The organism is Pseudomonas sp. NPDC088414 (genome assembly GCF_044753325.1).
GTDB lineage: Bacteria > Pseudomonadota > Gammaproteobacteria > Pseudomonadales > Pseudomonadaceae > Aquipseudomonas.
The window spans coordinates 1-115,343 of the sequence record NZ_JBIVMY010000006.1 but is presented as its reverse complement, the minus strand read 5'-3'; the positions used below and the strand labels follow the sequence as shown (position 1 = coordinate 115,343).

Annotated in this window: 93 protein-coding genes (1 of these 93 running past the window's edge); 54 read left to right on the top strand and 39 right to left on the bottom strand. The window is 61.1% G+C overall.

What is annotated here, in order from left to right; genetic code table 11:
- From ACIP8I_RS09135 to ACIP8I_RS09125, 3 genes are all read right to left on the bottom strand, one after another.
- Positions 1 to 110 carry the start of a translation initiation factor Sui1 gene (locus ACIP8I_RS09135; RefSeq protein WP_007914613.1) on the bottom strand. Its footprint begins 262 nt before the window's first position, so only the first 110 of its 372 coding nucleotides appear in the window; the start codon lies at positions 108 to 110; the stop codon falls past the left edge of the window.
- Positions 111 to 426: 316 nt separating this feature from the next.
- Entirely contained in the window at positions 427 to 984 is a 558-nt protein-coding gene (locus ACIP8I_RS09130; RefSeq protein ID WP_400760396.1) for an NUDIX hydrolase, read from the bottom strand.
- Between the two features lie 3 nt (positions 985 to 987).
- On the bottom strand, positions 988 to 2,055 hold the full coding sequence (locus ACIP8I_RS09125; protein WP_007963034.1) for a DUF2333 family protein: 1,068 nt from the start codon (positions 2,053 to 2,055) through the stop codon (positions 988 to 990).
- Between the two features lie 426 nt (positions 2,056 to 2,481).
- On the opposite strand from ACIP8I_RS09125, the gene gcbA reads away from it, so the two are divergent.
- The 12 genes from gcbA (at position 2,482) to ACIP8I_RS09065 (ending at position 18,735) form a co-directional block, all read left to right on the top strand.
- On the top strand, positions 2,482 to 4,152 hold the full coding sequence (gene gcbA / locus ACIP8I_RS09120) for a diguanylate cyclase GcbA (protein WP_400760394.1): 1,671 nt from the start codon (positions 2,482 to 2,484) through the stop codon (positions 4,150 to 4,152).
- A gap of 51 nt (positions 4,153 to 4,203) precedes the next feature.
- Positions 4,204 to 6,150 carry a methyl-accepting chemotaxis protein gene (locus ACIP8I_RS09115; RefSeq protein WP_400760391.1) on the top strand — a complete coding sequence of 649 codons (1,947 nt, stop codon included), beginning with the start codon at positions 4,204 to 4,206 and terminating at the stop codon, positions 6,148 to 6,150.
- A 252-nt stretch (positions 6,151 to 6,402) separates the two neighbouring features.
- Positions 6,403 to 6,855: a type II 3-dehydroquinate dehydratase gene (gene aroQ / locus ACIP8I_RS09110; RefSeq protein WP_025111759.1), complete on the top strand. Its 453-nt coding sequence runs from the start codon at positions 6,403 to 6,405 to the stop codon at positions 6,853 to 6,855.
- Between the two features lie 48 nt (positions 6,856 to 6,903).
- Positions 6,904 to 7,365: an acetyl-CoA carboxylase biotin carboxyl carrier protein gene (accB, locus tag ACIP8I_RS09105; protein WP_400760388.1), complete on the top strand. Its 462-nt coding sequence runs from the start codon at positions 6,904 to 6,906 to the stop codon at positions 7,363 to 7,365.
- 17 nt (positions 7,366 to 7,382) lie between these two features.
- On the top strand, positions 7,383 to 8,741 hold the full coding sequence (gene accC, locus ACIP8I_RS09100; protein WP_400760386.1) for an acetyl-CoA carboxylase biotin carboxylase subunit: 1,359 nt from the start codon (positions 7,383 to 7,385) through the stop codon (positions 8,739 to 8,741).
- Positions 8,742 to 9,008: 267 nt separating this feature from the next.
- Positions 9,009 to 9,887, top strand: a complete 879-nt coding sequence (prmA, locus tag ACIP8I_RS09095) for a 50S ribosomal protein L11 methyltransferase (protein WP_027613592.1) — start codon at positions 9,009 to 9,011, stop codon at positions 9,885 to 9,887.
- Positions 9,888 to 9,917: 30 nt separating this feature from the next.
- Positions 9,918 to 11,210 carry a DUF3426 domain-containing protein gene (locus ACIP8I_RS09090; RefSeq protein WP_400760384.1) on the top strand — a complete coding sequence of 431 codons (1,293 nt, stop codon included), beginning with the start codon at positions 9,918 to 9,920 and terminating at the stop codon, positions 11,208 to 11,210.
- 185 nt (positions 11,211 to 11,395) lie between these two features.
- Positions 11,396 to 12,406, top strand: a complete 1,011-nt coding sequence (dusB, locus tag ACIP8I_RS09085) for a tRNA dihydrouridine synthase DusB (protein WP_400760381.1) — start codon at positions 11,396 to 11,398, stop codon at positions 12,404 to 12,406.
- Complete coding sequence (fis, locus tag ACIP8I_RS09080) at positions 12,403 to 12,723, top strand: DNA-binding transcriptional regulator Fis (protein WP_400760379.1); 321 nt, start codon at positions 12,403 to 12,405, stop codon at positions 12,721 to 12,723. The genes dusB and fis overlap by 4 nt, the downstream gene beginning before the upstream one ends.
- An 82-nt stretch (positions 12,724 to 12,805) precedes the next feature.
- Positions 12,806 to 14,413, top strand: a complete 1,608-nt coding sequence (gene purH, locus ACIP8I_RS09075) for a bifunctional phosphoribosylaminoimidazolecarboxamide formyltransferase/IMP cyclohydrolase (RefSeq protein WP_400760377.1) — start codon at positions 12,806 to 12,808, stop codon at positions 14,411 to 14,413.
- A 152-nt stretch (positions 14,414 to 14,565) separates the two neighbouring features.
- A complete protein-coding gene (gene purD, locus ACIP8I_RS09070; protein ID WP_007961947.1) occupies positions 14,566 to 15,861 on the top strand; it encodes a phosphoribosylamine--glycine ligase in 1,296 nt (431 codons plus the stop codon).
- A 99-nt stretch (positions 15,862 to 15,960) separates the two neighbouring features.
- A complete protein-coding gene (locus ACIP8I_RS09065) occupies positions 15,961 to 18,735 on the top strand; it encodes a response regulator (RefSeq protein ID WP_400760374.1) in 2,775 nt (924 codons plus the stop codon).
- Positions 18,736 to 18,755: 20 nt separating this feature from the next.
- On the opposite strand, the gene ACIP8I_RS09060 is transcribed toward ACIP8I_RS09065, so the two are convergent.
- The 3 genes from ACIP8I_RS09060 to ACIP8I_RS09050 are packed head-to-tail and all read right to left on the bottom strand — an operon-like array spanning position 18,756 to position 20,965.
- Positions 18,756 to 19,397, bottom strand: a complete 642-nt coding sequence (locus ACIP8I_RS09060; RefSeq protein WP_400760371.1) for a hypothetical protein — start codon at positions 19,395 to 19,397, stop codon at positions 18,756 to 18,758.
- Entirely contained in the window at positions 19,394 to 20,122 is a 729-nt protein-coding gene (locus tag ACIP8I_RS09055; protein WP_400760369.1) for a hypothetical protein, read from the bottom strand. Before ACIP8I_RS09055 ends, ACIP8I_RS09060 begins: the two co-directional genes overlap by 4 nt.
- Before the next feature lie 54 nt (positions 20,123 to 20,176).
- Positions 20,177 to 20,965, bottom strand: coding sequence for a hypothetical protein (locus ACIP8I_RS09050; RefSeq protein WP_400760367.1), 789 nt, complete (start codon positions 20,963 to 20,965; stop codon positions 20,177 to 20,179).
- A gap of 235 nt (positions 20,966 to 21,200) precedes the next feature.
- Here ACIP8I_RS09050 and ACIP8I_RS09045 point away from each other — a divergent pair, with 235 nt between their 5' ends.
- Complete coding sequence (locus tag ACIP8I_RS09045) at positions 21,201 to 21,797, top strand: MarC family protein (RefSeq protein ID WP_007961956.1); 597 nt, start codon at positions 21,201 to 21,203, stop codon at positions 21,795 to 21,797.
- A gap of 64 nt (positions 21,798 to 21,861) precedes the next feature.
- Here ACIP8I_RS09045 and ACIP8I_RS09040 read toward each other — a convergent pair whose 3' ends face one another.
- From ACIP8I_RS09040 to ACIP8I_RS09010, 7 genes are all read right to left on the bottom strand, one after another.
- Positions 21,862 to 28,839: a TcdA/TcdB pore-forming domain-containing protein gene (locus tag ACIP8I_RS09040; protein WP_400760493.1), complete on the bottom strand. Its 6,978-nt coding sequence runs from the start codon at positions 28,837 to 28,839 to the stop codon at positions 21,862 to 21,864.
- A 110-nt stretch (positions 28,840 to 28,949) separates the two neighbouring features.
- A complete protein-coding gene (locus ACIP8I_RS09035; RefSeq protein ID WP_400760365.1) occupies positions 28,950 to 36,002 on the bottom strand; it encodes a TcdA/TcdB pore-forming domain-containing protein in 7,053 nt (2,350 codons plus the stop codon).
- 406 nt (positions 36,003 to 36,408) lie between these two features.
- Entirely contained in the window at positions 36,409 to 38,109 is a 1,701-nt protein-coding gene (cobJ, locus tag ACIP8I_RS09030) for a precorrin-3B C(17)-methyltransferase (protein WP_400760363.1), read from the bottom strand.
- Positions 38,109 to 38,843 carry a precorrin-2 C(20)-methyltransferase gene (locus ACIP8I_RS09025; protein ID WP_007967900.1) on the bottom strand — a complete coding sequence of 245 codons (735 nt, stop codon included), beginning with the start codon at positions 38,841 to 38,843 and terminating at the stop codon, positions 38,109 to 38,111. Before ACIP8I_RS09025 ends, cobJ begins: the two co-directional genes overlap by 1 nt.
- Positions 38,840 to 39,466 carry a precorrin-8X methylmutase gene (locus ACIP8I_RS09020; RefSeq protein WP_103520958.1) on the bottom strand — a complete coding sequence of 209 codons (627 nt, stop codon included), beginning with the start codon at positions 39,464 to 39,466 and terminating at the stop codon, positions 38,840 to 38,842. Before ACIP8I_RS09020 ends, ACIP8I_RS09025 begins: the two co-directional genes overlap by 4 nt.
- A complete protein-coding gene (gene cobG, locus ACIP8I_RS09015; protein ID WP_400760491.1) occupies positions 39,459 to 40,757 on the bottom strand; it encodes a precorrin-3B synthase in 1,299 nt (432 codons plus the stop codon). The genes ACIP8I_RS09020 and cobG overlap by 8 nt, the downstream gene beginning before the upstream one ends.
- Before the next feature lie 158 nt (positions 40,758 to 40,915).
- A complete protein-coding gene (locus ACIP8I_RS09010) occupies positions 40,916 to 41,554 on the bottom strand; it encodes a hypothetical protein (protein WP_400760360.1) in 639 nt (212 codons plus the stop codon).
- A gap of 266 nt (positions 41,555 to 41,820) precedes the next feature.
- Between ACIP8I_RS09010 and cbiE the strand changes: the two genes are divergently transcribed.
- The 25 genes from cbiE (at position 41,821) to ACIP8I_RS08885 (ending at position 67,825) form a co-directional block, all read left to right on the top strand.
- Entirely contained in the window at positions 41,821 to 43,032 is a 1,212-nt protein-coding gene (gene cbiE, locus ACIP8I_RS09005) for a precorrin-6y C5,15-methyltransferase (decarboxylating) subunit CbiE (protein WP_400760358.1), read from the top strand.
- Complete coding sequence (locus ACIP8I_RS09000) at positions 43,025 to 44,122, top strand: cobalt-precorrin-5B (C(1))-methyltransferase (RefSeq protein WP_400760355.1); 1,098 nt, start codon at positions 43,025 to 43,027, stop codon at positions 44,120 to 44,122. Before cbiE ends, ACIP8I_RS09000 begins: the two co-directional genes overlap by 8 nt.
- A complete protein-coding gene (locus tag ACIP8I_RS08995; protein WP_400760353.1) occupies positions 44,119 to 44,847 on the top strand; it encodes a cobalt-precorrin-6A reductase in 729 nt (242 codons plus the stop codon). The genes ACIP8I_RS09000 and ACIP8I_RS08995 overlap by 4 nt, the downstream gene beginning before the upstream one ends.
- Before the next feature lie 255 nt (positions 44,848 to 45,102).
- On the top strand, positions 45,103 to 45,393 hold the full coding sequence (locus ACIP8I_RS08990) for an addiction module antidote protein (protein ID WP_003221244.1): 291 nt from the start codon (positions 45,103 to 45,105) through the stop codon (positions 45,391 to 45,393).
- A 97-nt stretch (positions 45,394 to 45,490) separates the two neighbouring features.
- The gene (locus ACIP8I_RS08985; protein ID WP_400760350.1) at positions 45,491 to 45,889 is read left to right on the top strand and encodes a DUF2946 domain-containing protein; all 399 of its coding nucleotides are present in this window, start codon (positions 45,491 to 45,493) and stop codon (positions 45,887 to 45,889) included.
- A 47-nt stretch (positions 45,890 to 45,936) separates the two neighbouring features.
- Positions 45,937 to 46,416, top strand: a complete 480-nt coding sequence (locus tag ACIP8I_RS08980; RefSeq protein ID WP_400760347.1) for a copper chaperone PCu(A)C — start codon at positions 45,937 to 45,939, stop codon at positions 46,414 to 46,416.
- Between the two features lie 21 nt (positions 46,417 to 46,437).
- Positions 46,438 to 46,884 (top strand): DUF2946 domain-containing protein, encoded by a 447-nt coding sequence (locus ACIP8I_RS08975; protein WP_400760344.1) that lies wholly within the window; start codon positions 46,438 to 46,440, stop codon positions 46,882 to 46,884.
- A gap of 85 nt (positions 46,885 to 46,969) precedes the next feature.
- A complete protein-coding gene (locus ACIP8I_RS08970) occupies positions 46,970 to 49,090 on the top strand; it encodes a TonB-dependent copper receptor (RefSeq protein ID WP_400760341.1) in 2,121 nt (706 codons plus the stop codon).
- Between the two features lie 210 nt (positions 49,091 to 49,300).
- Positions 49,301 to 50,680, top strand: coding sequence for a PepSY-associated TM helix domain-containing protein (locus ACIP8I_RS08965; RefSeq protein ID WP_400760339.1), 1,380 nt, complete (start codon positions 49,301 to 49,303; stop codon positions 50,678 to 50,680).
- A gap of 150 nt (positions 50,681 to 50,830) precedes the next feature.
- Entirely contained in the window at positions 50,831 to 52,954 is a 2,124-nt protein-coding gene (locus tag ACIP8I_RS08960) for a TonB-dependent receptor (protein WP_400760336.1), read from the top strand.
- Positions 52,955 to 53,071: 117 nt separating this feature from the next.
- Positions 53,072 to 53,860 (top strand): ABC transporter ATP-binding protein, encoded by a 789-nt coding sequence (locus ACIP8I_RS08955; RefSeq protein WP_115988310.1) that lies wholly within the window; start codon positions 53,072 to 53,074, stop codon positions 53,858 to 53,860.
- Entirely contained in the window at positions 53,857 to 54,804 is a 948-nt protein-coding gene (locus ACIP8I_RS08950; protein WP_400760333.1) for an ABC transporter substrate-binding protein, read from the top strand. Before ACIP8I_RS08955 ends, ACIP8I_RS08950 begins: the two co-directional genes overlap by 4 nt.
- Positions 54,801 to 55,811, top strand: coding sequence for a FecCD family ABC transporter permease (locus tag ACIP8I_RS08945; protein WP_400760330.1), 1,011 nt, complete (start codon positions 54,801 to 54,803; stop codon positions 55,809 to 55,811). The genes ACIP8I_RS08950 and ACIP8I_RS08945 overlap by 4 nt, the downstream gene beginning before the upstream one ends.
- 323 nt (positions 55,812 to 56,134) lie before the next feature.
- Complete coding sequence (gene urtA, locus ACIP8I_RS08940; RefSeq protein WP_027613564.1) at positions 56,135 to 57,400, top strand: urea ABC transporter substrate-binding protein; 1,266 nt, start codon at positions 56,135 to 56,137, stop codon at positions 57,398 to 57,400.
- Between the two features lie 209 nt (positions 57,401 to 57,609).
- Positions 57,610 to 59,112 carry an urea ABC transporter permease subunit UrtB gene (urtB, locus tag ACIP8I_RS08935; RefSeq protein WP_400760327.1) on the top strand — a complete coding sequence of 501 codons (1,503 nt, stop codon included), beginning with the start codon at positions 57,610 to 57,612 and terminating at the stop codon, positions 59,110 to 59,112.
- Entirely contained in the window at positions 59,112 to 60,191 is a 1,080-nt protein-coding gene (gene urtC, locus ACIP8I_RS08930) for an urea ABC transporter permease subunit UrtC (RefSeq protein ID WP_400760324.1), read from the top strand. Before urtB ends, urtC begins: the two co-directional genes overlap by 1 nt.
- Positions 60,188 to 61,057 carry an urea ABC transporter ATP-binding protein UrtD gene (urtD, locus tag ACIP8I_RS08925; RefSeq protein WP_400760322.1) on the top strand — a complete coding sequence of 290 codons (870 nt, stop codon included), beginning with the start codon at positions 60,188 to 60,190 and terminating at the stop codon, positions 61,055 to 61,057. The genes urtC and urtD overlap by 4 nt, the downstream gene beginning before the upstream one ends.
- Positions 61,058 to 61,190: 133 nt before the next feature.
- Positions 61,191 to 61,889, top strand: a complete 699-nt coding sequence (gene urtE, locus ACIP8I_RS08920) for an urea ABC transporter ATP-binding subunit UrtE (protein WP_400760319.1) — start codon at positions 61,191 to 61,193, stop codon at positions 61,887 to 61,889.
- A 30-nt stretch (positions 61,890 to 61,919) separates the two neighbouring features.
- The gene (locus ACIP8I_RS08915) at positions 61,920 to 62,759 is read left to right on the top strand and encodes an urease accessory protein UreD (protein WP_400760315.1); all 840 of its coding nucleotides are present in this window, start codon (positions 61,920 to 61,922) and stop codon (positions 62,757 to 62,759) included.
- 225 nt (positions 62,760 to 62,984) lie between these two features.
- Positions 62,985 to 63,287 carry an urease subunit gamma gene (gene ureA, locus ACIP8I_RS08910; protein ID WP_003221215.1) on the top strand — a complete coding sequence of 101 codons (303 nt, stop codon included), beginning with the start codon at positions 62,985 to 62,987 and terminating at the stop codon, positions 63,285 to 63,287.
- Between the two features lie 9 nt (positions 63,288 to 63,296).
- Positions 63,297 to 63,830 (top strand): GNAT family N-acetyltransferase, encoded by a 534-nt coding sequence (locus ACIP8I_RS08905; protein ID WP_400760313.1) that lies wholly within the window; start codon positions 63,297 to 63,299, stop codon positions 63,828 to 63,830.
- Between the two features lie 6 nt (positions 63,831 to 63,836).
- On the top strand, positions 63,837 to 64,373 hold the full coding sequence (locus tag ACIP8I_RS08900; protein WP_367082861.1) for a GNAT family N-acetyltransferase: 537 nt from the start codon (positions 63,837 to 63,839) through the stop codon (positions 64,371 to 64,373).
- Positions 64,370 to 64,678 carry an urease subunit beta gene (locus tag ACIP8I_RS08895; protein WP_400760311.1) on the top strand — a complete coding sequence of 103 codons (309 nt, stop codon included), beginning with the start codon at positions 64,370 to 64,372 and terminating at the stop codon, positions 64,676 to 64,678. The genes ACIP8I_RS08900 and ACIP8I_RS08895 overlap by 4 nt, the downstream gene beginning before the upstream one ends.
- A gap of 170 nt (positions 64,679 to 64,848) precedes the next feature.
- On the top strand, positions 64,849 to 66,549 hold the full coding sequence (ureC, locus tag ACIP8I_RS08890) for an urease subunit alpha (RefSeq protein ID WP_400760308.1): 1,701 nt from the start codon (positions 64,849 to 64,851) through the stop codon (positions 66,547 to 66,549).
- Positions 66,550 to 66,697: 148 nt separating this feature from the next.
- Positions 66,698 to 67,825 carry a sensor histidine kinase gene (locus tag ACIP8I_RS08885; protein ID WP_007966981.1) on the top strand — a complete coding sequence of 376 codons (1,128 nt, stop codon included), beginning with the start codon at positions 66,698 to 66,700 and terminating at the stop codon, positions 67,823 to 67,825.
- 138 nt (positions 67,826 to 67,963) lie between these two features.
- Here the strand turns inward: ACIP8I_RS08885 and ACIP8I_RS08880 are convergent, their stop codons facing one another.
- Positions 67,964 to 68,269, bottom strand: a complete 306-nt coding sequence (locus tag ACIP8I_RS08880) for a chaperone modulator CbpM (RefSeq protein ID WP_003221201.1) — start codon at positions 68,267 to 68,269, stop codon at positions 67,964 to 67,966.
- Between the two features lie 23 nt (positions 68,270 to 68,292).
- A complete protein-coding gene (locus tag ACIP8I_RS08875) occupies positions 68,293 to 69,240 on the bottom strand; it encodes a DnaJ C-terminal domain-containing protein (protein ID WP_285375189.1) in 948 nt (315 codons plus the stop codon).
- 291 nt (positions 69,241 to 69,531) lie between these two features.
- Between ACIP8I_RS08875 and ACIP8I_RS08870 the strand changes: the two genes are divergently transcribed.
- On the top strand, positions 69,532 to 70,806 hold the full coding sequence (locus ACIP8I_RS08870; protein ID WP_400760304.1) for an Hsp70 family protein: 1,275 nt from the start codon (positions 69,532 to 69,534) through the stop codon (positions 70,804 to 70,806).
- Between the two features lie 149 nt (positions 70,807 to 70,955).
- On the opposite strand, the gene ACIP8I_RS08865 is transcribed toward ACIP8I_RS08870, so the two are convergent.
- From ACIP8I_RS08865 to ACIP8I_RS08855, 3 genes are all read right to left on the bottom strand, one after another.
- Positions 70,956 to 71,969, bottom strand: a complete 1,014-nt coding sequence (locus ACIP8I_RS08865; RefSeq protein ID WP_027613551.1) for an AI-2E family transporter — start codon at positions 71,967 to 71,969, stop codon at positions 70,956 to 70,958.
- A gap of 168 nt (positions 71,970 to 72,137) precedes the next feature.
- Positions 72,138 to 72,443, bottom strand: coding sequence for a PsiF family protein (locus tag ACIP8I_RS08860; RefSeq protein ID WP_007966973.1), 306 nt, complete (start codon positions 72,441 to 72,443; stop codon positions 72,138 to 72,140).
- A 63-nt stretch (positions 72,444 to 72,506) separates the two neighbouring features.
- Positions 72,507 to 73,301 carry an AraC family transcriptional regulator gene (locus ACIP8I_RS08855; RefSeq protein ID WP_400760302.1) on the bottom strand — a complete coding sequence of 265 codons (795 nt, stop codon included), beginning with the start codon at positions 73,299 to 73,301 and terminating at the stop codon, positions 72,507 to 72,509.
- Positions 73,302 to 73,398: 97 nt separating this feature from the next.
- On the opposite strand from ACIP8I_RS08855, the gene ACIP8I_RS08850 reads away from it, so the two are divergent.
- Positions 73,399 to 74,286 carry a DMT family transporter gene (locus ACIP8I_RS08850; protein ID WP_400760299.1) on the top strand — a complete coding sequence of 296 codons (888 nt, stop codon included), beginning with the start codon at positions 73,399 to 73,401 and terminating at the stop codon, positions 74,284 to 74,286.
- A gap of 113 nt (positions 74,287 to 74,399) precedes the next feature.
- Here the strand turns inward: ACIP8I_RS08850 and ACIP8I_RS08845 are convergent, their stop codons facing one another.
- The 3 genes from ACIP8I_RS08845 to ACIP8I_RS08835 form a co-directional block, all read right to left on the bottom strand.
- Entirely contained in the window at positions 74,400 to 75,290 is an 891-nt protein-coding gene (locus tag ACIP8I_RS08845) for an esterase/lipase family protein (RefSeq protein ID WP_400760297.1), read from the bottom strand.
- Positions 75,291 to 75,380: 90 nt separating this feature from the next.
- The gene (locus ACIP8I_RS08840; protein ID WP_400760294.1) at positions 75,381 to 75,686 is read right to left on the bottom strand and encodes a DMT family transporter; all 306 of its coding nucleotides are present in this window, start codon (positions 75,684 to 75,686) and stop codon (positions 75,381 to 75,383) included.
- Positions 75,687 to 76,325, bottom strand: a complete 639-nt coding sequence (locus tag ACIP8I_RS08835) for an FMN-dependent NADH-azoreductase (RefSeq protein ID WP_400760291.1) — start codon at positions 76,323 to 76,325, stop codon at positions 75,687 to 75,689.
- A gap of 109 nt (positions 76,326 to 76,434) precedes the next feature.
- On the opposite strand from ACIP8I_RS08835, the gene ACIP8I_RS08830 reads away from it, so the two are divergent.
- On the top strand, positions 76,435 to 77,391 hold the full coding sequence (locus tag ACIP8I_RS08830; RefSeq protein WP_400760288.1) for a LysR substrate-binding domain-containing protein: 957 nt from the start codon (positions 76,435 to 76,437) through the stop codon (positions 77,389 to 77,391).
- 94 nt (positions 77,392 to 77,485) lie between these two features.
- A complete protein-coding gene (locus tag ACIP8I_RS08825; protein WP_007966958.1) occupies positions 77,486 to 78,019 on the top strand; it encodes a bacterioferritin in 534 nt (177 codons plus the stop codon).
- A 119-nt stretch (positions 78,020 to 78,138) separates the two neighbouring features.
- On the opposite strand, the gene ACIP8I_RS08820 is transcribed toward ACIP8I_RS08825, so the two are convergent.
- Positions 78,139 to 80,214 (bottom strand): AsmA family protein, encoded by a 2,076-nt coding sequence (locus ACIP8I_RS08820; RefSeq protein WP_400760286.1) that lies wholly within the window; start codon positions 80,212 to 80,214, stop codon positions 78,139 to 78,141.
- 385 nt (positions 80,215 to 80,599) lie between these two features.
- Here ACIP8I_RS08820 and ACIP8I_RS08815 point away from each other — a divergent pair, with 385 nt between their 5' ends.
- From ACIP8I_RS08815 to ACIP8I_RS08785, 7 genes are all read left to right on the top strand, one after another.
- The gene (locus ACIP8I_RS08815) at positions 80,600 to 81,106 is read left to right on the top strand and encodes a hypothetical protein (protein ID WP_400760284.1); all 507 of its coding nucleotides are present in this window, start codon (positions 80,600 to 80,602) and stop codon (positions 81,104 to 81,106) included.
- Positions 81,107 to 81,281: 175 nt separating this feature from the next.
- Positions 81,282 to 81,914 (top strand): TetR family transcriptional regulator, encoded by a 633-nt coding sequence (locus ACIP8I_RS08810; protein ID WP_007966952.1) that lies wholly within the window; start codon positions 81,282 to 81,284, stop codon positions 81,912 to 81,914.
- A gap of 298 nt (positions 81,915 to 82,212) precedes the next feature.
- Positions 82,213 to 82,713 carry an urease accessory protein UreE gene (gene ureE / locus ACIP8I_RS08805; RefSeq protein WP_003221180.1) on the top strand — a complete coding sequence of 167 codons (501 nt, stop codon included), beginning with the start codon at positions 82,213 to 82,215 and terminating at the stop codon, positions 82,711 to 82,713.
- Positions 82,710 to 83,384, top strand: a complete 675-nt coding sequence (locus ACIP8I_RS08800) for an urease accessory protein UreF (protein WP_400760281.1) — start codon at positions 82,710 to 82,712, stop codon at positions 83,382 to 83,384. The genes ureE and ACIP8I_RS08800 overlap by 4 nt, the downstream gene beginning before the upstream one ends.
- A gap of 23 nt (positions 83,385 to 83,407) precedes the next feature.
- On the top strand, positions 83,408 to 84,022 hold the full coding sequence (ureG, locus tag ACIP8I_RS08795) for an urease accessory protein UreG (protein ID WP_400760280.1): 615 nt from the start codon (positions 83,408 to 83,410) through the stop codon (positions 84,020 to 84,022).
- Positions 84,023 to 84,049: 27 nt separating this feature from the next.
- A complete protein-coding gene (locus ACIP8I_RS08790) occupies positions 84,050 to 84,622 on the top strand; it encodes a HupE/UreJ family protein (RefSeq protein ID WP_400760278.1) in 573 nt (190 codons plus the stop codon).
- A 284-nt stretch (positions 84,623 to 84,906) separates the two neighbouring features.
- Entirely contained in the window at positions 84,907 to 86,040 is a 1,134-nt protein-coding gene (locus ACIP8I_RS08785; RefSeq protein WP_400760275.1) for an AGE family epimerase/isomerase, read from the top strand.
- A gap of 130 nt (positions 86,041 to 86,170) precedes the next feature.
- On the opposite strand, the gene ACIP8I_RS08780 is transcribed toward ACIP8I_RS08785, so the two are convergent.
- From ACIP8I_RS08780 to ACIP8I_RS08740, 9 genes are all read right to left on the bottom strand, one after another.
- Positions 86,171 to 87,076, bottom strand: a complete 906-nt coding sequence (locus tag ACIP8I_RS08780) for a cation diffusion facilitator family transporter (protein WP_400760272.1) — start codon at positions 87,074 to 87,076, stop codon at positions 86,171 to 86,173.
- A gap of 198 nt (positions 87,077 to 87,274) precedes the next feature.
- Positions 87,275 to 88,039, bottom strand: coding sequence for an SDR family oxidoreductase (locus tag ACIP8I_RS08775; RefSeq protein WP_041065617.1), 765 nt, complete (start codon positions 88,037 to 88,039; stop codon positions 87,275 to 87,277).
- Between the two features lie 847 nt (positions 88,040 to 88,886).
- Positions 88,887 to 89,603, bottom strand: a complete 717-nt coding sequence (locus tag ACIP8I_RS08770; RefSeq protein ID WP_007967489.1) for an ABC transporter ATP-binding protein — start codon at positions 89,601 to 89,603, stop codon at positions 88,887 to 88,889.
- Positions 89,600 to 90,472: an ABC transporter ATP-binding protein gene (locus ACIP8I_RS08765; protein WP_007967487.1), complete on the bottom strand. Its 873-nt coding sequence runs from the start codon at positions 90,470 to 90,472 to the stop codon at positions 89,600 to 89,602. The genes ACIP8I_RS08770 and ACIP8I_RS08765 overlap by 4 nt, the downstream gene beginning before the upstream one ends.
- Positions 90,469 to 91,770, bottom strand: coding sequence for a high-affinity branched-chain amino acid ABC transporter permease LivM (livM, locus tag ACIP8I_RS08760; protein WP_041065627.1), 1,302 nt, complete (start codon positions 91,768 to 91,770; stop codon positions 90,469 to 90,471). Before livM ends, ACIP8I_RS08765 begins: the two co-directional genes overlap by 4 nt.
- 3 nt (positions 91,771 to 91,773) lie before the next feature.
- Positions 91,774 to 92,688: an ABC transporter permease subunit gene (locus tag ACIP8I_RS08755; protein ID WP_027613532.1), complete on the bottom strand. Its 915-nt coding sequence runs from the start codon at positions 92,686 to 92,688 to the stop codon at positions 91,774 to 91,776.
- 242 nt (positions 92,689 to 92,930) lie between these two features.
- A complete protein-coding gene (locus tag ACIP8I_RS08750) occupies positions 92,931 to 94,064 on the bottom strand; it encodes an ABC transporter substrate-binding protein (protein WP_041065631.1) in 1,134 nt (377 codons plus the stop codon).
- Positions 94,065 to 94,432: 368 nt separating this feature from the next.
- Positions 94,433 to 95,716, bottom strand: a complete 1,284-nt coding sequence (locus ACIP8I_RS08745; RefSeq protein WP_400760266.1) for an NAD(P)/FAD-dependent oxidoreductase — start codon at positions 95,714 to 95,716, stop codon at positions 94,433 to 94,435.
- 218 nt (positions 95,717 to 95,934) lie between these two features.
- Entirely contained in the window at positions 95,935 to 97,425 is a 1,491-nt protein-coding gene (locus ACIP8I_RS08740) for an aldehyde dehydrogenase family protein (protein ID WP_400760263.1), read from the bottom strand.
- A 165-nt stretch (positions 97,426 to 97,590) separates the two neighbouring features.
- Between ACIP8I_RS08740 and ACIP8I_RS08735 the strand changes: the two genes are divergently transcribed.
- The 3 genes from ACIP8I_RS08735 (at position 97,591) to nadE (ending at position 100,813) form a co-directional block, all read left to right on the top strand.
- Positions 97,591 to 98,493 (top strand): LysR family transcriptional regulator, encoded by a 903-nt coding sequence (locus ACIP8I_RS08735; protein WP_169842525.1) that lies wholly within the window; start codon positions 97,591 to 97,593, stop codon positions 98,491 to 98,493.
- 264 nt (positions 98,494 to 98,757) lie between these two features.
- Positions 98,758 to 99,981 (top strand): nicotinate phosphoribosyltransferase, encoded by a 1,224-nt coding sequence (pncB, locus tag ACIP8I_RS08730; RefSeq protein ID WP_003221154.1) that lies wholly within the window; start codon positions 98,758 to 98,760, stop codon positions 99,979 to 99,981.
- A gap of 4 nt (positions 99,982 to 99,985) precedes the next feature.
- On the top strand, positions 99,986 to 100,813 hold the full coding sequence (nadE, locus tag ACIP8I_RS08725; protein ID WP_400760259.1) for an ammonia-dependent NAD(+) synthetase: 828 nt from the start codon (positions 99,986 to 99,988) through the stop codon (positions 100,811 to 100,813).
- 161 nt (positions 100,814 to 100,974) lie between these two features.
- Here nadE and azu read toward each other — a convergent pair whose 3' ends face one another.
- A complete protein-coding gene (azu, locus tag ACIP8I_RS08720; RefSeq protein WP_367082820.1) occupies positions 100,975 to 101,421 on the bottom strand; it encodes an azurin in 447 nt (148 codons plus the stop codon).
- Positions 101,422 to 101,760: 339 nt separating this feature from the next.
- On the opposite strand from azu, the gene ACIP8I_RS08715 reads away from it, so the two are divergent.
- Both ACIP8I_RS08715 and ACIP8I_RS08710 read left to right on the top strand, forming a co-directional pair.
- A complete protein-coding gene (locus ACIP8I_RS08715) occupies positions 101,761 to 102,348 on the top strand; it encodes a TIGR00730 family Rossman fold protein (protein WP_400760256.1) in 588 nt (195 codons plus the stop codon).
- Between the two features lie 68 nt (positions 102,349 to 102,416).
- Positions 102,417 to 102,602, top strand: a complete 186-nt coding sequence (locus ACIP8I_RS08710) for a hypothetical protein (protein ID WP_007967464.1) — start codon at positions 102,417 to 102,419, stop codon at positions 102,600 to 102,602.
- A gap of 154 nt (positions 102,603 to 102,756) precedes the next feature.
- On the opposite strand, the gene ACIP8I_RS08705 is transcribed toward ACIP8I_RS08710, so the two are convergent.
- The 7 genes from ACIP8I_RS08705 to ACIP8I_RS08675 all read right to left on the bottom strand — a co-directional run bounded on the left by ACIP8I_RS08705 (position 102,757) and on the right by ACIP8I_RS08675 (position 115,246).
- Complete coding sequence (locus tag ACIP8I_RS08705; protein WP_400760254.1) at positions 102,757 to 103,647, bottom strand: transglutaminase N-terminal domain-containing protein; 891 nt, start codon at positions 103,645 to 103,647, stop codon at positions 102,757 to 102,759.
- Positions 103,647 to 106,133: a circularly permuted type 2 ATP-grasp protein gene (locus ACIP8I_RS08700; protein WP_400760252.1), complete on the bottom strand. Its 2,487-nt coding sequence runs from the start codon at positions 106,131 to 106,133 to the stop codon at positions 103,647 to 103,649. Before ACIP8I_RS08700 ends, ACIP8I_RS08705 begins: the two co-directional genes overlap by 1 nt.
- A gap of 88 nt (positions 106,134 to 106,221) precedes the next feature.
- A complete protein-coding gene (locus tag ACIP8I_RS08695; protein ID WP_400760250.1) occupies positions 106,222 to 109,497 on the bottom strand; it encodes a DUF2126 domain-containing protein in 3,276 nt (1,091 codons plus the stop codon).
- 364 nt (positions 109,498 to 109,861) lie between these two features.
- Complete coding sequence (locus tag ACIP8I_RS08690; RefSeq protein ID WP_007967456.1) at positions 109,862 to 112,165, bottom strand: YgiQ family radical SAM protein; 2,304 nt, start codon at positions 112,163 to 112,165, stop codon at positions 109,862 to 109,864.
- Between the two features lie 203 nt (positions 112,166 to 112,368).
- Positions 112,369 to 113,766, bottom strand: coding sequence for a replicative DNA helicase (gene dnaB, locus ACIP8I_RS08685; RefSeq protein WP_007967455.1), 1,398 nt, complete (start codon positions 113,764 to 113,766; stop codon positions 112,369 to 112,371).
- Positions 113,767 to 113,886: 120 nt separating this feature from the next.
- A complete protein-coding gene (rplI, locus tag ACIP8I_RS08680) occupies positions 113,887 to 114,333 on the bottom strand; it encodes a 50S ribosomal protein L9 (protein WP_003221136.1) in 447 nt (148 codons plus the stop codon).
- Between the two features lie 19 nt (positions 114,334 to 114,352).
- A complete protein-coding gene (locus ACIP8I_RS08675) occupies positions 114,353 to 115,246 on the bottom strand; it encodes a hypothetical protein (RefSeq protein ID WP_400760246.1) in 894 nt (297 codons plus the stop codon).
- Between the last annotated feature and the right edge of the window lie 97 nt (positions 115,247 to 115,343).

Here is a 115,343-nt window from a genome sequence, read left to right as displayed (position 1 = left end):
TTGCAGATACAGGCGTCCACCGGCTTGCTGCATTCCGGGCAATGACGACCTGCGTCGGTGGAAAATACCAGGCCACCAAGGGCGGCGAAGGATGCGGCTTTTTTGGCCACCGGCAATCCTCTTGGGAGGACAAAGACTGATCGCGACCTTGGGCAAGGTCATCGACCGCGAAGCCCCACTCAGGCAGGGGCAGCGCTACTGCACCGAAATCGTTGAACCGCTCGACTTCGACCTGTAGGAGCTGTCGAGTGAAACGAGGCTGCGATCTTTTGATCCTGGTCTTCAAAGATCAAAAGATCGCAGCCTTCGGCAGCTCCTACAGGCCCTTAATCGTTCAGGCCCACGTCAAACCATTCGGTGCAGCTTGAAAAGGTCGCGCAGTGTAACGGCAAAAAGCGCAATTGCTAAGAGCCAATCGGCGCCAATTTATGTGTTCTTTGCGACGTCGCTTTGCTGCGCCTTCAGATAGCGCTTCAAGGCTGCCAGAGAGTCCGGGCAGTATGGCTTTTGCCCGATTTCCAGCAATACCTGTTCGACCGGAATAAAGCGTGCTTCCAGCACTTCTTCCGGCTGCAGTTTCAGCGGGCCGTCCCACACCGCGGAAAACGCCGAGCACCACAGTCGATTGCCGGTGTCCTCGAAGAAGAAATGATCGTGGGCGGTCAGTTCCACCCCGCTCACCCCCAATTCCTCTTCCAGCTCGCGGGCCGCCGATTCGGCGTAGGTTTCATCGGCCTGCACCATGCCGCCGGCCGCTACATCCCAGTAACCGGGATAGATCGCCTTGCTCAAGGTGCGCCGATGCACGCAAAGCTCACCGGCGCTGTTGAACAGCATGATGTAGGTGCCGCGCCCGATCAGCCCGCGCTCACGCAGATCGGCCCGCACCAGAGCGCCGAGCAGGTTGTCCTGCTCGTCGACCCAGGCGATCTGTTCAGCATCGGAGGCGGCGCGATGGGCCGCCTCTTTGGCACTCTCGACCATGACTCAGCCCTGATTGAGCAGTTGACGCAGATCGATCACGGCGGCGTTGGCCCGGGAAATGTAGTTGGCCATGACCAGCGAATGGTTAGCCAACACGCCGAAGCCGCTGCCGTTAAGAATCATCGGGCTCCAGACCGGCTCCTGCGACGCTTCCAGCTCACGGATGATCTGACGCACGCTGACCGTAGCGTTCTTCTTCGCCAGCACATCGGCGAAATCGACTTCGATGGCGCGCAACAGGTGCGACAGCGCCCAGGCCTGACCGCGCGCTTCGTAGAACACGTTGTCGATCTGCATCCACGGGGTTTCGACGACTTCTTCGTCCACCTGTGGGACTTCGCCAACCGCCGGCACTTCGGTTTTCAGCGCGGTGTTGAGCTTGACCCGGCCGACACTGGCGGACAGGCGTTGCGACAGCGAACCCAGACGGGTGCCGACATCGCCCAGCCAGTTGTTGAGGTTGTCGGCACGGGCGTAGAACAAGGCGTTTTTCTGCGTAGGATCAGACAGGCGCGCCTGGTAACGGCTCAGGGAGTTGATGCCTTCCTGGTATTCCGATTCGCTCGACGGCAGGATCCAGCTCTTGTTGTCGAAGTTGAAACGCGGTTCGGCCTTGGCCAGATCAGCATCCTCGGCCGACTGCGACTGCGAACGGGCGAAGTCTTTACGCAGGGCACGGGTCAGGTCACGTACCTGCACCAGCACGCCGTATTCCCAGCTTGGCGTGTTGTCCATCCACAGGCCAGGCGGGAAACGGTCGTTGGAAATGTAGCCGCCCGGTTTGTTCAGCAACGTACCGGCAACGGTCTTGAGGGTTTCGACCGTGGTGTAGCCGACGACCATTTGCTTGCCTTCTTTCTCGGCAGCCGCCTGGGCGTTTTGCGCCACCGGAAACAGCGCCGGCTCCTGGCTCCAGTACCAGCCCAGGCCGATGGTCACCAGCAGATAAATGCCGATCAGCGTGGCCAGCGCGCGGCTGAACAACAGCCCGCCCACATAGCTGCGGGTGGCCGACTTCGGCTCAGCGGCACGTTCAGGCGCGCTGCCCGCGCGGTTCTTCCAGTCCAGCATGGCGATATCCTTTCAATCACTTGGGTTCAACGGTTCGACCACAACCATACAACAACGTGCCAAGGCCGGCACCCGCCATTGAAGAGAAGCAGAAAATCCACCGAAGGCCCGACATCGAACTGCGAATTCTCTAGGGGTTTCCCTGATACACCGCTACCAATGTAGCCCCGAATCAGACATTTGCAGATCAGCGCGTGTGCGCAGCACAGCGTTGTGCACAAAGGCTTTTTCACCTATTGAGCAGCACGACACGCCCGGTTTTCGGGAGTCTCAACGACGAACAGGTCCAATCCGAGACCACCCGGTCAGAAACTGAATTGTGCAGCGTCGCAGATTATTGACGCACGACACTCATATAAGGGAAAAGAGGTGCTAGCATAGAGCCACCAGTCGATCTCAGCATGCGCCCTAACTAGTAGTCAGGATATGACCGAGCCAGAAGACCCCAGCCGTGAGCGCCTCAAGCACCACTTTGCCCAGCGGGTAATTCATCAGGCACGTCAGATTCTTGAGATATGGCAGCGCCTGCAACGCAGTGAGTGGTCCACCGCCGACCTCGCCGAACTGAGCGAGGCCAATCTGCGCCTGCTGCGTTTTGCCGAGCGTTTCGAACAGCCCGAACACACGCAGCTCGCGCGTCATATCGGTCAGTCGCTGGAAGCGGTGGACGCCAATCGCGGGCGCCTGAGCAGCGGCCTGATCACCGACCTCAATCGCTTGATGCAGCGCCTGTCGCGCACCGGTCTGCGCCATGGCGATCAACTCGACCAGACCTTCCTGCCGCCGCTGCGCAAGCCGATCTACGTGATGTTGCAGGATCACGACCGCGCCGAGCGACTGGCCAAGCAGCTGGAATTTTTCGGCCTGACCGCGCAAGCGCTGGACAGTGTCGCGGCGTTTCGCTCCTCGATGGTCGAGCGCTTGCCCGCTGCGATTGTCATGGACGTGGACTTCAGCGGCGCCGGCGTCGGTCTGCAACTGGCCGCCGAAGCTCAGGTTGGTCTGGAAGAGCCGCTGCCGCTGCTGTTCTTCAGCCTGCACGAAACCGACACCCCGACCCGCCTCGCCGCCGTGCGCGCCGGCGGCCAGGAATTCCTCACCGGCACCCTCGAAGCGTCGAGCCTGCTGGAGAAGATCGAAGTCCTGACCTGCGTCGCCCAGTACGAACCTTATAAAGTGCTGATCATTGACGACTCCCGCGCCCAGGCCTTGCACACTGAGCGCCTGCTCAACAGCGCCGGAATCGTCACCCGCACGCTGATCGAACCGATCCAGGCAATGGCCGAACTGGCGGACTTCCAGCCGGATCTGATCATCCTCGACATGTACATGCCGGCCTGCACCGGTACCGAACTGGCCAAGGTCATCCGCCACAACGACCGCTACGTCAGCGTGCCGATCATTTACTTGTCGGCCGAGGACGATCTGGACAAGCAGCTCGACGCGATGAGCGAGGGCGGCGACGACTTCCTGACCAAACCGATCAAGCCGCGGCATCTGATTACGACTGTGCGCAACCGCGCCGCCCGTGCGCGCAACCTCAAGGCGCGGATGGTCCGCGACAGCCTCACCGGCCTGTACAACCACACGCACATCCTGCAATTGCTCGAAGACTGCTCGTTCCGCGCCCGCCGCGAGAACAAGCCGCTGAGCTTTGCCATGCTCGACATCGACCACTTCAAACGGGTCAACGACAGCCACGGCCATCCGATGGGCGACCGGGTGATCAAAAGCCTGGCGCTGTTCCTCAAGCAACGCCTGCGCAAGACCGACTTCATCGGCCGTTATGGTGGCGAAGAATTCGCCATCGTCATGCCCGACACCGATATAGAAGCGGCGCACAAAGTGCTCGACGAAATCCGCCAGCGCTTCGCCGAAATCCACTACCCGGCGCAGCCGCAGGATTTGTGGTGCACCTTCAGCGCCGGCGTGGTGGAGATGCACGATGATTCCGACAGCCTGATGATGGCCAGCCAGGCCGACGAGGCGCTGTACCGCGCCAAAGGTGCCGGACGCAACCGGGTGCAGACCGCGCGTGACTCAAAGCAAAGTGCCACTTTTTCATCGGAATCCACTGATTCGGTCATAACGCTGTAACAGAACCGCAATAAATTCAGGCGCTTACCATTTCTGCCGTTGGTAGCCGTCATGCGCCTGAAGTTGCTCACCAATCTCAATACTCTGCTGCTGGTCGCCGTTTGCGTGGCGCTCGGTGCGACGCTGTGGTGGTCGCAAAAAGCCCTGGAGCGCCCGTATCTGTTGATGGAGCGCTACCTCGGCCTGTCGCAGCAATTTCAGAATGACGTGGCACGCAATGTCGAGGACTACCTCGCCAGCGGCGACGCCCTGCGCCTGAGCAGCGCCAGCCAGGCCATCGACGGCCTGCAGAAGGAGCTCGGCGAACTGCCGCCGGCACTGGCCGAGACCCTGCGCCCGAGCCTGTCGAGCCTGGAAGAATTCAGCAAGACCGACCTGCTCGCCGCCGGCAAACTGGCCGGTGATCCGCAGGCATTGTTGCTGCAGGCCGAACGCGAACTGAGTGCCAGCCTCGATCAACTGAGCACCTACGCCAACGGCAACGCGACGTACCTGACGCCGCTGCTCGCCGCCTCCCAGCATCTGGGCAAGCTGTCGCTGGCCCGCGACAAACTGGTCAGCAGCGGCCGCAGTGAACTGGCGGCCGATGTCGAGCGTGAAGTCGACAATATCCGCACCCAGGCTCAAGCCATCGACGCCCTGCCCCTGCTCGGCGTGGTCGCCACGAATGAATCAGGCAGCGACGATTTCGCCGCAATGATGGGCATCGAAAGCACAGAAAAAGCCGCCGCCGAAGACGCCGGGGTCGGCCTCAAGCGTGAACTTAACAGCCTGCTCGGTCGCTACCCGGCGGAGCTGGCGCGTACCCGCGAGCAGATCCAGAAACGCACAGACCTGAGCACCGCGACCCATCTGAAGATCGCTGCCGTGCAACAGGCGATCGCCGGACTGGAGCCGGTAGTGCGCGCGCAGCACGGGCAGATCCAGAGCGAAGTGCGCTTGATGCAAGGCGTGATGATCGGCCTGATTCTGCTGATCGCGCTGTTGATCGACACCTTGCAGCGGCGCCTGGCGCGCACCCTGACCAACCTTGCTCCGGCGCTGTCGACCTGGGCCGAAGGCGATTTCAGTCGCGACATTCAGTTGGGCAAAACCAACCGCGAACTGCATGACATCGAGGCTTCGCTCAACCGCTTGCGCGCCTATCTGGTGGATCTGGTCGGGACGATTCGCGGCAACGCCGAACAGGTCGCCGGCAGCAGCCGCACCCTGGCCGAACTGAGCAACGATCTGCACAACGGTGCCGAACATCAGGCCGGCGACACTGCGCTGATCCGCGATTCACTGGGTGAGCTTGAAGCGACCATTCAGCAGGTCGCTGGCGATGCACGGCAGGCTGCCGATGCCAGCCGCCATGCCGGGCTGGCCGTCGAACATGGGCAAACCGTGATCGGCCAGAGCCTCACCGGCCTGCATGCTCTGGTCGGCGAGGTGCAAGGCAACGCGCAGATGATCGAGCACCTTGCCGAAGAGTCGGCAACCATTGGTGGCGTGCTGACGGTGATCCGCTCGATTGCCGACCAGACCAACCTGCTGGCCCTGAACGCGGCGATCGAAGCGGCGCGGGCCGGGGAAATGGGCCGTGGTTTTGCAGTGGTGGCCGAAGAAGTGCGCTCACTGGCGCAACGCACGGCGGGCGCGACAGCGGAAATCCAGACGCTGATCGCTGGCCTGCAAACTGCGGCCCGACAATCGGTCGAAGGCATGCGCGCGCAGGTCGAACACGCCGAAGCCACGGCCAATCAGGCACAAGCGGCGGACGGCGCGCTGGATAAAATCGTCGGCGCGATCCAGACCATTTCCGACACGGCGATCCGCATCGCTGATATCACCGCCCAGCAAAGCGGCGCGGTCAGCGAGATTCGCGATCACAGCGAGCGGATCCATCAACTGGGCGGCGATAACCTGCTGCGCATCGGCGAAGGTCGTGAACAGGGCGAGAACCTGCTGCTATTGGGCGGGCAACTGCATACCGCCGTGCAGGCCTTCCGCGTCTGACAAACCGCTATCGCGAGCAAGCTCACTCCTACAAGGGAACACATTTCAACTGTAGGAGTGAGCCTGCTCGCGATAGCGTCATTCGCATCAGCGCAAATCTTGCGGAATGACCGGATCAAATCACTCAGTCACAAATTTCGCGCAAACATCGGTCATCGTGCTGGCTATTGCAGAGAACTGGACAGTCACAAAGTCTTTGCGGCATAGTCGCCGGGTTCTGACGACTGCTCATTCATAACAAGGAACACGCAGATGGCAACGCTACTGGTGCTGCACGGCCCCAACCTGAACCTGCTCGGCACCCGCGAACCCGGCACCTACGGTTCAACGACCCTGGCGCAGATCAATCAGGATCTGGAGCGCCGCGCCCGTGAAGCCGGCCATCATCTGCTGCACCTGCAAAGCAACGCCGAGTACGAATTGATCGACCGCATCCACGCCGCTCGCGGTGAGGGCGTGGATTTCATTCTGATCAATCCAGCAGCATTTACACACACAAGTGTCGCATTACGTGACGCGCTGCTGGGAGTGAGCATCCCATTCATCGAAGTGCATTTGTCCAACGTGCACAAACGCGAACCTTTCCGCCATCACTCTTACTTCTCCGATGTAGCGGTGGGAGTGATCTGCGGCCTTGGCGCCAGCGGTTACCGACTGGCCCTGGAGGCCGCACTAGAACAGCTTGAAACACAGGCAACGACTTGAACCACAAGCGTTAAACGCCCCTGACCGACCCTTGGGAGTTGATGATTCATGGATATCCGTAAAGTTAAGAAACTGATCGAATTGCTGGAAGAGTCCGGCATCGACGAGCTCGAGATCAAGGAAGGCGAAGAGTCCGTACGCATCAGCCGTCACAGCAAGACCCCGGCTCAGCAGTACTACGCTCCGGCGCCGATGCAGGCTCCGGCCGCTGCACCTGCCGCCGCTGCTCCAGTAGCTGCTGCCGCTCCGGCTGCCGCTGCTGCTCCGGCACTGAACGGCACCGTGGCCCGCTCGCCAATGGTAGGCACCTTCTACCGTAAATCTTCGCCAACCTCGCCAGCCTTCGTTGAAGTCGGCCAGACCGTGAAGAAAGGCGACACCCTGTGCATCGTCGAAGCCATGAAGATGATGAACCACATCGAAGCTGAAACCAGCGGTGTGATCGAATCCATCCTCGTCGAAGACGGCCAGCCGGTTGAGTACGACCAACCGCTGTTCACCCGCGTTTGAACTGCGGAGAGCCTTTGATGACTGCGAAGTTGGAAAAAGTTCTGATAGCTAACCGCGGTGACAACGACCTTCGGATTCTTCGTGCCTTCAAAGAGATGGGCATCAAGACCGTCGCCGTTTACTCCAAGGCCGACAAAGAGCTGATGCACCTGGGTCTGGCAGACGAATCCGTCTGCATCGGCCCGGCGTCCGCCGCTCAGTCCTACCTGCACATCCCGGCCATCATCGCTGCCGCTGAAGTGACTGGCGCTACCGCCATTCACCCAGGCTACGGTTTCCTCGCGGAAAACGCCGATTTCGCCGAGCAGGTCGAGAATTCCGGCTTCGCTTTCATCGGCCCGAAAGCCGAGACCATTCGCCTGATGGGCGACAAGGTATCGGCCAAGCACGCGATGATCGAAGCCGGTGTACCAACCGTTCCTGGTTCCGACGGCCCGCTGCCGGAAGACGAAGAAACGGCGCTGCGCATCGGTCGTGAAGTCGGCTACCCGGTGATCATCAAGGCCGCCGGCGGCGGTGGTGGTCGCGGCATGCGCGTGGTGCACAAGGAAGAAGACCTGATCGCCTCGGCGAAACTGACCCGCTCCGAAGCTGGTGCGGCGTTCGGCAACCCGATGGTCTATCTGGAAAAATTCCTGACCAACCCGCGTCACGTCGAAGTTCAGGTACTGTCCGACGGCCAGGGTCACGCGATCCATCTGGGCGACCGCGATTGCTCGCTGCAACGTCGTCACCAGAAGGTGCTTGAAGAAGCGCCGGCACCGGGCATCGACGAGCAGGCGCGCCAGGAAGTGCTGGCTCGCTGCGTCAAGGCGTGCATCGACATCGGCTACCGTGGCGCTGGTACCTTCGAGTTCCTGTACGAGAACGGTCGTTTCTACTTCATCGAAATGAACACCCGTGTTCAGGTGGAGCACCCGGTTTCGGAAATGGTCACCGGTATCGACATCGTCAAGGAGATGCTCAGCATCGCCGCTGGCAACAAGCTGTCGTTCACGCAGGATGACGTGGTGATCCGTGGTCACTCGCTGGAATGCCGGATCAACGCTGAAGACCCGAAAACCTTCATGCCGAGCCCGGGCACGGTCAAGCATTTCCACGCCCCAGGCGGCAACGGCGTTCGCGTCGATTCGCACCTGTACAGCGGTTATGCAGTTCCGCCGAACTACGACTCGCTGATCGGCAAGCTGATCACTTACGGCGCCACCCGCGACGAAGCCATGGCGCGCATGCGCAATGCCCTGGACGAGATCGTGGTGGACGGGATCAAGACCAACATCCCGCTGCACCGTGATCTGACCCGCGACGAAGGCTTCTGCAAAGGGGGCGTGAACATTCACTACCTCGAGCACAAGCTGGCTGGCGAGAAGCACTAAGCTTCAAGTCCGCACCTGACAAGGCCGCCTTCGGGCGGCTTTGTTGTTTCTGCAGATTACATAAACCCCTGTAGGAGTGAGCCTGATCGCGATAAAGCCGGCACATCCAGTATATGTGTCGACAGCACCATCGCCATCGCGAGCAGGCTCACTCCTACAAGGGAATGGCGTTTCAAGTCTCTCCCACAAATCGTCTGCGCTCGCGTAAACTTGCGCGCTTCTCGCTGGCCGCTAGGCTGCAATCATATTTTTTCAAAGGTGCCCGCCATGCCTTGGCTGCAAGTACGTCTCGCCATCAGCCCGGAACAAGCCGAAACCTACGAAGACGCTTTCCTTGAAGTCGGCGCCGTTTCGGTGACCTTCATGGACGCCGAAGATCAGCCGATCTTCGAGCCGGAACTCAACACCACCCCACTGTGGGCACACACGCACCTGCTGGCCCTGTTCGAGGGCGGCACCGAGCCTGCACCGGTGCTGGCGCATCTGGAACTGCTGACCGGCAGTCCGCTGCCCGAGCATCACAGCGAAGTCATCGAAGACCAGGACTGGGAACGCAGCTGGATGGACGGTTTCCAGCCAATGCGTTTCGGCCAGCGGCTGTGGATCGTGCCGAGCTGGCACGCCGCGCCCGAGCCTGACGCGGTCAATCTGTTGCTGGATCCGGGCCTGGCGTTCGGCACCGGCACCCACCCGACCACCGCCCTGTGCCTGGAATGGCTCGACGGTCAGGACCTGAAAGACTGCAACGTGCTGGACTTCGGCTGCGGCTCGGGGATTCTGGCGATCGCCGCCCTGCTGCTCGGCGCCAAAGAAGCGGTCGGCACCGACATCGATGTGCAGGCGCTGGAAGCCTCGCGTGACAACGCCGGGCGCAACAACATTGCCGATGAGCTGTTCCCGCTGTACCTGCCGGAAGATCTGCCGCAGGTCAAAGCCGACGTGCTGGTCGCCAACATTCTGGCCGGCCCGCTGGTTTCCCTGGCGCCGCAATTGTCCGGCCTGGTGAAAACCGGCGGTCGCCTGGCGCTGTCAGGCATCCTCGCCGAACAAGGTGAAGAAGTCGCCGCCGCCTATGCGCAGGACTTTGATCTCGACCCAATCGCCAATCGCGATGGCTGGGTGCGTATCACCGGCCGTCGGCGCTAGAATGACCGCCTGCATAAACCGGATCGCCGCATGACCGACAGCTTCGTCACCCAGTGCCCGCATTGCCAAACCAGCTTCCGCGTCAGCCATGCCCAATTGAGCGTGGCCCGTGGGGTGGTTCGTTGTGGCTCCTGCCTGCAAGTGTTCAACGCCGCCAAACAGCTGCTGGAACAACATGCCGGCAAGGAAGCGGTGACGCCGGTGGCCCCAGCCATCGTCCAGCCAGCACAGGCTCAACCTGTGGTCAGCGAGCCACCGCCGGTGGTTGAAGCACCGGCCAGCGTCGAACCGACCGCACCGCGCGCCATCAGCCAGAAGCAATGGAGCGCCAGCGAGCTGGATCTGGACAGTCTTGATCTGGACGAAGAACTGGCCCGCCTCGAACAACGGGAAATCCAGCCGACCACCGAATTCGGTCGCCAGCGCGAAGAGTCTCTGAGCGCGCGTCGCGACAGCCAGGAAGCCGATGAATCGGAGTGGCGCGACAGCCTGTTCAGCGCCCGCGACGATGAGCACCTGCCCGAGCCCGAAGATGAAGTCGAGCCAGATGCCGTCGAACCTGAACCGCTGAAAACCGTGCGCACCGAGCCTTCGCTGTCGCTGGAGCCGGTGGATCTGGACGACGAGCCGTCGATCCCGCAACTGCGCCTGCACGACCCGATCGATCCGAATGCCCGTCGTGAACGCCTGTCCGCCAACGTCGAACCCGACGAAGATGACCTGCCCTCGGTCGAACCGCTGCGCAAAAAACGCGAGCGTGCCGAACCCGGCGTGCGCGCCGAAGTACTGCAGGATCTGACCGACGATCCGCTGCAACTGGACTGGCAGAAGCGCCGCTCGCCCTGGGGCCGACGCCTGCTCTGGGGCTTGCTGGTGCTGTTGGCCGCCGCCGGTCTGGCAGGTCAGTACATTGCCTATCATTTCGACGAACTGGCGCGCCAGGATCAGTACCGCCCATGGTTTCAACAGTTCTGTCCGCAGATCGGCTGCACAGTGCCGTCCAAGGTCGACATCGGCAAAATCAAAAGCAGCAATCTGGTGGTGCGCAGCCATCCGGAATTCAGCGGGGCGCTGGTGGTGGATGCGATCATCTACAACCGCGCGACGTTCTCCCAGCCGTTTCCGCTACTGGAACTGCGCTTCGCCGACCTCAACGGTCATCTGATCGCCAGTCGTCGCTTCAAACCCGGCGAATACCTCAACGGCGACCTTGAAGGGATGGCGGAAATGCCGCCACAGACGCCGATCCACATCGCGCTGGATATCCTCGATCCAGGCCCCAAAGCGGTGAATTACAGCCTGAGTTTCCACTCGCCCGAGTGAATCGCTTCACCGCTTCAGGTTTGACGGCAGTTTTCTGACTGCGCCCGCGGCAACCAAACCGCTGGCAATAACAGAATAACTGTTCAGATTTTGTTCAATTCAGCCTTTATCCAGTCATCGAGAGCGGGTATCATGCCAACCCTTTTTCGAACTCTCATGATCCGGCCCCACTTCAGGGAAGTCCTATGTCGGCGGTACGCATCGGCCCATATACATTGCAGAACGGTTTGATTCTCGCCCCGATGGCGGGGGTCACCGACCAGCCCTTTCGTCAGCTGTGCAAGCGTTTGGGCGCAGGGCTTGTAGTCTCGGAAATGGTCACCAGTGACATGAGCCTGTGGAACACCCGCAAGTCGCGCATGCGCATGATCCACGAAGGCGATCCCGAGCCACGCTCGGTGCAGATTGCCGGTGGCGATGCGCAGATGCTGGCGGACGCGGCACGGGCCAACGTCGAACTGGGCGCACAGATTATTGATATCAACATGGGTTGCCCGGCAAAGAAGGTCTGCAACAAGGCCGCCGGCTCCGCGTTATTGAAAGACGAAGCACTGGTGACCGAGATCCTGCAGGCCGTGGTCGCTGCAGTGGATGTGCCGGTGACCCTGAAGATCCGCACCGGTTGGGATCGCGACAACAAGAACGGCCTGACCGTGGCGAAGATCGCCGAGCAGGCCGGGATCACCGCGCTGGCCGTGCATGGCCGCACGCGCGCCGATCTGTACACCGGCGAAGCCGAGTACGACACGATTGCCGCAATCAAGCAGGCGGTGTCGATGCCGGTGTTTGCCAATGGCGATATCGATTCGCCGGAAAAGGCCCGTTACGTGCTCGACGCGACCGGTGCCGATGGCCTGCTGATAGGCCGGGCTGCCCAGGGGCGGCCATGGATTTTTCGCGAGATCGAACACTTCCTGCGTACCGGCGAGAAATTGCCGGCGCCGGAGCTGATCGAAGTGGAACGCATCCTGCTGGAGCATCTGGCCGCACTTCACGCCTTCTATGGGGACGTGATGGGCGTGCGCATTGCCCGCAAGCATGTGGGCTGGTATCTCGCAACCTTGCCGGGCGCCAGGGAGTTTCGCGCCCACTTCAATCGTTTGGATGGTACGGAAACACAATGCGCCAACGTTCGGGAGTTCTTCGCCGAGCGTTACAAGAGCCTGACAGGGGACGAAGAAGGGGTGGCCGCATGACGATGATGACCGAGACTTTAGTGAGTGGAACAGCACCCGTGAGCGACAACGTGAATTTGAAACAGCACCTCACTACCCCGAGCGAAGAAGGTCAGACCCGTCGCGGGAGTGTCGAGAAGCCGCTGCACAATTATTTCGCCCACCTTGAGGGCGCGTCCGTCACGGATGTGTACAACCTGGTGCTCTCCGAAGTCGAGGCTCCCCTGCTCGAAAGCGTGATGAACTACGTCAAGGGCAACCAGACCAAGGCCAGTGAGCTGCTGGGACTCAATCGCGGCACGCTGCGCAAGAAACTCAAGCAGTACGATCTGCTGTAAGCATTCAATCAAACCAGAAAGGCGCCCGCGTAAAACCGGTCGCCTTTTTTGCTGACTTCCTTTGCTTTTGATGGAAATTGAGATGACCGACCAGACTACCCGCCTGCCGATCCGCCGCGCCTTGATCAGCGTTTCCGACAAGACCGGGATCCTCGAATTCGCCAAGGAGCTTGAAGCCCTCGGCGTCGAGATCCTCTCCACCGGCGGGACGTTCAAGCTGCTGCGCGACAACGGTGTTGCCGCAGTGGAAGTCGCGGATTACACCGGTTTCGCGGAAATGATGGACGGTCGGGTGAAAACCCTGCATCCGAAAATCCACGGCGGGATCCTCGGTCGTCGCGGTATCGACGACGCCATTATGAGCGAGCATGGCATCAAGCCGATCGACCTGGTTGCGGTCAACCTGTACCCGTTCGAAGCCACCATCAACAAGCCAGGTTGCGACCTGCCGACCGCAATCGAGAACATCGATATCGGCGGCCCGACCATGGTTCGTTCGGCAGCGAAAAACCATAAAGACGTAGCGATCGTGGTGAATGCCAGCGATTACGCCAACGTTCTGCAAAACCTCAAGGCCGGCGGCCTGACCTACGCTCAGCGTTTCGACCTGATGCTCAAGGCCTTCGAACACACCGCCGCCTACGACGGCATGATCGCCAACTACATGGGCACCGTGAATCAGGCTGCCGACGTGCTGAGCACCGAAGGTCGCAGCGAATTCCCGCGCACTTTCAACAGCCAGTTCATCAAGGCTCAGGAAATGCGCTACGGCGAGAACCCGCACCAGAGCGCGGCGTTCTACGTGGAAGCCAAACCAGCCGAAGTCGGCATCGCCACCGCGACCCAACTGCAAGGCAAGGAGCTGTCGTACAACAACGTGGCCGACACCGACGCCGCGCTGGAATGCGTAAAAAGCTTCGTCAAGCCGGCCTGCGTGATCGTCAAGCACGCCAACCCGTGCGGCGTGGCCGTAAGCCCGGACGCCGAGGGCGGCATCCGTCAGGCCTACGAACTGGCCTACGCCACCGACACCGAATCGGCTTTCGGCGGCATCATCGCCTTCAACCGTGAACTGGATGCCGACACCGCCAAGGCGATCGTCGAGCGTCAGTTCGTGGAAGTGATCATCGCTCCAAGCGTCAGCGAAGAAGCTCGCGCCATCGTCGCCGCCAAAGCCAACGTGCGCCTGCTGGCGTGCGGCGAGTGGTCGGCGGATCGCGTTCCGGCCTGGGACTACAAGCGCGTCAACGGTGGCCTGCTGGTGCAGAGCCGCGACATCGGCATGATCGGCGCCGATGACCTGAAGGTGGTGACCAAGCGTGCACCGACCGAACAGGAAATCCACGACCTGATCTTCGCCTGGAAAGTCGCCAAGTACGTCAAGTCCAACGCCATTGTCTACGCCAAGAACCGTCAGACCATTGGTGTCGGCGCCGGCCAGATGAGCCGCGTAAACTCCGCGCGGATCGCCGCGATCAAGGCTGAACACGCCGGTCTGCAAGTGGCGGGTTCGGTAATGGCATCGGATGCGTTCTTCCCGTTCCGCGACGGTCTGGACAACGCGGCCAAGGTCGGTATCACGGCAGTGATCCAGCCGGGTGGCTCGATGCGTGATGCTGAGGTGATTGCTGCTGCTGATGAAGCCGGCATCGCCATGGTCTTTACGGGCATGCGCCACTTCCGTCACTGATACACCGCTCCCTCTGTGTAGGAGCTGCCGCAGGCTGCGATCTTTTGATCTTGCTTTAAAGGATCAAGAGCAAAGATCGCAGCCTTCGGCAGCTCCTACAGGTTCAGTCCACAGAGGTTTGGTAGCGCCCCACAGAATTTGAGGTTTTTGAAATGAATGTTTTGATCATTGGCAGCGGTGGCCGTGAACACGCCCTGGCTTGGAAAGTGGCTCAGGATCCGCGCGTGCAGAAGGTTTTCGTCGCGCCGGGCAACGCCGGTACCGCGATTGAAGCCAAGTGCGAAAACGTCGCCATCGACGTGCTGGCCCTTGAGCAACTGGCCGACTTCGCCGAGAAAAACGTTTCCCTGACCATCGTCGGCCCGGAAGTGCCGCTGGTGGCTGGCGTGGTCGATCTGTTCCGCTCCCGTGGCCTGGACTGCTTCGGCCCGACCGCCGGTGCTGCGCAACTGGAAGGTTCGAAAGCCTTCACCAAAGATTTCCTCGCGCGTCACAAGATCCCAACCGCCGACTACCAGAACTTCACCGAGATCGAGCCGGCCCTGGCTTACCTGCGTGAAAAAGGCGCACCGATCGTGATCAAGGCCGATGGCCTGGCCGCCGGTAAAGGCGTGATCGTTGCCATGACCCTGGCCGAAGCCGAAGACGCCGTGCGCGACATGCTCGCCGGCAACGCCTTCGGTGATGCCGGTTCTCGCGTGGTGATCGAAGAATTCCTCGACGGCGAAGAAGCCTCGTTCATCGTCATGGTCGACGGCAAGAACGTCCTGCCGATGGCCACCAGCCAGGACCACAAACGTGTTGGCGACGGCGACAGCGGCCCGAACACCGGCGGCATGGGTGCCTACTCCCCTGCCCCGGTGGTCACCGCCGACGTGCACCAGCGCGTGATGGATCAGGTGATCTGGCCGACCGTGCGCGGCATGGCCGAAGAAGGCAACGTCTACACCGGCTTCCTCTACGCCGGTCTGATGATCGACAAGGCCGGCAACCCGAAAGTCATCGAATTCAACTGCCGCTTCGGTGACCCGGAAACCCAACCGGTGATGCTGCGTCTGCAGTCGAGCCTGGTGCTGCTGGTCGAAGCCGCTCTGGCGCAAGCGCTGGACAAGGTGGAAGCCCAGTGGGATCCACGCCCGAGCGTCGGCATCGTGCTGGCCGCCGGCGGCTACCCGGGCGACTACGCCAAGGGCGCGGTGATCAACGGTCTGGACGCAGCCGCAGGCCTGGAAGGCAAAGTCTTCCACGCCGGTACTGCCCTGAAGGATGGCAAGGTGGTGACGGCCGGTGGTCGCGTACTCTGCGCCACCGCCATGGGCGCCAGCGTCAGCGAAGCCCAGCAGCAAGCCTACAAGCTGGCCGCCGCCATCGACTGGGCAGGCTGCTTCTACCGCAAGGACATTGGCTACCGCGCCATTGCCCGTGAACGTGGCGAAACCCAGGAATAAGCTGTCCTTCACGTCCGGCGCGGGATGCAGTCCCTCGCCGGGCTGTTCCGCCGCCGCGCATCGTTATATTCTGGCATCAACCTACGAAGGGATTTCGCCGTGCGCTGGCTCAGGATTGCCATAAGTTTCACCGTCACGTTGCTGACCTTGCTCTGCATGCTTCCGGCTATGGCCGCGCAAGGCAGTGGCTGGTCGGTATTGCTTGACGATCAGGGCAATCTGCAACTGAGCGACATCCGCTCGGCACGCTACACCAATCAATTCAGCCCTATCGAACTGGATCGCCTCACGGCGGCCGAGCCCGATGGCGCTCTCTGGCTGCGTTTCAAACTGGCCCCGGGCAAGCACGAGCAAGTGCTGCGAATCTTCGCCCCGGACCTGTCCAACCTCAGCCTCTACGTGCTGGACGGCGACAAGCTGATCGAGCAACGCACCTCCGGCACCCGCCAGCCGCAGGTCGAACGGCCGCTCCCAAGCAGCGATTTCCTGCTGCCACTGCCGCAAAGTGACAAATCCCTTGACGTCTATCTGCGGATGGTTTCCGACCATCAGCTACGCCCGCACATCACCCTGCAATCGGCGGTGATGAGTGCCGCTAACCAGAACCAGACGCTGATCTTCGGCCTGCTGTTCGGCTGCCTCGGCATGTTGCTGCTGCACAATCTTGTGCGCTACGCCTACTCGCGCTCGCGCAGCAGCCTGTGGCTGGCGGTCTGCGAAGGACTGCTGGGCCTGAGTCTATTGCTGTTGCTCAACCTCGCCGGCCCGTGGTTGCCGAACTGGCACGCGATCCAGACCCCGGGCGCTTATCTGGCGTTGCTGCTGACCGCCCCGGCCGGGCTGATGTTCGCCCTGCGCTTCTTCGCCCCACTCGGCCCGCACCCGCTGAACAAACTGTTGCTGGGCGACATTCTGTTTATTGTGATCTGCAGCCTGCTGCTGTTGTTCGTCAACACCCTGCCGCTGAACATCATCACCTACGCGCTGGTGGCGCTGGCCGGTCTGAGCATGTTGCTGGTCGGCTTCTATCACTGGCAGAAGGGCTACCGTCCGGCGCGGCTGTTCGTTGCCGGGATGGTGGTGTTCAACATCGGCACGCTGATCATTTTGCCGGCCCTGCTGGGGCTGACCCTGGTGGCACCGCAAGGCCTGATCATGACCCTGATGGGTTTCATCTGCATCAGTGGCCTGCTGATGAGCATTGCCTTGGGTGAACGCCAGCGCAGCATCACCGAAAGCCGGTTCAGCATCAGCCGCGACCTTGCCGCGAGCAATGCCGAGATCAACGCCAAGGCCGAGTTCCTCGCCAAGATCAGCCATGAGATCCGCACCCCGATGAACGGCGTGCTGGGCATGACCGAACTGTTGCTGGGTACGCCACTGTCGGTCAAGCAACGCGATTACGTGCAAACCATCCACAGCGCCGGCAACGAATTGCTGACGTTGATCAACGAGATCCTCGACATCTCCAAGCTCGAGTCCGGGCAGATCGAACTGGACGATGTGCAGTTCGACCTCAACGCGCTGATCGACGACTGCCTGAGCATTTACCGGGCCAAGGCCGAACAGCAGAACGTCGAGCTGATCAGCTTCATTCAGCCGCAGGTGCCGCGCGTCATCAGCGGCGACCCGACCCGCTTGCGCCAGACCCTGCTGAGCCTGCTGGAAAACGCCCTGAAGAAAACCGACGAAGGCGAAGTGCTGATCGTCGTCGCCCTCGACGAGCGCAGCGTCAAACCGCGCCTGCGCATCGCCGTGCAGGACAGCGGCCAGCCGATGGAGGCGGAAGAGCGCGATGCGTTGCTGCACGCCGAACTGCACAGCAAACACTTCCTCTCGGCCAACCGTCTGGGCGGCAATCTCGGGCTGGTGATTGCCCGGCAACTGATCCGCCTGATGCACGGCGAGTTCGGGATCAAGAGCGGCACCAATCAGGGCAGCACCTTGTGGCTGACCTTGCCACTGGACCCGGATCGCCTCGAACACCCGACCTCCGACCTCGACGGCCCGCTGCAAGGTGCGCGAGTACTGGTGGTGGACGACAACGACACCTGCCGTAAGGTGCTGGTACAGCAATGCAGCGCCTGGGGTCTGAACGTCAGCGCCGTACCATCGGGCAAGGAAGCGCTGGCGCTGCTGCGCACCAAGGCGCACCTGCGCGACTACTTCGATGTGGTGCTGCTGGACCAGAACATGCCCGGCATGACCGGCATGCAACTGGCGGCAAAGATCAAGGAAGACCCGAGCCTCAACCACGACATTCTGTTGATCATGCTCACCGGCATCAGCAATGCGCCGAGCAAGATCATCGCGCGCAATTCGGGGATCAAGCGCATCCTCGCCAAACCGGTGGCCGGCTATACGCTCAAGACCACGCTGGCGGACGAGTTGAACCAGCGCAATAAAGGTCAGGTGGTGTTCCAGCCGCAAGTGGTCACCCCCGCGACAGCGGCCAGGGTGCCGAGCGATTTCCGCATTCTCGTCGCCGAAGACAACACGATTTCGACCAAAGTGATTCGTGGCATGCTCGGCAAACTCAACCTGCAACCGGACACCGCCAGCAACGGCGAAGAAGCCCTGCAGGCGATGAAGGCCCAGCGTTACGATCTGGTGCTGATGGACTGCGAAATGCCGATCCTCGACGGCTTCTCGGCGACCCAGCAATTGCGTGCCTGGGAAGTCAGCAATCAGCGCATCCGCACACCGATCGTCGCGCTGACCGCGCACATCCTCGCCGAACACAAGGAACGTGCGCGCCAGGCCGGGATGGACGGGCACATGGCCAAACCGGTGGAACTGTCGCAACTGCGCGAGCTGATCGAACACTGGGTAGCCCAGCGCGATCAGCAAAATCGAACGGCGCCGACTTCCTGAGCGGGGTTCGCCCCACTTGCTCAAATGTCCAGGTCTTGCAGGTACTTCAAAGACTGCGATATCACGGACTGTTTCACCTTTTCTCGAAAATCAGCGTAATGCAGCGTGTTGAACGTAATGCGTGCCATCTGCTCGATACCTTGGTATTCAGGCGATTCATTTTCGATGAACAGGAACCGCGAAACATTTCGCTGGATTTTGAACTGTCGGTGATAGATCCCCATGTCAACCTTGTGTGCGCCGTTCATCACACAGGGAATCATCTGAAAATAACCGACATCGGCGCCGAGGCTAGCGGTTTCGAATAATTCGAGCGCCGACAAATTACGCTCCAGTTTTGCCAAGGCACGGCTCATGGGCAGTGAAAAAGCGTCCCCAAGAGACGCCGAAATGCGCTGCACCGCCTCTGTGCCCATGGGGGCAATACCTGAGGGCAAGAACGTCTGCGGCTTTGGCACATCCCACCCGAGATGCTTCAATTGCCTGCAGTAATAGCCGAACCAATCTTCCGACAATCCGTCTGCAAGGGCCAGGCGGGTGGCTCTCTGCGCAAAAGCGGTACTCATGTAGATGTCTTCGCGGTGTGATGCCGGCAATCCCGAGGCGAAAGTCACAACACTGCCGCCCACCACAGCCGCCGGAGGCGCAAATAGATCCTTCATGGCTGAATCTCCCGGGAAAGATCAGCTGCACAGGATTCGCCACACTCAGTGAAAAGTACGACATTCGCCGCGATCCGGTCTTTCAACCTCATGGCAATACCTTCACGCGCGAGGCGATAAAGAGTTTCTGACAGATTCGCCTGCGCACAACGCAAAGTGATGAGACCTTGCAGCTCGGCTCCAAGACCGGGTAACACCCGTGGATGCGAATTCAACGGTGGACAGTTTTGGTAGCTGATATACACGCTACTCAGCGAATCCGGCGTTCGCGCGACAATGACCAGCATGTGCGCATTTTCCGCCGCCTCGGGTGACTGCTCTACTGATGTGTCTCCTGATTTATGCATATGCGTGCGTAACACGTTGATCGCACGATTCGAATCGGAGGCGTTAACCACCCGAAACATGGCCTCGGCAGTCAGTGTTGCCAGATCTTTTTCGATTTCTGCCATTGCGGCCACAATCAATGTGGTGGCCGAGGTCGCACTATCTGGCTTCAGGTCAAAGTCCTCGCGTGTTTTTACAGACCTCAGCCATAAGCTATCGAGCACTTGAGAATAAGCGTCGTACCAATCCACACTCGAATCTTTTGTTACCTGTTTATTTGCACTCAATTGCGCAAACAATACGCTATTGATTACATCACTATAATCGCCCAACCTTGCTGAATCAGGAATGAGTAAAACGGCCGCACCGACAATCAGAACTGAACAATCAGACTCCATATCAACCTCTCCTAAAAAAGGGCAGTCGTAACACGACTGCCCTCCCAGACATCATTAAATATCGTAGTCAATTTTCTTGGTGATATGATTGACCAATTTCTGCGCAATAAAATCGCGATTAGCGGCAGCCAAAGCGTCATTTTTCTCAAATACGGTTTCACCGCTATACAGATCGACATTACGAATATCGACATCGACGAACAGGACTTTGGTCGATGTATTCCTGCGGGCAAACCGTACTGCACCAATGGCAAATACCGTTGCACCATTCACTTCGGCACATGCGCCAGCCGTTACACCACCCACACCATTTTGCAGCACGTTGCGTTCATAGGCAGTCAGTGCGGTATCGCGTTTTTGCAGGGCGGCAATCGCGTCACCGGCCACTTTCAGCATCAGCGCAGTGGCAGGCCCCGGCACAGCAACGCCAGCAATGACCGAACCGAGAATTTCCAGTACCAGTTTGTCCATGCGAACACTGGTGCCGCTGACTTTCAGGTCGCTGTAATACTTGCTGATCGGCGTCCAGCCCGCGTTGGTCATGACTTCACGAAACTGCATGTACCATTCTTTGCCCTGGTGCTCCAGTGGATAATTTTTGTTTGCCACCAGCGAGGCGTATAGAAACGCGTTCTGTGCATCCGTTCGATTGACACCGGAAAGACCGCCACTGAAAGAAATAATGCCTTCACCGACCACGGAAGCTTTGTTCGGGGCTTCAATATTGTCGCCCGGCATGACCAGATTGCGAGGGCGAATCACCAGCTCATCGCCCAGATCATAAGACCGAATATCTTTAACACAAGCATCTATATAACGCTGACTAACCAATTGATTGTTCATTACTAATCCTTGATAAATATTAAAAACAAGCTCCTCATGAACTTGCTAAAAGGACAATAACCAACTTATTTAAAACTGACAAACCCAAACATGTAACACTATATCCAGCACACTAAAAAACGAACAACTTAACCCTCAATAAACTTCGCAATCGCTAGACACCGCCTCTCGACGCACACAGACAATAGAGCAACTGATAGACTTCGCTCCACCCACTCCGGATGCGAGCCGAACCATGCTCCACGTGTTATTCAGCGTTTACCTGAAGATGCTGGTGCTCTACAGCCCGTTCTTCGTGTTGTCCTGCTTCATCAGCCTGACCCGGGGCTACTCGCGCAAGGAACAGCGGCGCCTGGCCTGGAAAGTGGCGATTGCCACGCTGGTCTCCAGCGTCCTGCTGTACCTGTTCGGACGGGTGATTTTCGATGTGTTCGGGATCACTGCGGACGCATTCCGCATCGGTGCTGGCAGCGTGCTGTTCATCTCGGCGCTGGGCATGGCCCAGGGTAAGCCGGTGGTGCAGAGTGACAACGTGCAGCAGGACGTAACGATCGTTCCGCTGACCATCCCGCTGACCGTCGGCCCCGGCACCATCGGTGCGCTGCTGGTGATGGGCGTCAGCCAGCCGCACTGGGACGACAAACTGACCGCGATCATGAGCATCACCCTGGCCAGTTTCACCGTCGGCGTGGTGCTGTATCTGTCCAATCACATCGAACGGGTTCTGGGCGATCAGGGCCTGCAGATCGTCAGCCGACTGATGGGCCTTTTCGTCTGCGCACTGGCGGCGCAAATCATCTTTACCGGGATCAAGGGCTACCTGGTGTCCTGAACGAAAAAAAGGGCTGCGAAGGAAAACCTCCGCAGCCCGGTCTGATCTGCCAATTCGCAATGGCTTACTGGTCGCTGGACAGCCCGAACAACGCACCGAGTTCCAGCAAGGTTTCGGTGACCATCTCGCTCATCAGCTCGTCCAGGCTAACGTTCACCGTGGCCTCGTCAGGTAAAGGGATACCGAGTGTCACCTTCTGTTGCCGTGCCGCATCAAGGCTCGTGGCATTGCGCAAGATGATGCTGCTTCCCGAATCGGGATCCGTCAGCAGCAGGTGACCGCCTGACATCGAGACCAGCCAGCGCTGCACTGGCGCCAGTCTCAGCGCCAGATGGATCTTTGCCGCCTCCGGAAAGTCGAGGTCGACAATCAGGCAGTCAAGGCTGTCCCAGCTCTGTTGGTTGAGCGAGAGGTAGGCGGCGGATTCCGCAAAACGCAATACCAACGTATTGACGCCATCCGGCACCGGCGCAACCTTGCCCGATGACTTGATGCCATCGATAACCAGCGTCTCTGCTATTCGGCTGACCCCTTCCGCACTCATCCATGTATCAATGCGTGTGCCGTCTTCATTGGCGTTGCCAAACAATTGGCCTGTCACCGGGTCATGCAGCACCAGGGTTTGACCGTTTGCCACGCCTAGATAGTGCGGCCAGTCACCCCCTGCCACCTTGACGCTTAGCAGACGGCCGGCAGTGACGTCATACCAGCGGCAAAGACCATCACTCTTGCCCGCAGTCAGGTATGGAGCGCTATGCTGACCTGCAAGCAACCGTCCCAGCTTTTTCTCCCGTGCCTGAAGGGAAACCACGCCGTTGAAAAACTCGACTTCCACGCCGACGATACGCAGCGGCTCTCCTTCGAACATGTCGAACAGCACATGGTCGTGCCGGCGGGCGCGCAGGCCTGATGCATGGGGCATGGCCCAGGCAAAAGTGTGCCGAGGCATGACTCGCTGCATCGGGGCAAGCAAATCCGCCTGCAACAGACGTGTCCCCGAACCGAATGCTGCCACCAGGCTTTGCGGTGCCATGATGGGCTGACGATAAATTCGTCCGGTTGCCCAGTCCATTATCCACGCCGCTTTTTTATCAGGCGTCAGTCTCAACACGCGCATGGCTTTGCCCGCCGTGTCGGCAATCAGAAATTGCTGATCCAGATAGACGACATACAGCGATGTCTTGCCCGTTGCATCAGTGATACCTCCGACCTCCACGCCATCGGCAGACCAGTTTTCGATGTTGACCGCGACCGTCTCCCACCACTGGAATCCGCCGGGATTATTACGCTGTCGCCAGGCCGGCAGCCATGTGTGATTGAGCCCCACCAGACGCGTCTGGCCGTCGCCACTCATCTGGAACAACATGCCGTCGTCAGTGAGAATGACGTATTGCCCGCCTTGGCGGTGAATATGCTGCACTTCGAACGACAAGACACTCTGCGCAAAGGTCTCGGGTATCTGATCCGCTGCGGGAATGCGCTGGCGATAAACGAGGCGATGGCCCAGATGATGAAACAACACTGTATCGCCGGAGGCCTGATGCGGATCAAGCAGTTCGCAATCGAGAAAATCCGCTGCGTCTTCATTGTTGCGCAACAATGGTTGAATGAGTCGCTCATCTTCAGTGCGCATCCATGCTCGGGTGGCTTTGCGTAAATTATCGTCGAAGCTATCGAGCGCAATCATTGCGCCCAGTGTGAATTCCACGCTCTGATCATCAAGCGCCTCATGGTATCCGGCGCCGTGCAGTCGGAGGAAACGCGCAAGATTGCCGCGCTCCAGGCGAATGAGCGATGGGTGGCCTGGATTCATATCGGAAATCGCGGTAATGACAAGGTGATCTTCATCGAGCAGGTAAGTCATCTTGTAGGCGCGCTCCCACATGTCCTCAAAGCGCTGAACCACCTGCAGCACACCCTCTGGCGTCGCCTGAATCGAAACAATGCAGGCGTTGCTCGTTGACTCCATCCTCATCACCCGGTAATTGCGCTTGATCTGCCCGGTGACCAGATCCGTTCGCCAGATAACTCCCTGCACCGGGCAGTAGTAAAACATCTCCTCGCCGACGGTCGGTCCCATGCAGATCTCCGCCGCATACTGTGGGTCCAGTCCGCGCACCAGGTGCATGGCATCTTCGGTGTGGTCGTACCAGGCCGTGGTACGCACCCCAGTCAGGGGATCGTGATAGTTGCGGATGACCGTCGGGCCATCGGCCAGACGATGGGCGCGGGCGAGTTCGCGCAAATGCTTGCGCGTGGCTGTGCCGTCGGCATCGTTGAGCGCGTCGAGTTCAGCGAAGAGCAGCGCTCCCGTTGCCCAGCCCACCTGATAAAAGCCCTCCGCGAGTTGCAGGTACACGATACTCCTGGCGGGCACCTCCACCCGCATCGAGCCCAATTGAAAAGTATTCTGCTCAAGCTTCACCGCCGCCGCGCTTACCCATGGGGCACGCAATGACCACGCCATTGGATCATCGGAGGAAACCTGCAGCCGCAACGACTTGACGCCCTCAGCCAAAGCGATCGAGCAGTGTCCGCCAGTGGCATCGATGTCATAGCAAAGGTAACCGTGTACCTCCTGCGGCAATGGGGGGACGTGCAGAAAACGCTGACCAGGGCCAATCGCCACGCTGACGCGGGTTTCCACGTAGTTGGGCACCATCTTTTCCATGATGTATTCGGTCGGCACCCGGTAAAAAGTGAACCAGAATTGCCGATTGCCTTCCCTGTCGTACTCGAGCGCCAAAGCCGTTTCCAGGTTTTCTCTGAGCGTTGTCGAAAGGGGTAGACCACCGTACTCGTAGGCCAGGAAGCACTCTGGCAAACTCGGCAGCACGACGCTTTCAATACCAGGAGTCATATCGAGGGAAATCGTGCCACCAAGGTCGAGGGTCTCTCTAATGCTGAAAGCCTTGCTGCGATCCCCAACGATCCTGGGCGGATGCAGATCGGAGTAATCGTCCGCTGCGAAGATTTTGTGGTGGCCGAAGGTAATGAGCCCTTTGCGCAAATCAAGCCCGGTATAGACCGCACAAGGATTGGCGATGTAGGTATTGCCTTGCACCGAATGACTTTGCGGTCGATAAGCCGTATGCACATCATTCAGATACCGGCCGATCCGTCGTCCACGCTCCGTCCTGCCGCTGAACCCCTCGACCAGGGCGCCGATCCCCACCGCCAGCCCGCCCAGAATCACCCCGGCACCGCCGAGGAAGGCCGCCGCCGTGCCCGCGCCGGCAATACCGGCGCCCAAAGCGCCAACACCCAGCGCCAGTCCGGCGGAATCGAAGGCCAACTGCGTGGCGTAAACCGTACGCTGGATATCGTTTTGTGCATTGACCAACAGATAAATGTCGAAGCCGATGCTGGCCAGCTGCAAAACGGTTCCGACACCTTCGTTCAAGACGCTGCCCAGCGCATTACTGACAATCGACGAGGTGGTTTGGGCCACCCGCAGACCGTCGGTAAAGGCATGACGCACCAGATTCAGCAGTTGTACTGCGTCGACCGCCAGCCCGTGAGCCATTTGCGCGTAGGCGAGGTAACCGTGGATGCGCACGGCCGACGTCAGCGCAGTCGACCCCATTCCGGACTCCGCGCTCTGTAACCCAAGCAGCAGGGCTTGAATGGCAAATCCGGCGTTGAGCGTGTGCACCGCACCGACATCCGTCGGATCGACCACGGGTGTTCCCGCGCGTCTGCCGGACAACGCTTCAAACGTATCGCTCAGGTAAGACTTGATCCCTGAAAGGCGCGTGTCATCTGTCTGCACCGTGCGTGTGCGCTGCGGGTCACTGGCACTGACCATGGTGATTTCGCTGCGCCCTTGCGCCGTACTTTTCAAAGATTCGAACACCGGCACGAAGTCACGGGACAGTTGATGCTGATCCTGTAACCGCAGGGTCGCGCTTTCGATCGTCCGAGCCCACTTGCGGCTGTCCACACTGCTCAGCGCCTGCCCCAGACGCGCGTTCTCTGACAGGGAGCGCGCGCGCAAGGCGGCATGATGACTCCAGGGTTCGACGGCACGCCCGCCGCCCAGCGGATCATTGCTGAACAAATGCTCAACGCGGATATCCGAAGGTAACGATTGACCGGCAATGCTTGCACCGTTGAGTTCGATGACCTCGAAAACGCTGGCAGACGCCTGCTCCAGACCATATAACCTGACAGTCTCCTTATCCTGCATGAAGCGCTGGACGCCTTTCTGCAGATCCTCGATCAGAGCGAACGCATACAGCCCGAAATTGGGATCGTAGAAACGATAGGATGGCTTACCCTGCTCGCCCTGCGCCACGACCTTGCTCACCAGCATCGAGTGATTGTCTGTGTTGAGCAACAGGCTGCCGGCAGTGGTTTTCGCCTCCAGCGCCTGCATCACAGTGGCCAGGTTCGCCTCCGCTCTCTTTTCGCCGAACCGCGCCATAGGTACGGTCCGCAACTCGTCCAGCACCCTGAGCAGGGCATGAGCTGGCGGCGCGTCGGGAGTGAGATTGGCCAGCGCCATTTTGCCGATCAACGCGCGCTCCGCCGAAGCACCTTTTTCCAGCGCGGCGGCCATGACCAACGCCAGCGGATAGCAACGTCGGCCCGGATCCCCGGCACCACGCACCAGCAAATCCTGTGGCAATTGCCTGGCCATGTATGCGCCCGCCTCGAAGAACGCCTCGCGCACCGCTTCGCGCCGCGAGATGATCGACGCCTGGCGCTCATTCATGGCGGCGACTTCGACCTGGCTCACGTACTCGCGCCATTGCCGTACGCTGATCGGCTCGGCAAATGCCTGCGCCTTCAGCACCCAGGAGTTCTGTCCGACCGATTCGCGCTCCGATGCATTGACTCGCGCCTCGACCGGTGCAGGATCGCGACTGAGCAGTGTCTGTTCGATCACCTCGTAGCGCGCGATCAGGCCACGGTCGCGCGTAGCTTCGGCGAAGGCGACCGTGGTTGCCCAGGCGTCAGCGAAACCGGCCTGATCGAGCGTCGCGGCGCCGAACAGACCGCCAAACATCACCCGGTGCAACGGGCTCAACTGATCCAGTGGCAACTTGCCTGCGGCGATGCGCGCCAAGGCCTCATTGAGATTGCCCAATGACTCGGCACCAATGGACGTTGGAGCAACCTTGACTGTCTGGTTCATCACCTGATGTCGGGTATCAAAATCGAGGCGGATGGGGACGTTGAACGTCACATCACCGGTCAAGCGATCATTCATGGCTCGCACAAACGGCTCACCGAGCTCATCCAGCAGTTGCTGCAGGATCGAGGTCAGCAACACCGGCTTGCCTTCAAGGAACGGCCAGCCACCTTTGAACGCAAGCTTCGACTCTTTCAGCAAATCGGACAGATCACCGACGTAGCGCGACTTGAGCTTGCCCGAGTTCCACTTCTCATGTTCTTTTGCCAGCCAGTCTTCGGGGGTGTCTTTGACTGCCCAACCGGAGATCATTTCCTCTTCGGTGAAGACGTTGAAGCCCTCGACCTGTTTCATATGTTCGCGAATGGTGGTCAGTCGCTCACGCTGCAGTTCTCTTTCGACATAGCCGATTACACCGCCGTCAAGTGCGCCCGGACCGGTCATGTAGATGGTGCCCAAGGCATCGAAACGAATCCCGTCCTGATAATACTCGGCTATGGCGCGTATGAGCCTCTGTGACGAATACTCAGACGATGTAATTGGCAAACGCCCATCAGCCTGTGCTTCAGAGACGACCTTGATTGCAATATCCTGGACTGATGACGCATCTGATGGCGTCACACCTGCGAGGCTCATGCGGCGCTCAACCTCATACAGGCAGTCATAAGCTACCCGGATGTAGTGCATGCTCGCATTGACCATGCCGCTGCCAGGGTGGGCCAGAATATAGGCATTCATTTCACCCCCCGCAGTATCGCCCCAGGCCGCACCGCGCCCGATGGCATTCTGGGGCAACGACGTCGGCAACGGTGCAGCAAAAATCTGCTCCACACCCGGTTTGCTCCGGGCGAATGCGCTCAGTGCCTCGAGATGTTCGGCGGGAATATGCCCGGTTCTGTCGACATAACGTTGCCGATCCCGCCCCGGCATCAACGCATCGTCATGGTTGAGCAGTAACTGCAGGACACCGATCTTCGCGTCTTTGCTGAAACCACTGATGTCCACGCCGCCCGGCCTCTCGATCAGCGATGGCAAATAATCCATGTCGCTGTAACGCCCGCCCTCGAGATACTCGGCCTGCAGTCGCACCACATCACTGGCAGCAGCAAAGTTGCCGCGCATGGCGACTTCGCGCTGGTAGACGTCCGCGAGAAAGTGACTGGCAAATTCCTGGCGAACATCGCGCAGGCGCAAGTCCTCACCCACCATGGCCTGATGCGAGTCCAGACATTTCTGGCGGAAGGCTTCGAGCGTCGCACGGTCCTTGTCATAACCGCGCACCATCAGGTCGATCCGCGCCTCGTCCGCACGTCCGGCCCAGCGTGGCTGCTTCAAGTGCTCGAACATCTGCTGCTTGAGTACCCGGGCGCGGTCTTCGATCATTCTCGACAGTTCCGTCGGGGTTACCTTTTTGTCCTTTAATACCTTCATCGTGTCCGCACGGGCACTGTCGAGAATCACCCGGTTCATTTCAAAGGCCAGCAGTGCGTCACTGTCATACCAGAGATTGAATGCATAGCCCTGCGACGCCAGCACTTTGCGCCAGATGTTCATGTAGTCGCGCTGGTTCGGTCCAACCTCACTGCCACCGACCCAGACAAAATGCATGATGCGCGGTATCGGTTTGCCAGCGGACAGCATCTCCACGGTAGCGGTCAGGCGGCGATCATAGTCGCCCAGTTTCAGGCGCAGCGTCTTGACCTGATCATCCGAAGAATCCAGCTGTGTTGATTCAATCGCGTCCTTGAGCAACCTGATCGCTATCAGTTGTTCCGGAAGACTGGTGGCCGCAGCGGCCCCGTCGTAGTAGCGCAAAGCAGCCTCCCCGAGGCTACCGCTGACAGACTCAAGTTCAGTACGCGCAACAAGATCGGTGAACACACCGCCCATCTTGACTTCATCCATAGTGCTCAACGCAATTTCCTTTTTTTAGCCAAGCGAATGCATCACGACGACACGAGCCGTCGCGACACAGAGAGAAAACAAACTTCAGAAAAGCCCAACGAAGACTTTCGTCAGGCCGGCACCGCTCCCAGCAACTGCGCCAGCGTTGCACTGCCGTCGGCATCATCGGCTCCGACGATTTCCCGCAGCCTCTGCACCAGACTTGATACCGCATGGGAACGCCCGCCCTCGAACCCGAGGAAGACGTCGCCACGCATCGCCGGATCCACCGAGCACACATCCCGCAGGATCAGGCTGTGCTGGCGATCCGGATCGACGATCAGCAAGTGCTCGTCGACAAACGACAGTTGCAGTGTTTGCGGTGCTTCCAGCGCCCAGACCAGCTTGCCGGGAATCGCCGGGACCTCGCCCAGCGGGTGACGGCAATCGACGATCACTGAATCCAGCCGCAGCCAGCAGGCCCTCGACAGGTGATACGTCACGCCGCCCTGCCCCAGGCGCAACACCAGACAGCTCACGTCATCCGCGATCAGTGGCAACAGGTCTTCGACCTTGTTCTGGCCCTCGACCACCAACACCTCGGCGTCGCGCCGCATGTATTCGAACGGGCCGATGCTCTGCTGATCGGGATAGACGTGCACGCGGTGTGCCTGAGGCTCGTGCAACAGCACATGCCGATGGCGGGTGCCGAGCAATTCGCAATCGTGCGGCAGGTCCTGGTCCGCTACCCGGATCAGTTGTGCATTCGCCACGTCGAACCATTGCAGGCTGCCCGCGCCGGACTCCACGGCGATGTAGGGCTCATGCTCGGCGGTCTCCAGCAATGCCTGCAGAGATTGCGGCAAATGCGTCGCGTGCTCGCCTGCCCAGTGATGATCGACGCCAATGATTCGCTCAGCTTCCTGATATCGCAGCTTGAGTGACACGCCGTCGAACGAGGTCCCGCACAGACCGGAGCCGTCATTGCGCACGGCGCTGAACCGCCAGTCGTCCCACTCGGCCTGCGGTGCGGGCAGCAAGTCGCTTGCCAGTAACTGTGCGCCGTCGCCGAACGCTGACTCGAGTTGCCGGCTGTCGAAGAACCGCTGACTGCAAATCTCACCGCTGGCGACATCGAGCAGCCAGACCGCCTGGTTGTCCGGTGTGACCCCGAGCAGACGCATTTCCCGTTCATGCCCGGGGTCACACAACAGCAGACGGTTATCCACATACCAGGCGCACAGGCTGCGATCACCGGCGGCGTTGCGCAGACCCAGAACGGCGAAACTGTTGACCGGGTATTTCGTCGCCAGCGATTCGAGTGCTTGCCACCAATGTGCACGTCCCTTGAGCCAGCGCTCACTCAAGCCACCCAGCAGCACTTCACCCTCTGCGCTCAGGTTGAAGAACAGACCGTCGTCGGTCAGGGCCAGATACCCGTCCTGTACCGGCACCACGTCACTGAGCCCATCAGGCTGCAGCCATTGATGCGTCCATTGCGCCGGCCAGCGCTCGCTGCCAGCGGGCCCGCGACGTTGCACCTTGCACAGTTTTTGCGCCCGCCGGTCGTAGATGAAGAACAGCTCGTGCTCATCGTCGACCGGCAGCAGCAACAGTTCACCCAGATGCTTGATCGAATCGGCCCAGCCGCGGGTATGCCCGAAGGCAAACGGATGAATGCACAACAGGTCACGGCTGCGAATCCAGACCAGGTCGCGCTGGTCCGGATCGAACGCCCAGCAGACCGACACGTAAGCGGCCGGTTGCCAGTCGACGGTGCTGACGCCTGCGCGCTCGGGCACCGGGGCTAACGTGAAAGAGTGACCAAGCACCACCGACCAATCCGTCAAGGTCGGGTGGGCGAACACTCGGCGGCCCAGATCACGGTCAATCTCTCGGGTAACTGCCACCAGTTGCAGCAGGCCCTCATGGATCAGGTAGTTGAGCTGCGTGATTTGCTGATCTGGACCCAGCCATTGCTGTTCGATATGAAGCACGCCTTGGGCATCGACATCGATACGCCGAACGCTGCACTGCCCCTCCATCACCAGCAGCCGGTAACGGTATTTGAGCAGACCGCTGACAGCGTCGACCTGCCAGATATCGTAGTTGTGCACCTCATAGAAAAAGGCAGAATCGCCGACCACCGCCGCCAGCAGCATTTCATCGGCCGCCAGTACCTCTTCACTGCGAATGTACAGAAAGCGATCCCCGGCGGCGTCGTACCAGGCTGTGGTGTGACGCGGCTGACCCTCGGGCTCGAAAGGAATCGGAAAGTGATGAACCGGTGTGTACGGCAGCACCAGCCGATGCTCCCGCGCCAGCATCTGGTAATGCGTGAGCAGCGACTGCTCGTTCTCCCCGACTGGCGCGCTCTGCCCGACAATGTCCAGTCGCCTGTCACTGCGGTTGACCTTGAACAATTGCTGCCCATTCAGCTGGAGCATGACCTCATGCCGTCCTTTGCCGTCGAACGTCACCTGCACGCCAGCCACAGAAAGAACCCCGCCGACGTCGATCCGCACATCGCTCTCGGTGGCCCAGGTGGCTAGCAGATTCCAGCGGCACAGCTGCAGGCTGGGCGACTGCAACTGGACATTGACCCCGCGATTGAGGATCAGTGAACAGGCGCCGCCCGCACCTTCGATGCGGTACGACACCTTGTCGTGCCAGACGGGGGGCATCATTGGCACCGCCAGCGCACGTTCTCGGGCATCCAGCCGTACCTCGATCACGGTTGGCCGATACGACGGTGCCAGACGGTTGACGATGTAGTGGACGGGAAAGGAATAGAACGAAAACAGAAACCGCCACTGGCCAGCCGCATCTTTCTTCTCCAGCTTGCGGGCTGTATCGAAGCCGGTGTCGTGACGCAGTGTCGAGAATGGCAGCGCCTTGTATTCGTAACCGTAGTACGTGGTCGGCGTGCACGGCAGGACAACCAGTTGCGTGGGCGGTGGGTCAAAACGGATGTAACCGGGCAGACCCAGTTCACGCCGCAGATCGAGCGCCTGTTGATCATCCGGATTGAAATCCGGCACTCCGAAATGATCGCGCAGCCGATACACCTTCGGACTGTCGAGCACCATCCTGGCGCGAGTGAAGTCCAGGCCATGGACGACCAGCGAGGGGTGAGCGACCCACGCCCCAAGCCCATCGTCATACCGATAACCGACACCCCGACAGGCCCGCTCCAGATCATCGAAAAACAGCCCGACCTCCTGCGCCTGCTCGGCGATCCTGGCAAACCCCTGGGCCAGGGCCGCCACCCCCACGGCCAATCCGCCCAGAATCACTCCGGCCCCGCCGAGCACGGCTGCCGCAGTCGCCGCGCCCGCCGTGGCGGCTCCCAGGCCACCAGCGGTCAACGCCAGACTGGCGGAGTCGAAGGCCAATTGGGTACCGAACTGCGCGCGCTCGATCTCATTGTCCGCGGTCGCCAATTGATAGATGTCGAAGCCGACATTGGCCAGCCCCAGCACCGCGCCCACGCCTTCGTTGGCAACATGGCCCAGCGCCTCGCCCACCACCGGCGCACAGGTACGGGCGATGATCTTCTCTTCATTGAGTGCGGTTTTGATCAGACTGATCAGGCCGGCGACATCCGTGACATTGCCGTGCACCAGTTGTGCGTAATTGACGTAAGCGTGCAACCGCACGGCGGTGGTCAAGGTGCGGTCATCCCCCTCTCGTCCACGCAGGACGTTCATCAGTACCTGAATCGTGAAGCCGGTATTGAGGGTGTGAACGGCACCCGCCTCTGCCATCTGCGGCGCGGCTCGAGTGCCAAGTGCCGAAAACTGCTCCGACAGGTAATTTCTGATGCGCAGCAGACGATGATCGGTGCTGACCACCTGCACCACATGCTCGGCCTGCGACGGATCGATCAGATTGATCCGGTACTCGCCGGTGGGCGTTATCTCCAGGGTTTCGAAGACCGGCACCAGCGGTTTTGCCGAAGCATGCAAGGCCTGTAAAGCGTCAGTCGCCAGGGCAATCTGATGTCCCCACCAGTGACTGTCCAGCTCGCGCAGGCTGCGTCCCAGATGCGGATTGCTGACCAGCGAATGGCCGCGGGCACTGCTCAGGCGCCGACGGATCGGCCGTTGCGTCTGTTCCGACAGGACATTGTCGGACTCCAGCAGTTGCCCGACATGAAATCCGCCAGACAGGTTCAGAGCCGATATCTTTTGCCCCTGCAGCTCGATCAGATCAAACGTCGGGCGGGCGGCGTCGCCGTAGGCCGCATAGTATTTCGCCATGCCCTGCTTCTGGAACAGGTCGGTCAGTGCCCGCTGGAACTGGTCCGCCTGGGTGAACTCGAACACGCCGAAATTGGGATCATAGAAGTGATAGGTGGCGTGTTCACCCTTGTAGATTTTCGCCACCAGCATGGCGTGGTTGTCCGAATTGAGCATCAGCGTGCGCGAGCTGGCGAACCCTTCCAGCGTTGCGCCAAGCTGCTGCAGTTCGACACGTCCCAGCGGCTTGCCGATGTCGTGCAATTGCACGTCGCGCAATTCCTCGAGTGCTTCCAGAAATACCATTGAATCGGGTTGATGCGGCTCGGCAGTGGTCAGGAAAAATCGCTCGCGCAAACGTCGCGACGCTGCATCGCCGTGCTCCAGAGCCGCGCTCATGATCAGCGCCAGCGGGTAACAGCGGCCACCGGGATCACCCGGCCCCTGGAGCAACAGATCCTGCGGCACCAGCTTGACGTCACTGGCCTCGATTTGCCCCAGTACCTGACCCAGCCGCAGGATCACCTGCTCACGATGCTCACGGGTGGCGATGGTCTGGATATGAGCAACATGACGCCCCCATTGAAACAGCGTATGCGCCTGCGACAGCGCGGCTCGTTTCAACGTCAACGCGCTGTCCGACGACACCATCGGCTGGTCGGCATGACTGGCGAGACCGGCCATGAATTGCGCTGCACGATGCTGATACAGATGGCGTTCAATGGCCGCATAACGCACTGACGCTCCCACCTCGGCAACGCTGTTGGCGAGGTTTTCGAGTTCGGCGGCAAGTTGCGTGAAGCTTGAGTTATCCAGTGAACGTGCGCCGAGCAGCTGTCCCAACACCACTCGTTGCAAAGGGCTGACCTGGAAGAACTGCAGCGAACCCTCGGCAATACCGCTTAGCAACTCATCCAGCGCCAGTCCCTGAATCCGCGTATCGCTGAGCGACGCCGGAGCTTGCAAGTTGACAGGCTGGGCCTTGATGGCCTGACGTTCATCGAAACCCAGCCCCGGCCCGGCGGGAAAAATCAGCGGACCGTTATGACCTTGCCTCATCGCCGCCAGGAACGGTGCACCGAGTCGGTCGATCATTCCTTGCAAGACCTCCGTCAGCAGCACCGGCCGCCCCTCGATGATCGGCCAACCCTCTTCGAACGTCACAGTCTGCTGCTTGAGCAGCGCTGCAACATCACCGTTGTAACGGACACTGAAGCGTCCTTGTCGCCAACGCTGCTGCTCGTCGATGACCCATTGTTCGTCATCGCCGGCGTTGTCTTTCCAAGAGTGATCCTGCTCCTCCTCGGTCTTGTCATTGATCATCCAGAGCGGTTCTATGGCAGTCTCGAGACGCACGGTCTCATCTTCACGCGGGACGAAGTTGTGCCGCTCATAATCGCGCATGCCAGCACGCATCGCGGTCGGGCCAGTCAGAAAAATCGTCCATTCGCTCTGCGGACGGATGCCGTCTTCAAAATGCCCGGCGACCGCCAGAATCAGTTCGTTAGCCGTAGAACCTTCGATCGAGGACAGAGCAGAAATGGGCCCGCAGTTTTCCTCGAATACCTCGCGCGCAAGCGTCGACATGCCGTGGAAATCGCTCAGCGCAACACCGCGCGTGGCCGCCAGTCGAGTCGTGAGGTCGATGAAGTCATAGTTGAAGCGAAACCGGTCGATCACGCTTTTGAGCATCGGCGATCGGGCATGGGCCATCAGAAAGGAATTGCTCAGAGAGCCCTGCACAGCAACTGCTCGCAAGTCCTGTGGGCGCACGAGCAGCTCGGCTGGCGCCTGGAACACTTCATTCAGCGCCGGTTGCTGCCGGGCAAACGTCTCAAGCGCGGCGCGGTGTTGCTCGGGAATGCTTGCCAGATAATCAGTGTACTGGTGGCGCAGCGCCTCGCGTGCAGGCATCCAGTGCCGATTGTGATCGAGCAACAGTTGCAGAACGCCAACGCGTGCCCGGGGGTCAAACCCGCTGATATCAACGCCGCCCAGGGTCTTGACCAGTGGCGGCAGATTATCAACATCGGCATAACCGCCGCCCTCATCGTACAGGGCCTCGGCGCGCACCACATCGGAAGCAGCGGCCAGATTGCCGCGCAACCGGATTTCGCGCTCGTAGATATCCTGCAACTGCAGCGGAGTATCCAGGGCGTTCAAATCGCGCAACTGCAGGTCGCCTCCTGCGAGCTCGAGCAGACTGCGGCGGTTTTGCTCGATCAACGTCTCCAGTTGCGCGGCGTCCTGCCCATAGGCGCGAGCCAACAGATCGATCCGTGCTTCATCGGCTGAAAGTCCCTGCGCCAATGCGGCATCGATGTGCATGGACATCTGTTGTTTAAGGACGATGGCCCGTTCTTCGTACAGCGTGCTCAGTTGGTCTGTGGAAACACTGTCGCTGCCATCCTGTTGCAGGGCGTCAGCCTTGGCCGCCTCGACGATCAGCTTGTTGGTTTGCCAGGCCAACAACGCGTCGCTGTCATACCAGAGATGCAGACTGTAACCTTGCCCGTTCAGCACCTGTTTCCAGAGGTTGAGGTAGTCACGCTGTATCTCGCCCACTCCACCACCGAGCCAGATAAAGTGCAGATTCCTGGGCACGGCAGTCGGGGTGCTCTTCGCGTAAGCCAAACTGTTTTGCAACCGGGTTTCGAAGGCTTGAATGCTGTCATAGATACGCAATAACCGTGCAGGCTGGCTATCAGGCTGGTGTTCGCGTGGAGCACCAATCAACTGGCCGATCGACTGTTTGAGCAGTGCCAAGGGCTCGATCAGTCGTGGTGAATCGAGTAAGCCGATACAGGCAAAGTAATAACGCAACACTGACTGATAAGAATCACTATTGCGGTGCGCCGACATGGCCTGTTCCAGATCAGCCTGTTTGAACAAGTTGATGAATTTGACAAAACCGCTGGCGTCTTGAGGTCTTCGATCCTGCATGAAAGTTGCTCCTTTGCCCTGACCATTAACGAGTGCCCGCTGGCACCTGCATGGAGAGCAAACTAACTTCTGACAAATCGGAGCTCAAACTTCAAAACTTTCAACACATGTCAAAATCGACCACTAAAAAGCAACTGATAGCGCATGTAACAGCAACCAGTTATTTCGATAATCAATGTACAAATCAAACATACCTGAGCAGAATGCGGCATTATAAGAACTGGAAATTCAGGTCTATTTATCAGCATTCAAGATAAGTCGAACAGAATGTAAGCAACGAGAATACTCCCACGCAAAAGCGGAGCCGATCCTACAAGTCCCGTTGAACAATATGACGCGGTCAGATCCGGAAACAATCGCGCGGAAAAATGCGCATGGCGAGAGAGGTTTCTCTCTCGCCACTCCTTCATGCCTGCGGTTTTTCGCCGTACCAGCGCGGCGTGTAGACCCACTCGCCACCTTCAGCCTTGGGAAAGGTGCACGTCGTTGAAGAACCAACCAGCACCATGGTGCGCATGTCCACCTGATCCGGGGTCAGTTGTCCCAGTGTCGTCACGCGCAGGGTCTGCCCCGGACGACCGATATCGCGCCCCAACACCACGGGCGTCGCCGCAGTGCGATGTTGCGCGACGATTTCCAGCGCGCGCCCCAATTGCCAGGGACGCGCGCGGGAGATCGGGTTGTAGAAGGCCAGCGCCAGATCGGCCTCGGCTGCCAGCTCCAGACGTTTCTCGATGATCGACCACGGTTTGAGGTTGTCCGACAGCGACATCACGCAGAAATCATGCCCCAGCGGTGCACCCGCTTGCGCAGCCGTGGCGAGCGAAGCGGACACCCCCGGCAGGATTTCCAGCTCGACGCTGTGCCAGGCTGGATCGGTCGACTCATGCAATGCTTCGAGCACCGCTGCGGCCATGGCGAACACGCCGGGGTCGCCGGACGAGACCACGATCACCGAACGGCCCTCGGCCGCCAGCCGGAAGGCGTGGCGGGCGCGCTGCATTTCTTCGCGATTGTCAGTGCAGTGCTGCACCTGATCATCGCGAAACGGGCCGGCCATGCGCACATAGGTTTCATAACCGAGCACATCGGTGGCCCGCGCCAGTTCCGCCTTGACCGCAGGCACCATCAATTCGGCAGCGCCAGGGCCGAGGCCGATCACCGCCAGGCGTCCACGCTGACGACCGGTTTGCGCGACATCCAGCGGCTGTTCGGCGCGCGCGATCACCAAGCCGTTGGCACTGCTGATCGTGGCCTGCGGCAGTGCCTGACGAGCCAACTCATTGAGGTCCTTTTGCGCCGCGACAAAGCGCAGCGGCACGCCCAGTTCGAGGGCGGCTTCACGCAGTTTCGCCGACGCCATTTCAGTGTCAGCCGCCAGCAGACAGGCCAGCGACTGCTGCGCAACCCCGGCCTGCTGCAACGCGGCGCGCACGGTATTTGGCAGATCGTCCACCTGCGTACTCACCGCCACAGCAACGCTGCGCGGATAGATCAGCAACTCGTTGGCGCTTGCAACACGCTCGGCACTGCCGACATGAATCGAGCGCTGCGCCTGCGGGTCTTGTGGCAACTGCGCCTGCTCCAGCCACGGCGCCGCGCCTTCGATACGTACACTGTGTCCGGCCAGCAGATCAGAAACGAAACGCTTGCCCAGCTCCAGATCAGCCAGCGCATAACCGCCGGGTGGGTTGAGCAGGCAAGTGCCAAAGCGCAATTCGCCACTGGTGGTGATCGCCGCGGCGACCTGCAGTGCCGCGGCGATTTCCCGGGCCATGACATTCACCCCGCCGAGGCCACCGAGCAGCGGCACCACGGCGCTGCCGTCTTCAGCAACAGCGAGTACCGCCGGTTCAGCGCCCTTTTCCAGCAGCAACGGCGCCAGGGTGCGAATAACGATGCCGGCCGCGCACAGGGCGATAATCGGCGTGTCTCGCTGGTACAGCTCACGCAGGGTCGCGCCGAACTCCTGATAGGTGCAGTCGGCGCCTTCGACACGCCCGGCGAGGCCATGGATCTGCGCCGTCGGATACAACTGCTGGATCCGCCGCGCGGTGGCGAGCGCGCCCTGTCCGAGGATGACAATGGCTGGTGTGGATGGCGTCATCAACCTTGCCACCGTTCGCCCGGGACGATGATCAGCGAGAAGTACGGCGAGGACATCGGCTCGACCTGATCCAGCGGCACGATCTTCTGGTTGGCCATGGTCGCGCGTTCGACGTACAGCGCACGCTCGGCCAGACCGAGCTCTTCGAGCACCGCACGAACTTTGGGAAAGTTGCGCCCCAGCTTCATGATCACCGCCGCATCGGCGTCGGCCAGGCGTCGCTTCAGATCCTCGTGCGGCAGCACGCCGGAAAGCACCGACAGGCTCTGGTTGCGATACACCAGCGGCGCGCCGAGCACCGAGGCGCCGCCAAGCATCGAGCACACGCCCGGCACCACTTCGGCTTCATAGCGCGTGGACAACCGATCGTGCAGATACATATAGGAGCCGTAAAAGAACGGGTCGCCTTCGCAGATCACCGCCACATCACGGCCGGCGTCCAGATGCGCAGCCACGGTCTCGGCGGCTTCATCGTAGAAATCGCTGATCACTTGCTCGTAGGACAGCGGCGCCGGCAGCACTTCGGTGGTCACCGGGTACACCAGCGGCAGCAGATTCTGCGCATCCTGCAGATGCGCTTCGATGATGCCGAACGCGTTGCCTTTCTTGCCCTTGGCAACGAAGTACGCCACCACTGGCGACTCGCGCAACAGACGCAGGGCTTTGACGGTGATCAGTTCCGGATCACCGGGGCCCACACCGAGGCCGATCAGACGTCCTTTGGCCTGCATCATTCGATCTCCGTGGCGAGGGCATTGACTGCGGCGGCAGCCATGGCGCTGCCGCCGAGCCGGCCTTGCATGATCACGAACGGTACGCCGCGACTGTCAGCCGCCAGCGCCGCTTTCGATTCGGCGGCGCCGACGAAGCCCACCGGGAAGCCGAGGATAAGCGCCGGTTTCGGTGCGCCGGCGTCGAGCATTTCCAGCAGGTAAAACAGTGCGGTCGGCGCGTTGCCGATCACCACCACGCTCCCTTCCAGGTGTGGACGCCACAACTCCAGCGCCGCCGCCGAACGGGTGTTGCCCAACTCACGGGCCAGCTCCGGCACGCTGTCATCGCGCAGGGTGCAGATCACTTGATTGTTCGCCGGCAGACGGGCACGGGTCACGCCTTCGGAAACCATCCGCGCATCACACAGGATCGGCGCGCCGGCTGCCAGTGCATCGCGCCCGGCCTTGCCGGCACCTTCGGAGAATTGCAGACCATCGACCGCCTCGACCATGCCGCAGGCGTGGATCACCCGCACCGCGAGTTTTTCCAGATCGGCCGGGATGCGCGCCAGATTGGCCTCGCTGCGAATGATCGCGAAGGAGTTGCGATAGATCTCCTGACCGTCGCGGATGTAATCAAGCATCAAGGGGGCTCCGTGAGCGGGCGTCGAGCAGGGTCGCGGCCGCTTCAATAGTAAGGTTGCGTGCGTGCAGCGCGCCGAAACCCGGCAGCGCTGCATCGCGAAAATAGAGGTCGTAATGACCAGGGCTGACGGCCAGCAATGTCGCCGGGGTGCGATGGGCTGCAGCGCAAGAGCGCGGGCAACCGGACAGGTGCACGTGCTGCGCCTGTGGCAGCAGCGTCGCCAGCAACCGGGCGTCGTGTTTGGTATCGGCCAGGCCTTTGCCGCAGCCACTGGAGCCGGTGCAGGCGATCAGCCGGGACAGCGGCTCGCTGGCGTCGGTCAGCCAGTGCAATTGCGTCAGATTTTCCAGGACTTGCGCCGCGTCGGTGGGCTTCACGTTCGGCAACAGCAGACTTTGCCAAGGGGTGAAACGCAGGGTGCCGTCACCGTACTCGCGGGCCAGTCGGGCCGCGCCACGCACCATGGCCGGATCGAGACGGCCGAGTGCCGGTACCGCGCCGACATACACCCTATCGTCAGCATTTTGCCGGTAAACACCGATATGCAGCGCATCCGCCAGCGGCGGGCGCTGTCGAGCAACGGCAGCTTTGATCGCTACGCGTTCGCGCAACTGTTCGAGAAAAGCCAGCAGCGGCAGCTCATCGAGCAAATGGCGCATGCGTGTCTGTTCCGGGCGAGCCAGCTCAAGGAACAACTCCAGCACCGCGACCACCAGCCCATGGCCGTGTTCCACGGTCACGGCACCGGCCGCACGATCGGTCGGGCAGCCGGCCAGACCGAACGCCAACAAGACTTCACCGTCACGTTCGAACGCCGACAGCCACAGATCATGCGGATGCTCGAGCATCGCCAACGCCTCCCCGCCGTCGAGTTGCACGGCGAACTTGGCGCTCAACTCGTGAAAGCGCGGATGCGTCTGCAGGGTCGCCAGAATCTGTTCGGCCAGTGGCCGGGTATCGAACAACAGTTGCCGATCGATCCCGGCACTCGGGCTGAGCATCAGATTGCGTACATCGTCACCCGCTGCAGTTTGCGGCCCCAGACCGGCGGCCAGCAAACTGTCGATCAATGCCGCTGACTGCTCGCCGATGCCGCGAATCTGCAGATTGGCGCGGTTGGTCGCCTCGATCGCGCCACTTGCAAAACGCTCGGCAGCATCAGCCACCGCGTCAGCCTGATCAGCAGTGATCGAGCCACCATTGAGCTTGATCCGGCAAATGCCGCCGTCCAGCGCCTGGACAATACGCAGCAACCCCGGACAAGCCGAGGGGCGCAAAGCGGTGGACAGAGGACGTTCGTTCAAGGGATGACCGGCTGGCTGGCAGCGCTGTGGTGGGCGAAAGGTCGCCATTATGCCTGCTTTGCCCGAGCGCATGAAAATGCCTGCCGGTCGGAAACTACACTGATGGCACTTTTTCAACGTAAAAGTGCTTCATCGCACGGAGTTCAAAGTTCGTAGTCTTCAAAATCGAATGCAACCCCCTCCAGGGCTTTCTGCACACTGAGGCGGCGGGCATCCATGACACGGCGGCTGATCACCACCTTGCGCACCATTACATCCAGTTGAGTCATGACTTGCGAAACATCCCAGAAAAAATACTCAGTATTCATACTCGATTTAATAAAGCGGATATTGGTGACGAGCAACTCCATATCGCCGTTGGGGTTATAGCTGACCGGCATGATCTTCAAATCAAATAGCTTGCCACTGAGGCCTTTGACTTTTTTCAAAAGTTCCATGTCCCTTTCCAGCGCAACCAGTCCACGGTCAACCCCGTCCACTTGATCACGACTGAGCAATGGCGATGCAACTTCCTCCCAGAGCCTGCGCACATTGCCATTGAACTGCGGCTGCACATGCTCTATCGGCCGATGATCGCGATTCCAGCCATGTGACCACAGGAGATCGGCGAAGTAATCGATCCAGCGTCCCGGTTGCGTCTCACTTTTGTAAGTGATATCTGCCTGGCGTTGTGCCAGATAAATACAGTTCAAGGCGAATTGGTAATCCTCGCGAGACTGTCCCTGAGTTCCGGCCAGCAATATGTCGCCGACTAAAGTCGCGTTATGTTTTATGTCATCCATGTTTTCCAACCTTATTGCAGGTGGACGCCAACAAGGCGTCCGTCAATTAGTTACCGAACACTTACGCACGGCTTACAAGTTTTTTCAGCTATAACTTTTCAAACTTGATAAAAACAAAATAACAAAGGAGCTCAATTCGCCAACCCGTTTTGAAACACATAACATTTCAACCGTTGCCAGCGTCTGCGACAAGGCGTCAGCGCCAGACAACAGAAGCCGCGCTATCATGCGCCGCTTGAGCGGGCACGAGCGATGTGAGGAACGGCATGACACCCTGGCTGACGGTAGTGGGAATCGGTGAAGAAGGCTTCAAGGGCCTGGGCAAAAATGCCCGGCGCGCCCTGATGGGCGCCTCGCGGATCATCGGCGGTCAGCGGCAACTGGACTTGCTGCCGGTGTGCATTCGCGGCGAACGCACTTTGTGGCCAAGCCCGTTTTCCCTCGCGCCGGTTTTGCAGCAACGCGGCGAAGCCGTGTGCGTGCTGGCCAGTGGTGATCCGATGTTCTACGGCGTCGGTGCCAGCCTCGCGCGGCAGGTGCCGAGTGCCGAGATGCTGATCCTGCCCGCGCCATCCTCCTGTTCGCTGGCAGCCGCCCGCCTCGGCTGGCCGTTGCAGGATGTAGTGACATTGTCGCTGGTCGCGCGACCTTTGGCGGCACTCAATGCGCAGCTGTTCAGCGGGGTGCGCCTGTTGCTGTTGAGCAATGACCGGCAAAGTCCGGCGGCAGTCGCGGCGCTGCTGCGTGAGCGCGGTTTTGGCGGCAGTCGCCTGAGCGTTCTGGAGCACTTGGGGGGCGATGCCGAGCGGCGCATCGACGGTACAGCCGATGACTGGAGCGATCCAACGATTGCCGATCTGAATGTGATCGGCATCGAATGCCTGGGCGATGCGCAGGCACCACGCCTGTCGCGTCTTGCCGGGCTGCCCGACTCGGCATTCCAGCACGACGGTCAACTGACCAAACGCGATGTCCGCGCCATCACCCTCGCCCGCCTCGCACCGATCCCCGGCGAACTGCTGTGGGATGTCGGCGGCGGTTGCGGCTCGATCGGCATCGAATGGATGCGCGCGCACCCCAGCTGTCGGGCCATCGCCATCGAGGCGGATGAGGGCCGACAGGCGTTGATCGAACACAACCGCGACGCATTGGGCGTACCCGGCCTGCAACTGGTGCGCGGTCGCGCGCCGCAAGCCCTCGCCGACCTCGAGCGCCCGGACGCGATCTTCATCGGCGGCGGCGTGACCCGTGAAGGCGTGTTCGAAACCTGCTGGGAACAACTCAAGCCCGGTGGCCGCCTGGTCGCCAACGCCGTGACCCTGCAAAGCGAAGTCACGCTAATGCACTGGCGCGAACGCCACGGCGGCGAACTGACACGCATCCATGTCGCTCAGGCGCAACCACTGGGCGAGTTCGACACCTGGCGACAGGCGCTGCCGATCACCTTGCTGGATCTGGTCAAACCCCTCGATGCGTGACGAAACCGCCGAACAACCCGCCCCACTGCGCAGCGGTCTGACCACTGGCAGCTGCGCCACTGCCACCAGCCTCGCCGCCGCGCGCCTGCTGCTGGGCGGCACGTCGGCGGACGCCGTGCAGATCGTCCTGCCCAAGGGTAAACAGGTGCAGATGCGTCTGGAGTTTTGCCGCTTGACCGACGGCGGCGCCGAGGCCGGGACGATCAAGGACGCCGGCGACGACCCGGACGTGACCCACGGTGCGCTGCTCTATTCCCGCGTGCGCTTGCAGGCCGAACCGGGGATCAGTTTCAAGGCGGGCCTGGGGGTTGGCACCGTGACCCGGCCGGGACTGGTGCTCGGCGTCGGTGAGCCGGCGATCAATCCGGTACCGCGCAAGATGATCAGCGACCACCTCAACCTGCTCGCCGCCGAGAGCGGTTATGCCGGCGGTTTCGAGGTGACGGTCAACGTCGAGGGCGGCGAGGCGCTGGCGCTTAAAACCATGAATCCGCGTCTGGGTATTCTCGGCGGGCTGTCAATCCTCGGCACCAGCGGTATCGTCCGGCCGTTTTCCTGCGCGGCGTACATCGCCTCGATCCATCAGGGCATCGACGTCGCCAAAACCAATGGCTATCTGCACATTGCCGCGTGCACCGGCAATGCCAGCGAAGACACCATGCGCCGGGTCCACGACCTGCCGGAAATCGCCTTGATCGAAATGGGCGATTTTGTCGGCGCGGTACTCAAGCATCTGCGCAAAGTGCCGGTGGATAAACTCAGCCTTTGCGGTGGTTTCGGCAAGATCAGCAAACTGGCGGCCGGGCACATGGATCTGCATTCGCGGCACTCGAGCATCGACCTGCCGCAACTGGCCGAATGGGCGGCGGCGATTGGCGCCGATCAGGCGTTGCAGCAAAGCATTCGTGAAGCGAATACCAGTCAGCAGGCCTTGGCGATGGCCAGCGCGGCGGGCGTCGCCCTCGGCGATGAAGTCTGCCGCCATGCGCTGAATTTCGCCCGCAGCGTGGTGCCGGCGCAGGTGCAGGTCGAGGTGTTTGCGATTGATCGCCAGGGCGGCATTGTCGGCCATGCCGGAGGTTTTGCATGAAGCGCATTCTGTTGCTTGGCGGCGTCACTGAGGCGCTGACCATCGCCCGCACACTGGGGCCAGAACACATTTACAGCCTGGCCGGCGTGGGCCGGGTGCCGACCGATCTGAGCTGCCAGGTGCGCGTCGGCGGCTACGGCGGCGCCGAAGGTCTGGCGCAGTTCATTCGCGCTGAAGGCATCGACCTGCTGTTCGATGCGACCCACCCTTACGCTGCGCAAATCAGCCACAACGCCGCCCGCGCCGCGCAACTCGCCGGCATCCCCTGCTGGGCCTTGCGCCGCCCGGCATGGCAGCCGCAGCCGGGCGACGACTGGCGAGAAGTCCGCGACTGGGCCGAACTGACTGCAGCACTCGAACCGTTTCGCCGCCCGCTGTTCACCCTCGGCCGCGAACCGCTGCAACACCTCGACGAGATCCCTGCCAACCAGTTCTGGACCCTGCGCGCCCTCGACGTCTACCCCGGCAACGAACGCTGCGAAGTGATCGGCGCTCGAGGGCCATTTCTGCTTGAAGATGAACGCGCACTGTTCGAACGCCGGCAGATCGATGTGCTGATCAGCAAGAACAGCGGCAGCACCGCGACCGAGCCGAAGCTGGAAGTGGCGCGGGAGCTTGGGGTGCCGGTGATGGTGTTGAAGCGGCCGGAGTTGGCGGGGGTTGATCGGGAGTTTGTGACGACGGCTGAAGTCCTCGCTGCCCTTGCCTCCTTCACCCGGTTTTAACCAAGTGCAGACCTCGAGTACGCCTTCGCGGGCAAGCCCGCTCCCACAGTGGTCGGCGCCGACTGCATAGTTTGTGTATGCCACGGATCCTGTGGGAGCGGGCTTGCCCGCGAAGGCGCCGGTACTGTAATCCTCTCTCCAGCGCCCTACACCTAAACCGGATGCTACGTACAACCACTTAAAGAACCACTGACTGTCTGCACTAAATGCCCGGTTTTATGCTCACCGCTTTTGAGCCCAAAGGTGAACATTGCGATGACCGAAAAATTCACCCGTTTCGACGCCGCCGAATACCTCAAAACTCCCGAAGATATGGCGGCGTATCTGGACGCTTGCTTTGATGATGATGAAGGCGATGGCGTGCTCATCCGCGCAGCATTGAATGACATAGCCCGAGCTCAGGGCATGACACAGGTGGCACGCGATGCCGGCCTGGGTCGTGAAAGTCTGTATAAAGCGCTGAGCAGCACGGGTAACCCCGAATTCGCAACTATCATGAAGGTCATGAAGGCTTTGGGTTTGAGATTGCACGCCGTCGCGGTTTGATTGATCTGCGACACCAAACCGCACGACGCCTTTTTACTTATCGGCCCTGATCAGGCTAAATAGCCGCGCCTGATCGCCCACCCAACGGATCTGTCCCATGAACCGACACCGGCTAGCCATTGCCTGGATCGCCTGCTTTGCAGTGCTGTTCAACATGCTCGCCATGCCGATGACCGGGGCGATGGCGCAGGCGGCCAGTTCACCGGCCGAACAGTTGCTGTGGAGCAGCTTCTGCACCGGCAGCGGGACGAAGATGGTGGCGATCAACATCGGTACCCCGGAGCAGAAAGCCCCGGCCAACGACAACCATTCCAACATGCAGCATTGCTGGTGCTGCTCGGGTTCAGCGCCGTTGTTGGCGTTGCCGGGCCATACACCGCAGCTCTATTTCGCCCGCTACGAAAGCAATCGCAGCGTGGCGCCGCCCTCGTTGCAAACACCGACACCTCGCCAACAATGGCCGAGCCTCAATCCCCGCGCCTCGCCTCTGGTCTGATCTGTCTCGCAATTGAACTGCGTTTCACATCGTTCTGGAGAACTGCCATGTTGAACAAACTCTTCGTCATCGCTGCGCTGTTGCTGCCGGCGTGCTTCGCTCATGCCCACGAATACAAGGCCGGCGAGCTGGAAATCGCTCACCCGTGGTCGCAGGAGCTGCCGCCCAACGCGCCGACCGTCGCTGCTTATTTCGTGATCAGCAATCCCGGCAAGACCGACGACCGCCTGCTCAGCGTTGATTCGCCGATCACCGACCAAGCGCAACTGCATGAGCATGTGATGCAGGGCGATCTGATGAAAATGCAGCAGGTACCCAACGTGGTGATTCCGGCCGGCGGCAAGGTCACGTTCGCGCCGATGGCCTATCACGTGATGCTGCTCAACCCGAAAGACCGCAGCCTGCTCAGCGACGGCAAACGCTTCCCGCTGACCCTGCACTTCGAGAAGAGCGGTGACGTCACCGTCGAAGTCGCCGTGCAGAAGAAACCACCGCAAGACACCCAGGCACACGATCACGCCCAGTAACCGATCCGGCTGACCACGCCCGTGCGCCCGCAACGCGCCGGGGCGTCCCGCCTGCATCGCCAGAGCCAGACTCTGACCCGCGGTAGCTGGATCGCCCTGTTCGCCATGTTGATGATCTTCATCGGCCCGCTGATTTCTCAGTCGATGCCGATGGATCAGCACGCCTCGACGTCCATGCCGATGAGCATGGACAGGGCGATGGACATGGCGGGCATGGATCATGCCGCGCACGGTGCACAACCGGCTGCCGAACACTGCCCGCCGCAATCCTCGCACCACGCCCTGTGGGAAAAATGCGGTTATTGCAGCCTGCTGTTCAACTGCCCGGCGCTGACCGGTGGCGGCACGTTTGCCACGTTCAGCATCGCCCACGTCAACACCTTCACCCCGCCCTCCCCGCGTCTGGGCCATGCCCGGCAGACCTTCTTCCCCGGCGCCCGCACCCGCGCCCCGCCCGTCAACGCGTAAACACCGCACCTTTGATTGCACACGGTTGAGAAGACAGCTTCAGGCTGCCGGCCGTGTCGTTTACGACTGTTTGATGGAAATTGTCATGTCCAGGTTTTCTGCTGTTCCACGCTCGGGTTCTGCCCAGGCGTCTTTCGCGCTGAGCGCATCGCGCATTGGTTTCTCGCACGCTACTGCCGTCCTTTGCGGCGTCCTGTTATCGCCGTTGGTGCTGGCCGATGACCACGCCGGTCACGTTGATGAACTCAGCCCGACGGTGATCACCGCCATCGCTCCCAGCTCGCCACTGACCATCGTCACCAACCCCAAGGACCCGCGCCAACCGGTGCCAGCCAGTGACGGCGGCGATTACCTGAAGACCATTCCCGGCTTCGCTCTGGTGCGCAATGGCGGCACCAACGGTGATCCGGTGCTGCGCGGGATGTTCGGTTCGCGACTGAACATTCTCACCAACGGCAGCATGCTGCTCGGCGCCTGCCCGGGGCGGATGGACGCGCCGACCTCGTACATCTCGCCGGAAACCTACGACAAACTCACGGTGATCAAAGGCCCGCAAACCGTACTTTGGGGGCCGGGCGCATCGGCCGGCACGATTCTCTTCGACCGTGAACCGGAAAGCTTCGGCGAACTCGGCACCCGGGTGAATGCCAGCGTGCTGGCCGGCTCCAACGGCCGCTTCGACAAGGTCATCGATGCTGCTGCCGGCGGGCCATTGGGCTACGTGCGGGTGATCGGCAATACCGCGCACTCCGACGACTATCGCGACGGCAACAACGACATCGTTGCCTCGCGCTACGACAAGTGGAACGGTGACATCGCGCTCGGCTGGACCCCGGACGCCGATACCCTGATCGAACTCACCGCCGGCAAGGGCGATGGCGAAGCGCGCTACGCCGGACGCGGCATGGACGGTTCGCAGTTCCTGCGCGAAAGCCTCGGGCTACGCTTCGAAAAATCCAACATCACCGACGTGCTGGAGAAACTCGAAGCGCAGGTCTACTACAACTACGCCGACCACGTGATGGACAACTACACCCTGCGCACACCGTCCGGCACCGGGATGATGGCGGGCCCCATGGCCTCCAACGTCGACCGCCGCACCCTCGGCGCACGGATCAAGGCCACCTGGCGCTGGGCTGACATCCAATTGATCACCGGTCTCGATGCGCAGACCAACGAACATCGCCAGCGCAGCGGCATGGGCATCGACACCTACAAGGATCAGCCGTACACCAAGGATGCCGATTTCCATAACTACGGCGTGTTCAGCGAAATGACCTGGTACGCCGCCGACCGTGATCGGCTGATCACCGGCGCCCGGCTCGACCGTGCCTCGGCCAGGGATTACCGGCAGAGCATTGGCTCGGGAATGACGAGCCGGCCGAACCCGACCGCCGACGACACCCGCGCCGACACCCTGCCGAGCGGCTTCGTGCGTTACGAACATGACCTGGCCGATGCGCCGGCCACGCTGTACGCCGGCCTCGGTCACGCGCAGCGCTTCCCGGATTACTGGGAGCTGTTTTCACCGAAGTCCGGCCCGGCCGGTTCACTGAATGCGTTCGACTCGATCAAACCGGAGAAGACCACCCAGTTCGACTTCGGCGTGAACTACAAGACCACCGAACTCGAAGCCTGGGCCTCGGGCTACATCGGCGTGGTGCGCGACTACATCCTGTTCGACTACACGCCGACGATGATGGGCATGAGCACTTCGCGCGCGGAAAACATCGACGCACGGATCATGGGTGGCGAACTCGGCGCCGCCTACAAACTCACCGATAACTGGAAAGCCGATGCGACCCTGGCCTATGCCTGGGGCAAGAACAGCAGCGACGGCAAGGCCCTGCCGCAAATGCCGCCGCTGGATGCCCGCTTCGGCCTGACCTACAGCGAAGACAACTGGAGCGCCGGGGCGTTGTGGCGCGTGGTCGCGGCGCAAAACCGCATCGACCAGAACAAAGGCAACGTGGTCGGCAAGGACTACGACAAGAGCGGCGGCTTTGGCGTGTTCTCGCTCAACGGCGCCTACCGGATCAACAAAAACTGGAAGGTCAGCACCGGCGTCGACAACCTGTTCGGCAAGCCTTACGCCGAGCACTTGAACCTGGCCGGTAACGCCGGTTTCGGCTACCCGGCCAACGACCCGCAAGCGATCAATGAGCCGGGGCGCACGCTCTGGACCAAGGTCGATATGAGTTTCTAGAACACCGCGATTTTCCCGGTGTGAACACTGCCCTTGTGGCGAGGGAGCTTGTCGAGTCGTCGCACCGTCCCGCCGGGGCGCGCAGCGGCCCTTCTCTTTAGCTGAAAGAGTATGGGCCTGCTTCGCAGTCCAGCGGGAGCAAGCTCCCTCGCCACAGGTGTGCATGTCAGGCAAAACACTAAAAGATCCAAGCCAAGCGGAGCAAACGTGATGCAAAAGCCCAAAGCGAATTTCTACAACCTGGCCTGGCGCTGGCATTTCTATGCCGGATTATTCGTCGCGCCGTTCATGGTGATGCTGGCCCTGACCGGCATCGTCTACCTGTTCAAACCGCAACTCGATTCGCTGATGTACAGCAGCCTGCTCAAGGTTCCGGCCGGGCATCACACGGTGCCGGCCGATGACCTGCTGCAACGGGTGAAAAGCGCTTATCCACAGGGCCAGATCACCCAGTACCTGCCGCCGGCCAACGCCGAACGCAGCGCACAGTTTGTCGTCAAGAATGCAGATCGCGAACTCAACGTGTTCATCGATCCGTACCACGGCGACATCCTCGGCGAGCAGGATGCGAAGAAAAATCTGCAAGCCATCGCCCGCGCCATTCACGGCGAGTTGATGATCGGCACCGTTGGTGACCGCCTGATCGAACTCGCCGCGGGATGGGGTGTGGTGCTGGTGGTGTCGGGGGTGTTCCTGTGGTGGCCGCGCGGGCAAGCCGCCGGGATTTTGTGGCCACGGCTGAGCAGTCGCGGCCGCGTGTTATGGCGAGATCTGCACGCGGTCACCGGGTTCTGGGGCGCCGCGCTGTTGCTGGTGATGCTGCTTAGCGGCATGACCTGGACCGGTTTCTGGGGCAAGCAGTACGCCCAGGTGTGGAACGTGTTCCCGGCCGCGATGTGGAACAACGTACCGACCTCTGACGTCGAGGCCGGCAGCCTCAACAACGCCGCGCGCCAGACCGTGCCATGGGCGATGGAAAACACGCCAATGCCGATGTCCGGCGACCACGCCGAACACATGGCCCACGGCGGTATGCAACACGGTCCCGCTGCTCCCGCGATCAGCCTGCAGGATGTGCAGAACATCGCCGTCGAGCGCAAGGTCGAGCCCGGCTACAGCATCACCTTGCCGACCACCGCGACCGGTGTGTTCACCATCGCCGTGTTCGCCGACGACCCGCGCAACGACGCCACCCTGCATGTCGATCAGTACACCGGCAAGGTCCTCGCCGATGTGCGTTTCGAGCAGTACGGCGCGGTGGCGCGGGCCACGGAAATCGGCGTGATGCTGCATGAAGGCAAGATGTTCGGCACCTTCAACCAGATCATCGTGCTGCTGATCTGCCTGATGATTCTGCTCAGTGCCATCAGCGGTGTGGTGATCTGGTGGAAGCGTCGCCCGCAGGGCAAGTTCGGCGTGCCGCCGCTGCGCCATGACCTGCCGAAATGGAAAACCGGCGTGGCGATCATGCTGGTGCTGGCGGTGATTTTTCCACTGGTGGGCGCTTCACTGGTGCTGGTGTGGTTGCTGGATCGCCTGCTGTTGTCGCGTCTGGGCCGCCAAGCTGAATCTGCCTCAACTTCATCGTGAAGCAGGCGAGATGCGCGTTTCAGACAGATCTTTAAACTGCCGGGACTTAAACTCCGGCATTTTTTAGTGTTACTGTATAACGCAAATAGGCCGTTCTGCCCGCAACCACACGTTGCGGGCTTTCTTTTGAAGAAGTGATTCACCGCCCCGATGAACAAGTACCTCTTGTCCAGCCTCTGCCTGCTTGCCCTGAACAACGCCAACGCCGATGGCCAACCGTTGACGCTGCCCACCGGCACCATCAGCGCCCCGGCCATGGATGACGAAAACGTCAGCCTGACCACGCCGAGCACCGCCGGCTCGCGCCTGAACCTGACGGCCATGGAAACCCCGGCCAGCGTTGAAAGTCTCAGCGGCGAGCAGGTGCGTGCCCGTGGCGATCGCAGCGTGCAGGACGCCGTATCGCGCAGCACCGGCATCAGTCGCACCGGCACCCCGGGCGATGGCGGCACCTCGTTGCAGGCACGCGGTTTTACCGGGCAGAGTTCGGTGATGCAGTTGTATGACGGCAATCGGATGTACACCGGCATGGGCACGGTGACCTTTCCGGTCGACACCTGGGCGGTGCAGCGCGTCGACGTGCTGCGCGGCCCCGCCTCGGTGCTGTACGGCGAAGGTGCGACCGGTGCGGTGGTCAACGTGATTCCGAAGAAGCCTTTCGAGGGCGAAATCGAAAACCACCTGCGCGTCGGCTACGGTTCCTACGACAGCCAGCAGCAGGCGTTCGACAGCGGCGGTTCGCTGAGCGACACCCTGAGCTATCGGCTCAATCTCAATCGTCTGCGCAGCAACGGCTGGATCGATCGCGGTGACTCCTCCAGCGACTTCATCAGCGCCGCGCTGCGCTGGCAGGCCACTGACGATCTGGCCTTCACCCTCGCCCACGACTACGGCGACCAGCGTCCGCAAAATTACTTCGGCACGCCACTGATCAACGGCCGATTGCAGAACAGCCTGCGCAACAAGAACTACAACGTGCGCGACGATCAGCAGCACTACAACGATCAGTGGACGCGCCTGACCACGGATTGGCAGATCAACGACGCGGTCAGTGCCAGCAACGAGCTGTACTACCTCAAGGCTCAGCGCCGCTGGCAGAACGCCGAGAACTACAATTTCGACACCGCCACGCAACAGCTCAGCCGCAGCGGCTACTTCGGCATCGGCCACAAGCAGGAACAGGTCGGCGACCGCCAGACCTTCACCTTCAAGCACTCGCTGTTCGGCCTCGACAGCCAGACCGTGACCGGCGTCGATTACAACCGCATCCGCTTCCAGCTCAACAGCAACTCGCCGTTCAACGATGTGCTGCCGAACGGTCAGGCGCTGGATCTGTATCACCCGCAACCGGGCTATTTCGAAAGCACCAACCCGTACCGCGACCAGTTCGACAGCACCACCAAACAGATGTCAGTGTTCGCTGAAAACCGCACGCAACTGAGCGAGCGCTGGTCGCTGGTGACCGGCGTGCGCCGCGACTATGTGCATGTGGATCGCAACAATCTGATCGACGACAGCCAGAGCGACAGGACCCTGACCGGCAACAACTGGAAGGCCGGACTGGTGTTTGCCCTGACGCCCGAGACTTCGTTCTACGGTCAGGTCGCGACCAGCACCGACGGCATCGGCGGCCTGATATCCCTCAGTCCGAGCCAGCAGCAATACGACCTGTCGACTGCACGCCAGACCGAGGTCGGCATGAAGCAGTTGTTCTGGGATCAACGCGGCGAGTTCACCCTGGCGGCCTATCGCATCGTCAAAAAGAAACTGCTGACCGACGATCCGGGCAACCCGACGCTCAAGCAGCAAGTCGGCCAGCAATCGTCCAACGGCCTGGAAGCCAGCCTTGATCTGCAACTGCCGCACGCCTGGCAACTGCAGGCTAACGCGGCGATCGTGAAGGCCAAGTACGATGATTTCTCCGAAGTGGTCAACGGGCAAACCCTGTCGTACGACGGCAATCGCCCGGTGGATGTACCACGGCGCACCGCCAACCTGTGGCTGAACAAAAACCTCAGCGATGACCTGAAGGCCGGCGCCGGCGTGCGTTATGTCGACGCGCGCTATGCCGACATGGCTAATCGTAATGAGCTTCCGAGTTACACCGTGGTCGATGCGACGCTGTCGTGGCAGGCCCTGCGCAACACCACGCTCGGTCTGCAGGTGAACAATCTGTTTGACCGCCGGTACGCGCAAAGCCAATACAATGAGGGCCAGCAATGGATTCTCGGCGAGCCGAGATCGTTCTTCGTCACCGCTGATTACACTTTCTAACCCAACCCCTGTAGGAGCTGCCGCAGGCTGCGATCTTTTGATCTTGATCTTTAAAAGCAACAGCAAAAGATCGCAGCCTTCGGCAGCTCCTACAGGGGCAAGCATCATGAGCATTTGATGACCTCGCTAAACCTCGCCAACCTCGCCTGGACACCTCTGGGCCACGGCCACTGCCATCACCAGTTCCAACTGCGTGACGCCTCGTTGCAGGTGGCCGCCGGTGAGTTTGTCGGGCTGATCGGCCCGAACGGCAGCGGCAAGACCAGCCTGCTGCGCTGCGCCTATCGCTTCAGTCAGCCGGAAAGCGGCGAGGTCAGACTCGATCATCACAACGTATGGAAGCAATCCTCGCGCTGGTGCGCGAAACGCATCGCCGTGGTCCTGCAGGAATTCCCCGATGCCTTTGGCCTGACCGTCGAAGAAGTGGTCGCCATGGGTCGCACGCCGCACAAAGGCCTGTTCGATGGCGACACGCTGGAAGATCGCAATCTGGCGACGCAAGCGCTCAAATCCGTCGGACTCGACGGCTTCGAAGACCATGCGTTCGCCACCCTCTCCGGCGGTGAAAAACAGCGGGTGATCCTCGCCCGCGCCCTGACCCAGCAACCGCAACTGCTGATCCTCGACGAACCGACCAACCACCTCGACCCGCGTTATCAGCTCGAGCTGCTGCAACTGGTCAAACGCTTGCAGATCGGCACCCTCGCCAGCATCCATGACTTGAACCTCGCGGCCGCCTTCTGCGACCGACTGTACGTGATCAACCACGGGCGCATCGTCGCCAGCGGCACGCCGCAACAGGTACTCACCACCGAGCTGCTGCGCGACGTGTTCGGCGTCGAGGCGTTGATCGATTCCCACCCTCTTCACGGCTACCCGCGAATCACCTGGATAACCCGACCATGACTGTGCGTTCCCTGCTTTGTGTCGCTCTTTTGTTGTGCAGTGCCCAGGCCTTCGCCGAAGCCACGAAATACCCGTTGACCATCCACAGCTGCAACCGCGAAGTGACCTTCAACGAAGCGCCGAAGCACGCGGTCAGCCACGACATCAACATGACCCAGATGATGCTCGCCCTCGGTCTCAAATCGCGCATGGCCGGTTACAGCGGCGTCAGCGGCTGGAAGTCGGTGACGCCCGAAATGCAGTCGCTGCTCGACGGCTTGCCGGAGCTGGCCGCGAAATACCCGTCGGTGGAAACCCTGCTCAACGCCAACGTCGATTTCTTTTTCGCCGGCTGGGATTACGGCATGCGCGTCGGTGGCGACCTCACGCCGCAGACCCTGCAACCGCTGGGCATCAACGTGTATGAGCTGACCGAATCCTGCGCCTTCGTGATGAAGCGTCCGGCGGCGACGCTGGACGACACCTACAACGACCTGCGCAACCTTGGCAAAATTTTCGACGTACAGGATCGCGCCAACGCACTGATCGCCGACATGCAGCAACAGGTCGCCGAGATCCGCAAAAACCTGCCCGCCGACAAGCCGCGAGTGTTTCTCTACGACAGCGGCGAAGACCGCGCCATGACCTCCGGGCGTCTTGGCATGCCGCAGGCGCTGATTGATGCCGCAGGCGGGCGCAACATTCTCGACGACGTCGACGCGAGCTGGACGAGGGTCAACTGGGAGACCGTGGTCGAGCGCAATCCGCAGGTGATCGTGATCGTCGACTACAGCGAAATCACTGCCGAGCAGAAGATCGAATTTCTGCTGAAGAACCCGGCGCTGCAAGCGGTCGATGCGATCAAGAACCAGCGCTTCATCGTCATCCCTTACGTGCAGGCCACGCCGGGGATCGATAACGTGCTGGCGGTGGAAACCCTGGCCAAAGGATTCCACGGCGAATGATCGACCGTCGCTACACCCTGCTGCTGATTGCCCTCGGTGCCGTGTTGCTGGTGTCGTGCGTGGTGTCGCTGGGCTTTGGTCCGGCGCGGGTGCCGGTGGACGTGGTGTGGCGGATTCTCCTGCACAAGGCCTTTGGTTTCGGCGAGGTGAACTGGAGCGCCGGGCAGGAGCACATCGTCTGGCTGATCCGCGTGCCGCGCATGTTGCTCGGTGCATTGGTGGGTGCCGGGCTGGCGTTGATCGGCGCAGTGCTGCAAGCAGTGACGCGTAATCCACTGGCCGATCCACACCTGCTCGGCGTCACCTCCGGCGCGACACTCGGCGCAGTGATCGTGGTGCTGCACATCGGTGAAATCGTCGGCCTGCTGACCTTGCCGATTGCTGCGTTCATCGGCGCGTTGTTGAGCATGTTTCTCGTGCTGGGCATCGCCAACCGTCAGGGTCGGCTCGACAGCGATCGCCTGCTGCTGTGCGGCGTGGCGGTGTCGTTCGTGATGATGGCGACCGCCAACCTGCTGCTGTTCATGGGCGACCATCGCGCCAGTTCGGCGGTGATGTTCTGGATGCTCGGTGGCCTCGGCCTGGCGCGCTGGGAGCTGCTGACGATACCCGCGCTGAGCGTGCTGCTTGGCCTGGTTTTGCTGTTGGGCATGGCCCGTCCGCTGAACGCCTTGATGGCCGGCGAACAGACCGCCGTCACCCTCGGCCTGAATGCCCGCGCGGTGCGCCTGCGGGTGTTTGTAATCGCCTCGTTGATGACAGGAGTGCTGGTGTCGATCAGTGGCTCAATCGGTTTCGTCGGGCTGATGGTGCCGCACATCGCCCGGCGTCTGGTCGGCGCCGAACACCGGCGATTGCTGCCAGCCTGCGTCCTGCTCGGCAGCCTGTTTCTGGTGTGGGTCGATGTTGCCGCGCGGACTTTGATCGCGCCGGAAGACCTGCCCATCGGCGTCGCCACCGCAGCTATCGGCGGTCTGTTCTTCATCGGCCTGATGCGCCGCCGCTGATCCAACACAATCAACTTGTAGGAGTGAGCCTGCTCGCGATGACGGCAGCACATCCGACATCAATGCGGATGACAGAACGCTATCGCGAGCAGGCTCACTCCTACAGGGGACAGTGTTGTCCTTGAAATCGCGCCCCAATCTGGCGCGGTTGTCTGCACCAACGCTATGTGCGCGTGCCTTTGTGGTGCACCCCGCCAACGCACAACCGCTCTAAACCGACATTTCCCTGCCCGATCCCGACCGGGCACAGCCCTTGCAAAACACCCTTCAGTCGTCCGCATCTGCCAACCATAAAAAACTTTAACGTTCATGGAGATCGCACAATGAAGCGTCGCAGTTTGATCAAGGCTTTCACACTCACGGCATCCATTGCCGCGATGGGCATGACCTGGACTGTCCAGGCGGCCGAGACCATCAAGGTCGGGATTCTGCATTCGTTGTCCGGGACCATGGCGATCTCCGAAACGTCGCTCAAAGACATGGCGCTGATGACCATCGACGAGATCAACGCCAAGGGCGGGGTGAACGGCAAGATGCTCGAACCGGTGGTAGTCGACCCGGCGTCGAACTGGCCGCTGTTCGCGGAAAAGGGCCGGCAGTTGCTGACCCAGGACAAGGTCGCGGTGGTGTTCGGTTGCTGGACCTCGGTGTCGCGCAAATCGGTGCTGCCGGTGTTCGAAGAACTCAACGGCCTGCTGTTCTACCCGGTGCAATACGAAGGCGAAGAGATGTCGCCGAACGTGTTCTACACCGGCGCCGCGCCGAACCAGCAAGCGATCCCGGCGGTGGAATACCTGATGAGCGAAGAAGGCGGCAGCGCCAAGCGCTTCTTCCTGCTCGGCACCGACTACGTGTACCCGCGCACCACTAACAAGATCCTGCGCTCGTTCCTGCACTCCAAAGGCGTGGCCGACAAGGACATCGAAGAGGTCTACACCCCGTTCGGTCACAGCGACTATCAAACCATCGTCGCCAACATCAAGAAATTCTCCGCCGGCGGCAAGACTGCGGTCATCTCCACGGTCAACGGCGACTCCAACGTGCCGTTCTACAAAGAGCTGGCCAATCAGGGCCTGAAGGCTACCGACGTACCGGTGGTGGCGTTCTCGGTGGGTGAAGAAGAGCTGCGCGGCATCGACACCAAACCGCTGGTGGGCAACCTTGCGGCGTGGAACTACTTCGAGTCCGTGGAGAACCCGGTGAACAAGAAGTTCGTCGCTGACTGGAAGGCTTACGCGAAGAAACACAACCTGCCGGGCGCCGACAAAGCGGTGACCAACGACCCGATGGAAGCCACTTACGTCGGCATCCACATGTGGGCGCAGGCAGCGGAAAAAGCCAAGTCCACCGACGTCGACAAAGTTCGCGAAGCGCTGGCCGGCCAGACCTTCGCCGCGCCGTCCGGTTACACCCTGACCATGGACAAGACCAATCACCACCTGCACAAACCGGTAATGATCGGCGAGATCCAGAACGACGGTCAGTTCAATGTGGTCTGGCAGACCGAGGGGCCTATCCGTGCGCAGCCGTGGAGTCCGTTTATCGATGGCAACGACAAGAAACCGGATTATGCGGTGAAGAGCAACTGAGCTAGTAGGCTTGACGATTAATCAAGCCCGGTAACTCCCTGTTGAAATGGTTTTCTGTGGCGAGGGAGCTTGCTCCCGCTGGGTTGCGAAGCAGCCCCAAAACCGTCGACTGCGGTGTATCAGGTTACGACTGCTACGCAGCCGAGCGGGAGCAAGCTCCCTCGCCACAAAAGCCAGTCCTCACATAAAGTTCGCGCAAGGCCAAGCATATGCCCACCGCCCTTTTTCGCTTCATCCTGGCCCTGGCACTGCTGTTGCCGATGACTGCCTTTGCCAGCGACGCCGAAGACTTCGTCGCCGCCAACCCCGTGCAACAAGCCAAATTGCTCGAAGCCTGGGCCGCGCAGCCCGAGCCGGCGCGTGTCGAGCTGATCAACGCCCTGCAACAAGGCGAATTGACCCTCGACGGCCAAACCAAAACCCTGCGCCTGAACAACCGCCTGCGAGGTCTGATCGACACCGCTCTGGCCAGCCACCAATTGCTCGCCGCCGACGCCAAAATCCGTCTGACTGCTGCGCAGCAATTGCAGAAAAGCGCGAAACCCGCGCAGCTGAAATTCCTCGACCAGCAACTGGCTGGCGAAAAAGACGAGAACGTCCACGCCGCACTGAGCCTGGCGCTGGCCAACCTGCAACTGGTGGACAGCGACCCAGCGGTGCGTCTGGCCGCCGTGCGCCTGCTCGGTGAAACCGGCGATCCGCTGGCCCGCACCCGCTTGGAAGGACTGCTCGAACCCGGCGTCGAAAGCGATGCCGGCGTGCGCACCGCCGCCGAAACCAGCCTCGCTCAAGTCAAGCGCAAACTGCTGATCGGCGAAGTACTCGGTCAAGCCTTCAGCGGCATGTCCCTCGGTTCGATTCTGCTGCTCGCGGCCCTCGGTCTGGCGATCACTTTCGGCCTGCTCGGGGTGATCAACATGGCCCACGGCGAGATGCTGATGCTCGGTGCCTACTCGACCTACGTGGTGCAGCTGATGTTCCAGCGTTACGCACCGCAAGCCATCGAGTTCTATCCGCTGATCGCGCTGCCGGTGGCGTTCTTTGTCACGGCGGCGATCGGCATGGCGCTGGAACGCACGGTGATTCGTCATCTCTACGGCCGACCGCTGGAAACCCTGCTCGCCACCTGGGGCATCAGCCTGATGCTGATCCAGTTGGTGCGCCTGCTGTTCGGCGCGCAGAACGTTGAAGTAGCGAACCCGGCGTGGCTGTCCGGCGGGATTCAGGTGCTGCCGAATCTGGTGCTGCCGTACAACCGCATCGTGATCATCGCCTTCGCCTTGTTCGTGGTGGTGCTGACCTGGCTGCTGCTGAACAAGACCCGCCTCGGTCTCAACGTCCGTGCGGTCACGCAGAACCGCAACATGGCTGCCTGCTGCGGCGTGCCCACCGGCCGCGTCGACATGCTCGCCTTCGGCCTCGGCTCGGGCATTGCCGGGCTCGGTGGCGTGGCGCTGAGTCAGATCGGCAACGTCGGCCCGGACCTGGGTCAGAGCTACATCATCGACTCGTTCCTGGTGGTGGTGCTCGGTGGCGTCGGGCAACTCGCCGGCAGCGTGCTCGCCGCGTTCGGGCTGGGCATCGCCAACAAGATTCTCGAACCGCAGATCGGTGCGGTACTCGGCAAGATCCTGATCCTCGCGCTGATCATTCTGTTCATCCAGAAACGTCCGCAAGGCCTCTTCGCACTGAAAGGACGGGTGATCGACTGATGAACCAGCCTCTACTTGTCACGGCCACGCAAAAAGCCGGGCCGAAAGTCACCATTGCCATCGGCGCGGTGATCCTCGCGCTGCTGATCGCCCTGCCGCTGCTCTCGCTGCTGGCGCCGGACAGTGCGCTGCATGTGTCGGCGTATACGCTGACGCTGGTCGGCAAAATTCTCTGCTACGCCATCGTCGCTCTGGCGCTGGATCTGGTCTGGGGCTACGCCGGGCTGCTGTCGCTGGGCCACGGACTGTTCTTCGCCCTCGGCGGCTATGCGATGGGCATGTACCTGATGCGCCAGGCCGCCGGTGATGGCTTGCCGGCGTTCATGACCTTTCTGTCGTGGACCGACCTGCCGTGGTACTGGAGCGGCACTAGCAGCTTTATCTGGTCGATGTGCCTGGTGGTGCTGGCGCCGGGTGTGCTGGCGTTGGTGTTCGGCTTCTTCGCCTTCCGCTCGCGGATCAAGGGTGTGTATTTCTCGATCATGACCCAGGCCCTGACGTTCGCCGGGATGCTCCTGTTTTTCCGCAACGAGACCGGGTTTGGCGGCAACAACGGCTTCACCAATTTCCGCACGATTCTCGGTTTCGGTATCACTGAGCCGGGCACCCGCGCAGTGCTATTTCTGGCGACCGTACTGTTGCTGGTGGCGAGTCTGTTCATCGGCTGGCGTCTTGCACAGAGCAAGTTCGGCCGGGTGCTGACCGCGCTGCGCGATGCAGAAAACCGCCTGATGTTCTGCGGCTACGACCCGCGCGGTTTCAAACTGTTCGTCTGGGTCTTGAGCGCGGTGCTGTGCGGTCTGGCCGGGGCCCTGTACGTGCCGCAAGTCGGCATCATCAACCCCAGCGAAATGTCGCCGACCAACTCGATCGAGGCGGCGGTATGGGTCGCCCTCGGCGGTCGCGGCACGCTGATCGGGCCGTTGCTCGGTGCCGGCGTGGTCAACGGCATGAAGAGCTGGTTCACCGTGGCCTTCCCCGAATACTGGCTGTTCTTTCTCGGCGCGTTGTTCATCGTCGTGACGTTGTATCTGCCCAAAGGCGTGATCGGCCTGCTGAAGAAACGAGGTGAACAATGAGAGTCACTGCGAGTGCTGAATTCATGCTCGAACCGGCGTTTTTCCCCGTAGAACCGAACAAGGACGAAGGCACCAGCCGCGACTCGATCGGCCTCGGCCAACGCGCCGGCCCGGGCCTCGACATCCGCCACGGCACGATCCTGACTCTGGAAGACATCAGCGTCAGCTTCGACGGCTTCCGCGCGCTGAACAATCTGAACCTGTACATCGGTGTCGGCGAACTGCGCTGCATCATCGGCCCCAACGGCGCGGGCAAGACCACGCTGATGGACGTGATCACCGGCAAGACCCGCCCCAGCCACGGCAAGGCGTGGTTCGGCGAAACCCTCGACCTGACGCAGATGAGCGAAGTGCAGATCGCCCAGGCCGGGATCGGGCGCAAGTTCCAGAAACCGACGGTGTTCGAAGCCCTCAGCGTGTTCGAGAACCTGGAGCTGGCGCAGAAAACCGACAAGTCGGTGTGGGCCAGTTTGCGCGCACGCCTGAGCGGTGAGCAGCGTGATCGCATCAGCGAGGTGCTGGAAACCATTCGCCTGACGACGTCGGTCAATCGCCCGGCGGGCCTGTTGTCCCATGGGCAGAAGCAGTTTCTGGAGATCGGCATGCTGCTGATGCAGGACCCGCAACTGCTGCTGCTCGACGAACCGGTGGCGGGCATGACCGATGCCGAAACCGAATTCACCGCCGAGCTGTTCAAGTCGCTGGCCGGCAAACATTCGCTGATGGTGGTGGAGCACGACATGGGCTTCGTCGGCTCGATTGCCGACCACGTGACGGTGCTGCATCAGGGCAGCGTGCTGGCCGAAGGATCGCTGGAACAGGTGCAGGAAAACGAGCGGGTGATCGAGGTCTACCTCGGCCGCTGAACTGCAAACACCTTTCCAAACTGTAGGAGTGAGCCTGCTCGCGATAGCGGTGTATCAGATAAGCAGGCGTTGACTGACACGCCGCTATCGCGAGCAGGCTCACTCCTACAAGGGATTTGAGGAGATTCTGGACATGCTGCAAGTCGACAAGCTGCACCAGTACTACGGCGGAAGCCACATCCTGCGCGGCCTGAGCTTTGACGTAAACGTCGGCGAAGTCACCTGCCTGCTCGGGCGCAACGGCGTGGGCAAGACCACCCTGCTCAAGTGCCTGATGGGCCTGCTGCCGGCCAGGGAAGGGGCGGTGAACTGGGAGGGCAAACCGATCACCACGTTCAAGCCGCACCAGCGGGTACAGGCGGGGATCGCCTACGTGCCACAGGGCCGGGAAATCTTCGGCCGGCTCACGGTGGAAGAGAATCTGCTGATGGGTTTGTCGCGGTTTCCCGGCAGTGAAGCGAAAGAAGTCCCAGGTTTCATCTACGAATTGTTCCCGGTGCTGCTACAAATGAAGCAGCGCCGCGGCGGCGACCTGTCCGGCGGTCAGCAACAGCAGCTCGCTATCGGGCGCGCATTGGCCAGTCGTCCGCGTTTGCTGATCCTCGACGAACCCACCGAAGGCATCCAGCCCTCGGTGATCAAGGAGATCGGCGCGGTGATCAAGACCCTCGCGGCGCGCGGCGACATGGCGATTTTGCTGGTGGAGCAGTTCTACGATTTCGCTGCGGAGCTGGCCGATCAATACCTGGTGATGTCCCGGGGCGAGATCGTGCAACAGGGTCGCGGTGAAAATATGGAGGCCGAGGGTGTACGAGGTCTGGTAACAATTTAATCTGTAGCTACCTAACGATAATTACAAACCATGAACTTAGCGCTTCCCACTGCCCTGTTTACCCCGAGCTGGCACGCCGAGCTGGAGCTGGCCTACGCCCGCTTCGGCGACTGCACGCGGCCGGTTCAGCGCCGGCATCTCGGCCCGCTGCGCGTGCAAAAGCACCTGTATGCCGAAGGTCCCGAAGTCTGCCAGCACATCATCGTCCACCCACCGGGCGGGATCGCCGGCGGAGATCGGCTGAACATCAGCGCCCGCGTCGAAGCAGACGCCTGGGCGCAGATCACCAGCCCCGGCGCCGCCAAGTGGTATCGCGCAGCGGGGCCGGCGTATCAGCAACTCGATCTGAAAATCGCGGCCGGCGCGACGCTGGAATGGCTGCCGCAGGAAACCATCGTTTACAGCGCCGCTCAAGCTGAACTCAGCACCTCAATCGAGCTTGAGGGCGATGCGCGGCTGTTCTACTGGGACGTGGTAGCGCTGGGCCGACCGGCCAGTGGCGAGCGCTTCGACCTCGGACACTTTCAAGCGCATCTGGATATCCGCCGTGACGGGCGATTGCTCTGGCATGAGCGCCAGCGCATCAGCGGCAATGATGGTTTGCTCGATTCGCCGATCGGGCTGGATGGCAAACCGGTGTTCGCCACGCTGTTGGTCACCGGCGAGATTGATGCAGAGCTGCTGGAGCGGTGTCGTTCGCTGGGCCATGAGGTGCGCGGTGATCTGACCCAATTGCCGGGGCTTTTGGTCGCCCGTTGCCTGGCGAGCGAGGCACTGCTGGCCCGCGCCTGGCTGATCGACCTGTGGCGCCTGCTGCGCCCGGCCCTGCTCGGCCGCGAAGCGGTATCACCGAGAATCTGGAGCACTTGAAAAACCACCCTCACCCCCCGCCCTCTCCCGGAGGGAGAAGGAGCCTGACCAGGTTGTCTGGAAGGAAATTTGCATTCTCGAAAAATATTGACTGACTGGACCGGCCTCGACAAACGACCGAGATCAGTCCCCTCTCCCTCCGGGAGAGGGCTAGGGTGAGGGATGGCTCTAACTGGCCCCCACGCCCGCAAGAACCTCACAAAACTGCCCTGATGGATACCCGCAATGGACCTGACCCCACGCGAAAAAGACAAGCTGCTGATCTTCACCGCCGGCCTCGTCGCCGAGCGCCGACTGGCCCGTGGCGTGAAGCTCAACTACCCGGAAGCCATGGCCTACATCTCCGCCGCGCTGCTCGAAGGCGCCCGAGACGGCCAGACCGTGGCCGAGCTGATGCACTACGGCACTACCCTGCTGAGCCGTGAACAGGTGATGGAAGGCATCCCGGAAATGATCCCGGAGATCCAGGTCGAAGCCACGTTCCCCGACGGCACCAAACTGGTCACCGTCCACCAGCCAATCGTCTGAGGCCGCGCCATGACTTACACCATTCGCGATGCCCTGCATGCCGACCTGCCGGCGATCCGCGACATCTACAACGACGCGGTGCTCAACACCACGGCGATCTGGAACGAATCGGCGGTCGACCTCGGCAACCGCCTGGCGTGGTTCAGCGCCCGTCAGGCCCAGGCCTACCCGATTCTGGTGATCGTCGACGCCGACAACGTGGTGCTCGGCTACGCTTCCTTTGGCGACTGGCGGCCGTTCGACGGCTTCCGCCATACCGTCGAGCACTCGGTCTACGTGCGCAGCGACCAGCGCGGCAATGGCCTTGGCCCGCAATTGATGAGCGTGCTGATCGAGCGGGCCAAAGCCTGCGACAAGCACGTGATGGTCGCCGCCATCGAAAGTGGCAACGCCGCTTCCATTCGTCTGCATGAACGCGCCGGTTTCAGCATCACCGGGCAGATGCCGCAAGTCGGCACCAAGTTCGGTCGCTGGCTCGATCTGACCTTCATGCAACTGACCCTCAATCCTGGCGCCCAGCCGCCGGTCGCCAACAAGGAGTGACACGCGATGAACCCCGCCCAACTGCGACGCGTCAATGCGGAAAGTTTTGCGCACTATCGTCAGGGCCTGATTGATCTGCTGCTCGACGCCGTGGGTTATGGCGCCAGCGTCGGTTTCATGGCCGACCTCGATGCCGCGCAAGCCCGCGCCTATTTCGATGAAGTGCAGCAACAAGTGAACAAGGGCAACGTGTTGCTCTGGGTGGTGGTCAAGGATGAAGAGGTGCAGGCCAGCGTGCAGTTGGGTCTGTGCCAGAAGGCCAACGGCCTCAATCGTGCCGAGGTGCAAAAACTGCTGGTGCGCGAACAGGCGCGCCGACGCGGCCTCGGCCAGCAATTGATGAATGCGCTGGAACTTGAAGCAGCCAAGCACAAACGCGGCATGCTCTACCTCGACACCGAGGCCGGTTCGCCCGCCGAAGATTTCTACAAGGCCCTGGGTTACACCCGCGCCGGCGAAATTCCCGACTACGCCTGCGACCCGCATGGCACGTATCGACCGACAGCCCTCTACTACAAGATTCTGCAAGGAGCCCGGCCATGATTCCCGGCCAGTACCAGATTCAGCCTGGCGACATCGAACTGAATGTCGGCCGCCGCACCCTCAGCCTGAAAGTCGCCAACAGCGGCGACCGGCCGATCCAGGTCGGTTCGCACTATCACTTTTTCGAAACCAACGATGCGCTGACCTTCGATCGCGCGGCCAGCCGTGGCATGCGCCTGAACATCCCGGCCGGCACCGCGGTGCGCTTCGAACCGGGGCAGAGCCGCGAAATCGAGCTGGTGGAATACGCCGGGCATCGCCGGGTGTTCGGCTTTGCCGGGCGGGTGATGGGTGAGCTCGACTGATGTGCATACAACCCTGTGGCGAGGGAGCTTGCTCCCGCTCGAGTGCGTAGCACTCGCCAACCCGGGGAACGCGGTGTGTCTGTAAGAAATCATTGGCACGTTTTGGGGCTGCTGCGCAGCCCAGCGGGAGCAAGCTCCCTCGCCACAATAAATTTGTGCAAGGAATTGAAATGAAGATTTCCCGGCAAGCCTACGCCGACATGTTCGGCCCCACCGTCGGCGACAAGGTGCGCCTGGCGGACACCGAGTTGTGGATCGAAGTCGAAAAGGACTTCACCACCTACGGCGAAGAAGTGAAGTTCGGCGGTGGCAAAGTCATTCGCGACGGCCAGGGCCAGAGCCAGTTGCTCGCCGCCGAAGTGGTCGACACGCTGATCACCAATGCGCTGATCATCGACCACTGGGGCATCGTCAAAGCCGACGTCGGCCTCAAGGACGGGCGCATCGCTGCTATCGGCAAGGCCGGCAACCCGGACGTGCAACCGAACGTGACCATCGCCATCGGCGCCAGCACCGAGGTCATCGCCGGTGAGGGCATGATCCTCACCGCCGGCGGCATCGACACGCACATCCATTTCATCTGCCCGCAGCAGATCGAAGAAGCACTGATGAGCGGCGTCACCACCATGATCGGCGGCGGCACCGGTCCGGCCACCGGCACCAACGCCACCACCTGCACCTCCGGCCCGTGGCACCTGGCGCGCATGCTCCAGGCCGCCGACGCGTTCCCGATGAACATCGGTCTCACTGGCAAGGGCAACGCCAGCCTGCCGGAGCCGTTGATCGAACAGGTCAAGGCCGGCGCCATCGGCCTCAAGCTGCACGAGGACTGGGGCACCACCCCGGCGAGCATCGACAACTGCCTGAGCGTCGCCGACCAGTACGACGTGCAAGTGGCGATCCACACCGACACCCTCAACGAATCGGGTTTCGTCGAAACCACCCTCGACGCGTTCAAGGGCCGCACCATCCACACCTACCACACCGAGGGTGCCGGCGGCGGCCACGCGCCGGACATCATCAAGGCCTGCGGTTTCCCTAACGTGCTGCCGAGCTCGACCAACCCGACCCGACCGTTCACCCGCAACACCATCGACGAACACCTCGACATGCTGATGGTCTGCCACCACCTCGACCCAAGCATCGCCGAGGACGTGGCGTTCGCCGAAAGCCGTATCCGCCGCGAAACGATCGCCGCCGAAGACATCCTTCACGACCTCGGCGCGTTCTCGATGATCAGCTCCGACAGCCAGGCTATGGGCCGTGTCGGCGAAGTCATCACGCGCACCTGGCAGACCGCCGACAAGATGAAAAAGCAGCGCGGCCCGCTGCCCCAGGACGGCGCAGGCAACGACAACTTCCGCGCCAAGCGCTACATCGCCAAATACACGATCAACCCGGCGATCACCCATGGCATCAGCCATGAAGTGGGTTCGATCGAAGTCGGCAAATGGGCCGATCTGGTGCTCTGGCGTCCGGCGTTTTTCGGTGTGAAACCAACGCTGATCCTCAAGGGCGGAGCAATCGCTGCCAGCCTGATGGGCGACGCCAACGCGTCGATTCCAACCCCGCAACCGGTGCACTACCGCCCGATGTTCGCCAGCTACGGCGGCTCGCTGCACGCCACCAGCCTGACCTTCATCAGTCAGGCCGCGCAGGAGGCCGGGTTGCCTGAAGCGCTGGGTTTGAAGAAGAAAATCGGCGTGGTCAAAGGCTGCCGCGACGTGCAGAAAACCGACCTGATCCACAACGATTATCTGCCGAGCATCGACGTCGATCCGCAGACCTATCAGGTCAAGGCCGACGGTGTGTTGCTGTGGTGTGAACCGGCCGAGACCCTGCCGATGGCCCAGCGTTACTTCCTGTTCTGACGCACGGTAAAAAGGCCCCGGGGTTGTGTCTTGCGCACGCTCCCGGGGCCTTTTTCATGGTGTTGGAAAAGCACCGTGCAAACGATCGTGTATTTCCTGCCAAAGGGACTAATATTCGATTCGCTCCACCTATTTTCAGGAACTGCCCATGCGTCTTTCCGAGTTCATCGTGGCCAATATCGACCCTATCGTCGATGAGTGGGAACAGTTCGCCGCGACCATCACGCCGGCCGCCGACTATCTGGATTCCACTGCGCTGCGCGATCACGCCAGCGAGATTCTGCGGGCCGCCGCCCGCGACATGAACAAACCGCAAAGCCCCGCCGAACAGGCTGCCAAAGCCAAGGGCGAAGGCCCGGAAAAGACCCCGAGCCTGGACGAGGCCGGCGCCAGCCATGGCGAACTGCGCCACACCGTCGGTTTCGATCTGGTGCAGATGACCAGCGAATTCCGCCATTTGCGCGCCTGTGTGATCCGCCTGTGGGTCAACAGCCTGGAGTCGCCGGACATGACCTATTTCCAGGACATGATCCGCTTCAACGAGGCCATCGACGAAGCCCTCGCCGAATCCACTGCAGCCTACGCCGAGCAGGTTAATCGCTCGCGGGATATTTTCCTCGCCATCCTCGGCCATGACCTGCGTGCGCCGCTGCAGGCGGTGAGCATGTCCACCGAACTGTTGTTGCGCAAATCCAGCCTTGAGGGCGATGCCCTGGCCTGCGCCCTGCACATCAAGCGCGGTGCGCGACACATGGCGGCGATGGTCAGTGACTTGCTGGAACTGGTGCGCAGTCGCCTGGGCCGTAGCCTGCCGATCGAGCCCGCCCCGATGGACCTGGCAGTTGCCGCGCGCGCAGCGATTGCCGAAGCCTGCGCCGGCCATCCGCAATCCGATCCCAGGCTCACGGTGCACGGTGACACGCGCGGGGTGTGGGACGCCGGGCGAATCGACCAGTTACTGCAGAACCTGATCGGCAATGCCTTGCAGCACGGTGCCAGCCAGCGTGACGTGACCCTCGATCTGCGTGGCGAGGGCGACTGCGTGTGCCTGTCGGTGCACAACTACGGCACACCGATTTCCGAAGAGGCTATCGGCACCATTTTCGACCCGTTGGTACGCAGCGCCGACGAAGAACTCGGGCAGCCGTCGACCAGCCTCGGATTGGGCTTGTTCATTGTCAAGGAAGTGGTGACCGCCCATGGCGGGACGATCGACGTCAGCTCGAGCGAGGCTGACGGCACACTGTTCAGTGTGGTGTTGCCGAGAAAGGTTTAAGCAGGGAAATCTACGGAGTATTCATCGCTGGCAAGCCAGCTCCCACAGGTCCGGCGTCGAATACAAACTTTGTGTACGACAGGGTTCCTTGTGGGAGCTGGCTTGCCAGCGATGAGGCCGGCCAATACCACCGATAACCTATTCGACCACCAGCCGCCCCAAGCGCTGCCTGAGCATGCGGTTCTCCGCCCGCAGCTCATGCACTTCCTCCAGCAGATTCAGTGCCAGCGCGACGCCCTCCCACTCCAGCTCCAGCTCGCGTCGCAATTTCGCGGCGCGCTTGGCCAGGCTCAGCTCGTAGTCGGTGAACCGCCATTCCCGGGGCTGCGCGCCCTGAGGTTCGAGGATGCCGTGTTCGACGATTTCGATCACGTAGACGTCCGACAGATCGGCCGCCTCACAGAATTCTGCCATGTCCAGTTGAACGATCAGGGGGCTGCTCATGATGGGCTACTCCGTCGTCGGATTCAGAAGTTCTCTCGTGGGTTGAACGCGGCTTTCTTCGCCAGTTCCTGCCACAGCGCCTTGACCTCGTCGTCGGAGGTTTTCGGCATCACGGCCTTGAGCTGCACGAACAGGTAACCGCGCTCACCGGCCTTGTTTTTCAGACCATGACCCTTGGCACGCATGCGCTGACCGTTCTGACTGCCGGCCGGAACCTTGAGGTTGATCTTGCCGGTCAGGGTCGGCACGGCCACCTCGGTGCCCAGCGCCAGCTCCCAAGGTGCCAAGGGCAGGGTGATGATCAGGTTTTCGCCTTCGACATCGAATTTCGGGTGCGGCGCAAAACGAATGGTCAGGTACAGGTCGCCATTGGCCCCGCCACCGATGCCCGGTGCGCCCTGGCCTTTGAGGCGGATGCGCTCGCCGTCGGTCACGCCCGCCGGGATCTTCACGTTCAGGCTCTTGCTGGTATTGCTGACGTGCTGACCGTTGGCGTTGTATTGCGGGACCTGAAAGCTGACCTTCTTCGATTCGTCCGACAAGGTCTCCTCAAGGAAGACCGGCAGTTCCATTTCCACGTCTTGCCCTCGGCGTCCTGCACTGCGTTGTTGCCGACCGTCGCCACCGAAACCGGCGCCGCGATTGCCGAAGATCGAACTGAAGAAGTCCGAAAAGTCGCCGGTGTCGCCACCGCCGCCGCCAAAACCGCCGCGGCTCTGCCAGCCCGGCGGGCCCTGGAACGGCTGACCGTGCTGGCCATAACGACGCAGCTCGTCATATTCGGCGCGCTTGTCGGCGCTTTTCAGCGCTTCATAGGCTTCCGAGGCGTCCTTGAACTTGGCCTCGGCGTCTTTTTCCTTGCTGACATCGGGGTGGTATTTGCGTGCCAGCTTGCGATAGGCAGCCTTGATCGCCTTGTCGTCCGCTGTCGGCTCCACGCCGAGTATCTTGTAATAGTCTTTGAAGTCCATCGAAGGAATCACCATCCGTTATCGATTTCGCGCCGAGGCCAGCATGCGCTCATTCGCGCGTGCCGGGTTGACCGATCTCAACTTTGTGACCGGGTGGCGCAGCAGAAGTTTATCGGCAGTGGACGACGGTTCTTGCGACCGCCGGTATGTCTGCCGGCCCATGCCAGCAAGTTTGGGGCGAAGCTGCGACTTTCAAGAAGCTTAGTCGTGAAATAGCAGATGACCGGCCTTCGAATCTGCCGCGCACTGACATACACTGCGCGGCCGTTTTTTGACCGGAACCCGAAAGACATGAACAACGCCTCTCCAGCCCGTGCCTGCGGCATCGACTTCGGCACCTCCAACTCCACTGTCGGCTGGCTGCGCCCCGGCATGGAAACGATGATCGCGCTGGAAGACGACAAGATCACCCTGCCGTCGGTGGTGTTCTTCAACATCGAAGAGCGCCGTCCGGTGTACGGTCGCCTGGCCCTGCACGAGTACCTGGAAGGCTACGAAGGCCGGCTGATGCGCTCGCTCAAGAGCCTGCTCGGTTCCAAGCTGATCAAGCACGACACCAGCGTGCTCGGCACCGCGATGCCGTTCAAGGATCTATTGGGGCTGTTCATCGGCCAGCTCAAGAGCCGTGCCGAAACCGCCGCCGGTCGCGAGTTCGAACAAGTGGTGCTGGGGCGTCCGGTGTTTTTCGTCGATGACGACCCGCTGGCTGACCAGGAAGCCGAAGACACCCTGGTCGAAGTGGCTCGCAAGCTCGGCTTCAAGGACGTGTCGTTCCAGTACGAACCAATCGCCGCGGCATTCGACTACGAGTCGACCATCGAGAAAGAAGAGCTGGTGCTGATCGTCGACATCGGCGGTGGTACGTCCGACTTCTCGCTGGTACGCCTGTCGCCCGAGCGTCGCGGCATGGACAACCGCCACGATGACATCCTCGCCACCGGCGGCGTGCACATCGGCGGGACCGACTTCGACAAACAGCTGAGCCTGCAAGGCCTGATGCCGCTGTTCGGCTACGGCAGCCGGATGAAGAGCGGCGCCTACATGCCGACCAGTCACCACATGAACCTGGCGACCTGGCACACCATCAACTCGGTGTACTCGCAGAAATCCACCCTGGCGCTGGGCAGCATGCGCTACGACATCGAGGACACCGGCGGCATCGACCGCCTGTTCAAGCTGATCGAACAGCGCGCCGGGCACTGGCTGGCGATGGAAGTCGAAGAAACCAAGATCCAGCTGACCCACGCCGACAGCCGCCACGTACCGCTGGACCGCATCGAGCCGGGCCTGAGCGTAGAACTGAGCCGCGCCCTGTTCGAGTCGTCGATCGACGCCTTGCTTGAACGCGTGCGCGGCAGCGTTACGCAGCTGTTGAACGATGCCAACGTGTCGGTGGCGCAGGTCGATACGGTGTTCTTCACCGGCGGTTCGAGCGGCATTCCGGCGCTGCGCAGCAGTGTTTCGGCGATGCTGCCGAATGCGCGGCATGTGGAAGGGAATATCTTTGGCAGCATTGGCAGTGGTCTGGCGATTGAGGCGATGAAGCGTTACGGCTCGATGGCCTGATCACACAACCTGTAATGGTCTGATCACACACCTTGTGGCGAGGGAGCTTGCTCCCGCTGGACTGCGCAGCAGGCCCAGGCTTTTGATTCAAGGAGCGGGGGCGCTTCGCGCCCCAGCGGGAGCAAGCTCCCTCGCCACAGTGGATCGCCTTACACCATCCCGCCCAGCTTCAACTCACTCTTCAGATACGCGTAATAAATCGGCCCCGCCACCACCCCCGGCAGGCCGAACGCGGCCTCGAACACCAGCATCGCCAGCAGCAACTCCCACGACTTGGCACTGATCTGCCCGCCGACGATGCGCGCGTTGAGGAAGTATTCGAGCTTGTGGATAAAAATCAGATAGCCCAGCGCCGCTACCGCCACCCAGATCGACAGCGACAGGCCGACGATGGTGATCAGCGTGTTCGACATCAGGTTGCCGATCACCGGCAGCAGGCCGAGCAGGAAGGTCAGTACGATCAGGGTCTTGGTCAGCGGCAGCTTGATGCCGAACAGCGGCAGGACCACCACCAGGAAAATCGCGGTAAAGAAGGTGTTGAGCAGGGAAATCTTGATCTGCGCGAAGACGATGTTGCGAAAAGCTTGAACCACCAGATGCAGACGGTCGAACAGGGCGGCGGCCAGCGGTTTGCGCTTGGTCAGGTCCGGTACGCGCTGCAAGGCGATGATCGCGCCGAGGACCATGCCGATCAGCAAGGTGACGAACATGTGCGCCGCGTCCTTGCCCACCAGTTGCAGCTCGGACAGATGCTTGCTCGCCCATTCGCCGATGGCCACGCGAAATTCCGCAGCGCTGGCCGGCAGGTAAGCATCGAGAAACGGTGGCAATTGCCCGCGCGCGCGGTCAACCACGCCCATGAATTTGTCGAGCGAGGCGCCCGGGTTTTCCGCTTCGTGCAGCAGGAAACTGATGGCGCCAGCAAAGATCAGCGCCAGCACACTGACCACCAGGGTGCCCAGCAACGCCACCGCCAGCCAGCGCGCACGCCGGCCTTCGATCAGCCGTTGCAGTTGCGGGGTGAGCATGTTGACCAGCTCGAACACCAGCAGACCGGCCAGCAGGCTGGGCAACAAGCGCAGCGGCAACGCCAGCAGCAGACCGCCACAAATGATGATGCAACTGACCCAGAACACAACATGACGCTCAGAAAACGTTGGCATACAGCCTCAAAACGAACGGCGTAAAAGGATTGGCAGTCTGCCAGCGATCCGGCGCCGAAGCGAGTAGATGCCCCGCATCCTGGTCGCGCCGAAAAGATCGCAGCCTGCGGCAGCTCCTACAGGATCGCGGTTCATGTAGGAGCTGCCGCAGGCTGCGATCTTTTGATCTTATTTTTTCTTCAGGCAATCACTCATGAAGGTCTTGCGCGCATCGCCGGTCAGGGCCTTGGTTTTCGCATCGGCGTTGCAGGTCTTCATTTTTTCCTGCTGCGGGGTCAGCACTTTTCCGTCATTGGCGGCCGGTGCAGCCTTGAGACAGGTGCTCATGAAAGTCTTGCGCTCGTCGCCCTTGAGGCTTTTGGCGGTAGCGTCAGCATTGCAGGTGGTCATTTTGTTCTGTTGCGCCGTGGCGGCGAAACCCTGGGAACACAGGAGCAGACCGATCATCAACAAAGGCACACGCAACATCTTCATGGAGTTTTCTCCTTGTCGCCGCATCGATGGATGCGACCTCCGCTGAAGTGTAGCCAAATCTTGTTACACCTTCCTGCCTTCCAGGTGGCTACGTCGGTATTGTTCCGGCGTACACCCGGCCTGCCGGGCAAACATGGCAATGAACGCCGAGCCGCTGCTGTAGCCGAGATCGAAGGCGATTTCCTGCACGCTGCGGGTACCTTCCAGCGCCTCGATGGCCGCGAGATAACGCAGGCGCTGACGCCATTCGCCGAAACTCAGTCCCAGTTCGCGCACGAACTGCCGGGCCAGCGTGCGTTCACTGACGTGTACCTGCGCCGCCCAGTGGGCCAGCGGCTGGTTGTTCCCTGGATCGGCCTGCAAGGCGTCGAGAATCGCCAGCAAGCCGGGATTGCTTGCGTACGGCAGATAACACTCATGCACCGGCGCCTGTTGCAGTTGATCGACCAGCACCTGGGCCAGACGCTGATCAGCGTCGAGTTCGGGTATTTTCACGTCGCGGGCGGCGAAGTCCTTGAGAATCGCCTTGAGGATGTCGCTGATCGCCAAGGTGCAGGCGCGCGCCGGCAGATCGGCGCAGACTTTGGGGTCGAGGCACACCGCGCGGTAGTTGACCGGTTGATGGCTGTAGAAACTGTGCTCGACCTGCGGCGGCACCCACACCGCGTAGTGCGGCGGCGACATGAAGCGGCTGCCGTCGACGTCCATGTGCAGCACACCGTGGGCCGCGTACTCCAGCGTGCCCCACGGATGACGGTGCGGCGCGGCGTATTCATGGGCGTTGAAGTCGGCATAGCGGAAGTACACCGCTGACGGCAGTTCGCTGAAATCCAGCAAATCGATGTGTTTACTGTTCATGCTGTCCGGTTGCAGAGGCAGGTTGTCCGGTTCGCAGTATAGGCCTGCATCCAGACAAGGGATAATCAGCGTTCATCAACGTTCTGGTTTTAACCCCATGCAATACGCGTTTCCCCTGCTGGCGATTTTCATCTGGGCCGGCAATACCGTGATCAACAAACTGGCGGTCGGGGCGATCTTCCCCGCCGAGATCGGTTTCTACCGCTGGCTGCTGGCCGGCCTGTTGTTCACGCCTTTCATGCTCAAAGCGGTGATCGCGCACTGGCCGCAGATCCGCCCCAACCTGGGCAAGATCTTCATCCTCGGCGTGCTGGGCATGGCGGTCTATCAAAGCCTGGCCTACTTCGCCGCAACCCTGACCACCGCGACCAACATGGGCATCATTCTGTCGATGATGCCACTGATGTCGCTGGCCATGGCGATCATCAGCCTCGGCCAGCGCCTGACCGCCGGGGCCTTGTTCGGCGCAGTGCTGTCGTTCGCCGGGGTGCTGGTGGTGGTGTCGTCCGGCAGCCTCGGCGCGCTGCTGCAACACGGGGTGAACCTGGGTGACGCGATGATGCTGATCGCCACCCTGGCCTACGCGATCTACAGCACCCTGCTGAAAAAATGGCAGCTGCGTTTGTCGCCGCTGGTGTTGCTGTACCTGCAGGTGCTGGTGGCGATTGTGGTGCTGTTTCCGCTGTACGCCGCCTCGCCGAAAACCGGCTTCACCGCGCAGAACATTCCGCTGGTGCTGTACGCGTGCCTGCTGGCGTCAATGCTTGCGCCGCTGGCGTGGATGCAGGCGGTGCAGCGTCTGGGGCCGAGCCGCACCACGTTGTTCTTTAACTTGCTGCCGCTGATCACCGCGCTGATTGCGGCAGTGGTGTTGAAGGAGCAGTTGGCGATGTATCACCTGGTGGGTGGGGTGTTGACGCTGGGTGGTGTGATTCTTTCCGAGCGTTGGACCACGGTGTTGGGCCGCCGGATCAGCGTTGCCTGACAAATTCCTGTGGCGAGGGAGCTTGCTCCCGCTGGGGCGCGAAGCGGCCCCTTTTAAAGCCGGGGCCTGCTGCGCAGCCCAGCGGGAGCAAGCTCCCTCGCCACAAGAGCAGGTTAAACGCCAGCAGCCTTCAGCCGCGCCGCATGCTCGACAAACAACCGCACCGGATCCGCGCCTTTGCCCACCAGCCCCAGCGACTGGTTGACGATGTCGAAGTGGTCCAGCGGATAGTCGTCGCCAATCACCGTGCCCAGGTGCGAGCTGTAGCGCCCGACCATCCCGTCACACTGCCCCGGCTCGCGCACGAAGGTTTTCGCGAACAGCCGACAGCTGCGATTGGTGCCGTCAAACAGGTTGCCGCCGCGATCGGTCTTGCCCGGTTGCAACGTCCCCGACCACGAGTAATAACGCACGCCATTGACCTCTTCCGGCCCCTGCCCGCCCCAGGTTTCGGGCAGGCCCTGTGGATAACGCTGATTGAACAGCGCCACCCCTTCGCTGGTGAGCGATTGATGCGAGGCGTGGATATCCACCGGCAGTTTCGGCCCGTGGTAACCGGTTTCCAGCAATGCCATCAGCCAGCCGACAACCCGCAGCAGCGCTTCGAGCAGACGACCCTTGGCAGTGTTCGCCGGATAGTGTTGCTGCAGATAGTCGGCCAGTTCCGAACCATGATTGGGGCCGGCCACGGACGTCACCGAAGCGACCAGATCCGGCCGTTTCGCGGCGGCATAACGCGCGGTCAGCGAGCCCTGGCTGTGGCCGAACAGATTGACCCTGGCAGCGCCGGTCTCGCGCAGAATCTCGTCGATGCGCGCCAGCAACTGCTCGCCACGCACCTCGGTGGAATTGAGCGGCGACACCTGCACCGCAATTACTGTCGCCCCGCCACGACGCAACGCCTTGATGATCCCGTACCAGTACGGATACAGCAGCAGCCGGATAAACCCGAGCATGCCCGGCACCAGCACCAGTGGATAACGTGTCGCCGAACCTTGTGACATGGGCAAACATCCTTGTGGTCGTGAGTGGATGCCAGACGTGCAAAACGCCCGCCAAGCCTCCCCCTTGATGATGACAACTGCACCATCAGCCTACTTCAGGCCCACCACCCCCGCCACAATCAGCCCCACCGACAGCAGTTTCATCAGGGTCAGGCTCTCGCCCAACAGGGCAAAGCCGAGAAACACCGTGCCCAGCGAGCCGATGGCGGTCCAGATCGGATAAGCGATGCTCACCGGTAATTCACGCAGCGCCAACGTCAGGAAATAGATCCCGCCAATCGCCGCCACCACCGTGATCAGCGACGGCCACAGGCGGGTGAAGCCTTCGGCGTACTTCATGCCCATGGCGAAAGTCACTTCGAAGCCGGCGGCGATCAGCAGGAACAGCCAGGCCACTTAGAACGTCCGGGCGAGGTCGAGCAAACGCTGCTCGGCCTCAGCCACCGACACCGCGAAGGTGCGCTCGGCCGACTCTTCGCCCTCAGCCGCAACCACGGTGACGTCGTTGATGCCAATAAATCCCAACGCCGTACGCAGCCATGGATCGGCGTGGTTCAGGGCTTCCAGTTCACCGCCGGGGCCGAAGCCGAAACCGCCGCGACTGGTGACGATCAGCGCTTTCTTGCCCTGCAGCAGCGGGGTGTATTGGGCCACGCCGTTGTCCAGGGTGTGGTCGAAGGTCAGGCCCAGCCGCACGATCTGGTCGACCCAGGCCTTGAGGCCGCTGGGCACGCTGAAGTTGTACATCGGCGTGGAAATCAGCAGCAGATCGTGAGCGAACAACTCGCCGACCAGCTGATCGCTGAGCGCCAGATCGGCCTGCATCGACAGTGGACGCGCCTCGGGTTCAGGATGAAACGCAGCCGCGACAAAGGCTTCGTTGACCGGCGGGATCAAGACGCGCCCGACTTCGCGGCGGGTGACCTGCGCCTGGGGATGGCGCACTTGCCAGGCGCTGAGAAAGCTTTCTGCCAGGCGCCGTGAATGCGAACGGTCACCCCGTGGGCTGGCATGGATCGCAAGAATTTTGCTCATCTGTATTTCCTCCGGACTAGAATCAAACGGCTTGTGGCTTGCAGCTTGAAGCGCGTGGCCGCGTCCATTCAAATGAGCAAAAATCAGTCGGGATGAATTCATTTCATCCATGGAGTTCTCAATGTTCGCCTCGTTGCCGCTGACCGGCCTGCGCGCCTTCGAATCCGCTTCGCGCCTGCTGAGCTTCAAGGCCGCCGCCGAGGAATTGTCGGTCACACCGACGGCGATTTCTCATCAGATTCGCGCGCTGGAAGACTGGCTCGGCGTGGCACTGTTCGAACGCTTGCCACGTCAGGTGCGCCTGACGGAAGGTGGCGAGCGGCTGTTTCGCAGCCTGCACGGCGCGCTGCTGGAAGTCGCGCAAAGCGTCGACACCCTGCGTCCGCAACGCAGTGGCGCCAGCCTGACGTTATCGACCACCGCCGCGTTTGCCGCGCTGTGGCTGGTGCCGCGCCTCGGAAGGTTTTATGCGCAACACCCGAACATCAACGTGCGCCTGGATACCCACTGCGAAGTCATCGACCTGCATCAGGACGCCAGCGTCGATCTGGTGCTGCGCTACAGCCTCGACGATTACCCCAATCTCTACGGTCTGTGCCTGTTCGATGAGTCCTTCGGCGTATATGGCTCGCCGGAGCAGGTGGCGCTGGCCGCCCGACGCACGCCGGCGCTGATCAGCGTGCGCTGGCACAACTCGAAGCTGTATGCCCACGGCTGGGAAGCCTGGTGCGCCCGCTCCGGCGAGTCGTGGCTGAATCAGCATCCGGCGATCCGTGAATACGACGAGGAACATTACGCCCTGCAAGCGGCGATTGCCGGGCAAGGTCTGGTGCTGGCGAGCAATATTCTGGTGTCGCAAAGCGTCGCCAGCGGGTTGCTGGTGCCGTACAAAGGGCAGGTGCAGGTCGATGGTGCCGGGTACAGCGCTTTGTGTGTGCCAGGGCGCGAGCGGCATCCGCCGGTGCGGGCGTTTTTTGCCTGGTTACAGGAGGAGGCCGTGTTGTCGGGGCTCACGCCAAGATCGCAGCCTTCGGCAGCGCCTACAGGGGGGACGCTGGAAATCTGATAAAACTTTTTCGATCGCGCAGGACTCACAACCAGGGTATGCGATCACGCCTGAAGAGCGTGGCGCCCATTGGATTAGCCTCCTGGAGATCGAAATGAGCGATGACCTGCATTTGTCTGATGTTCAAACCCTGCGCGAGCGCGCACGACAGCACGTCGAGAACGGCGCGGTAACCGAGAGCTACAGCGCCGACCGTGACGAGGTGCTGCGCCTGCTCAATGAGTCGCTGGCCACCGAACTGGTCTGCGTCCTGCGTTACAAACGTCACTACTTCATGGCCAACGGCGTGAAGGCTCACGTGGCCGCCGAAGAATTCCTCGAACATGCAACCCAGGAAGCGCAACACGCCGACCGTCTGGCCGAGCGCATCGTGCAACTGGGTGGCGAACCGGAGTTCAATCCGGACCTGCTGTCGAAAATGTCCCACGCCCAGTACGTGGCCGGGAACACCTTGAAGGAAATGGTCTACGAAGACCTGGTGGCCGAACGGATCGCCATCGACAGCTACCGTGAAATCATTCAGTACATCGGCGAAAAAGACCCCACCACCCGGCGCATCTTCGAAGACATCCTCGCGCAGGAAGAAGAGCATGCGGATGACATGGCCGACATTCTGAAAGACCTGTAAGCCTTCAAAACCGCCTTCGCGAGCAACAGAAGCAAAAAGATCGCAGCCTGCGGCAGCTCCTACAGAGGAATGCATTTTCCTGTAGGAGCTGCCGCAGGCTGCGATCTTTTGCTCTTGCTTTACTTGGTTGGCTTGACGGTCACGGGCGCCTTGCCCGCCTTCATCTGCTCAAGCAGCGGCGCACACTGATTCGGCTCCCCACCGCTCGGCGCCACCAGCGCCAGCAGCCCCGCCGCCGGTGCTGCGATCACGCCCAATGCCACCATCCCCGCCCCGCGCAGCATCAACGGCACAGCCTTCACACCTGCATCCGGCTTGATGAACTTGCCGCGCACGTACAACGGTGAACGCAGCGAAATCAGGCGCCAGCCCTTGGATTCCGGCGTAACGGTCAGATCCAGTTGCTCGGTGGCCATGTTCGCGGTGCCGTCGATGTAGATGATCGCGTTCTCGGTATCGAACACAAACAGCCGTGTGGTCGCCAGGCCGGTCTTGATGTCGAAGTCCGCCGCCGCGCAGTTGATCTTCACTTCCTTGTCGCCAAAAATCTTGCCGACCACGTAGTTGCCGACGTTGAGTCCCGCCAGTTCCATCAGCTCACGGCTGATTGCGCCGTCGTTGATCAGCATCTTCAACTGGCCATTGGCGCCGCCGAGCAGCTTGGCCACCGAGTTGCCGCGACCGCTGATATCCGCATCACCGTTGAGCTCACCGAAGCTGGTTTTCATCGGTTCGAAGGTCGGGAACAACTGCTTGAGCTTGAACCCGCGCGCGGTCAGTTTGGCCCGGCCTTCCATAGGTTCGGTGCGACCGTTGAGACGGATCTGCGCGTCCAGATTGCCGCCGGCCACGCCGAAGCGCAGCGGTTCGAGGCTGAGTTCGCCGTCGTTGAGTTTCAGGTGGGTATAGAGGTCGGTGAACGGCAGTTTCTCGCTGTGGACGATGCGCTTGCCGGTGAACTCGACATCGGCATCCATCGCGCGCCAGCGGTCGGTCTTGAATTCTTCCACCGGCAACACTTTGTCGGTCGGCTGCTTGCTCTCGCCGCCGCGAGCCTTTTGCTTGTCATTGGAGTCGGCGCCGATCAGCGGCGCGAGGTCGGCGAACAGCAGTTGATTGGACAGCAGCGCCCCGCTGAGCTTGGGCCGTGGCTGGCTGGCGACGTAGGTCAGATCGCCGTGAATATCGCTGCTGCCGATCTTGCCGTTGAACTGCTCATAGGTGAATTTCGCCCCGGCGGCGTCATGCAGTTTGGCGATCAAGTGACCGTCGGTGGAATACGGCGGCGTATCCGGCAGGGTCACGCCGGTCAGCGGATAGAGGTTGCCGAGGCTGGCGCCGGCCAGTTTCAGGCGCAGGTCGAGGGCACCGAGGTTGAGCGGGTCAGTGAGGGTGCCGGCCAGTTCGATGCTGGTGGCGCCGATCTTCGCCTGGGCCTGCAGCGGAAACGGTTTGTTCGCGTCCTGCAACGCCAGCAGCCCGCCGATCTTGCCCTGACCGGTGAGATTCTGGCCGTGGTACTGGCCTTTGACCTTCAGCGCAAATGCATAGTCCTGCGGCGCGGCGCCCTTGTCCTGGGCAGTCTTCGCGGCTTTGTCACCGACGATATCGCTGAACGGAATCGGCTTGCCCAGCGGATCAATCACCACGTCGAGGTTGGTTTTCAGCGTCTGGTCATCCAGCGTGACGTGGCCCTTGTCGAAGCCGATGGCCCCGATGTCCACCACCCAGTTTGACGGTTCGGCATTCGGGTCTTTCGGGTCGAACTTGAACGTCCAGTTGGCGCGGCCATCGGCCAGGCGTTGCAGTTGCGCGTTGGGCTCGGTCAGGTCGATACGCGGGATCGTCACCCGCTGCGCCAGCAGGGCCAGCGGCGAGATGCGCAGTTCCACGCGTTTGAGCGTGACCATCTGCGGCTGCTTCGACCAGTCCGGGTTGCCCAGCGTCAGGTCTTCAGCCACCACGTGCGGCCACGGCACCCAGGCACGCCAACCGCCCTCTTCCGGCTCGCGCTGCCAGATCACCGCGAGGTTGCCATTGATGGCGAACGGTCGATGCAGTTCTTCCGAGACTTTGGCGTTGAGTGGCGGTTTGATCCGGTTCCAGTCGAAGAACACGATGATCAGAACCAGTACCGCCAGCAGCAGTACGAGGATGGCGAAGGTCCAACTGAAGATTTTTCCGGTGCGCGTCATGCACAAAACTCCTGATGACGACCGCACGCCGACTTCGCGACGCACAGCTGAAACGGCGGGCCAAAGCGGCCCTCATGAAATCTACGACTGGCAAACAGTGCGCAGGTTTAATCGGAATATAGATTCCGTGGCAAAAAATCGCCCGAATGCTGACCGATCGGTCGAACAGCGTTACCGCCACCCGCACATTTGCGAGGCGCGAGTGAGTCGAAAATACCCACTGCAGTGCAAAACCACCGTCCGCAAACGCCCGAGCTAGAGCGCCTCGGCAGAACAATCAATTCTGTTGATTATTACCATTGCGTTTATGAACTTTTATATCGACTTATCGAGAGTAGCATTGGCTTCGTACCCACTTTATCGCCCTCCCAAGGAGCAACCCATCATGAAACGCCAATTACTGCTCAGCCTTACCCTGTCGATGCTAGCCAGCACTGCTTTCGCCCTGCCCGCTGCCGATCAGGCTACCCCACAAGTGAAAGCCAGCCACTCGGTGTTCAGCCAGACTGTGGCGGCTGACGGCGGCGAACGCACGCCACAAGGTCAGACCCTGGCTGAAAACGGCCGCAATCGTCTGGAAGAAAAAGGCCTGGTACAAGATGGCTACGACAAGACTCCACAAGGTCAAGCTGTAGCAGAAGGCGGCCGTGATCGCCTGGAAGAGAAAGGTCTGGTGCAAGACGGCTATGACAAGACGCCACAAGGTCAGACCCTGGCATCCGATGGCGGCGACCGCACTCCACAAGGTCAAACCCTCGCTGAAGGTGGCGGTGACCGTACCCCACAAGGTCAGACCCTCGCCGAAGACGGTTTCGATAAAACCCCACTGGGCCAGGCCGTTGCCGAAGGCGGTGGTGACCGTGTGATCGAACGCAACAGCGCTTTGAGCTAAGCCCATGGCGGCCTGGAAAAAAAGCCCAATCAGCGGATTGGGCTTTTGATTTTTTCAGCACTGCAATCCGCAAAAACCCGTTTCCCCGCTCACCTCCCTCCCCCTGCCGTTCGACGCCAGCAAAGCCGATTTGCTAGAGTGCGGCGCTTGTCCTGCCTAAGAAAACGCCTTTGCGATGCTGCCCCGCGCCGAACAGAAACAACAGACCCGCAACGCCCTGATGGACGCTGCCCGCCATTTGATGGAAAGCGGCCGAGGATTCGGCAGCCTGAGCCTGCGCGAAGTGACCAAGACCGCCGGCATCGTGCCCACCGGTTTCTACCGGCATTTCGCCGACATGGACGAACTCGGTCTGGTGCTGGTCAGTGAAGTCGGCCAGACCTTCCGCGAAACCATCCGCCTGGTCCGCCACAACGAATTCGTCATGGGCGGCATCATCGATGCCTCGGTGCGGATCTTCCTCGACGTGGTCAGCGCCAACCGTTCGCAATTCCTGTTTCTGGCGCGCGAGCAGTACGGCGGCTCGCTGCCGGTGCGTCAGGCGATTGGCCGTCTGCGCGAGAACATCAGCGCCGACCTTGCGGCCGATCTGACGCTGATGCCCAAGCTGCAACATCTGGATGCAGCCGGACTGAGCGTGATCGCCGACCTGATCGTCAAATCGGTGTTCGCTACCCTGCCGGACATCATCGACCCGCCCGCCGAAGCCCTGCCGGAGCATCTGACGCCACAGGCGAAGATCACTCAGCAACTGCGCTTTATCTTTATCGGCCTCAAGCATTGGCAAGGGCTGGGCAGTACCGAGTAATTCCCTTTCCCAAAACCTCACAAATCCCCTGTAGGAGTGAGCCTGCTCGCGATAGCGTCCGTTCAGTCAGCCAAGAATTGACTGGAAGACCGCTATCGCGAGCAGGCTCACTCCTACATTGCTTTGTGTGACAGCCACAAATTGGTGCATGTAAAAATCTTCACGCACCAAAACCTTCCAAAATTCTGCAACATCTTGAAACATCCTCTACGCTCCGACAGGGATTTCCTACATCTCGGCCGGTTGGCAAGCCCCTTGCTCTAGCCCTCCCTACAAGTCCACTGCTGGAAGCTTTCCGATGCTGGTGATTCATCGCAGAATCGACCCTCAACCTGTCTGGTCCGCCGAGTTGCACCTGACCTTCGAAGCGCGGAGCAAAAGCCGTCTGCGCTGTTTCAGTGCCGATGGCGAAGACGTCGGGTTGTTTCTGGAGCGCGGTCAGGCGCCGTTATATGACGGCGAATGCCTGCAGGCCGAGGACGGCCGCATCGTTCGCGTCTGCGCCCGCCCCGAGCAACTGCTGCATGTCACCTGCGCCAATGCCTTCGAGCTGACCCGCGCCGCCTATCATCTGGGTAACCGCCACGTCGCCTTGCAAGTCGGCGATGGCTGGCTGCGCCTGCTCGACGACTATGTGCTCAAAGCCATGCTCGAACAGCTTGGCGCACAGGTCGAGGCGATTGAAGCGCCGTTCCAGCCGGAACACGGTGCTTACGGCGGCGGCCATCACCATTCGCGACACGGCGACGAAGATTTCAACTACGCGCCCAAACTCCATCAGTTCGGCGTACGCCTGTGAATCCGGCCTGGGCGCTGCTGCGCCTGGCCAGTCCGCAACTGCCGATTGGCGGCTACAGCTATTCGCAAGGCCTGGAAATGGCGGTGGATAACGGCCGCGTGAACAACCCGGACAGCGCCCGGCGCTGGATCAGCGATCAACTACTGCTCAACCTCGCGCGTTTCGAGGCGCCGCTGCTGCTGGCTCATTGTCAGGCCGCGGCCGAGGAAAACTGGCCCGAGTTGCTGCATCTCTGCGAAACCCACCGTGCCAGCCGCGAGACCCGTGAGTTGCATCTGGAGAGCCGGCAGATGGGTTACTCGCTGCAGCAGTTGCTCAACGGTCTGCCGGAACTCGACGCGCCGGCCCGCCGCTTTCTTGAGCAATGCGCCGAACCGCATCTGGCCCTCGGCTGGGCACTCGCCGCCCGCGCCTGGCAGATCAGCCCGCAGGACGCGCTCGCCGCGTGGCTGTGGAGCTGGCTGGAAAACCAGCTCGCGGTATTGATGAAAACCCTGCCGCTGGGCCAGCAAGCCGCCCAGCGCCTGACCAGCGAACTGCTGCCGCTGCTGCAACAGGCGCAGCAGGACGCCACCCGCATCCATCCCGAACACATCGGCAGTGCCGCGTTCGGCCTGTCCCTGGCGTGCATGGCCCATGAGCGCCAGTACAGCCGTCTGTTTCGCTCTTAGAGCCTGTCATCTTGGAGAAGCACATGAACACACAACCCCTGCGCGTCGGCATCGGCGGCCCGGTCGGTTCCGGCAAAACCGCATTGACCCTGGCTCTGTGCCTGGCGCTGCGTGATCGCTACAACCTGGCCGTCGTCACCAACGACATCTACACCCGCGAAGACGCCGACTTTCTGGTGCGCAACCAAGCGCTGGCGCCGGAGCGGATCATCGGCGTGGAAACCGGTGGCTGCCCGCACACGGCAATCCGCGAAGACGCCTCGATCAACCTCGAAGCGGTCGATCAACTGAACCGGCGCTTTCCGGGGCTGGACCTGATTCTGGTGGAATCCGGTGGCGACAACCTGTCGGCGACCTTCAGCCCGGAGCTGTCGGACCTGACCATCTACGTGATCGACGTCTCCGCCGGCGACAAGTTGCCGCGCAAGGGCGGCCCGGGGATCTGCAAGTCCGACCTGCTGGTGATCAACAAGATCGACCTGGCGCCGCTGGTCGGTGCTTCGCTGGAAATGATGAACAGCGACACCCAGCGCATGCGCAACGGCAAGCCATTCGTCTTCAGCAACCAGAAAACCGGTCAGGGCCTGGAAGACATCATCGCCTTCATCGAACGCCAGGGCCTGCTGAACGCCGCCTGACTTTTTGACCAACAAGGAAGCTTATCCATGACACTCAAACGCATTCTCGGCGCCGTGGCGCTGCTGCTGACCCCGGCCCTCGCTTTCGCCCACCCGGGCCACGGCGACAGCGGTCTGGTCGCCGGTATCAGCCACCCGATCGGCGGCCTCGACCACTTGCTGGCGATGGTCGCGGTCGGCCTGTGGGCCGCGCAGCAACAAGGCGCGGCGCGCTGGGCGCTGCCGTGCACCTTCGTCGGCACCATGCTGATCGGCGGCCTGCTCGGCTTTGAAGGGCTGGAGCTGCCGGCGCTGGAAAGCGGGATTGCAGCTTCGGTACTGGCGCTGGGTCTGGCGGTGGCGCTGGCGGTGCGTCCGCCGCTGGTAATGGCGGTGGCGGCAACGGCACTGTTTGCGCTGTTCCACGGTGTGGCCCATGGCCTGGAACTGCCGGACATGAGCAGCCCTTGGGCATATGCCGCCGGTTTTGTCGCGGCGACTGCGGCGCTGCATGCGGCGGGTTATGCCGTGGTTCGTTTTCTGCCGCAGGCTGCAGCACCCTTGGTGCGAGTGGCGGGGGCCGCTTCGGCGGTGACCGGTGCATGGTTGCTGGCTGGCTGATCTCTATCGCCTGAACCGGCCCCATCGCTGGCAAGCCAGCTCCCACAATTGGAATGCATCCTCCTGTAGGAGCTGCCGCAGGCTGCGATCTTTTGACTTTGGTTGTTAAAAGCCAGATCAAAAGATCGCAGCCTGCAGCAGCTCCTACAGAATCAAGCTGCGAATCCGGTTCAACTGTGGGAGCGAGCTTGCTCGCGAAGGCGGTCTGACAGACACCGCGTCTCTAAAGGACGCGGCTCTGCTACCATGTCGCGCAATCGCCCCAGCCGTGACGACGTCCGCCAATGCCCCATGCTTGCCGCTCCACCTCCCTGCCCGAATTGACCACCCTGTTCAGCGACGTGCAACAGCACTTTCTGAACGTGATCGTGCCGCTCTGGCAAGGCCCGGGCTGGAACGCCGACATGGCTCTGCCCTATGAGGCACTCGACGCGGCGCATCAACCCTTGCCACCGCAACGCTATCGGGCGATGGCCTGCGCACGGCAGCTGTACCTGTTTTCCAGCCTGATCGGGGTTGTGGATAACGCCGACGTACACGCCGCCGCGCTGTTCCGCTCGCTGCAACGGCATTTCCACGATGCCGAGCATGGTGGCTGGTTCTACAGCATCGACGCGCAAGGCAAGCCGCTGGATCAGCGCAAAGACCTCTACACCCACGCCTTCATCCTGTTCGCCTGCGCCCATTACTGGGCCAAGTCCCGCGAGCCGCTGGTGGAATCCACGCTGAACGCCGCACTGGAAGTCATCGGCCGCCGTTTCGCCACTGGCGACGGCCTGTACGAAGCCTGCCTGGAGCGCGACTGGATCACCCTGCAAACCGGTCCGCTGCAAAACCCGCTGATGCACTTGGCCGAAGCATTTCTCGCCACTTTAGCGGTACGTGAAGACGCGCCGACGCAGCAAGCGCTGGTGCAGTTATGCACAGCCATGCACAAGCAGTTCGTCGACCCGCAATACGGGGTGTTGATGGAGAAACCGCTGGGGGCTGTGGATAACTGGTACGAACCGGGGCATCAGTTCGAATGGTATTTCCTGCTTGAGTCTTCAGCCCTGCTGCGCGGCTCGAAACTGCACGCTGCGCTGGACCGGGCATTCGCTTTTACCGAACAATTCGGTGTTGAACAGCCTTCAGGGGCGGTGCGGGCGATGCTCGATCTGCAACTGGACGGTCGCCCGAAAGATTCGACTCAGCGGATCTGGGCTCAGGCGGAATACTTGCGCGCCCTGACCTTGCGCCCGGACAGCGAAGCCGCAGTGCTGCGCCAGTTGCAGGCGCTGCAGCAGCGGTTTCTGCATGCGGGCGGGTGGCATGAATGCCGGGATGAGCTGGGAGAGGTCAGCCGCAAGGACATGCCTTCGACGACGCCTTATCACTTGGCGACGTGCTACAGCGGATTGGCTGAATACCTGAACTGATTGACTGAACTTATCCTGTGGCGAGGGAGCTTGCTCCCGCTTGAGTGCGCAGCACTCACAAAAATCCGGGGCCGCTTCGCAGCCCAGCGCGAGCAAGCTCGCTCGCCACAGGAGATTCAGCAGCTCCGAATCAGGCAATCCACTTCTTGTCACCCGTAAAGCTGATGGTCAACCAGCGCGCCGCATCCGGCTCGCCTAACTGCGCCGAAATCTCCTCACGCAACGCATCCAGTTGCCCAACGCTCTGCAACCGGTAATCCGCCGGCAACACCACATGAATCTCGATAAAACGCGCCCGCCCGTGCTTCTGCACGTAGGTCACGTAGTCGTCGAAACCATGCTCGACTTTCGCCGCTTCCATGACCTGACGCACCAGATCATCCAGGGTGTCCGGGGCAATACCCAGTACATCACGCAGCGCCGGGCCAAGGATCTTGAACGCCGGCGGCAACATGGTCAGGGCCAGCACGATCAGGATCAGCGGGTCGACAAACTTCGCCCACTCGCCGAAGCCCTGCGCCTTGAGCAGCAACGCGGCGAGAAAACTGATCAACAGACCCACCGAGAGCATCGCGTCCACCAGCCAGCTGATGTTGTCGAACTGGATCAGGGTGGACTTGAGCTTGCGATTGCGCCGGCGCACGTAGAAGAAATAGGCGAACTCGACGACGGTGAACACCGCCGCATAAATGATCACCAACCCCAGCTCGATCTCGCGACCGCCGTTGATGATGCCGAACACGCCGTTGAGAAACGCATAGATGGCGATCAACAGCAGGAAGCTGCCTTCGATCAGCAGCACCATCGGCTCCAGATGCCAGAAGCCGAACTGAAAACGGTGATTGCTTTCTTTGGCGATCAGCCGTGCGGTGATCAGCATCAGCACTTTGATGAACGTTGCGATCAGCGAGAAAAAACCATCGAAAAGGATGGATTGCGAACCTGAAACAAAACCGGTGACGATCCCGGCAATCGACACCGCCAACATCAGGATGGTCGATTGTTTGAGCAGTGACTGCTCACCTCGGTTACTCACGTAGCCTCCTCTAAAAACCTTTGAACCGCGGGGTGCGGTGGGGTTTGTCGGAGTTGAGTTTACCTTATCGCCGGTTATGCCCGGTTTTGTGGCGAGGGAGCTTGCTCCCGCTGGGGTGCGGAGCGCCCCCGCTCTTCAGTTCAAAAAAACGGGCCTGCTGCGCAGTCCAGCGGGAGCAAGCTCCCTCGCCACAGGGTCTTACGCCTTGTTACGCTCGATGGCAAAACCGGCCCAGGTCTGGCTCACCGGCATCAGCTCCAGGCTGTTGATGTTGATGTGCGCCGGGGCATTAAGCACCCAGAAAATGGTCTCGGCGATGTCCTGCGGCTGGATCGGCTCGGCACCGGCGTAAGTGGCGTTGTAGCGTTCCTGGTCACCGGCAAAGCGCACCAGCGAGAACTCGCTTTCGCACAGACCCGGCTCGATGTTGCTGACACGCACGCCAGTGCCCTGAAGGTCGCAACGCAGGTTCAGCGAGAATTGCTTAACGAACGCCTTGGTCGCGCCATACACGTGGCTGCCCGGGTACGGGTAGTTGCCGGCGATGGAGCCGAGGTTGACGATACCGGCGCCACGGCCGTGAGCGATCAAACGCGGCAGCAGCAGACGAGTGCTGTACATCAGGCCCTTGACGTTGGTGTCGACCATGGTGTCCCAGTCGTCGAGGTCGCATTTGGGTGCCGGATCGACGCCCAGCGCCAGCCCGGCGTTGTTGATCAGGCCACGCAGCTTGGCGAACGACGGCGGCAGATTGGCAATTGCCTCTTCCATCGCCTTGCGGTCACGCACGTCGAGCACCAGGCCATGCACTTCGGTCTGCTTCGACAGTTCGGCGCACAGGGCATTCAGACGTTCTGCACGACGACCGGTCAACACCAGTTTCCAGCCAGCCTCGGCGAAACGACGGGCACAGGCTTCACCAAAACCGGAGGTTGCGCCGGTAATAAACAGGGTGTTGGACATCGTGTTCTCCTTGCGTCGGCCACGAGCGCGGCCATTGAAATAGAAAATCAGCAGCCAGCATGCCCGGCCCGGCATTTACGAGCAACACCCGCACCGGGACATCTTTCGATCAAATTTTGATCAACCGTCGCTACGCCATACCTGCCGTGGCCTGTAGCCATGTGCACGCACGTTATCCACAGTCCCTTCCACAGTTTCCGGGGGCAAGTGGAAACGCGCAAAGCCGCGCCACACAAGGCTTTGCGCAGGAAATAGAAAGTTTTTTGCTTGACCCTGAAGCGGCTGTTGTGCCGGAGATGGCATTTTGCACGACCGACCGGTCAGCGCAGTGATTGCGCGAGGCCAGTAATTACGGCCCTCAGCGCGGTCTTTCCAGAGTTTAATCACAGACTTATCCACAGGCTTGTTCACATCGATTTGTCACTGCAGTGCAGCCTAGAAAAAGGTTGACAACAGCGTCTTCAGTCTCCGCAAAAATGCCTGATCAATAATCAACCACCGGCCTGCAAGCCACGGTTAACAAGGGCTGCAGCCAGCTACTCCCACGTTATTCACAGCCAGCTCCACAGCAAACGGGGACAAGTCAAAACTGTGGAAAAACAGCCATTTGCAGCGTCTATATGTCGCGCTTTGGCAGCTATGGGAATTTGTTTTCCACAATTTTGTAAATCGCGCAAAACCTTGTAGGAGTGAGCCTGCTCGCGATAGCGGTGTATCAGCCACCTCGAATGCGGAATTTAGTACCGCTATCGCGAGCAGGCTCACTCCTACAGGGAATCTGTGTGGACTTGGGATGTAAAAAGCCCCGGGACTTTCGTCGCGGGGCTTGTGGACAACTCAGGAAGTATCAATGCCCACCCAGATAAGCGTTGCGCACCTCCTCATTCACCAGCAGCTCTTTACCGGTACCGGTCAGGCGAATCTCGCCGTTGACCATCACGTACGCCCGGTCAGACAGCTTCAGCGCATGGTTGGCGTTCTGCTCGACGAGGAAAATGGTCATGCCGGTTTTCGCCAGTTCCCGCAGGGTGGCGAAGATCTGTTTCACCACGATCGGTGCCAACCCCAAGCTTGGCTCATCGAGCAGCAGCAGTTTCGGCCGGCTCATCAGCGCACGGGCGATGGCGAGCATTTGCTGCTCGCCGCCGGACATGGTCATCGCCCGCTGGGTACGGCGCTCTTCGAGCCGCGGGAACAGCTCGAACATGCGCTGCATGTCCTCCTTGGCGTACTTGTCGCCAATCGGGATGGTGCCCATCAGCAGGTTTTCCTCGACGGTCATGTCGGGGAACACCCGCCGCCCTTCCGGCGACTGCGCGATGCCGTTGGAGGCGATGTAGTGCGAGGACTTGTGGGTGATGTCGACACCTTGATAGAGGATCTGCCCGCCCGCCGCCCGTGGCTGGCCGAAGATCGACATCAGCAGTGTGGACTTACCCGCGCCGTTGGAACCGATCAGGCTGACGGTCTCGCCTTCGTTGATCTCAAGCGACACGCCTTTGAGGGCCTGAATCGGGCCGTAGAACACGTCCAGATCTTTGAGTTCGAGGATCGGTTTGCTCATACCAGCTCCTCTTCGTCGGCGCCCAGGTAGGCGGCAATCACTTTCGGATCGTTGCGGATCGCCTCAGGCCCGCCCTCGGCGATGACAATGCCGTGGTCCAGCACCACGATGTGGTCGGAAATGCTCATCACCATGCCCATGTCGTGTTCGATCAGCACCACGGTCAGATCGTGCTCGTCGCGCAGCAGCCGGATCATCGCGCTCAGCGCTTCGGTTTCCTGAGGGTTGAGGCCGGCGGCCGGTTCGTCGAGGCAGATGATCTGCGGGCGGGTGCACATGGCCCGGGCGATCTCCAGACGACGTTGCTGACCGTAGGACAGCTCACCGGCCAGACGATTGGCGCAGTCCACCAGATCCACCACTTCGAGCCAGTAGAACGCGCAATCCAGCGCATCGCTTTCCGCTTTGCGGTAGCCCTTGGTGTTGAGGATGCCGGCGAGCATGTTGCGGTTGACCCACATGTGCTGCGCCACCAGCAGGTTTTCCAGCACCGACATTTCCTTGAACAGACGAATGTTCTGGAAGGTTCGGGCCAGGCCTGCGCGGTTCACCAGATGCGTGCCGCCGAACATCTTGTAGTACAGGCGACTGAGGAAGCTTTTCGGCGACACGAAGTCGGTCGGTTTGAACGACTCGCCCAGCAATTGAATGACGTTGGTCTGCTGGCCGCGCACGTTGAGTTCGATCTTGCCGCCGGAGGCCTTGTAGAACCCGGTCAGGCAGTTGAACACCGTGGTCTTGCCGGCGCCGTTCGGCCCTATCAGGGCGAAGATCGAGTTGCGTTTGACCTTGAGGCTCACATCGCTCAAAGCCTTGATGCCACCGAAGTGCATCATCAGTTTTTCCACAGAGAGAACAACTTCACTCATGGCGCAGTCCTCTCATAGTGAATGGCACCTTTGCGTGGAGTGACCCCGGTACGGCTGATGCGGATCAGCCCGCGTGGTCGCCAGATCATCATCAACACCATCAGGATGCCGAACAGCAGCACGCGGTATTCGGCGAAGCCACGCAGGAGTTCCGGAGCAACCGTCAGCACGAACGCCGCGATCACCACGCCGATGGTCGAGCCCATGCCGCCGAGCACGACGATGGCGAGGATCAGCGCCGATTCGAAGAAGGTGAACGAGGTCGGGTTGACGAAGCCTTGATAGGTGGCGAAAAACACCCCGGCCAGGCCTGCCGTCGACGCACCGATGGTGAACGCCGAGAGCTTGACCAGCACGTGGTTGAGGCCCATCGAGCGGCAGGCGATTTCATCTTCGCGCAGGGCTTCCCAAGCGCGACCCACCGGCATTTTCACCAGACGATGCTTGATGTACAGCACGGCCAGCACTACCAGGAACAACACCGTGTAGATGAAGTAATACTTCACGTCCGGGTTGTAGGCGATGCCGAAAAACTCATGGAACGGCACCCCGCCATCCTTGGCCCGCTTGCCGAACTCCAGGCCGAAGAACGTCGGCAATGGCGCCGGCATACCGTTCGGGCCGCCGGTCAGCGACAGCCAGTTGTTGAGGATCAGACGGATGATTTCCCCGAAGCCCAGGGTCACGATTGCCAGATAGTCACCGTGCAGACGCAGCACCGGAAAACCGAGGATACAACCTGCCAGGCCCGCGGTGATCGCCGCCAGTGGCAGTACGGTCCAGAAACCCAGCCCGAGGTACTGATAACCCAGCGCCAGACCGTAGGCGCCGATGGCGTAGAACGCCACGTAACCGAGGTCGAGCAGGCCGGCCAGACCGACCACGATGTTCAGCCCAAGCCCCAGCAGCACGTAGATCAGCCCGAGGATAACCACGCCCAGCAGGTACGAGTTGGAAACAAACGGCACAATGACCGCGAGCACAATCAACAGTGGAATGATCCAGCGCAGGCGTGATTTGTGATCGGCAGGCAGCACATGCACACCGGACCCGGTGCTCTCGAAGCCGTCGAGAATCTTCAGGCCCTTGGGCGTCTGCAGAAACAGGCTGAGGGCAAAGCGGCCGATCATGACAATGCCGATGATCCACGCCACGCGGGTTGGTTCGAGGTTGAAGCTGTAGCCGTCGAGCACGACACCGACAATCGGACCAAAAACGATCAGGGCAATCAGGCCGGCCAGAATCGCCTCAACCAGGCTTTTTTTGATATCGATATTTTTTTGAGTGGTTGAAGACATCGCTTACACCTTCGACACAAGAGGACGGCCCAACAGGCCCTGAGGCCGGAAGACCAGAACAAGTACGAGCAGCGAGAAGCTGAACACGTCTTTGTAGTCGGAGTTGACCAGGCCCGAGAACAGCGACTCGGAGATCCCGAGAATGATCCCGCCGAGCATCGCGCCGGGCAGTGAGCCGATCCCGCCAAGCACGGCGGCGGTGAACGCCTTGATGCCGATGACGAAGCCTGCGTAGAAGTCGAACGTGCCGTAGTTCATGGTGATCAGCACGCCGGCCAGCGCCGCCATCGCTGCACCGATGATGAACACGTAGGAAATCACCCGGTCGGTGTTGATCCCCAGGATCGAAGCCATCTTGCGGTCTTGCTGGGTGGCGCGGCACATGCGGCCGAGCTTGGTGTACTTGATCACGTAGGTCAGCAGGCCCATGCCGACAAATGCGGCGACCAGAATGAAGATCTTGGTGTAGGTCAGTTGGACGAAACCGCTGCCAACGTCGATACGCCAGGCACCGGTGAGCAGCGTCGGAACACCCTGTTGGCGGGCGCCCTGGCTGATCTGGGCATAGTTTTGCAGGATCAGCGAGATACCGATGGCACTGATCAACGGTGCCAGTCGGGTGGAGTTGCGCAGAGGTTTGTAGGCGACGCGTTCGATTACCCAGCCATAAACGCCAGTGACGACGATGGTGAAGACCAGCGTGCCGAGCATCAACAGCGGGAAGGATTCGATACCGAAATAAGCCAGCAGAGCCAGACTGATTGCCGCGAGGTACGCGGAAATCATGTAAACCTCGCCGTGGGCGAAGTTGATCATGCCGATGATGCCGTAGACCATTGTGTAGCCGATGGCGATCAGGCCATAGACCGACCCGAGGGTCAGGCCGTTGACCAGTTGCTGCAGGAAAATACCATCCATAACGCAATCTCACGCAATGAGAACCTGCCCACCGGAGCGGGCGGTTCTTCTAGGAAAAATACAGATTTACGTCGGAGCAATGTCAGAGCGCGATCAGCCCAGCCTCACCGAGGCTCCTGTGGGAGCTGGCTTGCCAGCGATAGCGGTGGATCAGCCAACCTGTGTGTCGACTGACCTGACGCCATCGCGGGCAAGCCCGCTCCCACAGGTATTGGTGGGGGTTAAGCGAATCGCGTCAGCCCTTACTTCTGTTTTTCCAGCTGATGGTATTTGCCGCTCGCGTCCCACTGGTAAACCACGTAGTCGGACACTTTCAGGTCGCCCTTCTTGTCCCAGGCTTTCTCGCCCATGACGGTTTTCACCGGGTTGGCCTTGAGCCACTCGGCGGCTTTTTCGCCACTGTTGGACTTGGCGCCGTTGAAGGCGGCCGCCAGGGTCTGAACCGACGCGTAGGCGTACAGGGTGTAGCCCTCAGGCTCGGTGCCGGCCTTGCGGAACGCATCCACTACCGTCTTGCTGTCTGGCAGCAGGCGTGGGTCCGCACCGAAGGTCATCAGCACGCCGTCAACGTATTGCGGGCCACCGGCGGTGGTCACCAGTTCGTCAGTGACGATGCCGTCATCAGACATGAACTTGACGTCTTTCAGGCCTTCGGTACGCAGTTGCTTGACCAGCGGGCCGGCTTCCGGGTGCAGGCCGCCGAAGTAGACCACGTCGGCACCGGCTGCACGAATCTTGGTGACCACGGCGCTGAAGTCTTTCTCGCCGCGGGTCAGGCCTTCGTACAGCACCGGCTTCACGCCACGTTTTTCCAGTTGAGCCTTGGTCGCATCGGCCAGGCCCTGACCGTAGGTGTCCTTGTCGTGCAGCACGGCGACTTTCTTGCCCTTGAGCACGTCGACGATGTAATCGCCCGCGACGATGCCTTGCTGGTCATCACGCCCGCACATACGGAACATGGCGCTCAGGCCGCGCTCGGTCACCTGCGGGTTGGTGGAACCCGGGGTGATCGCGATAACGCCGGCTTCGTCGTAGATTTCCGAGGCTGGAATGGTGGAAGAGGAGCAGAAGTGCCCGACCACGCCGGCGACTTTCTGGTTGACCAGGTCCTTGGCGACTGTCACTGCCTGCTTCGGTTCGCAGGCGTCATCGCCCTTGACCAGTACGATTTTCTCGCCATTGACGCCGCCCGCCGCATTGACCGCGTCCGCCGCTGCCTGTGCACCCTTCATGTACTGCTCGCCAAATGCCGCATTGGCGCCAGTCATTGGACCCGCTACACCGATTTTCACATCAGCTTGAGCAAACGCAGAAACACCCAGCGCAGTAGCTACTGCGAGGGCCAGAAAGCCTTTCTTGTAAAACGTCTGGGACATGAGGTGGTGCTCCAAGGTTTTTTTTAGTTGGCACTGCGACTTCACTTCACTGAATGCTCTGAGCAAGCGCCGTGCCATCGGTTTTTTATTCTTCAAAAAGTCGCTGCTTTCTTGTTATTTCGACTGTTTCGTTCCCATTTTCATTGGGCGTGCAACCGTCTAAACCGCGGAAGGTGAAACCTTTTTAAACCTCAGGCGCAACCCGCTTGCGCCATCATTGCAACCGCGGCACCAAACGATGTGCAACCAGCCTGTAACAGCTCGCGTCACCGAACTGCACACTGCTGGTGCGGGACTGCTACAACCCGCACCATTACAGGCTAGTCGCTGCATCGAAAAGCGCCGCTTCCGGCAACATATTTCAACACTCAAATGACGATGCGCAGGCACTGGCCCGCGTGATACAGCGAGAACCCGGCCTCGTACAGGCAACTGCGCAGGCCGACACCGGCCAGGGGCTGCATCGGTGCGAAGGGGATCGGCAGGGCTTGAGGATTTCCGTTACACAGATAGTCGGCGAAGGCTTTGCCGACCACGGTGCCGGTGGTCACGCCACGACCGTTGTAACCGGTGACCGCCACCAGTCCGGGTGCCGGCTCGAACAGTCGCATCAAATGATCGGGGGTGAAGGCGATGCGCCCGGTCCAGGTGCATTCCCATTCCACCGGTTTCAGGTTGGGGAAGTAATGCTGCTGCACCCGGTCGGCCCAGGCCTTGAGGAACCACGTCGGCTTCTGGTTGCCGTTGCCCAGACTGCCGAGCAACAGGCGGCCGTCCTTGTCGCGACGGATGCTGCTCAGCACCTGCCGCGTGTCCCACGAGCCCTGCCCGCCGGGGAGGATTTCATGGGCGGCGTCTTCGGTCAGCGGCACCGAGGCGACCTGATAGTAGTAACCGGGGAAGAAGTTGCGCTTGAGTTCGGTCCAGTCGCCCTCGGTGTAAGCGTTGGAGGCGATCACCACTTGTTCGGCGAGCACCGAACCCTGCTCGGTCTGTACCGACCATTGCTGGCCCACGCGTTCGAGTCGGGTCACTGGCGAGTGATCGAACATCTGCCCGCCCAGGCCTTTCACCGCATTGGCCAGCCCGGTGACATAGGCCATCGGATTGAGCGTGCCGGCGCGGCGGTCGAGCAATGCGGCGGCGATCTTCTGTGTGCCGGTGGCTTGCTCGCAGGCCTTGCCGGTGAGCAACTCGACCGGCGCGCCGCGACGCTTCCATTGTTGCTCGCGACTGCGCAGATCCGCCTCGCCCTTGGCGTTGTGCGCCATGTGCAGGGTGCCTTCGCGGCGCAGCTGGCAATCGATGTTGTATTTATCCACAAGGCTGAACACCAGCGCCGGCGCCGCCCCGAGCATGCGGTTGAGCTGACTGCCGACGGCTTCGCCGAACCCGGCCTCGATCTCGTCCGGCGGGATCCACATGCCGGCGTTGACCAGCCCGACGTTGCGCCCGGAGCCGCCGTGCCCGGCACGATGCGCTTCGAGCACGCAGACGCTTTTGCCTTTTTCCAACAGATGCAGCGCCGCCGACAACCCGGTAAACCCGGCGCCGATCACGCAGACATCGACTTTGACCTCGCCCCGCAGCGCGGTGTTATCCGGGCGCTGGGGCGTGAGTTTTTCCCACAGACATTCTTCGCGTAACGGCATTGCCAGACTCCAACAGAAACCTAACAAACACTGCATACCCTGTGGGAGCGAACCCAGTGGTGAGGGGATTTATCCACGACGGGCTGCGTAGCGGCCCCAAAACCTGCAATCGCGCACTGCCAGACAAAACCGCATACAACTGTTTTGCGGCTGCTTCGCAGCCGGTCGGGGATAAATCCCCTCACCACAAAAGCTCTCCTACAGGAGATATCCACCTGTCAGTCGAAGGTGATGCCCTGCGCCAGCGGCAACTCCAGCGAGTAGTTCACGGTATTGGTCTGCCGGCGCATATACGCGCGCCAGGCGTCAGAGCCGGACTCACGACCACCACCGGTTTCTTTTTCACCGCCAAACGCGCCGCCGATTTCCGCGCCGCTCGGGCCGATGTTGACGTTGGCGATGCCGCAGTCGCTGCCGACCGCCGACATGAACTGCTCGGCCTCGCGCACGTCGGTGGTGAAGATGCACGACGACAGACCTTGCGGCACCGCGTTGTTCAGGCGCAGCGCTTCCTGGAAGTCGCTGTAGCCGACCACGTAGAGAATCGGGGCGAAGGTTTCGCTGCAGACCACGTCGCTCTGCTCCGGCATTTCGACGATGGCTGGCGACACGTAGTAGGCATTCGGGAATTGGTCTTCCAGTTGGCGCTTGCCGCCAAACACCCGACCGCCCTCGCTCAGCGCCTGCTCCAGCGCGTCCTGCATGTTTTCGAAGCTGTGTTTGTCGATCAGCGGGCCGACCAGATTGCCTTCCAGCGGGTTACCAATACGCACTTTCGAATAGGCGGCTTTGAGGCGGGTGACGATTTCTTCCTTCACCGACTCATGGGCAATCAAGCGACGCAACGTGGTGCAACGCTGCCCGGCGGTACCGACCGCACTGAACAGGATGGCGCGCACGGCCATGTCCAGATCGGCGCTCGGGCCGAGGATCATCGCGTTGTTGCCGCCCAGTTCGAGAATGCTGCGGGCAAAACGCGCGGCGACTTTCGGCGCCACTTCGCGGCCCATGCGGGTGCTGCCGGTGGCGCTGATCAGCGCCACACGCGGATCATCCACCAGCGCTTCGCCAGCGTCACGGCCACCGATGATCACCTGGCACAGGTGCGCCGGCGCATCGCTGAAATTCTTCACCACACGGTCGAACAGTGCCTGGCAGGCCAGTGCGGTCAGCGGGGTTTTCTCCGACGGTTTCCACACCACCGGGTTGCCGCACACCAGCGCCAGCGTGGTGTTCCACGCCCACACCGCGACCGGGAAGTTGAACGCACTGATCACGCCGACCACGCCCAGCGGGTGCCAGGTTTCACGCATGTGGTGGCCCGGGCGCTCCGAGGCGATGGTCAAACCGTACAACTGACGCGACAGGCCGACGGCGAAGTCGCAGATGTCGATCATTTCCTGCACTTCACCGAGGCCTTCCTGAGTGATCTTGCCCGCTTCCCACGACACCAGCTCGCCGAGGTCAGCCTTGTATTCACGCAGCACTTCGCCGAACTGACGCACCAGCTCGCCGCGACGCGGGGCCGGCACCTTGCGCCACTGCTCGAACGCATGATCTGCGCGACTGATGTGCTGCTCGACTTCGGCCGGGCCTTCCCAGTTCACGGCGGCGATGCGGCTGCCGTCGATGGGCGAATGCACCGACACTTTGCCGTTCTGGTACAGGGCCGGGTTCACACCAAGACGATCAAGCAATGCGGCAACCATGGGTCACTCCTCAAGCGGAAAACTGAATGTGTGCGGCCGAACGTTCACGACCGGGCAGGCCTTTAGTTGTAGCTTCCCGAAGGCAAGGCAACAAACGACCTTTACGCGAGATATCATTCCGTTTATTCATGCTGCGCACAGAAAGACAAGAAAAAGGGATCACCCATGCTGAACAAACGCCACTTGCCGTCGATCACTGCGCTGCAGTGCTTCGAAGCCGTGACCCGGCACCTGAGCTTCACCCGGGCCGCCGAAGAACTGAACCTGACGCAGAGCGCGGTCAGCAAACAGGTCGCGCAGCTTGAGGAACTGTTGCAGCACTTGTTGTTTCGCCGGGTGCGTCGGCGTTTGCAGATGACCCCGGCCGGGGATTTGTACCTGGTGGAAGTCCGAAAAATCCTCACGCAGGTGGAAATGTCCACGCATTACCTGCGTTCCTACGGCGGCGAGACCGAAGTCCTGCGCGTCTCCACGCCCTCGACCTTCGGCGCGCGCTGGCTGGTTCCGCGCCTGAAAGGTTGGCGCCTTCGCCATCCGTCGATCCATCTCGACTTGTGCAACGAGCAGGAAGCCGATGACCTGCTGCAGGGGCGCAGCGATCTGGCGTTCTATTTCGGCCAAGGCTCACGTCCCGGCACCGAATGCCTGAAGCTGTTCGGCGAAGAACTGGTGCCGGTCTGCGCGCCGGGCAGCCTGCCGGATCAGCCGTTCACCGACCCGACGCAACTGACCGATCTGGTGCTGCTGCAAAATGCCTCGCGCCCGCAGGCATGGCACGACTGGTTCGACAGTCAGGGCTATCACACCGAGCACAGCTACCACGGGCCACGTTTCGAAACCTTTTATATGTGCATCCGCGCCGCCCAGGTCGGCTGCGGCGTGGCGCTGCTGCCACGGTTTCTGGTGGAAGAGGAATTGGCCGACGGCAAACTGGTCATTCCCTGGCAGCATGCAATGCCCAGCTCCGACGCCTATTACCTGGCCTACCCGGAGCATGCGGCGGAAGTGCCGAAAGTGCGGGATTTTGTGAAGTGGATGCTGGAGCAGATCGATAGCCCGGATGCGTAACCGAGGCACGTTTGCTATCTCTGTGGCGAGGGAGCTTGCTCCCGCTCGGCGGCGCAGCCGTCGTAAGGCGACAGAGGCGTTGTAACTGACATTATCGGGGATATCGACATCGGGGCGGCTTCGCCACCCAGCGGGAGCAAGCTCCCTCGCCACAGTTGCCTTCATTCAGCGCAAAAATTGCTGGCAATCCCCACCATTGATATGCGCCACTAGCGTCATTGATTGATCCCGCGCAACCGCGCGGTGCACCTGGAGACCCCGTTTATGAGCGAGAGTGTATTTGCCGATCGCATCGTGCAGAACCTGCTCGACACCGACTTCTACAAACTGACGATGATGCAGGCGGTGCTGCACAACTACCCCAACGTCGAAGTCGAATGGGAGTTCCGTTGCCGTAATAGCGAGGATTTGCGGCCGTATCTGGCCGAGATTCGCTACCAGATCGAGCGCCTGGCCGAGCTGAGCCTGAGTGCCGACCAGTTGAGTTTTCTCGAGCGCATCACCTTCCTCAAGCCGGATTTCCTGCGCTTTCTCGGCCTGTTCCGCTTCAATTTGCGTTACTTGCACACTGGCATCGAGAACGGCGAACTGTTCATCCGTCTGCGCGGCCCGTGGCTGCATGTGATTCTCTACGAGGTGCCGCTGCTGGCGATCGTCAGCGAAGTGCGCAACCGCTATCGCTACCGGGAAATCGAACTGGTGCAGGCGCGGGAACAGCTGTATCGCAAGTTCGACTGGCTCAGCGCCAACGCTTCGGCCGACGAACTGGCGCAGTTGCAGGTCGCCGATTTCGGCACCCGCCGGCGCTTTTCGTATCGCGTGCAGGAAGAAGTGGTCAACGTGCTCAAGCACGATTTCCCCGGGCGCTTCGTCGGCACCAGCAACGTGCACCTGTCCCGGGAGCTGGACATGAAACCGCTGGGCACCATGGCCCATGAATGGATCATGGCCCACCAGCAACTCGGCCCACGGCTGATCGACAGCCAGATCGCCGCCCTCGACTGCTGGGTGCGCGAGTACCGTGGTCTGCTCGGGATCGCTCTCACCGACTGCATCACCACCGACGCCTTCCTCGGCGATTTCGATCTGTTTTTCGCCAAGCTCTTCGATGGCCTGCGCCACGACTCCGGGGATCCGGTGCAGTGGGGCGAAAAATGCATCGCCCACTACCACAAGCTTGGCATCGACCCGATGAGCAAGACCCTGGTGTTCTCCGACAGCCTGACCCTGCCCAAGTCGCTGGAGATCTTCCGCGCGCTGCACGGACGAATCAACGTCAGCTTTGGCATCGGTACCAACCTGACCTGTGACATTCCGGGTGTCGAACCGATGAGCATCGTGCTTAAAATGACCGCCTGCAACGGCCAGCCGGTGGCGAAGATCTCCGACGAGCCCGGCAAGACCCACTGCAAAGACCCGAATTTCGTCGCCTATTTGCGACACGTGTTCCAGGTTCCTGCCGATTCCAGTCTATCTAGCAAGGAGTGAATTCATGCAAGCCGTACAGCGTGAGATTGCTGAACAGCTCAAGGTGCAACCGCCATTCGCCGGGCATCAGGCCCTCGAAGCGGAAGTCGCCCGGCGCATCACCTTTATCCAGGATTGCCTGGTCAATTCCGGGCTCAAGACCCTGGTGCTGGGCATCAGCGGCGGCGTCGATTCGTTGACCGCCGGCCTGCTGGCCCAGCGCGCCATGCGTGAACTGCGCGAGCGCACCGGCGACGACGCCTACAAGTTCATCGCCGTGCGCCTGCCGTACGAAACCCAGTTCGATGAGCACGATGCGCAAGCGTCGGTGGATTTCATCGCCCCGGACGAACGCCACACCGTGAACATCGGCCCGGCGGTCAAATCGCTGGCCAGTGAAGTGGCGGCGTTCGAAGGCAAACATGCGGTGTCGGTGGATTTCGTGCTCGGCAACACCAAGGCGCGGATGCGCATGGTCGCCCAGTACACCATCGCCGGCGCGGCGCACGGTCTGGTGATCGGCACCGACCACGCGGCGGAAGCGGTGATGGGCTTCTTCACCAAATTCGGTGACGGTGCCTGCGACCTGGCCCCGCTCAGCGGTCTGGTGAAAAACCAGGTCCGGGCGATCGCCCGCAGCTTCGGCGCACCGGAATCGCTGGTGGAAAAAGTGCCGACCGCGGATCTGGAAGACCTGTCGCCGGGCAAACCGGACGAAGCCTCTCACGGCGTAACTTACGCCGAGATCGACGCCTTCCTGCACGGCGAGCCGGTGCGTCAGGAAGCGTTCGACATCATCGTCAATACGTACAACAAGACTCATCACAAGCGTGTGATGCCGTTTGCCCCGTAAGTTGAAAGCCCCTGTAGGAGCTGTCGAGTGAAACGAGGCTGCGATCTTTTGATCTTCAAAAACAACATCAAAAGATCGTCCGATCGCGGCCCGAGCCTGCGGCAGCTCCTACAGAAACGAAAAAAGCGTCCCGAGGGACGCTTTTTTTATGCCTGCAGCCATTACTTCACAGCAATGGTGCCTTTCATCATCGAGATGTGGCCCGGGAACGAGCAGAAGAAGCCGTAATCGGTACCTGCGGCCAACTTCGATACGTCGATGGTCAGCGTGTCTTTTTCGCCAGCGCCGATGATCTTGGTGTGAGCGATAACGCGCTCGTCGCCGTCTTTCAAGTAGTTCTTGTCGATGCCCGCGGCCAGGCCGTCGGTGGCGATCGCCTGCATGTCAGCGGTTTTGCTGATCACCAGGTTATGGCCCATGACGTTCTTCGGCAGGTTGCCGGAGTGAGTCAGTTCGACGGTGAAGGTCTTGCAGCTCTTGTCGATTTCGATGGCTTTGGTGTTGAAGGACATCTGATCGGTGGAATCTACGGTGGTTTTGCACTCGGCAGCCATCAATTGGCTGCTGGCCAGCGCCAGCAGGGATACCGCAACAACTTTGGAAAACATGGTGAATCTCCAAGGCAGGGTTAACAAAAACACTAATGGTGGAAAGACTGCCTGAAATCTTCGCAAGTTCCTATGACTTGAGTCAAAAATTGTATACAACTTTCAGGCTATGGCACTCATCGAAACAATCTACCGGCCAGATTCCCTGGCCGGGCCTATGATCGGCGCATCTACTGAACGGAGTGCCTGTCATGTTCTTTAACGGTCTGTTGTGCAGTTTGCTCGCCGCCTATGCCTGTGGCGCCAGCGGTACCTTTGAATCGCCAGAACGCGAAGCTTAGCCCTTGGATCGAGGCGTGCCAGCCATTACCCTGTGACGGATTGACCCAGGAGGAAGGCATGTCTCTCACATCCGTTTGTGTATTTTGCGGTGCCAACGCCGGCACTGACCCGGCTTACACCGAAGCCGCCCAAGCCCTTGGCCGGGCACTCGCCGAGCGCCAGCTGACGCTGGTTTACGGCGGTGGTGCCGTGGGCCTGATGGGCCTGGTGGCGGACGCCGCACTGGCCGCTGGCGGCGAAGTGATCGGAATCATTCCGCAGAGCCTGATGGACAAGGAAATCGGCCACAAAAGCCTGACTCGCCTCGAAGTGGTGGACGGCATGCACGCGCGCAAGGCGCGCATGGCCGAACTGAGCGATGCGTTCATCGCGTTGCCCGGCGGCCTCGGCACCCTGGAAGAGCTGTTCGAAGTCTGGACCTGGGGCCAACTCGGCTACCACGGCAAACCGCTGGGGCTGCTTGAGGTGAACGGTTTTTACAGCAAACTCACTGCATTTCTCGACCATATCGTCGGCGAAGGCTTCGTTCGCGCGCCACACCGTGACATGCTGCAAGTGAGCGAATCGCCACAAATCCTGCTCGACGCCCTGGACCAGTGGCAGCCGACCGTCACGCCCAAGTGGGTCGACCAAAAACCTGGCTAACCGCCGGGCACCGATACAGGGCAGAATACGCGCCGCTCAACCTCACCTTCGACCCCAGAGGATCGCCCATGGCCAAACCCAATTACTCCTTCGCCAAACGTCAACGAGACCTGGAAAAGGAAAAGAAGAAAGAGGAAAAGCTTCAGCGCAAGAAACAGCAGGCTGAAGAAGCGGCACTGAACCCTGACGGGGAAGTGGCGACTGACGACGATGTTGATGTTGATGCACCGAAAGACCAGGCGCCTGACGCCTGAGCTGATTGCTGACTCGCTCCCTGCGGGAGCGATCTGTGGTGAGGGAGCTTGCTCCCGCTGGGTTGCGCAGCGACCCCAAATTGTTTTGCGACTGCTTCGCAGTCGAGCGGGAGCAAGCTCCCTCGCCACATTGGCTCCCGCCAGTGAAATTTCCTTATTCCAATGGCATCACCGTGACCCGCACTTCCGGATCATGCGAACCGCCCCCCAGAATCACCCCACGCAACGGCGACACATCGGAAAAATCCCGGCCCCACGCCAGGGTGATGTGCTCCAGCGCCGGCTGCACATTGTTGGTCGGATCGAAATCCACCCAGCCCAGCACCGGACAAAACACTGACACCCAGGCATGCGACGCATCGGCGCCGATCAGGCGTGGCTGCCCCGGTGGCGGCTGGGTCAGCAGGTAGCCGCTGATGTAGCGCGCTGCCAGCCCTCGCGAACGCACACAAGCGAGCATCAGGTGCGCGAAGTCCTGACACACGCCGCGCCGGCGCTCCAGCACCTCGACCAGCGGCGTCGCCACTTGCGTGGCCTCGGCATCGAAAGTGAACTCGCTGAAAATCTTCTGCATCAAGGCCTGCACGCCCAGCAACAAAGGCATGCCCGGAGGAAAACAGCTCTCGGAAAATTCGACGAAGCTGCGTTTCAAATGCACATAGGGTGACTGAAACCGATAGCGACACGCCTCCAGCGTCTCGGCGGACAACGGCTGGCTGCTGTAGGTCAGCGCATCACGCGTCTGCTCCCACGCTGGGGACAGACTGAAATCCGCCAGTGGCCGCGCCAGCACCTCGACCGTGAGCCGGGCGTTGACCTGCAACTCATCGTGCGGGCGCTCGAAGGCCAGTCGAGTCAGCGGATTGCCGAACACATCCAGTTCATCCCGCCGCGTCGTCGGCTCCGGGCTGATCAGCAATTGCTGCTCGGTGCAGCGCTGCCATGTGCATTCACGCGGCCACAGGTGCACCAATTGCTGTGCCAGCGAAACCGGGCTGTCGTAGTGGTAACAGGTGTCGTGGAAGATCTGGTAATGCGCGCTCATCAGACGGACACCGTGCGCTGGCTGACATCATCGACATGGGCAAAGTGGCGCAGCGCCAGACGATCCGATACTTGCCCGCTGGCCTCGGCAATCTCTTGCAGCAGATCCGCCAGACCATCGAGCGCAGCACGCACGCTGTTCTCCCCGAACAGCGGGTTCTCCAGACAGCCCAGATCGAACCGCGCCAGACGCTCGACCAGTTGCGGCAACCCGGCCTCGCGAGGCACGCCGAAATCATCATTCAATCGCTTGAGCGTGCGGGTTACCAGTTTCAACTGGAACAGCACCGCATGCGGGTTCTGCTCATCCAGCAGCAACAGGTCAAGCACCGGAATCAACTGCGCCACCGCCAGATACCGCGAACGGTAGGTGATGCTGCTGTTGCCCAGCTCGAGCAGCCATTCCAGCCCCGCCTGATCGAAGGCCCCGGCGCCGCGTAGAAACGCTGCAAGACTGCTGCTGAGAAACTGCAAACGTTCGATGCGCCGGCCGATCATCAGGAAGCGCCAGCCCTCGTCGCGGGTCATGTCGTCGAGCGCAAAACCCGAAAGCGCCGCCAGCGACATCACCAGCCGGTTGAGGAAATCCAGCAACTCGCCGAAATCCGGCTCCTCGGTGTTCAGTTCCAGCGCCTCGCGCTGCAACTCGACCAACGCCTGCCAGTTCTCCCGCGAGAGCTTGCCGCGCACCTGCGAGGCCGCCCACTGCAAGCGCTGCAGGTTGGAGCGCAGGCTGAACGACCAGTCCTCTCCGAGCAGCGCCGCCAGCAGCCGCTGCGGCAACTCGCCCTCCTCCGGCAGCAACATCAGGCGCTCGCCAAGCTCCACCGCTGCCTGCAGGGCTTGCGGATCATCGCCATCGACATAGCGCGCGAGCATGATCCGCAGCAGTCGCGCGCTGTCGTCGCAACGCTCGCAGTAGCGGCCGAACCAGAACAGGTTCTCCACCACCCGCGAGGGCAGATAAGGATCGCGGCGCACCAGATCGTGTACGCCGACGTTGCGCTGGGTTTTCCATTGTTCGCCACTCGGCGCACGCTCGCCCAGCACCCAGGTGTCCTTGCTCGCGCCACCGCGCTGCATCGACACCACTTCGGCATCGGCCTCGGCGGCGACCCGGGTCAGCCCACCGGGCAATACGCGATAGCCGTCACCACTGGCCACCGCGTACACGCGCATGCCGATCGCTCGCGGTTGCAGTTGGCCGTCTTCGGCCTGCCAGATCGGCGCCTGGGACAGCTGCGCCAACTCTTGCGCGACATACGCGTATGGCCGCGCCTGCATGCGCTCGGCGAGTGCCTGGCGCTGTTGTTCACTCAGATCGCGGCCGAATACCGGGGCGAAGCTTTGCGAGGGGAATGCCGGTTTGATCAGCAGCTCGGGAAGCTTTTCCAACGCCTGCGCCAGCACCGGCGCCTCGCCGCACCACCAGGTGGCGATGGACGGCAGCAGCAGTTCTTCGCCGAACAGGTACTGATTGATCTTCGGCAAAAATCCGAGCAACCCCGGCGACTCCAGCACGCCGCTGCCCAAGGCGTTGGCCACCAGCACCCGGCCCTGACGCACCGCTTCCAGCAGGCCAGGCACACCAAGTGCCGAATCGGTGCGCAGCTCCAGCGGATCGCAGAAGTCATCGTCGAGCCGGCGCATGATTGCGTGCACCCGGCGCAGACCACTGAGGGTTTTCAGGTACACCGTGGCATCGCGCACGGTGAGGTCGCCGCCCTCCACCAGCGGATAACCGAGCTGGCGTGCCAGGTAAAGGTGTTCGAAATAGCTTTCGTTGAAGCGCCCGGGCGTCAGCAGCACCACCAGCGGCGCATCGTCGGCACACGGTGCCTGACGCGCGAGGGTTTCCTGCAGGGTGCGGAAGAATCCAGCCAGATGCTGCACTTTCAGATCGCGGTACAACTCGGGAAAGGCGCGCGACACAATGGTGCGATTTTCCAGCGCATAGCCCGCGCCCGACGGCGCCTGAGTACGATCCGCCGTGACCCACCAGCGCCCGTCCGGCGTGCGCGCCAGGTCCACGGCGTACAGATGCAGAAAGGCATCTTCCGGTGGCGCGATGCCCTGACAGGGCCAGAGAAAATTGTTGTGGCCGAACACCAGCTCCGCCGGTAACAACCCTTCGCTGATCAGCCGCTGCGGGCCATACAGATCGGCCAGTACCGCATTGAGCAGGCGTGCTCGCTGGGCAATCCCCGCTGACAGGTGCTGCCACTCATCAGCAGCGATCACGTGAGGCAGCAGATCCAGCTCCCACGGGCGGTCAGCGCCCTTGGGATCGGCATAGACGTTGTAGGTCACGCCGTTTTCCTGAATCTGCCGGGCCAGCAACGCCTGCCGCTGCACCAGTTGCGCCGGGGTGCTGCGCTGCAATTGATCGAACAGCCGCCGCCAGTGCGGGCGCACTTCCCCGCTGTCATTCAGCAGTTCGTGATAAGTGCCCGCGGTCAGCGGGTAGCGGTCTAGCAGGTCAGGCATGGAAAGCTCGGCAGACAGCAGGGAACGGTCAGACTAACGCAGGCACATGACGTGCGGATATACGAAAAATCCGCATGTCGTGCAGGACTTAGAAACGTCGTAAATCGAGCGTCATCGGCAACTCGTCGGAGATTGTCAGGTTCGGTATCGGAAGTTTCCCCGGCGTGTGTCCGATGCGGAAAAATCGTGCCATGCGCCGGCTCTCAGCTTCGTTGGCATTGACCGGTAACGTCTCGTAATTGCGCCCGCCCGGGTGCGCCACGTGGTACTGGCAACCGCCCAGCGAACGCTGCATCCAGGTGTCGAGCAGGTCGAACACCAGCGGCGCATGCACCGGGATGGTCGGTTGCAGGCAGTTGGCCGGTTGCCAGGCCCTAAAGCGCACGCCAGCGACGAACTCACCGATGCGCCCGGTCGGTTGCAGCGGCAGCGGAATGCCGTTGCAGGTCAGCAGATAGCGCTGCGGCGGCAGGCCGCTGAGCTTGATCTGCAAACGCTCCAGCGACGAATCGACATAACGCACCGTGCCGCCCGCCGTACCCTCCTCGCCCAGTACATGCCAAGGTTCCAGCGCCTGGCGCAGCTCCATCTCGATGCCGCTGACCGCGTAATCGCCGACTTTGGGAAAACGGAATTCCAGATGCGCCGCGAACCACTCGGCGCGCAATGGATAACCGGCGTTGTTCAGTTCGACGATGACGTCGGCGAAATCCTGCTCGATAAAGTGCGGCAGCATGAAGCGGTCGTGCAGCTCGGTGTCCCAGCGCGCCAGTTTCGGCGGCGCATAGGGCTCGCGCCAGAATCGCGCAACCAGCGCACGCAGCAACAACTGCTGAGCCAGGCTCATCCGCGCATGCGGCGGCATTTCGAAGGCGCGCAGCTCCAGCAGGCCGAGACGCCCGGTAGCGCCATCCGGCGAATACAGTTTGTCGATGCAGAACTCGGCGCGGTGGGTGTTGCCGGTGACGTCGATCAGCAAATTGCGCAGCAGTCGATCCACCAGCCACGGCGCACACGCTTCGCCCGGTTCAGGCATCTGCGCGAAGGCGATTTCCAGTTCGTACAGGGCGTCGTTGCGCGCTTCATCGACCCGCGGCGCCTGCGAGGTCGGGCCGATGAACAAGCCGGAAAACAGGTAGGACAGCGACGGATGGTTGTGCCAGTAGCTGATCAGGCTGCGTAGCAGATCCGGGCGACGCAGAAACGGTGAGTCCGCCGGTGTCGCACCACCGAGGACGAAATGGTTACCGCCGCCGGTGCCGGTATGGCGCCCGTCGATCATGAATTTCTCGGTGGTCAGGCGGGTTTGCCGCGCCTGTTCATAGAGAAACTCGGTGCGCTCGACCAGTTCGTCCCAGGTCGCCGATGGTTGCACGTTGACCTCGATCACGCCCGGATCCGGGGTGATGCGGAAGTTGCTCAGGCGCGGATCACTCGGCGGCTCGTAACCTTCCAGCAGCACCGGGCAATGCAGTTCTTCGGCGGTAGCCTCAATGGCCGCTACCAGTTCCAGATAATCCTCGACCCGCTCCAGCGGCGGCATGAACAGATACAGACGCCCTTCGCGGGCCTCGGCACAGAAGGCGGTGCGGGTCAGCCAGTCGGCTGACTCGTCGATTGTCGGCGCGCGTTCGGCGGCCGCGGCGGGTTCGGCATGACTGTTGAGCTGCGTGGTATCCGGCAGCTCGGGGAAGTCCTGATTCGGATCGTTGGGATGAATGAACGGATACTCCGCCGCCTTCACCCACGGCTGCGAGCCGAGCGGCAGGCGATAACCCAGCGGCGAATCCCCCGGCACCAGCCGGCAATGCTCGTCGCGCAGATACCAGCGCCCGCTCTGCCATTGATCACCTTTGGCAGTGCGCGCCAGCGGCAGTACCTGGCCGATCACTTTATCCAGACCTTGAGCGAAAACCTTGCGCAACCGCGCACGCTCCAGCGGTTCTTCAAGACGCGAGTCTTCGGCGCTGACGTTGCTCGGCAATGCGCCTTCGCGCCAGAGGTAATAGAAATTGTCTTCGTAGGCCGGGAACACGAAACGTGCCGGCAGTTTCAGGCGTTCGGCAACACTCGCGAGAAAACGCCCGGCCAGTTCGCCATCGGCACCGTAGTCCTGCTGCTCATCGGCGATCAGCGCGCTGTTGTGCCAGATCGGCACGCCATCGCGGCGCCAGTAGCAGTTGAGCGACCAACGCGGCAATTGCTCGCCCGGGTACCACTTGCCCTGACCGAAATGCACCAGACCTTTCGGCGCATAGTGCTGGCGCATGCGTTGGAACAGTTCGGCGGACAGTCGGCGCTTGTCCGGCCCCAACGCGGCAGTGTTCCATTCGGCACCGTCCGGGTCGTCGATGGAAACGAAGGTCGGCTCGCCGCCCATGGTCAGGCGCACATCACCTTGCAGCAGGTCGGCATCGATCTGCCGGCCCAGTGCCTGAATCGCCAGCCACTGCTCATCGGTGTAGGGCTTGGTCACCCGTGGCGCTTCCCAGATCCGCTCCACCGACATTTCGTGGCTGAACTGGCATTCGCACGGTTCGACCAGACCACTGATCGGCGCCGCCGAGGATGGATCGGGACTGCAGGCCAGCGGGATATGCCCTTCACCGGCAAACAGCCCGGAAGTGGCATCCAGACCGATCCAGCCAGCGCCGGGCAAGTACACCTCGCACCAGGCATGCAGGTCGGTGAAATCCACCTCGGTACCGGATGGGCCGTCGAGACTCTTCACATCAGCGGTCAGTTGAATCAGATAACCGGAGACGAACCGCGCGGCCAGCCCGAGGTTGCGCAGCAGTTGCACCAGCAGCCACGCCGAGTCGCGGCAGGAGCCGGAGGCATGTTCGAGGGTATGTTCCGGGGTCTGCACGCCCGGTTCCATGCGAATCAGGTAACGGATGTCTTCGCTGAGGCGCTGGTTGAGCATCACCAGGAAATCCACGGCGGGCAGCGGCGTGCGGTCGATCCCGTCCAGATAGGCTTTGAATGCCGGAGTCAGCGGCAGGGTTTCGAGGTACGGCGCCAGCTCTTTGCGCTCATCGGCCGCGTAGGTGAAGGGGATTTTCTCGGCATAGGGTTCGAGGAAGAAGTCGAACGGATTGAACACCGCCATCTCGGCCAGCAGGTCGACTTCGATGCGCAACTCGTCGGTTTTCTCGGGGAATACCAGACGCGCGAGGTAGTTGCCCTGCGGGTCTTGCTGCCAGTTGATGAAATGCTGCTCGGGCGAGACTTTCAACGCATAGGAGAGAATCCGCGTACGGCTATGGGCGGCCGGACGCAGGCGTACGATCTGCGGGCCGAGTTCGACAGCGCGGTCGTAGCGGTAATGCGTGACGTGATGCAATGCGACATGAATCGACACGGCGTGCCTCCTGCGAGCCTAAGCGTATTCGAAAGCGCGCAAGACTTATGCCATGCAGGGGCTTGGGCGCTTTCCCGGAATGCTCAGGGCAGTACAGCACCAAAATCGGGCGATGCGGGGAAATGGTTCGAGGAAGTTGCGCCTAAATGTGGCGGGCAGTGATTGATGAGGTGATTGATCTGGCCCCATCGCTGGCAAGCCAGCTCCCACAAGGTTCCTCGGTGGCCACAGTTTTGTGAGCGACAGATAAACCTGTGGGAGCTGGCTTGCCAGCGATGAGGGCAGTGACTTCAGCAAATTTCCTGACACCTGAAATGCAAAACGCCAACCCGAAGGTTGGCGTTCTGTTGAAACAAAAAGCGACTTAGCGCGGTACGACTGGCTTGCGAGCCGGTTTCGGCCCCTTGCCCTTGGCCGCTTCCTTGCGTTCCTTGGCTGCCTGCTGGTTGCGGGCGAATGCCGCAGCCTTGGCTTGTTCACGCTTGTCCCAAGGATTGCCACCGTCGCTGGCACGCGGTGGCAGGCCATTGTGCTGAGTGAGAATCTTGGTGGTCTTCTCTTTCGCGACCTTGTGGCTGCCGGCCGGCGTCGAGTTTTTGCGTCGAGCGCTCTGGTAGCTGTCGGTGGCCGGCTGATGCAGCGGAATCAACTGATCCTTGCCTGGACCGATCAGATCACCACGACCCATGCGGATCAACGCTTCACGCAGCATCGGCCAGCCTTTCGGATCGTGATAACGCAGGAACGCCTTGTGCAGGCGGCGCTGCTCTTCGCTCTTGACGATGGTCACGCCGTCGCTCTTGTAGGTGACCTTGCGCAGCGGGTTCTTGCCCGAGTGGTACATCGCGGTGGCGGTGGCCATCGGCGACGGGTAGAACGCCTGCACCTGGTCGGCACGGAAGCCGTTGCCCTTGAGCCACAGCGCCAGGTTCATCATGTCTTCGTCGGTGGTGCCCGGATGCGCGGCGATGAAGTACGGGATCAGGTACTGCTCTTTGCCTGCTTCCTTGGTGTACTTCTCGAACATGCGCTTGAACTTGTCATAGCTGCCAATGCCCGGTTTCATCATCTGGTTGAGCGGACCTTCCTCGGTATGTTCCGGGGCGATCTTCAGGTACCCGCCGACGTGGTGGGTCACCAGTTCTTTGACGTACTCCGGCGACTCGACCGCGAGGTCGTAACGCAGGCCGGAGGCGATCAGAATCTTCTTCACACCCGGCAAGGCACGGGCGCTGCGGTACAGCTGAATCAGCGACGAGTGGTCGGTGTTCAGGTTCGGGCAGATGCCGGGGAACACGCAGGACGGCTTGCGGCACGCGGACTCGATTTCCGGGCTCTTGCAGGCGATGCGGTACATGTTCGCGGTCGGGCCGCCGAGGTCGGAGATGACGCCGGTGAAGCCCGGAACCTTGTCGCGGATCTCTTCGATTTCGCGAATGATCGATTCTTCGGAACGGTTCTGGATGATCCGGCCTTCGTGCTCGGTGATCGAGCAGAAGGTGCAGCCGCCGAAGCAGCCACGCATGATGTTCACCGAGAAACGGATCATGTCGTAGGCCGGGATCTTTTCCTTGCCGTACGCCGGGTGCGGAACCCGTGCGTAAGGCATGCCGAACACGTAGTCCATTTCTTCAGTGGTCATCGGAATCGGCGGCGGGTTAAACCAGACGTCGATCTCGCCATGTTTCTGCACCAGCGCGCGGGCGTTGCCCGGGTTGGTTTCCAGGTGCAGCACGCGGTTGGCGTGGGCGTACAGGACCGGATCGTTACGCACCTTTTCCATCGACGGCAGACGGATCACGGTCTTGTCGCGGGTCATGCGCGGGCTGGCCAGGATCTGTACGACCTTGGCTTCCTCGGGATCATCCACCGGGCCCTTCTCTTGCTCGATGGCGCAGGCCTGGGTGTCCTGGGTGTTGACGTACGGGTTGATGATCTTGTCGACCTTGCCCGGACGGTCGATGCGCGTGGAATCGACTTCGTACCAGCCCTGCGGCGTGTCACGACGGATGAATGCGGTGCCGCGCACGTCGGTGATGTCTTCGATCTTGTGCCCGTAGGACAGACGCTGGGCCACTTCAACAATGGCACGCTCAGCGTTGCCGTACAGCAGAATGTCGGCGCTGGCGTCGATCAGGATCGAGTTGCGCACGCGATCCTGCCAGTAGTCATAGTGGGCGATGCGGCGCAGCGACGCTTCGATGCCGCCGAGGACGATCGGCACGTGCTTGTAGGCCTCTTTGCAGCGCTGGCTGTAGACCAGGCTCGCGCGATCCGGACGCTTGCCCGCCATGCCACCCGGGGTGTAGGCGTCGTCGGAGCGGATTTTCTTGTCCGCGGTGTAGCGGTTGATCATCGAGTCCATGTTGCCGGCCGCGACGCCGAAGAACAGGTTCGGCTCGCCGAGCTTCATGAAGTCGTCTTTGGACTGCCAGTTCGGCTGGGCAATGATCCCGACGCGGAAGCCCTGGGACTCCAGCAGCCGGCCGATGATCGCCATGCCGAACGAGGGGTGATCGACGTAGGCATCACCGGTGACGATGATGATGTCGCAGGAATCCCAGCCGAGCTGATCCATCTCCTCCCTGCTCATCGGCAGGAATGGCGCTGGCCCGAAACATTCGGCCCAGTACTTTGGATAGTCAAATAACGGCTTGGCTGCTTGCATGTCGATAACCGGTGTTGGCTTTCATTGAATTTCGCGGGCGCGGAATATAGCACAAATTTTGACCAATTCCGACGGCTGTGGTCGGAAATTGTGCTTTACCTGTGGCGAGGGAGCTTGCTCCCGATCGGCTGCGCAGCAGTCGAATTCTGGGGGCTGCTGCGCAACCCGGCGGGAGTAAGCGCCTTCGCCACAAGTGCTCGACGTTACTCGTCGTCGTCGAAGTTGTAACTGCCCGGCGCGAGGTTTTCGAAGCGGGTGTACTTACCGATAAAAGCCAGGCGGATAAAGCCGATCGGGCCGTTCCGCTGCTTGCCGATGATGATTTCGGCGATGCCCTTGTGCTCGGTTTCCGGGTGATACACCTCGTCCCGGTACACGAACATGATGACGTCGGCGTCCTGCTCGATCGCTCCGGATTCCCGCAAGTCGGAGTTCACCGGACGCTTGTTGGGACGTTGTTCCAGGGAACGGTTGAGCTGCGACAGCGCCACCACCGGGCAATTGAATTCCTTGGCCAGGGCTTTGAGGGATCGCGAGATCTCGGAAATCTCGTTGGTCCGGTTGTCACCGCTGGAGCCCGGAATCTGCATCAACTGCAGGTAGTCGATCATGATCAGGCCGATGTCGCCGTGCTCGCGCACCAGGCGCCGGGTCCGCGCGCGCATTTCCGACGGGCTGATGCCGGCGGTATCGTCAATGAACAGCTTGCGATCGTTGAGCAGGTTGACCGCCGAGGTCAGGCGCGGCCAGTCGTCGTCTTCGAGCTGGCCGGAACGCACCTTGGTCTGGTCGATACGACCGAGAGACGAAAGCATACGCATGATCAGCGATTCGCCTGGCATCTCGAGGGAGTACACCAGCACCGCCTTGTCGCTGCGCAGTACGGCGTTTTCCACCAGGTTCATCGCGAAGGTGGTTTTACCCATCGACGGACGGCCGGCGACGATGATCAGGTCGGACGGCTGCAGCCCGCTGGTCTTCTCGTCGAGGTCGGTATAACCGGTGGACAGACCGGTGATTGCGTCGGCGGTGTTGAACAGGGTGTCGATGCGGTCGATGGCCTTGGTCAGCAGGTCATTCACGCCCACCGGGCCGCCGGTTTTTGGCCGGGCCTCGGCAATCGCGAAGATCTGCCGCTCGGCTTCGTCGAGGATTTCCTCGGCGGTGCGACCTTCGGGGTTGAAAGCGCTGTCGGCAATTTCAGTGCTGATGCCGATCAACTGACGCAACGTCGCCCGCTGGCGAACGATCTGCGCATAGGCCTTGATGTTGGCGACGGACGGCGTGTTTTTCGCCAGCTCGCCGAGGTAACCGAGGCCGCCGACCTGGGACGTCTGACCTTCCTTGTCCAGTTGTTCGGCAAGGGTCACGACGTCGATCGGCATGTTCTGATCGGCCAGTTTGGCGATCGCACGGAAGATCAGACGGTGGTCATGTCGGTAGAAATCGCCGTCGGAGACTTGATCGAGCACGCGTTCCCAGGCGTTGTTGTCCAGCATCAGACCACCGAGTACGGCCTGTTCGGCCTCGATGGAATGCGGCGGCACTTTCAGCGCGGCGGTTTGCAGATCGTATTGCTCGGGAGCGGTGATTTCGTTCATGGCCACTTGGAGTCAGGTTTGAAAACGGGATTACCAGAAAGACAAAGGGCACGACCTGTAAACAGGATCGTGCCCGATGTTACCGGCAAGCACCCGAGGGTGCCAGCCGACAAGTATTGCTTAAGCTGCTACCACGACAACGCGTACGGTGGCTTCAACTTCGGCGTGCAGGTGCACAGCCACGTCGAATTCACCCACGTTGCGGATGGTGCCGTTCGGCAGACGAACTTCGCTCTTCTGCACTTCAACGCCGGAAGCGGTCAGTGCGTCAGCGATGTCGTGAGTACCGATCGAACCGAACAGCTTGCCTTCGTCGCCAGCGGTGGCAGTGATGGTCACTTCCAGCTCGGCCAGTTGGGCAGCACGGCTTTCAGCCGATGCTTTACGGTCTGCGGCAGCTTTTTCCAGCTCGGCACGACGCTCTTCGAACGCAGCCAGGTTGGCAGCGGTCGCAGCGGTAGCTTTGCCGAAAGGCAGCAGGTAGTTACGGCCGTAACCGGCCTTAACGTTTACTTTGTCGCCCAGGTTGCCCAGGTTGGCGATTTTTTCCAGAAGGATCAGTTGCATGTGGAAATCCTCTTAACTTTTAACCTTCACCGTTCGCGTTATCGGTGTCTTTCGACACGTGACGACCGCGAAAATCAATCAGGCTGTCGACAATGGCCAGAACCACGAGCAACGGATAGAGCAGCTGCATGAACAGCAGCAGTGTCACGTACAACCCCACCAGCCAGAAACCGGCCAGTCGCTTCTGCCCGACCAGCCCGTGAATCAGGGCGAGTCCGGCGAACACCAGCGGTACACTGCACAACGGCGTCAACATGGCCATCTGTGCACCGAGATTCGGGCCCAGAAGCATCAACGCCAGCAGCAACATCGCCGGCCCCAGCGGGATCCGGATGGCGCGAAACTCGCGACCAAAACCACCCGGGTTGTACAACAACGCCTGCCAATGCCGCCCGACAATCAGGCTCAGCACGCTGACGATCTGCAACAAAGCCGCAATCAGTCCGGTCAGGACTGGTGCAATCAGGGACGCGAAGCGCGCTTGCTCATCGACCGACAATTGCTTGTAGGTCTCACCAAGAAGCGCCGGCATGACCTTTATCAAGGCCTGCGCGAGCATCTCGATCTGGGCCGCAAACGCTGCCCCGAGCACCACTGAAAACACCACTCCCATCACTACGCTGACCAGCAGCGTGCGAACCCAGGACTCGCTTGCGCGCAACACCAACGCAAGCCCCGAAGACCCCAGCAGCACCAGAAGTGCCCGTGGATCATCGGCATACAGCCACCAGACCAAAGCCGGCAGCAGCCCCAGAGACAGAACACCCAGGGCGTCCGTCAGTCCGCGCCGCAGAAGCACCAGGCTCCCGGCGGCAGCACCCAACCAATACAACAACGGCAATGTTGCACATCCGGCCACTACGAGAGTGGCCTGCATGCGGCCGCGCATGATGAACTCAGCTAAGGCGCGCATGCATTCAATCCTTTGCTACTAGTCGACAGCCCGGTCTCAGCGTCCGAGGCGGTCGGTGTAGGCCAGCAGGGCCAGGAAGCGGGCGCGCTTGATAGCG

What these genes read in the sequence shown, in the direction of transcription:
- ACIP8I_RS09130 (WP_400760396.1), bottom strand. Translation starts at nt 984, where the DNA reads ATGGTCGAGAGTGCCAAAGAGGCGGCCCATCGCGCCGCCTCCGATGCT.
- ACIP8I_RS09125 (WP_007963034.1), bottom strand. Translation starts at nt 2,055, where the DNA reads ATGCTGGACTGGAAGAACCGCGCGGGCAGCGCGCCTGAACGTGCCGCT.
- gcbA (WP_400760394.1), top strand. Translation starts at nt 2,482, where the DNA reads ATGACCGAGCCAGAAGACCCCAGCCGTGAGCGCCTCAAGCACCACTTT.
- ACIP8I_RS09115 (WP_400760391.1), top strand. Translation starts at nt 4,204, where the DNA reads ATGCGCCTGAAGTTGCTCACCAATCTCAATACTCTGCTGCTGGTCGCC.
- aroQ (WP_025111759.1), top strand. Translation starts at nt 6,403, where the DNA reads ATGGCAACGCTACTGGTGCTGCACGGCCCCAACCTGAACCTGCTCGGC.
- accB (WP_400760388.1), top strand. Translation starts at nt 6,904, where the DNA reads ATGGATATCCGTAAAGTTAAGAAACTGATCGAATTGCTGGAAGAGTCC.
- accC (WP_400760386.1), top strand. Translation starts at nt 7,383, where the DNA reads ATGACTGCGAAGTTGGAAAAAGTTCTGATAGCTAACCGCGGTGACAAC.
- prmA (WP_027613592.1), top strand. Translation starts at nt 9,009, where the DNA reads ATGCCTTGGCTGCAAGTACGTCTCGCCATCAGCCCGGAACAAGCCGAA.
- ACIP8I_RS09090 (WP_400760384.1), top strand. Translation starts at nt 9,918, where the DNA reads ATGACCGACAGCTTCGTCACCCAGTGCCCGCATTGCCAAACCAGCTTC.
- dusB (WP_400760381.1), top strand. Translation starts at nt 11,396, where the DNA reads ATGTCGGCGGTACGCATCGGCCCATATACATTGCAGAACGGTTTGATT.
- fis (WP_400760379.1), top strand. Translation starts at nt 12,403, where the DNA reads ATGACGATGATGACCGAGACTTTAGTGAGTGGAACAGCACCCGTGAGC.
- purH (WP_400760377.1), top strand. Translation starts at nt 12,806, where the DNA reads ATGACCGACCAGACTACCCGCCTGCCGATCCGCCGCGCCTTGATCAGC.
- purD (WP_007961947.1), top strand. Translation starts at nt 14,566, where the DNA reads ATGAATGTTTTGATCATTGGCAGCGGTGGCCGTGAACACGCCCTGGCT.
- ACIP8I_RS09060 (WP_400760371.1), bottom strand. Translation starts at nt 19,397, where the DNA reads ATGAAGGATCTATTTGCGCCTCCGGCGGCTGTGGTGGGCGGCAGTGTT.
- ACIP8I_RS09055 (WP_400760369.1), bottom strand. Translation starts at nt 20,122, where the DNA reads ATGGAGTCTGATTGTTCAGTTCTGATTGTCGGTGCGGCCGTTTTACTC.
- ACIP8I_RS09050 (WP_400760367.1), bottom strand. Translation starts at nt 20,965, where the DNA reads ATGAACAATCAATTGGTTAGTCAGCGTTATATAGATGCTTGTGTTAAA.
- ACIP8I_RS09045 (WP_007961956.1), top strand. Translation starts at nt 21,201, where the DNA reads ATGCTCCACGTGTTATTCAGCGTTTACCTGAAGATGCTGGTGCTCTAC.
- ACIP8I_RS09040 (WP_400760493.1), bottom strand. Translation starts at nt 28,839, where the DNA reads ATGGATGAAGTCAAGATGGGCGGTGTGTTCACCGATCTTGTTGCGCGT.
- ACIP8I_RS09035 (WP_400760365.1), bottom strand. Translation starts at nt 36,002, where the DNA reads ATGCAGGATCGAAGACCTCAAGACGCCAGCGGTTTTGTCAAATTCATC.
- cobJ (WP_400760363.1), bottom strand. Translation starts at nt 38,109, where the DNA reads ATGACGCCATCCACACCAGCCATTGTCATCCTCGGACAGGGCGCGCTC.
- ACIP8I_RS09025 (WP_007967900.1), bottom strand. Translation starts at nt 38,843, where the DNA reads ATGATGCAGGCCAAAGGACGTCTGATCGGCCTCGGTGTGGGCCCCGGT.
- ACIP8I_RS09020 (WP_103520958.1), bottom strand. Translation starts at nt 39,466, where the DNA reads ATGCTTGATTACATCCGCGACGGTCAGGAGATCTATCGCAACTCCTTC.
- ACIP8I_RS09010 (WP_400760360.1), bottom strand. Translation starts at nt 41,554, where the DNA reads ATGGATGACATAAAACATAACGCGACTTTAGTCGGCGACATATTGCTG.
- cbiE (WP_400760358.1), top strand. Translation starts at nt 41,821, where the DNA reads ATGACACCCTGGCTGACGGTAGTGGGAATCGGTGAAGAAGGCTTCAAG.
- ACIP8I_RS09000 (WP_400760355.1), top strand. Translation starts at nt 43,025, where the DNA reads ATGCGTGACGAAACCGCCGAACAACCCGCCCCACTGCGCAGCGGTCTG.
- ACIP8I_RS08995 (WP_400760353.1), top strand. Translation starts at nt 44,119, where the DNA reads ATGAAGCGCATTCTGTTGCTTGGCGGCGTCACTGAGGCGCTGACCATC.
- ACIP8I_RS08990 (WP_003221244.1), top strand. Translation starts at nt 45,103, where the DNA reads ATGACCGAAAAATTCACCCGTTTCGACGCCGCCGAATACCTCAAAACT.
- ACIP8I_RS08985 (WP_400760350.1), top strand. Translation starts at nt 45,491, where the DNA reads ATGAACCGACACCGGCTAGCCATTGCCTGGATCGCCTGCTTTGCAGTG.
- ACIP8I_RS08980 (WP_400760347.1), top strand. Translation starts at nt 45,937, where the DNA reads ATGTTGAACAAACTCTTCGTCATCGCTGCGCTGTTGCTGCCGGCGTGC.
- ACIP8I_RS08970 (WP_400760341.1), top strand. Translation starts at nt 46,970, where the DNA reads ATGTCCAGGTTTTCTGCTGTTCCACGCTCGGGTTCTGCCCAGGCGTCT.
- ACIP8I_RS08965 (WP_400760339.1), top strand. Translation starts at nt 49,301, where the DNA reads ATGCAAAAGCCCAAAGCGAATTTCTACAACCTGGCCTGGCGCTGGCAT.
- ACIP8I_RS08960 (WP_400760336.1), top strand. Translation starts at nt 50,831, where the DNA reads ATGAACAAGTACCTCTTGTCCAGCCTCTGCCTGCTTGCCCTGAACAAC.
- ACIP8I_RS08955 (WP_115988310.1), top strand. Translation starts at nt 53,072, where the DNA reads ATGACCTCGCTAAACCTCGCCAACCTCGCCTGGACACCTCTGGGCCAC.
- ACIP8I_RS08950 (WP_400760333.1), top strand. Translation starts at nt 53,857, where the DNA reads ATGACTGTGCGTTCCCTGCTTTGTGTCGCTCTTTTGTTGTGCAGTGCC.
- ACIP8I_RS08945 (WP_400760330.1), top strand. Translation starts at nt 54,801, where the DNA reads ATGATCGACCGTCGCTACACCCTGCTGCTGATTGCCCTCGGTGCCGTG.
- urtA (WP_027613564.1), top strand. Translation starts at nt 56,135, where the DNA reads ATGAAGCGTCGCAGTTTGATCAAGGCTTTCACACTCACGGCATCCATT.
- urtB (WP_400760327.1), top strand. Translation starts at nt 57,610, where the DNA reads ATGCCCACCGCCCTTTTTCGCTTCATCCTGGCCCTGGCACTGCTGTTG.
- urtC (WP_400760324.1), top strand. Translation starts at nt 59,112, where the DNA reads ATGAACCAGCCTCTACTTGTCACGGCCACGCAAAAAGCCGGGCCGAAA.
- urtD (WP_400760322.1), top strand. Translation starts at nt 60,188, where the DNA reads ATGAGAGTCACTGCGAGTGCTGAATTCATGCTCGAACCGGCGTTTTTC.
- urtE (WP_400760319.1), top strand. Translation starts at nt 61,191, where the DNA reads ATGCTGCAAGTCGACAAGCTGCACCAGTACTACGGCGGAAGCCACATC.
- ACIP8I_RS08915 (WP_400760315.1), top strand. Translation starts at nt 61,920, where the DNA reads ATGAACTTAGCGCTTCCCACTGCCCTGTTTACCCCGAGCTGGCACGCC.
- ureA (WP_003221215.1), top strand. Translation starts at nt 62,985, where the DNA reads ATGGACCTGACCCCACGCGAAAAAGACAAGCTGCTGATCTTCACCGCC.
- ACIP8I_RS08905 (WP_400760313.1), top strand. Translation starts at nt 63,297, where the DNA reads ATGACTTACACCATTCGCGATGCCCTGCATGCCGACCTGCCGGCGATC.
- ACIP8I_RS08900 (WP_367082861.1), top strand. Translation starts at nt 63,837, where the DNA reads ATGAACCCCGCCCAACTGCGACGCGTCAATGCGGAAAGTTTTGCGCAC.
- ACIP8I_RS08895 (WP_400760311.1), top strand. Translation starts at nt 64,370, where the DNA reads ATGATTCCCGGCCAGTACCAGATTCAGCCTGGCGACATCGAACTGAAT.
- ureC (WP_400760308.1), top strand. Translation starts at nt 64,849, where the DNA reads ATGAAGATTTCCCGGCAAGCCTACGCCGACATGTTCGGCCCCACCGTC.
- ACIP8I_RS08885 (WP_007966981.1), top strand. Translation starts at nt 66,698, where the DNA reads ATGCGTCTTTCCGAGTTCATCGTGGCCAATATCGACCCTATCGTCGAT.
- ACIP8I_RS08880 (WP_003221201.1), bottom strand. Translation starts at nt 68,269, where the DNA reads ATGAGCAGCCCCCTGATCGTTCAACTGGACATGGCAGAATTCTGTGAG.
- ACIP8I_RS08875 (WP_285375189.1), bottom strand. Translation starts at nt 69,240, where the DNA reads ATGGACTTCAAAGACTATTACAAGATACTCGGCGTGGAGCCGACAGCG.
- ACIP8I_RS08870 (WP_400760304.1), top strand. Translation starts at nt 69,532, where the DNA reads ATGAACAACGCCTCTCCAGCCCGTGCCTGCGGCATCGACTTCGGCACC.
- ACIP8I_RS08865 (WP_027613551.1), bottom strand. Translation starts at nt 71,969, where the DNA reads ATGCCAACGTTTTCTGAGCGTCATGTTGTGTTCTGGGTCAGTTGCATC.
- ACIP8I_RS08860 (WP_007966973.1), bottom strand. Translation starts at nt 72,443, where the DNA reads ATGAAGATGTTGCGTGTGCCTTTGTTGATGATCGGTCTGCTCCTGTGT.
- ACIP8I_RS08855 (WP_400760302.1), bottom strand. Translation starts at nt 73,301, where the DNA reads ATGAACAGTAAACACATCGATTTGCTGGATTTCAGCGAACTGCCGTCA.
- ACIP8I_RS08850 (WP_400760299.1), top strand. Translation starts at nt 73,399, where the DNA reads ATGCAATACGCGTTTCCCCTGCTGGCGATTTTCATCTGGGCCGGCAAT.
- ACIP8I_RS08845 (WP_400760297.1), bottom strand. Translation starts at nt 75,290, where the DNA reads ATGTCACAAGGTTCGGCGACACGTTATCCACTGGTGCTGGTGCCGGGC.
- ACIP8I_RS08835 (WP_400760291.1), bottom strand. Translation starts at nt 76,325, where the DNA reads ATGAGCAAAATTCTTGCGATCCATGCCAGCCCACGGGGTGACCGTTCG.
- ACIP8I_RS08830 (WP_400760288.1), top strand. Translation starts at nt 76,435, where the DNA reads ATGGAGTTCTCAATGTTCGCCTCGTTGCCGCTGACCGGCCTGCGCGCC.
- ACIP8I_RS08825 (WP_007966958.1), top strand. Translation starts at nt 77,486, where the DNA reads ATGAGCGATGACCTGCATTTGTCTGATGTTCAAACCCTGCGCGAGCGC.
- ACIP8I_RS08820 (WP_400760286.1), bottom strand. Translation starts at nt 80,214, where the DNA reads ATGACGCGCACCGGAAAAATCTTCAGTTGGACCTTCGCCATCCTCGTA.
- ACIP8I_RS08815 (WP_400760284.1), top strand. Translation starts at nt 80,600, where the DNA reads ATGAAACGCCAATTACTGCTCAGCCTTACCCTGTCGATGCTAGCCAGC.
- ACIP8I_RS08810 (WP_007966952.1), top strand. Translation starts at nt 81,282, where the DNA reads ATGCTGCCCCGCGCCGAACAGAAACAACAGACCCGCAACGCCCTGATG.
- ureE (WP_003221180.1), top strand. Translation starts at nt 82,213, where the DNA reads ATGCTGGTGATTCATCGCAGAATCGACCCTCAACCTGTCTGGTCCGCC.
- ureG (WP_400760280.1), top strand. Translation starts at nt 83,408, where the DNA reads ATGAACACACAACCCCTGCGCGTCGGCATCGGCGGCCCGGTCGGTTCC.
- ACIP8I_RS08790 (WP_400760278.1), top strand. Translation starts at nt 84,050, where the DNA reads ATGACACTCAAACGCATTCTCGGCGCCGTGGCGCTGCTGCTGACCCCG.
- ACIP8I_RS08785 (WP_400760275.1), top strand. Translation starts at nt 84,907, where the DNA reads ATGCCCCATGCTTGCCGCTCCACCTCCCTGCCCGAATTGACCACCCTG.
- ACIP8I_RS08775 (WP_041065617.1), bottom strand. Translation starts at nt 88,039, where the DNA reads ATGTCCAACACCCTGTTTATTACCGGCGCAACCTCCGGTTTTGGTGAA.
- ACIP8I_RS08770 (WP_007967489.1), bottom strand. Translation starts at nt 89,603, where the DNA reads ATGAGCAAACCGATCCTCGAACTCAAAGATCTGGACGTGTTCTACGGC.
- ACIP8I_RS08765 (WP_007967487.1), bottom strand. Translation starts at nt 90,472, where the DNA reads ATGAGTGAAGTTGTTCTCTCTGTGGAAAAACTGATGATGCACTTCGGT.
- livM (WP_041065627.1), bottom strand. Translation starts at nt 91,770, where the DNA reads ATGTCTTCAACCACTCAAAAAAATATCGATATCAAAAAAAGCCTGGTT.
- ACIP8I_RS08755 (WP_027613532.1), bottom strand. Translation starts at nt 92,688, where the DNA reads ATGGATGGTATTTTCCTGCAGCAACTGGTCAACGGCCTGACCCTCGGG.
- ACIP8I_RS08750 (WP_041065631.1), bottom strand. Translation starts at nt 94,064, where the DNA reads ATGTCCCAGACGTTTTACAAGAAAGGCTTTCTGGCCCTCGCAGTAGCT.
- ACIP8I_RS08745 (WP_400760266.1), bottom strand. Translation starts at nt 95,716, where the DNA reads ATGCCGTTACGCGAAGAATGTCTGTGGGAAAAACTCACGCCCCAGCGC.
- ACIP8I_RS08740 (WP_400760263.1), bottom strand. Translation starts at nt 97,425, where the DNA reads ATGGTTGCCGCATTGCTTGATCGTCTTGGTGTGAACCCGGCCCTGTAC.
- ACIP8I_RS08735 (WP_169842525.1), top strand. Translation starts at nt 97,591, where the DNA reads ATGCTGAACAAACGCCACTTGCCGTCGATCACTGCGCTGCAGTGCTTC.
- pncB (WP_003221154.1), top strand. Translation starts at nt 98,758, where the DNA reads ATGAGCGAGAGTGTATTTGCCGATCGCATCGTGCAGAACCTGCTCGAC.
- nadE (WP_400760259.1), top strand. Translation starts at nt 99,986, where the DNA reads ATGCAAGCCGTACAGCGTGAGATTGCTGAACAGCTCAAGGTGCAACCG.
- azu (WP_367082820.1), bottom strand. Translation starts at nt 101,421, where the DNA reads ATGTTTTCCAAAGTTGTTGCGGTATCCCTGCTGGCGCTGGCCAGCAGC.
- ACIP8I_RS08715 (WP_400760256.1), top strand. Translation starts at nt 101,761, where the DNA reads ATGTCTCTCACATCCGTTTGTGTATTTTGCGGTGCCAACGCCGGCACT.
- ACIP8I_RS08710 (WP_007967464.1), top strand. Translation starts at nt 102,417, where the DNA reads ATGGCCAAACCCAATTACTCCTTCGCCAAACGTCAACGAGACCTGGAA.
- ACIP8I_RS08705 (WP_400760254.1), bottom strand. Translation starts at nt 103,647, where the DNA reads ATGAGCGCGCATTACCAGATCTTCCACGACACCTGTTACCACTACGAC.
- ACIP8I_RS08700 (WP_400760252.1), bottom strand. Translation starts at nt 106,133, where the DNA reads ATGCCTGACCTGCTAGACCGCTACCCGCTGACCGCGGGCACTTATCAC.
- ACIP8I_RS08690 (WP_007967456.1), bottom strand. Translation starts at nt 112,165, where the DNA reads ATGCAAGCAGCCAAGCCGTTATTTGACTATCCAAAGTACTGGGCCGAA.
- dnaB (WP_007967455.1), bottom strand. Translation starts at nt 113,766, where the DNA reads ATGAACGAAATCACCGCTCCCGAGCAATACGATCTGCAAACCGCCGCG.
- rplI (WP_003221136.1), bottom strand. Translation starts at nt 114,333, where the DNA reads ATGCAACTGATCCTTCTGGAAAAAATCGCCAACCTGGGCAACCTGGGC.
- ACIP8I_RS08675 (WP_400760246.1), bottom strand. Translation starts at nt 115,246, where the DNA reads ATGCGCGCCTTAGCTGAGTTCATCATGCGCGGCCGCATGCAGGCCACT.